The organism is Arthrobacter sp. CC3 (assembly GCF_039907775.1).
Lineage (GTDB): Bacteria > Actinomycetota > Actinomycetes > Actinomycetales > Micrococcaceae > Arthrobacter.
Map to the genome: position 1 here is coordinate 1 of NZ_JARCCY010000018.1, position 105,914 is coordinate 105,914.

The window sequence follows — 105,914 nt, forward strand, 5'->3', positions numbered from 1 at the left end:
TAAGACCAGTCTTAACCACCAGGCCCACCAGTCCAGTCGACGCGCCCACCCACGACTAATTCAGCAGACTCCTAGGCGCCGCGGCGCCAGTCGCTGGGGGATTCGCCGTAGGCATCCCGGAACGTGCGGCTGAAATGCGCCGCATCCAGGAACCCCCAGCGGGCGGCGACTGCCCCCACGGAGGTGCTGTGAAGCAGCGGATCCCTCAGGTCGCGGCGGATGCGCTCCAGCCGCTGGTTCCGGATCCAGCTGGCAACAGTGGCGCCCGATTCGTGGAAGATGTTGTGCAGGTGCCGGGTGGAGATGAAGTGTGCCGCCGCAATGCTGGCGGGCGAGAGCTGGGGATCGGCGAGGTTGGCCTCGATGTATTCGCGCACGGACGATGCCAGCAGCACCTGAGGCTTCATGCTCTCCCGCGCCATGTCCAGCTCCGAGTGCAGCATGGTGGACACGAGGTCCAGGGCGTTGGCGGCCAGCCGTGATCCGCTGGGGCCGCTGAGGGCTTCAAGGTTCTCCGCCAGCCGGGCAATGAAGGGGCCTACGATGCCCGCCAGCCCGTGCCCGCCTGCCAGCCGGACGGCCGCGAGCTGCCCGACGTAGTCCGGGGGCAGGGTCAGCGAATCGTGCGGGAACATGACCACCATGACCCGCGCCTGCTCTTCGAACGCCAGCGTGTAGGGGCGGTTGGTGTCGTAAATGGCGAGGTCGCCGGGGCGCAGCACTGCCTCGCGGTTGTCCTGGATGAGGAGTCCGGTGCCCTCCAGCTGGAGATTGAGTTTGAAATAGCGCTGGCCGGGCCGGGCCACCAGGGCAGGTGTGCGGTGGACATTGTGGCCCGAGGCTGACACCTCCACGATGCACAGCCGGTCCAACACCCTGGACCGCATCCGGCCGCGGAAGGTGTCCGGCTGATCCGTGTCGGCGGCCAGCGGCACGAAAGACTCCGCCACAAGGTGCCGCCAGTGGTCGAATGAGGTGGCCACGCTGGAGGTGACTTCCTGGCCCGCCGGGCGGGCTGTGGTTGCAGACATGGATGTTCCTGACGCCGGATAGCCATCTGAAAGTGGGTCCCCCAGGCTGTGTCCTGCGACACAGTCATTTCAGGTTAGCGGCCACGGCGGGCGTTGTCATCTTTTTTCGCCCATCGTCGAAAAAAGAATTATGAACCCGCCCGAAGGAGGGTCAGGAATGCTTCCAGCTGGTCGCCCAGGCCCAGGTCCGCCTCGTTGTCCGGGGCGAGGGCGGCTGCTATCTGCGCGCCCAGCAGCATGTTCAGGAGGTGGCCGGCAACGGCCGAATCGTCGACGGCGGCACCCACGTCCCCTTGCGTCCTCGCCTCCGCCAGGTGCCCGAGGATCGCGGCGTGCCACTGGTCCATGGACTCGCGATGGATGGCGGCTTTTTCCGGGTCATTGATGGCCTTCTGCCAGAACGGGACCACAATCCGCGCTTCATTGATCCGCTCGGCGTCCAGCGGCAGCACCTCCACGCAAAAAGCCCGGAGTGCTTCAATCCCGGCCTTGCCCGCCGTGACCTCCCGGATGCGCTCGTTGGTCCTGTTGAAGACGTGCCGGAACGCAAACGTCAGCAGCGTGTCCTTGGTGGGGAAGTAGGGCTTCAGTGCGCCGTTGGCAAAGCCGGCCTCGAGGGCGATTTCCCGCATCGTGGCGCCTTCGATGCCCAGCCTGGCAATGATCCGCCAGGTCGCATCCACCAGTTCCAGGCGCCGTTCATCATGGTCAACAATCTTTGGCACTCTGGTGATCCCCCGGAACTTTTTTGTATCGAACCCTTGTGATCCATCTTACGGACCGTTTATTCTCTACAACTATAGAAAATAAACATCCCGACCCCAACACGGTCCCGGACAAAGGCAGCGCTCATGACACTTGCACCAACTGACACAGCCGCCCCGTACCGCCTGGCAACGGGCGGGGAGATCACCGAAGTCCAGGGCATCCTGCGTGCCGGCGGACTCCTCGGCCCGGAGAAGCGGATCGCCTACCTCGGGCTGCTGGACCCGGCGCGGCGCCCGGCACCGCCGGAAACCCCCGGTTCGGAGGACCGGCGCTTCCGGGTGTTCATCCACGACGTGTCCGGGGGCCGTCCCCTCGATGTGACGGTCTCCGCCACCCGCGGCGAGGTGACGTCCGCCGTCGAACTGGACACCGCCGTCGCGGGCGAACTGCCGGTGCTGGAAGAGGAGTTCGAGGTGGTCGAGGAACTCCTGGCCTCCGATGAGCGGTGGCTGAAGGCCCTGGCGGACCGAAACCTGGACGTCAGCAAAGTCCGCGTTGCCCCGCTGTCGGCCGGAGTCTTCGAGTACCCGGAGGAGAAAGGCCGCCGCATCCTCCGTGGCCTGGCCTTCGTGCAGGATTTCCCCGAAGACAGCGCCTGGGCGCATCCCGTGGACGGACTCGTGGCGTACGTCGACGTGGTCAGCAAGAAAGTCACGCAGGTCCTGGATACCGGCGTCGTCCCGGTTCCCGCCGAGCACGGCAACTACACCGATCCCGAGCTCACCGGCCCGCTCCGCACCACCCAGAAGCCGCTCCACATCACCCAGCCCGAGGGTCCCAGCTTCACGGTCACCGGCGGCAACCACGTGGAGTGGGAAAAGTGGAGCGTGGACGTCGGCTTCGATGTCCGCGAGGGTGTGGTGCTGCACAACCTGGCCTTCCAGGACGGCGACCGCCTGCGGCCCATCATCAACCGCGCGTCCATCGCCGAGATGGTGGTTCCCTACGGCGACCCGTCGCCCATCCGGTCCTGGCAGAACTACTTCGACACCGGCGAATACCTGGTGGGCCAATACGCCAACTCGCTCGAACTGGGCTGCGACTGCCTCGGGGAGATCACCTACCTCAGCCCGGTGATTAGCGACGCGTTCGGCAATCCGCGCGAAATCCGCAACGGCATCTGCATGCATGAGGAGGACTGGGGCATCCTGGCCAAGCACTCCGACCTCTGGACGGGCATCAACTACACCCGGCGCAACCGCCGCCTGGTCATCTCCTTCTTCACCACCATCGGCAACTACGACTACGGCTTCTACTGGTACCTGTACCTCGACGGCACCATCGAATTCGAGGCCAAGGCCACCGGCGTCGTCTTCACCAGCGCGTTCCCCGAAGGCGGCTCGGCCAACATCTCCCAGCTGGCCCCCGGGCTCGGCGCGCCGTTCCACCAGCACCTCTTCAGCGCCCGCCTGGACATGGCGATCGACGGCTTCACCAACCGGGTGGAGGAGGAAGACGTGGTCCGCCAGCCCATGGGCGAAGGCAACGAACGCGGCAACGCCTTCTCCCGGAAACGGACCGTCCTGGGCCGGGAGTCCGAAGCCGTCCGGGAAGCCGACGCCCGCAGCGGCCGGACATGGATCATCTCCAACCCGGAGTCCCGCAACCGCCTGGGCGAACCGGTCGGCTACAAACTGCATGCCCAGGGCCAGCCCACGCTCCTGGCCGATCCGGAGTCCTCCATTGCCCGCCGGGCGGCGTTCGCCACCAAGGACCTGTGGGTCACCCGGTTCGCGGAGGACGAGCGGTACCCCACCGGCGATTTCGTGAACCAGCACTCCGGGGGAGCGGGCCTTCCGGCCTACGTCGCCCAGGACCGCGAGATTGACGGCCAGGACATCGTGGTGTGGCACACTTTCGGCCTGACCCACTTCCCCCGGATCGAGGACTGGCCCATCATGCCGGTGGACACGGTCGGCTTCAAGCTGCGTCCGGAAGGGTTCTTTGACCGCAGCCCCGTGCTGGACGTCCCGGCCAACCCGAACGCCGGGCCCGCCGCCGGCGGACACTGCCACGGCTAGGCAGGAGCCATGACCGCCCTCCGGGGATGGGGCCGGACCGCCGGCCCCATCCTCCACCCCCGCCCCGGTGCACACGTGCGCATCGTGGCCGCGGCGACGGCCGCGTCCAGCCTGGTGCACCTCTGGCTCGTGATGGGAAACCAGCACGGCCTGTGGCTGAACCTGCTGATGCTGGCCATGGTGGGGGTCTGCCTGCCGTGCGCCGTGCACATCTGGCGCGAGGGCCGGGTTGGGTCACTGCGCCAGGTCATGGCGTGCGCGCTGGCCATGACGGCGCTGCACGCTTACCTGTTGCTGGGGACAGCGTCCGGCGCCGGGTCACACGCCCACGGCCACGGAGTCTCCGGGGTGCCGGCTGATGCTGGCTCGTCCGCCGGCGGACTGCTCGCCGTCCTTGCCCTGGAACTTACGACGGCGCTGCTCGCCGCGACGCTGCTGGCCCGCCTCCGGCGCCGGTAAGGCGCCGTTGGCGGGCCGTTGGCGGGCCGCTAGCGGACCGAGTTGCCCAGTTCGCGCAGCGGGGTCCTGCTGGTCTCGCGGGCCCAGTAGGCACCGGCCACGGCCAGGAGCGAGGAGGCGGCCACGATCCAGGCGGCGGGGGCCCAGTTCGCCTTGTCTGCGCCGACGAGGGCGGTGCCGAGCAGCGGGGTGAAGCCGGCGCACAGGATGCCAACCTGCAGGCCGATGGCCATGCCGGAATAGCGGACCTTGACGTTGAACAGTTCCGAGAACCAGGCCGGGTAGATGGCGTTGGACATGGCGTAGGTGCCTGCGGTGATCAGGGTGCTGGTCAGGAAGATCATGGGGATGTTGCCCGTGGAAATCACGGAGAAGTAGACGAAGATCATCACGCCTGAACCCAGGACGCCGGTGATGAAGATCGGGCGGCGGCCGTACCTGTCGGAGAGCCAGGCCATGAACGGCTGGGATACGACGGCGATGATGTTGCCCGTGATGCTGACCCAGAGCATGGTGGAGGCCGGCACGCCCACGGAAACGGCGTAGGCCAGGCCGAAGGACTGCATAAACGTGTTCGTGACGGTTTCAAAGGACATCAGGGCCACCTGGAAGAACTGTGCCGGGTGGGTCTTGAACATCTTGGCGAAGGGCAGTTTCACCAGTTCGCCGTGATCGTGCTTTTCCTCGAAGACCTCTGGTTCCTCCAGTGAGCGGCGGACAAGGTACGCAACGATCAGCACCACCAGCGAGAGCCAGAACGGGATGCGCCAGCCCCAGGCCAGGCGGTCCGCTTCGCTCATGGCCGCCACGGGGAGGAACGCCAGCGAGGCCAGGACAATGCCGGCGGAGATGCCGCTCATGGCGAAGCTGGCGAAGAAGCCGCGGCGTCCTTCGGGGGCTTCCTCGGTGGACAGTGCCGAGGCGCCCGCGGTTTCGGCCCCGGCAGAGAGGCCCTGCATGAGGCGCAGGAGAACCAGCAGGGCGGGAGCCCAGTAGCCGGCGGTGTTGAAATCGGGCAGCACGCCGATGAGGAACGTGGCCGAACCCATCAGGACCAGCGTCAGCACCAGGGTGTTCTTGCGGCCGATCTTGTCACCCAGGTGCCCGAAGACCACTGCGCCGAAAGGCCGTGCCACATACGCCACGCCGAAGGTGGCGAACGAGGCGATCAGGGCGACCGTGGGGTCGCCCGACGGGAAGAAGATCTTGGAAAAGACCAGCGACGCCGCAGTGGCGTAGATGAAGAAGTCGTAGTACTCAAGGGCGCCGCCGAGGAACGCGGCCAGGGCTGCCTTCTTGGCCCTCTTGAGCTGGCGCTGCTCGGCTCCGATGCCGGCGCCTGTGGCTGTGTTGGTCATGATGCTGGTCCCTCCGCGTTGAAAGACTGTTTGAATTTCTTATTTGTGCGCATTCCGAACAGCTGTGCGGTATGCGATTATGGAATAGAGTACCGCAGAGTGAGGTGCCTCACAACACTTTCCTGACCGGGCAACCCGACTGCGTCTTTCACATGAGAGGGTCACTATGGAGAACCGAACGCCCGCACACCGTTTGTTCCTTATCGGCTCGGCTGCTTCAAGCGCCATGTCGCCCGGGCTGTGGGGCCCGGTCTTCGAGGAGCTCGGGAGCAGCTGGACGTACGAGGCATGGGACGTGCCTGCCGGACAGGACATGTCCGGCGTCCGTGCCGCGATGCTGGAGGCCGACGTCGTGGCCGCCAATGTGACGATGCCCCACAAGCAGTGGGCCGCCGGAACTGCTGACTCCGTCACCGAACCGGTCCGGCTCAGCGGAGCCTCCAACCTCCTGGTCCGGGACGGCCGGAGGCTGAATGCGCACAATACTGACATCACCGCCGTCGTCGAACTCCTGGGTGGCCGGCACCAGCGGCACGCCCTGATGCTCGGGGCCGGCGGCGCCGCACGGGCAACGCTGGTGGCGCTCGCGGGGCTGGCTGACCGGGTCACAGTGACGGACAAGGACCCGGGGGCATCGCAGCAGCTGGTGGACCTTGCCACCAGCCTGGGCATAAAAGCCACCGCCGTGTCCTGGGCCGAATCCCGGGACCACGCGCCCGGCGCATCCCTGATCGTTAACGCGACGCCCCTCGGCAAGGGCGCTGATGATGAACCGGCCTGGGGGCAGGCACGGCTCTCCCCGGATGCCTTTGTCTATGACTTCGTCTACGCGGGCCACACCACCGCAACCATCGCCAGCGCCAAGGCGCAGGGGCTGGCGTGCGCCGACGGGTGGGACCACCTTCGGGCGCAGGCGGCGGCCATGATCCCCATTCTTGGCCTGGCGCCGGAGACCGGACAGCTCCTGGGCCGGACACTGACGCATATCCGGGCGGACGGCTGACCGATCCGGGGAAATGACGGAGCTGGCCGGGGGTTGGACCCTGCTGTTTGCGCGGTCGTGCGGCGGTTAGGGGCCGGATATGATCGAAACAAGCCTGCGGCCATGCGTCTGCGGGCGCCGGATGTGAGCTTCAGGAAGGGCAAACGATTCCATGGCGGAACAACCCGCATACTTCGTGAAGTCGGTGGAGAAGGCCTTCGACGTACTGCGTGCCTTCGCTCCGGACGAACCCCGCCTGACGGTGTCCCAGGTCGCCGCGAAATCGGACATGACCAGGGCCTCGGCCCGGAGGTTCCTGATGACGCTCACCGACCTTGGCTATCTTCGCGCCGAGGGGTCCCACTTCGAGCTGACCCCCCGCTCGCTGGACATCGGGCAGTCCTTCCTGGCAAACCTTGCGCTCCCCAGAATCGCCGAGCCGCACTTGAAGTCGCTGGCCGCGGAGCTGAACGAGACAACGTCCCTGTGCATCCTCGACGGCACCGACGTGGTGTATGTCGCGTGCGTTCCGTCGCCCCGCCTCCTGAGCGTCTCCATCAGCGTGGGCACCAGGTTCCCGGCCTGGGCCACGTCCATGGGGCGCGTGCTGCTGGGGGCGTTGTCCGAGACCGAGCTGAAGACCTACTACGACTCCGTCCAGCTGCAGCGGTTCACCGAGCGCTCGATCGGCACGCTCGAACAGCTCCAGGCCGAAGTGGAACAAGCCAGGACCAGGGGGTGGTCCATGGTCTCCCAGGAACTGGAGGAAGGCCTGCGCGGTGTGGCCGTCCCGGTCTGGCGCGGCCACGAGGTCGTTGCCGCGGTCAACGTGTCACTGCAGACCCACCGGGCTCCGGCGGAAGCCATCGAAAAGACCGTGGTCCCGTTCCTGCAGGACGCCGCACAACAGATCGGCCATGACTACGGCGGGCGCGCCACGGCTCCGACCACCACCGCACCATCCGGGGCTGCAGCCGGGGGAGTGCGGTGATCACCCGGTCCGACGTCGACCAAGCCGCCGCCAGGATTGCCGGGCTGGTGCGCCGCACACCCGTAATCGAAGCGGATCCGGACAGCTTCCCCGGGACGGTCTGGCTGAAGTGCGAGTTCATGCAGCACACCGGCACCTTCAAGGCCCGGGGCGCATTCAACCGCGTGCTGGCCTGCCGCGAGCGTGGCGAACTCAAGGAGGACGTCGGCATTGTGGTGGCTTCGGGCGGCAACGCCGGTCTGGCCAACGCCTACGCCGCAGCCCAGGCGGGAGTGCCCGCCGCCGTGTTTGTCCCGGAGACCGCTCCCGCCATGAAGGTGAAGAAACTCCGGGAATCCGGCGCCACGGTGATCCAGCGCGGCGCCGAATATGCCGTGGCCTACGACGCCGCCATCGCCTACGCGGCCGAGACCGGAGCCGTATACTGCCACGCCTACGACCAGCCGGAAATCGCTGCCGGTGCCGGCACCGTCGGTTCGGAGCTGCTGGAACAGCTGGGCGGAGTGGACACCGTACTGGTGGCCGTGGGCGGCGGAGGCCTGATGGCCGGGATTGCAGCCGCCGTCGAAGGCCTGGCCAGGGTGGTGGGAGTGGAACCCGCAACCGCCCCCACCCTGCACGCCGCGCTGACGGCAGGTGAGCCGGTGGACGTTGCGGTTTCCGGGATTGCCGCGGACTCGCTGGGAGCGCGCCGGATCGGCCGGATCGGTTTTGACGTCGCGGTGCGGACCGGCGTGGCGTGCGTGCTGGTGTCCGACGACGAGATTATCGCCGCGCGCTCGCGGCTGTGGGCCGACTACCGGATGGTGGTGGAGCATGGTGCGGCGGCGGCGTTTGCCGCACTGACCTCCGGGGCCTACGTCCCGGCTGAAGGCGAACGCGTGGCCGTGATCCTGTGCGGCGCGAACACGGACCCGTCCACGCTCTGACGGCCTGGCGGTCAGATCGCTGCGCGGCCGCCGGGCCGGGCGGCGATCCGTTTCGGCTCCTTGCGGTCGCGGCGGGCATAGACGCGGGACCGCTCGCTGGACAGGGCGAGGATCAGCAGGATGTCCAGGGTGAGGCCGGGGAGGTTGGTCTGCAGCGTGATGCCCGGGCCCCCGTGAGCAACGTCAATGACCTGCAGGCCGATCGCGGCGGTGCTCACGGCCATGGCGAGCGTGCGGGCCCAGTTCCGCCCCAGGAACACGAACCCGGCCAGCAGCAGTTCCGCGAGGGCAGAGAGGACAAGCACTGCCGCCCCGGCGTAGAGCACCAGCTGAGATTGGCCCTCGCTCAGGTGCTCGGCGGGGAAGAGCAGCACGGACAGGGCCAGTGCCGCCGCGGCGAGTGCCCGGCCGGCCACGAGGGCGGCTCCGATGATGGTGGGCGCAGGGCGCCTGTTCCGGCTGTCGCTCGGGAGCCGCGGAACGGCGACGCCTGGCACCGGCGTTGCCCGCAGGTCAACGATGGGAAGGTCGCCGTCGGTGGCAATTTCATCGCCTCCGCCGTTGCGGGTGTGGTAGCCGGTGGAGAAATCCCGGATCACCCGGACGTCGGCCGCGGGCTCGGCGGCGGAAATGGACGCGACAATGTGGTCCCGCTCATCGTCCGTGTGTTCGTCGATCTTGTGCGTGATCTGGAGGGTAAACAGCGAGAAGCCGACGCTTCGGTCGTACGTGCCCGCGGCCAGCCAGTCCGCAGCCACGCCGCCGGGAAGCAGCCAGCCGGGCGGGCACCGCCAGAAGCGGACGTGGTGGCGCTTGCCCGGGGTTCCGTCCACTTCCTGCTGGTAGGCGAAGTCCTGCTGCCGGCCGAAGAGGAACAGCGGACTGACCGGCGCCTCAAGGTAGCTGCGGCGCAGGAGGGTGGAGGTGATGATCCTCCAACTGCTGGCCAGGGTTACGTCGTCCGCTATGGTCCAGCCGGCCCGACGCATGACGTGGTGGAGCTGGGCTTCGGAACCGAGCAGGGCCACGTTCACCGGATCGCCGAGCAGGCCGTCGCTGGTGCGGGCGCGCCCGATGAAGTAGTCGGGCACATAGACGCGGGTCAGGATCGAGTGGAGCCTGGGCAGGACGAGGTAGGCGAGCATGGCCCAGAAGACAAACGTGAACCAGAGCTGGCCCCAGCCCCACTGGAAGCTGAGCTCAAGGAGAAGATAGGTCAACCAGGCGGCGGCGACACCACCGACCAGGAAGAAGATCCTGTCCCATGCCGTATCGAGTGCCGTGCGGGCAACGCCCGCGACGGGAGCCCTCACCACAGGCCTGGTCATGGGCAAAATAATACTGGAGACGGTTGCCGGATCCGTGGGCACAGCGGCCCGGGCTGATATGCATGGTAATCCCCCCGTAAAACGTGTGGTCAGTCCAGCGGAAGCGTGACCGTGACGCAGGTGCCCTCGCCGGGAGCACTGTCTACTGTTGCGGTTCCGCCGGCCTCATGGACTGCGATGGACATCAGGAACAGTCCGAATCCCTGCGGGCGGTTGCCCGTGCGGTCATTGCGGTCGAAGCCTGCCCCGTTGTCAGCCACCGTCAGCCGGATGCCGTGATGCACGGCCGCGAGCCGGACGGTCAGTTCGGTGGCGCCGGCGAATTTGAGCGCATTGCTCAGGGCCTCCTGGGCGGCGTGGTACGGCAGCCCGGCAGTACCGGACGGTATCTCGACGCCGTGGTGCGGTGTCTCCCACCGGACCGTGGTTCCCTGTTCCCGCAACGGGGCGGCGAGCCGGTCGATGCAGCCGGCGAGCCCCAGGGCGCGAAAATCCACCGGTGCCTGATCGGTGATGACGCCGTGGATCGCGGCGACCTCATTGGCAGCTTGAGCCTTTTTCATGGCCGTTCCTGCTTCCTTGCAGCCTGTGACGCTTCCTTCTCACGGGTGCTGGGTTCCCGCCTGGATGTATGACTCAAGGGTGGACCGGCGGAATCATGAATGACGCGACTTTGACGCAATTTTGGCTCAAGTTCCCGGAGATTCCGGAGGCGAACTCAAGAGATGCGCAAGATTTGATTCGACGGCAATACGTGCTGTCCCGCCGTGTGTAGGCTCATCATCAACCCCATATGTCCAGTTAGTGGAAATACCCATCCGCGGGCTCCCTGCCGACGAATATGGGGGTGACTGGCTGAACACTATGGGGGCATAGATGGAAGAACGCGGCATTGCCGTTGTAGTAGAGGACGACGACGACGTCAGGAATTCCCTGCGGGAAGTGCTGTCGCAATCAGGGTTCGCCGTCCACGCGACAGCCTCCGGACTCGAAGGTGTTGAGGCGGTCCGCCGGTACAACCCGGTGGTGGTCACCATGGACCTCGGGCTTCCCGACTTTGACGGCCTCGAAGCCTCCCGCCGCATCCGCACGTTCAGCGACGCCTACCTTGTCATTGTGACGGGCCGGGTGGATGAAGCCGACGCGATCATGGGCTTCGAAGCAGGGGCGGATGACTTCCTGACCAAGCCCTTCCGTCCGCGCGAGCTTCGGGCCAGGATCGCGGCCATGCTGCGACGGCCGCGGCGGGCCGCGCACCCGCCGGCGGGACCGGCCGGTGACGGGCGGCGAGCGCAGAGCGCTCCGGCCGAGGCCGTGCCCTCTTCCGTCCCGGCTGTGGCGGCACTCCGGCAGGGTGACCCTGCCGATGCGGACCTCGCCGATTTCGAGCACAACGGCCTCACGCTCCGCGAGGGAACCAGGACCGCCGAGTTCGAGGGGCTGCGGATTGAGCTGACCCGGACCCAGTTCGACCTTCTCCTGGTGCTGCTGGAAAACGGACGCCTGGTGCAGTCCAAGGCCGATCTGGTCCGCCGGCTGAGGAACGAACCCTATGACACCGGCTCCTACGTGAGCACCGCCGAGGAGCGCACGGTGGAAGTCCACATGGGAAACCTGCGGAAACGGCTGGGAGACGACTCGCGCGCGCCCCGGTGGGTCGAAACCGTGCGGGGAATTGGCTACCGGCTGGCGCCGCCGGTGGCTGCCGAATGAGCTGACGGGCGCCTATCCTTAAGCTTGGCGGAGGGAAGCACCGTGACCCCCAAGCAACTGGTGTTCGTAGTGGCTGCCACCGTGGGCGTCCTGGCCCTGGTGCTGATCTCGATCGACTGGCAGCCGGCGGCCCTGCAGGATCCTGCCCGGACGCTGGGTGTCCTCAACGCCCAGGGGGTCATCCGCTGGGGCGAGAACCCGGGCCGGGCTCCATTCTCGGTCTTTGAACTTTCCCTCTTCGTCGCCGTCGGGCTGGCCTTCGTCCTGGCCGGCGTGACCGCCTGGCAGACCCGGCCCAACCGGAATCCCGGCCTGCTGCTGGTGGTGGCCGGACTGCTGTGGCTGGCGGCCGGCGTGCGGCGGTCCAGTGATCCGGTCCTCTTTACGGTGGGAGTGGGGCTGACCCTGATGTACCAGCCTCCGCTGCTGCAGCTGGCCCTCAGCTTCCCCTCCGGGGTCCTGCGCTCGCGGGCGGAACGGGCGGCCGTTGTCTTCTTCTTCGCCGCCTGGGCGGTGATTGCGGTGGCGAGCTGGGCGTTCTTCGATCCCCGGCTGCACGTCACCGCGGGGGAGTCCACGTCCAAGAACCTGTTCCTCCTGCGGGACAGCCCGGAGCTCACCAGTGCCATCGGCGACGTTGCCCGCATTCTCCAGGTGGGCATCGGCCTGGCAATTGTGGCCGTGCTCGTGGCCCGCTGGCAGTCCGGCTCAGCCGCCTACCGGGCGGCCTTCCTGCCGTTGTGGCTGGCAGTGATCATCAAGACAGCGTCCACCGTCTGGGTGTCCCTTGCCGTGGTCCAGCTGACCGGATCACTGTCCAACGAGGCACTGCTGTGGCAGTACCCGGCGACGGCGATCGTCCCGCTCGCTGTGCTGCTGGGGCTGTGGCGCTACCGGTTCGCCCGCGGCGCGCTCAGCGAGCTGCTGGTGGAGATCGGTGCGGCGCCGGTGAGCGACCGGCTGATCCGCGCCCTCCGCAGGTCGGTCCGGGACCCCACGCTCAGCCTGTGGCGGTGGTCGCCGGCGCTGGCCGGATTCGTGGACGACGACGGCGTGCCCCGCGCCGTCCCGGAGGACGGATCCGGACGGGCGGCGATGGTGCTGGAGCGCAACGGCACGCCGGTCGGGGCCCTGGTTTTCGACGAAGCGCTCCGGGACCAGCCCCAGCTGCTGGCGGCCGTGCAGAGCGCCACGTCTCTGGCCCTGGACAACCAGAACATGGAACAGCAGCTGCGGGACCAGCTGATCGAGGTCCGCCGCTCCCGGGAACGGATAGTCACCGCCGGGGACGCCCGGCGTCGTGAACTCGAACGGGACCTCCACGACGGTGCGCAGCAGCGGCTGGTGGGCGTATCCATGGACCTTGCCAGGGCACGGCGTGCCGCGAGCCCCGAGGAGATGAAGGTCCTGGTGGCGCAGGCCAGCGACGAGCTCGCCGTTGCACTGGCGGAACTGCGTGAGCTGGCCCGGGGTGTCTACCCGCCGTCGCTGCGGGAAAGAGGGCTGGGCGGTTCGCTCACGGCATTGGCGGAGCGGTCCCCGCTGCCCATCGAGCTGGACGTTGACCTGCCGCAAAGGCCTCCGCCGCCCGTGGAACTCGCCGCCTATTTTATCTGCGCCGAGGCCGTCACCAATGCCGCCAAGCACGCCCGGGCCTCGAACCTGCAGATCGGCGTCAAAGGAACGGCGGAGGGACTCAGCCTGCACGTGACGGATAACGGGATCGGCGGGGCAAGTCCCGGTGCCGACGGCGGCCTGCTGGGGCTGGCCGACCGGGCCGCGGCCCTGGGCGGCTCCCTGACGGTCACCAGCCCGGCCGGCCGCGGAACAACCGTGGCCGCAACCCTGCCGTTCTCGGCCGACCCGACGGAGGACCTCCCATGACACTGCGCGTCGCCATCGCGGACGACTCGGCGCTGCTCCGCCGCGGCCTTGCCGCGCTGCTCAGCTCCGAAGGGCTGGAGGTGGTCTGCGAGGCCGCGGACGCCCAGGAGCTGCTGGGATGTATCGCAGCGCAGCAGCCTGACGTTGCCATCGTGGACATCCGCATGCCGCCCACCTTCACCACCGAAGGCATCCAGGCCGCCACGGCGATCCGCCGCGACCAGCCGGGGACGGGGGTCCTGCTGCTGTCCCAGTATGTGGAGACGGAGAACGCCATGCAGCTCCTGGGGAATGGGGCGAAAGGGCTGGGCTACCTCCTGAAGGAACGTGTGTCCGACATCGACGACTTCATCGACGCCCTGCACCGGGTGGCGGCGGGCGGGACCGCCGTCGATCCTGAACTGGTGGCCCGGATGGTGGCCCGGCCGCACAACGGCCACCAGGGGGAGGACGAGCTCAGCAGCCGCGAGCGGGACGTCCTGGAACTGATGGCCCAGGGGCGCACCAACCAGGCGATCGGCAAGAGCCTGTTCCTGGGGGAACGGACGGTGGAGGCGCACATCCGGAGCATCTTCCTGAAGCTGGGGCTGCGGCCGGAACCCGAGGATCACCGACGGGTCCTCGCCGTGCTGACCTACCTGCGCCAGCACTAGCAAAACGGCGGCCGCCCCCTGTGGGGACGGCCGCCGGATTGCCTGCGGGGTGCTCGGGCCCGGATGGTCAGGCCTGGCTGGATACGGAACTAGTTGGACATGGACGTGGTGCCGCTGCCGGTCCAGCCGGTGAACGGCGACCAGACGCCACCCACGCCTTCCTGATGCCGGACCTTCTGGTAGACCTCCTCGTTGCCGATCTCGGTGTTGGTCAGCGTGCGGACGTTGTGGATGGTGTGCCAGCCGTTGGCCGGGCCGAGGTAGCGACTGAACGAGGAGTTGCCGAGGTGGTCGTCACCGTTGGGCCAATCGTCGCTTTCCCAGCGCTGCTGCTCGATGTTGACGTAGCGGTTGGCACCGCAGTAAACGTTGATCCGGTAGTCCACCAGTTTGGTGCCGGACGAGTTGAAGCCCGCAAAGATGGGCTTGAGCGGCACCACCTGGCAGGCGTAGTTGGTGGCGGCTGCCTGGGCAGGTGCGGCCAGGGCGACGCCGCCCGCGGCAAGTCCCAGCGTCATTGCTGAGACGAGCGCGATCTTAGCGCGGGACGGACGGGACTTCTTTGTTCCGGCGGTCATGGACATTTTTTTGCTCCTGTTGCGGTGATGGTGGTTTCGGCCAGGAATCCTTTCCTGATGCCGTGTTTCCATGGTCCGCTCGGAGCACTGTCCCTGACTTCCGTGCTAGCACTGTTTAGTGTTAAAGCCGTAGGCATCCGGCAAAGGAGGACATATGTCAGCGCACAATATTGCAGGCAAGAAGGTGGCGTTCCTGCTGACCGACGGCGTGGAGCAGGTGGAGCTCACCAGCCCCTGGAACGCCGTGAAGGAAGCCGGCGGCGAGCCCACGCTGGTGGCGCCCAAGACCGGAAAGCTGCAGGGCTACCACGGCACCGAAAAAGGCGAGAAGTTCGACGTCGACATCACGGCGGCCCAAGCCGACGCCGCTGATTTCGATGCGCTGGTGATCCCGGGCGGAGTGGTCAACGCGGACCACCTTCGCGTGGACAGCGACGCGCAGGCCTTTGCCCGCAGCTTCTTCGAACAGCACAAGCCGGTGGCGTCCATCTGCCACGGCCCCTGGCTGCTCATCGACGCAGGCGTGGTCCGCGGGCGCAGGCTGACCTCGTACCACACGCTCCGGACCGACCTGAAGAACGCGGGCGCCCTCTGGAGTGATGAGGAGGTTGTGGTGGACCAGGGCTTCGTCACCAGCAGGCACCCCGGGGACCTCAAGGCCTTCAACGACAAACTGCTGGAAGAGATCGAAGAAGGCGGGCACGCGGGCCGGACTGCCTGACCGGCACAACCCAGTCAGCAACGTGGCCGGGAAAAGCACAAAGACGAGGAGCCCGACGGCGGTAATTGCCGCCGTCGGGCTCCTCGTCTTCGTCGGTGCTTTCTATGTCAGCTGGAGCTGGGTTCGGTGGTGAGGCCCCGGTGGTCCGGCGTTTTGCTGTTCTGTTCCTCGGCCGGTCCCGGGGGTTCGGTGCCATCCGCGCCGGGGCGGGCATCGACAGGGCCGGGCCCGGCATGTCGGCCGGACGCCTGGTCCGCCGGCTTGTCCCTCGGCACCGGGTTGGTTTCGTCCTCGACGCCATCGCTCACGATGTCGTCGGCCTCGTTGTGTTCCGTGCTCATCGACTGCTCCTGATCTCGCGGTGTGGTCCCACGCTACAGGCGGGGTGCGGGTGCGTACAGCGGCGGTCCTTCCTGGGCGTGCCTGCCTAGGAGGCGGAAGCCCACTGCCGGAGCTCCCGCGTTTCGCCGTAGGGAACGTCGCGGCTGACGGCCACGGTGTAGGTGGAGTAGCCGGTCTGGGTGACCAGCACGCCGTGGCGGCGTTCCTGCATGGCGTGGCGGAGGGCGATGTCCACGGCCCTGTTGAGGTCGTTTTCGATGGTTGCGGGATCGTGGGCAATGATCTCGAGCAGGATGTCTGAGTGGTGCTTGATCATGGGGTGCTCTCTTTCGCAGGGGTGTGATCGGGGCGGGTGTCCAGGGAAGGTGGCCGGGCCGGGCCGTGTTTCGGTGAGGGGGAATCCGGGGAATCCGGGGAGGACAAAAAGGGTGCCTTTGAGGCGGGAGGAGATTTGAGCTGAAGGTGATGCGGGGGGCCCGGCATTCTGAGATGGGGCGGGGCCGGTGCGATGCTTCCGGCGGAGGGACCGGGAACGTTTTGTCGTTCCTGCGGATCCACCCTAAGTGTGGCCGACCGGGCCGCCGGAAGGCAATCACTTCGGTGGAATTTCTTTTGTGTCCCGCGTCACACGCTCGCAAAGGCGAGGGGCCGACGGCGGAAACTCCCGCCGTCGGCCCCTCGCCTTAGTGTTCTCTTCTCAGCGCTGTCCTTGCTGTTCGTGCTGTCAGTTCTGCCGGCGCCGCGCCAGGTGCTCGCCCACTGCGAAGGCCCGCGTGATGGCGGACCCCAGGGTGGCCCCGCCGCCAGGGTAGTTGTTCCGGAACACACTGGCAGCGACGTTTCCGGCGGCGTAGAGCCCGGGGATCGGGTTCGCCCGGCGGTCCAGCACGCGGCCGTCGAAGTCGGTTTCCAGCCCGCCCGAGGTGCCCAGGACGCCTGCCGAAATCGGCACGGCATGGAACGGGCCGGTGGCCAGGGGAGCCAGGCACGGGTTGGGGGTGTTGCCGGAATCGCCCAGGAAACGGTCCTGGGGTGTGGCGCCGCGGTGGAACTCGGTGTCCACGCCCGCGGCGGCATCTTTGTTGAACCGGGCCACGGTTTCGCGGAGCCCGGCGGGGTCTACTCCGAGCTTTCCGGCCAGTTCCTCCACGGTTCCGGCCGAGGTCATCCATTCCGCCGGTGACCCGGGCGTTGAGCCGGCCACGGGGTACTTGGACAGGTAGGCGGAGTCGAACACCAGCCACGCGGGATTGTTCCGCTGCCGCCCGGTGTGGGGGTCCACCGAGGCGAACACCCGGCAGGCGTCGTGGTAGTTCAGGGCTTCATTGACGAAACGCCTTCCCGCGGCGTTCACGGTGATGGAACCGGGCAGGGTCATTTCCACGTTGCCCATCCGGCCGGACTGCCGGCCGTCATACCGGTGCGCCGGTGCGGCGATCACGGGGACACCCCAGATGGCCGTCATGTCAGCCACTGCCGCCCCGGCTTTCAGGCCCAGTTCCAGCCCGTCGCCCTCGTTGGACGGCGCGCTGATGGGCGTCACCGGGAAGGGCAGGAACGCCTGGCGCAGCCGCGGGTTCCATTCGAACCCGCCGGAGGCCAGGACGACGGCGGCGGCCGTGAGGGTCCTGCCTGGGCCGGCGGCACTGTCTCCGCCTGGGCCGAGCGTGACCGTCCAGCCGCTCCCCGCGCGGACCAGGTCCTCCACCGGCGCGGCGGCAGCAATGTGGATACCCCGGTCCAGGGCGCTCGCCAGCAGCCGGCCCACCAGCGCGCCGCCCATGGTGCGCACCCCGGTTTTCGCCCGCGTCGCGAGAAGCGCAGGATCGGCGGCGCGGCCGTTGAGCTCGTCCCGTTCCGTCATGGTCAGGAGCGGGAAGTACGACGACGGCCGGATGGCCTCCGCCAGGCCCGGATAGTCCTGCGGATCGAAGGCGTTGTTGTCCAGGCCGCGTCCGCCGTCGGCCGCGCCGTTCCACTCCAGGTGGTAATCCGGGCGGGCGATGGGGGTCATGGACACCCTGGTGCTGCCGGTCAGGTATTTCACGGCGCGCGGTGCGGTCCGGACATACCAGTCGATTTCCGCAGCTGACAGGACGTGCCCCGCTGCCTCCGTGAGGTATTCGACGGCGAGTTCATGGCTGTCGCTGAAGCCGGCCCGGGCTGCCAGATGGTTGTTCGGAGCCCACATCACCCCGCCGCCGGCGGCCGTGGTGCCCCCCAGCAGGGCGGCCTTCTCGGCCACCAGCACGCTCAGCCCGGCGTCCGCCGCGCGGACCGCCGCCACCAGGCCGGCCGCCCCGCTGCCGGCCACCACGACGTCGTACGCAGGGGCGAGTTCCTCCACCGGCGTGAGCACGCGCTGGGAAGTGCGGATGTTTGCACCCGGGTTCATGCCGGCGCCCCCGCGAATGCCGTTTCCGGTCCGGTGCCTGAGCCCAGGGCGGCCGGCATCTCGATGAGGATCTTGCCCACCTTCTCAGTCCGGCTGCGCATCAATTCGTAGGCCTGCTGCAGGTCCGCGAAGCCGAAACGGTGCGTCATGAGGGCCCTGGCCTGGTCCGGATGGCGCGCCAGGAGGGCCAGTCCGTCGGGGATCAGGTTGAGGCTGTTCCGGCTGCCCAGCAGGTCCAGTTCCTTGAACGGAATGTCCTTCATGGATACCGTGGCCGAGCGCGCTGAAATGCCCACCTGGACGATGCGGCCGGCGCTGGCCACGAGGCGTATGGCGTTCTCCAGCGAGGACGGCGCACCGGTTGCCTCCAGCACCAGGCCGGGGCCGTAGCCCTCGGTCAGCCGCCCCAGCCGCGCTGCCTGTTCGGCGTCGGGGAAGCAGGCGGCGGGGTCAACCAGCAGCGTGTCCACAGCTCCGAAGGCGCGTGCCAGCTCCAGACGCTCAGCCTCCGTGTCAGCGCAGACCACGTCCACGCCCAGGTCGGTCAGGTACAGGGTGGCGAGCAGCCCGATGGGGCCGCTGCCCAGGACGAGCGCGGTTTCCCCGGCAGCGGGGCGGCCGCGGTTCACGGCCTGCATGGCGATGGAGGCGGGCTCGGCCATGGCGGCCAGTTCCAGCGCCAGGCCCTCGGGAACCGGGCACAGCTTGTCCACCGGGACGCTGAGCACTTCCACCAGGGCGCCGTCGGAATAGCAGCCGATGCAACTGATATTGCGGCAGACGTTGAACCTGCCCTGCAAGCATGGCCGGCAGGTTCCGCAGTACGTCATCGGGCTGACGGCAACCCTGTCCCCGGTCCGGATGCCGGCAGCGTTGTGGCCGATTGCTTCGACGACGCCGGAGAACTCGTGACCCTGGACCACCGGCAGTTCGGCCGGGTAGTCGTCCTCCCAGATATGGAGGTCAGTGCCGCAGAGCGTGACGTGGTGGATCCGGACCAGGGCGCGGCCCTGCTCCAGGACAGGCTCGGCCACTTCCTCGTAGCTGATGGTTTCCCTGGCAACAGTGCGGGCGGTCAGCATCAGGCGTCCACGCGTTCGGCGCCGAAGAAGATGTTCCATTGCCGGATGGTCCGTTCTTCGATGAGGTTGTTGCTGAAGAACGGATCCAGGTCCATCAGTGCTTCGACGTCGGCCTTGGAATCGCCTTTGAGGATCAGCAGGGCTCCGGGTGATTCCCCGGAGCCGAAGGGGCCGCTCGTCAGCAGCCGGCCGCCGTCGAACTGCGACTTCAGGAATTCAACGTGGCGTGGCCGGTGCTCATCGCGCTCGCCGGCCGTGGCGTCGGAGTAGGCGTAGGTGACGGCGAAAGTTGCCATGGGCGTTGTCCTCTTCGTTGAGTAATTGGTGTCCTTCCATCGTGGGAGCGGGATTGAGACGTGTCCAACACTTATTCGGTCTGGGACTATGTGAGAAGACTACATAGTCATCAGCGGTGCTGAGCGGTACGGAGATCCTGGCGAGGCGGTGTGGGCAGCACGGAATCCGCCAGTTCAAGTGCCAGCTTGAGGGCCGGCGACATGAGGTCCGGATTCCAGGCGATCCCGGACTCCAGCAGCGGCACCGCGCCGGAAAGCGGGATGAAGACCGTGCCGCCGGGCATGATTCCGGCCATGGAGTCGGGCATCAGGCTGACGCCCACACCGCCGGCCACCAGGGAAAGGGCCGTGTAGGGATCGGACACCTCCTGCACCACGCGGGGCCGGAACCCGGCAGCCGTGCACGCCGAGAACACGGCCTCCCGCAACGTGGAACCCTGCGCCGCGGGCATGGTGACGAAGCCGTCGGCTGCCAGGTCGGCCAGGGCAATCTGTGGCCGGCCGGCCAGCGGATGGTCCACCGGAAGTGCAGCGCCCAGCGGCTCCACGGCAATGCGTCGGGTGGCCAGGGAAGGAGCATCCACCGGCAGCCCGATGAAGGACAGATCCAGGGACCCGTTACGGAGCTGGTCCAGGGCATCCTGGGTGAGCAGTCCGCCGCTGAGGGTCAGGTCCAGATGCGGGTAGCTGCTGCGCAATGCCCGGGTGAGCGGGGGGAGGGTCCTATGGTTGAGTGCTCCGGAGAAGCCGATGCTGAGCCGGCCGTACACTTCGCCGCTGTCCGCCGTGGCGGCCCGCCGCGCCAGGTCCAGCTCCTCCAGGATTTTCCGTGCGTGCGGCAGGAAGGCGTAGCCGGCGGTGGTCAGCGAGACGGCCCTTGTATTTCGTTCGAAAAGGTCGGCCCCGAGGCTCTTCTCCAGCTTCTTGATCGTCTGGCTTAGCGGGGACTGCGCCATGCGAAGCCGGTGGGCGGCGCGGCCAAAGTGCAGTTCCTCGGCCACAGCCAGGAAAGCCTCGATCTGCCGCAGCTCCACGTTGTTCCTCCCCGCAATGTTCCCTGATGCGTGCTCCTGATGCGTGCCTCCGCGGCTGTCGCCAGGTGCAGGCCCGCCCACCCCTAGGCTACTTCCACGGGCTGCCTCCACCGGACCGCCGTCCTTTCGCGGCAGGGATATATTGGCAGGAGAAAAGCTGGCACAACCGGGAGGAACCATGGCGAACTCCGCATCGGGGGAGTCCGTCATCCAGCGGGTGGTGAAGATCCTGGATGCCTTCTCCCGGGGGCAACCGCGTTTGACGCTCGCGGAGCTGGTCCGCCTCACCGGCATGTCCAGCAGCACCGCGCACCGCCTGGCCAACGACCTCGTCGACAGCGGTCTGCTCAACCGCGGCGCCACCGGGGACTACGGCGTGGGTGTCAAAATGTGGGAGCTTGCCTCACGCAGCAACCCCCTCGAAGAATTCCGGCGCCGCGGGCTTCCCTTCCTGGAAGGTGTCCACGCAGCCGTCCGCGAGAACGTCTCGCTGTCCGTCCCCGACGTCGAGTCCGGAAGCGTCCTGTACCTCGAACGCCTTGACCGGCACGGCACAGTGCTGAACCTTGCCGACGTCGCCGGGCGGCTCGACATCCACAACACCTCCTCGGGCCTCGCCATGATGGCGCACATGCCCCGCCACGTCCAGGAGCGCTTCCTGGCCGGCCCGCTGGAGAAGACCACGCCCAACACGGAAACGGATCCCGTGAAGATCCGCGCGCACCTGGCCCTCATCCGGGAGCGGGGCTATGTCCGGCTGGCCGGCGTCCTGGTCCCCGAAAACACCGCCTACTCCGTACCCGTGTTCGGCGAGGGCAACAGCGTGATCGGTGCCATCGCCGTCGTCGTTCCTACCGCTGAAGAGAAGCCCCAGCTGATCCTGCCCGTGCTGGTGGCCGCCGGCCGCGGCCTCTCCCGGACCATGGGTGCCGAGCGCCGGCCCTACGGCACCAGGCCATGGCTCGAGCCGGGCCGCCAGGCCGCAGGGGACCGGGACGCGAAAACCTAGGCAGATCCCGCCCGTCCCCTGGTGCCGTCCCGTGGTGCCATCCGATGCCGGGCGTCCCGTTGAATGGGATTTGCCGCTGACATCTGTGATGCCGCTCATACAGTTTTGTTCAGGGATCCACACCACCGCCGGCCGGCCGGCGGAGGCTCCCGGCCCCAAAAACTCTTACGGAACGTGCCACCGCAATGTGGCGGCGGCCCCACCACCCTTAACCCGTGACACTCGATGAGGAGACACTATGGGACATGCCCAGCAACCCCCGGCAGGAGACGTCCGGAGCACCGCCGTCCTGGAATCCGACGTCCTGAACCAGGACAACCAGGAAAGCCGTCCGGCAGCGAACCACCCGGCCAAGATGCCCAGGAAAGCGGCGCTGGCTTCATTCCTGGGTTCCACCCTGGAGTACTACGACTTCTTCATCTACGGCACCGCCGCAGCCCTCGTTTTCCCCAAGATCTTCTTCCCCAGCGGCGACCCCGTCGTGGCACTGCTCGGAGCGATGGCAACCTTCGGCGTCGGCTACCTGGCCCGGCCGCTGGGCGGCATCGTGATGAGCCACTTCGGTGACAAGGTGGGCCGGAAACAGGCCCTCATGATCACGCTGGTGATCATGGGCGTCGCGTCCATCGGCATCGGCTTCCTCCCCACCTACGGGCAGATCGGCTACTGGGCCACCGCACTGCTGCTGGTCGGCCGCCTGGCGCAGGGCTTCTCCGCCGGCGCGGAAGCCGCCGGCGCGTCAACGCTCACCATGGAGCACTCCCCGGAGGGCCGCCGCGGCTTCTTCACCAGCTTCGTGATGACCGGCTACGCCTCCGGCATGGTGCTGTCCACGGTGGTCTTCATTCCGCTGGCCGCCCTTCCCGAAGACCAGTTGCTCAGCTGGGGCTGGCGTATCCCGTTCTGGCTCTCCGTTGTGGTCCTCGGCGTCGCTTACTGGATCCGCACCCGCCTGGAGGAACCGCCGGTCTTCGAAGAAGCCGTGGATCCGGGCAAGCCGAAGGGCATCCCGGCGGCCGAGGTCCTGAAGACCCAGTGGCGTGACGTCCTGCGGGTTGCCCTGGTCATGCTGTTCTCCGTCATGCAGACCACCTTCACTGTCTACGCCCTGGCCTACGCCACGGGCAGCTCCATCGGGCTGGACCGGACGCTGATGCTCACGGTCAACGCCGTCACCATCGGCTTGTCCATGTTCACCATCCCGCTGGCCGGCATCATTTCGGACAAGTTCGGCCGCAAGAAGGTGCTGCTGGTGGGCGCTCTCGGCTGCGCTGTCACCTCGTTCGGCTACTTCTGGGCGATCAGCGAGCACAACGTTCCCCTGATTTTCGTCTTCGGGTTCCTGAACATGTCCGTGTTCTACTCCTGCTGGAACGGCGTCTGGACGGTCTTCTTCCCCGAGATGTTCCCCGCCCCGGTCCGCTACTCGGGGATGGCCATCGGCAGCCAGGTGGGCCTGATCCTCACCGGCTTCGCCCCCGTCATCGCCACGATGCTCGCCCAGCCAGGCCCCGGCGGCTGGATCCCGGTGGCCAGCTTCACGGTGGTCTGCCTGGTGGTATCCGCGATCGCCATCGCCACGGCGAGGGAAACCCATAAGACCCCGCTCGAAGAACTCGGACTGCCCCGCAAGCGCCGCGTTTCCGCCTAGCGCCCGCCGGGTAGCCTCCAGCACCGTTTGCCGGCCCAGCACCGTTTGCCGGCCCAGCACCGCCCACGCACCAGAAAGTTGATTCTCCCGTGACTCCATCAGCATCCGCACCCGCCCGCATCTTCCGCGTCGGCATCGTTGGCTGCGGCGCCATCTCCCGCAACCATCTCGAGGCCTTCGGCGCCCTGGACAACGTCCGGATCGTCGGGGTCTGCGACATCGACCTGGACCGGGCCCGTGCCACGGCGGAGACGTGGGATGTGCCGAACGCCGTGAATACGGTGGGCGAGCTGCTGGATCTCGGCGTGGACATCATCTCGGTCTGCACGCCGCACCCCACCCACGAGGAGGTGGTGCTGCAGTCGGCAGCGGCCGGCGTCCACGTGCTCTGCGAGAAGCCGATCTCCACGGACCTGCCCTCGGCCGAGCGGATGGCCGCGGCGTGTGCCGACGCCGGAGTGAAGCTGGGCGTGCTCTTCCAGCGCCGCTTCTGGCCGGGCGCCCAGCGGATCCGGGCAGCGATCGACGACGGCACCCTGGGCCGCCCCGTCATGGGCCAGTGCTCGGTGATGCTCCACCGCGAACCGGAGTACTACTCCAGGGACGCGTGGCGGGGGACCTGGGCCAACGACGGCGGCGGTGTGCTGATGACCCAGGCCATCCACTACATCGACCTGCTGCAGTGGTTCATGGGGGATATCGCCGAGGTGTACGGCAAGATCAACAGCTACAAGCACGGCTCCAACATCGAGGTGGAGGACTCCGCCACGGCGGTCCTGACCTTCACCTCCGGAGCCATGGCAACGCTGGAGGCCTCGACGGCGGTCTCGCCCAGCCTGGGCGTGCAGATCCGGATCACGGGCGAGACCGGTGCCACCGCGTCCCTCACCGAGTTTCCGGAGGGCAGCGACGGCCGGGTGGACCTCTGGGCAGTCGGCGAAACCATCACCACTGAAGCCGTCCACCCCGCCGGCATCCGCCCCAACGTGGACCTGGCCACCATCAACGGCCAGCTCATCCCGCACCACACCAGCCAGGTCCGCGACTTCGTGGCCGCACTGGAAAAAGGCACCGAACCGGCCATCACCGGCCAGGACGCCACCAAGGCGCTGCGCATCCTGCTGGCCGTCTACGAATCCTCCCGCACCGGCGTCCCCGTCCGCTTCGCCGCGGTGGACCAGCTGGCCATCACCGGCCAGCCCTCCCCGCCGGAAGCCCCGGCAGCCCAACCAACCAGCCGCATTCCGGCAGCACGTTAGGGAAGACGAATGACCACCGAACGCTACGCAGCCCTGCCGCTGACCCTCGGCCGCAACGGCCGCACTCCGCGGACCCTCCGGAACCGCCTCGCCTCCGCCCCGATGGAACGCAATTACGGCACCACTGACGGCCGCATCACGGAGCAGTACATCGACTACCTGGTCACCCGTGCCAAGGCCGGCCTGGGCCTGGTGACCACCGAAGCCACCTACGTCCGCGCCGACGGCAAGGGCCGCACCCACCAGCTGGGCCTGCACACCGACGCCATGGTCCCTGGACTGCGGAAACTCACGGACGCCCTGCACGCCGAGGGCGCGCTCGCCGCCGTCGAAATCAACCACGGCGGCCGTACGGCGCAGGCCGCGGTGTCCGGATACAAGAACCTGGCGCCGTCACCGGTGCCGTGTGAGGTGGCCGGCGGCGAGGTGCCGCGGGAACTGACCGCCGGGGAATGCCGCGACCTCGTGGCGGCCTACGGCCAGGGCGCCCGCCGCGCGGTGGACGCCGGCTTCGACGTCATCAACATCCACGGCGCCCACGGCTACCTGATCCACCAGTTCATGTCCCCGATCTCCAACCACCGCACCGACGAATTCGCCGCCCCGGAACACTTCATGAACCTGGTGATCGACGAAGTCAGGAAGGAGGCCCCCGATGCCATCATCGGCATGCGCGTCTCCGTGGTGGAGGGGCCGGCGGACGGCATCACCGCAGGGCAGCAGCTGGCCATCATCGCCAAGGCCCACCTCGAGCGCCTCGACTTCCTGGACATCTCCGCCGGCAGCTACGAGGCGGGTGAATGGATCGTCCAGTCAGGCGAATGGAAGCCGGGCATCCTGGCCGACTACGCCAAGGCCTACCGGCAGTTCGGCCTCCCCCTAGGCATGGCCGGCCGGCTGAACTCCCCGGCCATCATTGAAGAGGTTCTCCGCGACGGCACCTGCGACTTCGTCAGCCTGGCCCGCGCCATCCACGCCGACCCCGCCTTTGTGGGCGGCGTCCTGCACGGCGGACGCTACCGCCCGTGCATCGCCTGCAACGTCTGCATCGACAACCTGGGACTCGGCCAGGTGACCTGCACCGTCAACCCGGCCGTGGGCCGCTCCCGCGTCCCCGTCCCCACGCCCGCCGTCCGTGACGGGTCCCGTGTTGTGGTGGTGGGAGCCGGCCCCGCAGGCCTCACCGCCGCCCGTGAACTCGCCGAAGCCGGCGCGCAGGTGACAGTGCTCGACGACGGCGCCCGCCCCGGCGGCCAGTTCGCCCTCGCCGAGCGGATGAAGTCCACCCCGGACTTCCACCGTTTCGCCGAATGGTCGGCGGCCGAGAACGCCCGGCTCGGCGTCGACGTCCGGCCGGGCACGCACGTAGACACGAACGACGTCGCCGCGCTGGTCCGCGAAACCGGCGCCGACGCTGTCGTGCTGGCTACGGGCGGGCTGCGCCCGGCTGCCGGGTTCACCGGCGGAAATTCCCCGAACGTCACGGACGTGCGCGAATGGCTCGCCGCCCACCCCGGCGTCCTCGACAGCGGTGCTGCCGCCGGCGAACTCCCCGCGGCAGTGACCATCTGGGGCGCCGACTCCGTGGCCATGAGCGTGGCGGACACCCTGGCGGACCGCGGCGCCGCCGTGCTGCTGGTGGGGCCGCAGGAGGTCATCGCGCCGGAGTCCGGCCGCCGCGCCAAGATCCTGGCAGTGCCCCGGCTGGAGCAGAACCCGCGGGTCCGGATCCGGCTGGGCAGCTCCATCGAAGAGTACGACGGCGGCCGCGTCCGGCTCAGCAGCGGCGAGTGGCTGGACGCCCCGGGGCCCCTGCTGGTCTCCCGCTCGGTTGCCCCGCTGGACGGCTCCGTGACGGCCCGCGAGCGCGATGCCGCACTGAGCTTCGCGGCCGGGGTTCCTGTGACCCTCGCCGGAACGGTGGTGGACCAGACCCCGGCCATCGCCTCCAACGCCGTGAAGAGCGGGTACGACGCCGCCCAGCGCGTGGCCGCTGCACTGGCCGCCGGCGCCACCGGTGATCGGGCCCGGGCCACCGGTGATCGGGCCCGTCGAGATCCAGCGAACCTTTCCCTGAACGGAGCAGCATCATGAACACCCCGCCACGCCGCCAGGTGGGCCTGGCCCAGCTTTCCCTCGTAGGAACTGCGCCGCCGGACCTCGTGACCGTCGCCGCCGGGGCGGGCTTCGACTTCATCGGCGCCCGGGTGCGGCCGGTCACCGCGGCCGAACGTGCTTATGACCTGCAGCCCGGTTCACCCATGCTGAAGGAAACCCTGGCCCGGATTCGGGACACCGGCGTGACCGTGAAGGACATCGAGTTCCTGCTCCTGGACGGCAGTGACCAGCGCGGGGCCTGGCTGCGGATGATGGAAGCAGGCCAGGCCTTGGGTGCCGGCTCGCTGACCGTTGCCGGTGCCGATCCGGACGCCGCCCGGCTGGCTGACACGCTGGCCCGGATGACGGCGGACGGCCGGGATTTCGGCATCGTGCCCACGCTGGAACCGATCTCCTACCAGGCGGTGCATTCCATCCCCGCCGCGGCGGAACTGGCCCGCGCCGCCGGCTGCAAGATCGTGGTGGACGCCCTGCACTTCAACCGCTTCGGCGGCACGCTCGACCAGCTGGCGGCCAGCGCGGACCTTGTCCCGCTGCTGCAGTTGTGCGACGGCCCGGTGCAGCGGCCCGCCACCCGCGAGGACCTCGTGACAGAGTCGCGCTCCGAACGCGGCGTCCCCGGCGAAGGCGGGTTCGATCTCGCCGCGCTGGTGGCTGCCTTCCCGGCAGGGACGCCCGTGAGCGTCGAGACGCCGTCGGACCGGCGGGTTGCCGAACTCGGTGGACCGGGCTGGGCCCGGAACCTGAAAGCCGCCGCTGACGCCGTACTAGCGGCAGCGGAAAACCTTCAGGAAGCAGGGGCCAAATGAGCGAAGTTCTGGAAAGCACGACGACGGAGCTTGCCCCCGGCGTCCGCGTTCCGCTGATCGGGCTGGGCACCTGGCCGATGGTGGGGGAGGACGCCGCGGATGCCGTGCACCGCGCCATCGCCATCGGTTACCGGCACATCGATACTGCCGAGAACTACGGCAATGAAGAGGCCGTGGGGGAGGGCCTCCGGCGTAGCGGCATCGCCCGGCAGGACATTTTCATCACCACCAAGTTCAACCGGGACTGGCACAGCCGGGACGGCGTCCGAATCGCCTTTGAACGCTCAGCGGCCCGGCTGGGCGTGGAGTACCTGGACCTGTTCCTGGTCCACTGGCCCAACCCCGCGCTGGGCCGGTTCGTCGAGGCCTGCGAAGGCCTCCGGCAGCTGGCGGACGACGGCGCCATCCGCGCCTGGGGCGTCTCCAACTTCAAGCCCGCCCACCTGCTGGCAGTCGAAAGGGCCGGACTCGCCGTGCCGGTCAACCAGGTGCAGGTGGACCCGGCCCACGGCCAGCCCGGCCAGCTGGCCTTCCACCGTGAGCACGGCATTGCCACCGGCGCGTACAGCCCGCTTGGCCGCAACGGCGACTTCCTGGCCAGCCCCGCCATCACCGGGCCGGCGGAGGAACTGGGCAGGACGCCCGGACAGATCGTGCTCCGCTGGCATGTCCAGCAGGGCCGAATCGCCACGCCGAAATCCGCCAGCGACGACCGGCAGCGGCAGAACCTGGACATCTTCGGCTTCGAGCTGGCTCCGGAGCAGCTCGCCGCCATTGATGCGCTGGAAACCGGCGCCCCGCCGCGCCTCGATTCAGACACCTTCGGCCACTAACCACCACGGCCGCTAAGAGACACCCGAGAGAACCACAATGGAGAACCCCATGAACGAGAGCACCGCCTCCACACCGGCCCCAACTGAGCAGGACGGCCGGCCTGGCGCCCTGGACTGCGATGTGCTGGTGGTCGGATCCGGCGCCGGCGGATTGTCCGCCGCCGTCACCGCCGCCTACCACGGTCTCAAAGTCATCGTGGTGGAAAAGGCCGGGGTCTGCGGCGGGGCCACGTCCTGGTCCGGAGGCTGGGCCTGGACCCCCGGCAACCCGCTTGCCAAGGCTGCCGGCGTAAACGAGGACAAGGAAACGTTCCGCACCTATTTGCGCCACACCCTGGGGGAGGAGTACCAGGCGGACAAGGTGGACGCCTTCCTCGAGGCCGTCCCGCACATGGTGGGCTTCTTCCAGGACAAGACGTCCCTGCAGTTCGTCCCGGGAACCAGGATCAATGACATCTACGGCAAGGAGCCGGGCGCAGGCACCGGCAACCGCTCGGTGGGCCCCAAACCGATCAACGCGCGGCGGATCAGGCCGGAACTCCGGGCAAAAATGCGCCACCAGCTCTACGAAACGTCCTTCCTGGGCATGGGCATCATGGCCGGACCGGACCTCAGCAAGTTCCTCTCCGCCTCGCAGGGAAATCCGAAGGGCATCTTCCACGCCGGCTGGCGCATGGGCCTCCACCTCCTGGACCTGCTGATTCACCGCCGCAACATGCAACTGGTCAACGGCACCGCCCTGACCGGACGCCTGCTGAAGTCCGCTGACGATCTCGGCGTGGATATCCGCGTTTTCACTCCCGCGAAACGGCTGCTTACCGACAACACCGGCAAGGTGACCGGCGCCGTCGTCGGCTCCCCGGACGGTGAGCTGCAGATCAATGCTGCACGCGGCGTCGTCCTCGCCGCCGGCGGCTTCCCCCACGACATCCAGCGCCGGAAGGAGCTGTTTCCCCACACCCCCACCGGCCGGGAACACTGGACGCTGGCACCCGCGGAGACCAGCGGCGACGGCATCACCCTGGCCCAGGCGGTGGGCGCCCGGTTCAAGACCGACGTGAAATCCGCCGCCGCGTGGTGCCCCGTGTCGCTGGTGCAGTACCGCAACGGCCGCACCGGCACCTTCCCGCACATCATGGACCGCGCCAAGCCCGGCAGCATCGGCGTCCTCGCAAACGGCAAGCGCTTCGTCAACGAGGCCAACGGCTACTACGACTACGTGGCCGCGATGATGGCCGCCACCCCCGAGGGCGGAACCGCGGAGTCCTGGCAGATTGCCGACAGCCGGTTCGTCCGCAGGTTCCCTCTGGGCATGGCCAAGCCGCTGCCGGTCCCGCTCTTCCCGTACCTGCGCTCCGGCTACCTCACGAAGGGACGGACCATGGAGGAACTCGCGGCGAAGTGCGGAATCGACCCCGCCGGCCTCAAAGCCACCGTGGAGGAGTTCAACCGCAACGCCCGCGACGGCGTGGACCCCGGCTTCGGGCGCGGCGAGACCGCGTTCAACCGGTATGGCGGCGACGCCGGGAACCGGCCCAACCCCTCGCTGGGTCCGCTCGAGAAGGGTCCCTTCTACGCGGTCCGCGTGGTTCCCGGCAGCTTCGGCACCTTCGCCGGACTGGAGGCGGACGGCCGGAGCCGCGTCCTGGACAACGACGGCCGGCCGATCGAAGGGCTCTACGTTGCGGGCAACGACCAGGCCAACGTGATGGGCGGGCACTACCCCGCGGGCGGCATCAACCTGGGACCAGCCCTCACCTTCGGCTACATCGCCGGCCGCGACCTCGCCGGTGCCGGCGCGTACGAGGACGACGGGACGCTGCCCGCCGAGCTGCCCGCTTGGGTGCCCGCCGAGCTGCCCGCTGAGGTGTCCGCTGCCGGGCAGCTTTCCACGCGCCGTTGACCGCCTAGGGCGCCGAGCGTATGCTGACGCTCACCTTCCGGGGCCCCCGCTCGGCGGGGGTCCGGGTCTCCTTCTAGAGCACACGCGGCCACCGGGTGCCGAGGTTGTTTCCGGCGGCGCTATTCGGGCTGATCGCCAGGGGGCACAACTTCATGTCTGACATCACCATCAACGGCATCACCATTGATCCGATCAAACAGAACCGTGCCCTGCGTGACGCCGGACTGGTTGCCGAGGACGCCTCGGAGTCGGACCATATCCTCATCCAGACCGCGGAGCCGCTGACGGCGGAACAGCGCGCGGAACTTGCCGGCATCGACGTCGAGATGCAGGAATACGTCTCGGACAACACCTACCTTGCGGCGTTCCCGCCGGCAGACCTGGACCGGGTGCGCGCCCTGCCGTTCGTGAGCTGGGCGGACGTGTACTCCAGGGTCTTCAAGATCCCGCCGCCGCTGCTGCCGCGCGGGGCGGACACCGGCAACGTCCGGTCGCTGGCGGACCACGAACCGCATCCGGACCGCCGGCTGGAAAAGGTGGACCTGCTGCTGCACCCGGGCATCGAGGCCACCCCGGACCTGATCGCCCGGGTTGCCGTGGCGGCCAGGGTGGAGCCGGACGCAGTGGCGGTCACCCCGGGAAAGCTGCGCATCACCACCTCGGTGGACCAGCTCCCGGAACTGGCGAAGATCGACGAGATCCGCGAGATCCACCCGGTCCGCGAGCGCCAGCTCTTCAACAATGTTGCCCGGCAGATTTTGAATGCCGAGGTGCTGGTCAACGGGACAACGTACCGGGGCGACGGGGAAGTGGTGGCCGTGGCGGACACCGGATTCGACACCGGTGACGCCGCCAACCCGCATCCGGCGTTCACCGGACGGGTCCAGACGCTCTATGCGCTGGGCCGCACGGCGCCGGACAAGGCGGACGATCCGCACGGCCACGGCACGCACGTGGCCGGCTCCGTGCTGGGCCGGGGAAACTCGGCCACCATGGGCGGGAACATTGACGGCACGGCACCTGAGGCCCTGCTGATCCTGCAAAGCCTGCTCGACGCCAACGGCGGCCTGGGCGGCATCCCGGTCAACCTGAACGACCTCTTCCAAAAGACGTACGACGACGGCGCCCGCGTGCATACGAACTCGTGGGGGGTGCCCGGACTCAACCTGCCCTATGACTCAAGCTCGCGGGAGATCGACGAGTTCGTGTGGAACCACCCGGACCAGGTGATCTGCTTCGCGGCCGGGAATGACGGCGTGGACGGCAACAGCGACGGTACCGTGGACTCGAACTCCATCGGATCCCAGTCCGCGGCCAAGAACTGCATCACCGTGGGAGCCAGCGAAAGCCTCCGGAAGGACTTCGCGCCCTCCTACGGCACGTACTGGCCGGGCGACTTCCCCGCGAACCCCGTCAAACGCGACAAGCAGGCCAACAACCCGGACGGGATGGTGGCCTTCTCCAGCCGCGGCCCCACCAAGGAAGGCCGGATCAAGCCCGACGTCGTCGCCCCGGGAACCAGCATCCTGTCCACGCTTTCGCGGAACGCTCCGATGGGCAGCACCTTCGGCACCTCCACCGATCCGTTGTTCTTTTTCGATTCCGGCACGTCCATGGCAACACCGCTGGTTGCCGGCTGCGCGGCGGTGCTGCGGGAAACCCTGGTGAAGAACGGGCTGGCCGCCCCCAGCGGCGCCTTGATCAAGGCCCTGCTGATCAACGGCGCCGACGTGCTGCCGGGACAGTACAACCCCAGCGAAGCCGGGGAGTCCCCGAACGGGAACTCCGGGTGGGGCCGGGTCAACCTGGGCCGGTCCGTGGTCCTTCCCGGGCAGCCTGGCAACGCCGGCCTGGGCGAAGGCGGCCCGCTGGAGCAGGGGGAGGAGGACTCCTTCGCCATCGACATCCCCGCAGAAGTCCCCAAGGTTGCTGCCAAGGGAAGACGGCACGGGGCTCCTGCCGGGGACCCGGAACTTACCGCCGCCGGGGTGACGCTGAAGATCACCCTGGTGTGGTCCGATCCGCCCGGTCCCCAGCTGCAGAACGACCTCGACCTCATTGTGCAGGCAGCGGACGGCAGCGAGCGGCACGGAAATTCCGGAACCTCCGCCGGCTTCGACCACGCGAACAACGTGGAACAGGTCCTGTGGACGGGCATGCCGCCGGGCCCTGCCAAAATCGTGGTCCGGGCGTTCCGGATCACCCAGTTCCCGCAGCCCTACGCCTACGTTTGGCGGCTGTCCTGACGTGCCCGAACTCCACGCGCCGGACTTCGACGTCCAGGGGCATCGGCCCGGGCAAGTGACCATCGCGCACGCCGCGCAGCTTCCCGTGGAAGAGGTCCTGGACCAGTTGAAAACCGGCAGCGCGGGGCTGGCCAGCGGCGAAGCCGCCAGGCGGCTGGCTGCCGTGGGTCCGAACGCGGTGCGAACACACGAGGCCAGCGGGTGGTCGGTGCTGGCGCGGCAGTTGGGCAGCCCCATCCTGATCCTGCTGGCCGTCACTGCCGGGCTCTCCTTATTCCTGGGGGACGCCACGAACTCCATTGTGATCGGTGTGATTCTGCTGGCCAGTGTGGGGCTGGGCTTCGTCAACGAGTTCCGGGCCGAGCGCGCCGCCGAGGCGCTGCATGCACGTGTCACCCACCTGGCCGCGGTTCTCCGCGACGGGATCCTGGGGGAAGTCCGCGTCACAGCCTTGGTGCCCGGCGACGTCGTGCATCTGGCCATCGGCGCGGTGGTCCCGGCGGACATGCGGTTGCTGACCGCGAAAGACTTGCTCTGCGACGAAAGCATCCTGACGGGTGAATCGCTGCCTGTCAGCAAAGATCCGGCGCCGGTCCGCGGCTCCGCTGCACCCGCCGACCTCACTTCCTGCCTGTTTATGGGGACCGTGGTCCAGTCCGGAAGCTGCACCGCCGTGGTGGTGGCCACAGGCGGGCGGGCCGAATTCGGCCGGATCGCTTTGGGGCTCGGCGAGCGGCAGCCGCAGACCGAGTTCCAGCTGGGCCTGAAACGCTTCTCCTTCCTGCTGCTGCAGGTGGCCGTCATCCTCACCACACTGATCTTCGTTGCCAACCTGCTGCTGCAGCGTCCTGTCATCGAATCGCTGCTGTTCTCACTGGCGATTGCCGTTGGTATTACGCCGCAGCTGTTACCGGCGGTGGTCAGCACCAGCCTGGCCACGGGAACCCGGCAGTTGGCCAAGCGCAAAGTGCTGGTCAAGCGACTGGTGTGCATTGAGGACCTCGGGGACATGGACGTGCTCGTCACCGATAAGACAGGCACCCTCACCGAGGGCAGGATCAGCTTCACCGCAGCGTTGCCCGCCAGGGACGGAGTGGCCCCCGACTTCCTTTTTACGCTGGGCCTTCTCGCCACGGAAGCGGAGTACACGGAAGCGAAGGTCTCCACAGTGGGACTGAATCCGCTGGACGCTGCCTTGTGGGCTTCCGCCGATGCGGCCGGCTTCGAGCCAGGCCGCTACGAACGCCTGGACGTCATTGATTTCGACCACCTGCGCCGCCGGACCAGCGTGCTGGTCAGGGAACAGGGCGGCGCTGCACAGCTGGTGTCCAAGGGATCGCCGGAAGATGTCCTGGCGCTCTGCGCGGACATCCCGGCAGGTGTGCAGGCGATGCTGGACGAACAGTTCAACGCGGGATCACGCGTGGTGGCCGTAGCCAGCCGGCCGGCCGCAGGGCTGACAGCGATCGGACCGGCCGACGAGAAGGACCTGGTCCTGGAGGGGCTGCTGGTCTTCCTGGACAGGCCCAAAGCCAACGCCAGGGCTTCACTGGACCAGCTCGAAGCGCTCGGCATCACGGTCAAGATCGCCACCGGGGACAACGCCAAGGTTGCCGAGAAGGTCTGTGACGAGCTCGGGGTGCTCTCCGGAGGTACGCTCACCGGCGCCGAGGTGGAATCTTTCTCTGATGCAGAGCTGGCAGCTGCGGCCCGCGAGGCAAGCATCTTCGCCCGTGTCTCGCCGGAACAGAAGGCCCGGATCATCCGGCTGCTGCGCCGGAGCGGTGGTTCCGTCGGGTTCATGGGCGATGGGGTCAATGACGCGCTCGCCTTGCACGCAGCGGACATCGGCATCTCCGTGGACAGCGCCACCGACGTCGCCAAGGACGCGGCCGACGTCGTGCTGCTGGACAAGGACCTGGCAGTGCTGGCCGAGGGCGTGATGGAAGGGCGGCGGATTTTCGCGAACACCATCAAGTACGTGCTGATGGGAACCTCGAGCAACTTCGGCAACATGTTCAGTGCCGCCACGGCATCCGTCGTGCTGAGTTTCCTGCCGATGCTGCCCGGCCAGATCCTGCTGAACAACCTGCTCTATGACAGCGGCCAGCTCGCCATCCCGGGAGACCGCGTGGACAAGGAGCAGCTGCTGGCCCCGTCGCACTGGAACATCGCCTTCATCCGGCGTTTTATGCTCCTCTTCGGGCCCATCAGCTCCCTGTTCGACTTCGCCACCTTCGCCCTGATGCTGTTCGCGTTCCATGCGGTGCCCGGAGAGTTCAGGGCCGGCTGGTTCATCGAGTCGATCGCCACGCAAACGCTCATCATCCTTGCCATCCGCACCCGGCGGGTTCCGTTCCTGCGGAGCCGGCCGTCAGCGGGGCTGCTGGGGGCATCCCTGGGCGTGGTGGTGGTGGGCATCTTCCTGCCGCTATCTCCGCTGGCCGGTGTCCTCGGGTTCGACCCGCTGCCTACGCCCTTCTTCCTGGCTCTCCTGGGCATGATCGTGGTCTACCTGGTCATGGTCGAATTCGCCAAGAGCTGGTTCTTCGCCCGGGCAGCACAGCAACCCCCTGCCCGGCCCGCCGTGATTCCGCGCCGGCAGCCATCGCACCACATTTCCCGCCGCGCGGCCCGGTTCAGCACCGCCGTTGCCCACCCTTTACACGGACAGCTGGTCCGCGGCGGGCGGAAGAGCAAGGCCCGGAGCACGCGAAGCAGCTAGCGTCATCACAGGCCAAGCAGGGAACCATGGATTCGGCTGCGCAACGGGCGTAACCTGCACCTGTCAGCACTTGGTGATTTTGGCCTGAACCGAGGCACGTGATGAGCGTTGACCCCACTCCGAACACCGCCGGTCGCATCCGCTCCCGGATCAAGGACCGGATTGCCGCGCACCCGGTCGCCGCGTTCCTGCTCCTTGCCATCCCGCTGGCCTGGCTGGCGCAGGTCCTGGCCATCGTCCTGCTGCAGGACGTTACTCCCGGGCTCCTGGTGGAACTGCTGGTCCTGCTGGGAGCAGCCGTCCTGGTGACGGCGGCGGCGGACGGCCGCGCCGGCGTCCGTCGCCTCTTCAGCGGGGTGGTCCGCTGGCGGGTGGGCGCCGGCTGGTACGCCATGGCCTTGCTGGCCCTGCCGCTGCTGACTCTCCTGACCGCCGTCGTGACCGGCACGCTCCGTGAGCCCGGCAGCGGGTGGGCCGCCACCGCGGGGCTGTACCTGCTGAAGGCAGTGGTCATCGGCGCCCTGCTGGGCAACGTCTGGGAGGAACTGGCCTGGGCGGGGGTGGTCCAGCGCCGGCTGATGGACCGGAAGGGCGTGCTCGCGGGCTCACTGCTGACTGCCATTCCGTTCGCCCTCATCCATTTGCCCCAGGCCTTCGCCGCGCGCGGGTTCGCGGACACGCCCTGGGCGGACGTCGCCCTCTCGTGGGGAGTCCTGTTCGGCTTCGCCGCCGTGGCACGTTACCTACTGGGTATGGTGTTCGCGGGGGCCGGCGGTAGCATCCTGATTCTGGGGCTCCTGCACGGGTCCATGAACGCGTCCCAGGGCATGGACACGGTGGACTGGTGGCAGTTCATCCCAGCGGTGGCGGTGCTGACAGCCGCGGTGGCGGCGTACCTCGCCGCCAGGTCCCGGACCACCGGCCAGGGCAGCAGCGGACATGCCCTGCGCCGGCGGCGCATCCCGCCCCACCGGGCAGCAAACCCGTAGCTGCGACGGCGGGCAGCCCCCCCCGGGCTGCGGCTGTCCGCCACACTCCCCTTCGACGGCCATGCTGTCGCCTAACGGACTTCCGCCCGCTGGACTTCCGCCCGCCCGCAGGTGCGGATAATCTGGGACATGCCAGGATGCTGCACGAACAGCACCCCCAGTTCCTGGCCAAGAGAGGCACGACATGACAGAGAAGCTGCATCTCACCCCGGAAGACGAGTTTCCGGAGGATCTCTCAAAAGTCGACGACAAGGAACTGCAGGTCCTCGACAGCCAGGTCCAGCGCCAGCTGGACTACGAGTACGTGGCCGAGGGAGAACCGAATCCGGAGACCGAGTTCCGGCACTACGACCTCGACGAGGAATTCAGCGAACGGGACAAGCGGGACTAACCGTCCACCGGTATCTCCAGCACGTTCCCTTCCTCCGCCCAGATGCTCCGGGTGCCCAGCTCGGCGCAAAGCCCTTGCATCCGGCCTGCGATCCGGTGTGAACTTCTTCCGGCCAGCCGCGCCTGGAACCCGGTAATGACCGTGGGATGGAGCTGCAGGCGGACGGGCCCGCCGCCAGGGATTTCCAGGCAGAAGACGAACGACTGGTCATTGCGTTCCTCCGGGTCCACGGCATAGTCGTCGATGAAGTCGCCGGCGCTGTAGATCAGGGGCCGGCCGCGGTAGAGCTCCACGCCGCGGAAGATATGGGCCGAATGCCCGAACACGACGTCGGCTCCCGCATCCACCAGCGCCCGCCCCAGGGCGCGGTGGGCGGGCGGCACCTCGGCGCCCCAGTTGCCGCCCCAGTGCGCCGACACGACCAGCAGGTCCGCGCGTGCCCTGGTGCGGCGGACCAGCGCCAGCAGGTCCTGGACCCTCGCGTCGTCCTGGTGCCGCTCGTCCACGGGCACGTAAAACACCCCGGGCCGGTCCGGTGCGGCCTCCCAGTCCGGCTGGTTGTCCGTGAAGGCAATGAGGCCGACGGCGGTGCGGCCCACTCGCCTGATCACCGGCCGGCGCGCCGCCTCCAGGTCCGGGCCGGCTCCGGCGTGGAGGAGTCCAGCGCGGTCCAGCACGGGCAGCATCTCGTGGAAGGCGGCCTCCCCGTAGTCGAGCACATGGTTGTTGGCGAGGGAGACGGCGTCAATGGCCGCCGCGGCCAGGACCGCAACGTTGCTGGTGTCCGAGCGGAAATGGAAGACTTTTCCGGGCTGGGGAGTCCCGCCGTCGGCCAGGACGCATTCGAGGTTGGCGAACCGCATGTCCGCCTGCGCCAGGACCGGAAGCGTATCGCCCCAGGGGTACGCGGGCGGGGCTGACCTGAGCCGCTCGTTCACCAGGCGGCCCAGCATCACGTCACCAAGGAATACCAGCCGCACGGTCCGCCTCCGGCCCCTCCAACGTCCCGGCTACTTCTCCGCCGGGCCGGCCACAGCGTGCCGGGAGCCAGCTTTGAGGGCGGTCCTGATGCTGACCTTCGAGGTGTAGGAAATGGACCCGTACTGGAAAAGCCGCACGGCCAGCCGGAGCATCACGGCGGCCCCGACGTAGAGGATGGCGATCACCATTGCGGCTTCCAGGACGCCCAGCGATCCGAACGCGTTCCGCAACAGCGCCGTGACGGGCGCGGAGAACGGGAAGTAGGTGAACACCTGCACGATCGGGGAGTGCGGCTCGGAGATCACCAGGCTGACTGAATAGAAGGGGATAAAGATCAGGGCGATCATCACCCCCATGAAATTCCCGGCTTCCTTGGCCGTGGGCATCACGGCGCCGATGGCCACCAGGGTGGTGGTGAACAAGGCGAAGCCGCCCACGAGGATGAGGAATCCGACGGTCATGCGCAGGGGGTCGAAGACCAGCTGGGAGAACTCGAACGCCGGGATGCTCAGGGCATCACGGTAGAAGAGTCCGCCGATCAGGATGGGCGAGGCGAAGACGGCCACCTGCACCAGGCCCACCATGAACAGGGCCAGCACCTTCCCTGTGATCAGGGTGGTGGGCTTGAGCGTCGTGAGGATCATCTCCGTGACCCTGTTCTCCTTTTCCTCCAGCGTGGAGTTCAGCATCTGCCCGGCGAGGAGCACCACCAGCCCGTAGAACACCACCAGGAACGCCATCGGCGGAATCACGGAGTTCATGCCGCCGGCCACCTCGGACCCCTGGTAGGTCACCGTTTCCACCTGCACCGACCCCGCCGCGAGCCCGGACAACTGGGGCGAACCGATTCTCACGGCCACGGCGCGGGCCAGCATGGCCTGGGCGACGGCGGCGTATTTGCCGTTCTCAAACAACCCCCGGTCCGCGCCGTAGACCTTCACCGCGGCGGACTCGGGATGGGCGGGGAACTCGAAGTAGGCCTCGACTGCACCGGACCGGACGTCCTGTATCCCGGCGTCGGACGAGGCTGCGGGAACGGCGCCGAATGCGGCCGCGTCAGCGGGAGTGATCAGGCCGGAGGCGTCCGTGTAGGAGATGCTGAACTGGGCGTTCTTCTGGGCCTCGGCGGCGGTACTGGTGCTGGTGTTGCTGAGGAAGATCATCCCGAACACCACGGCCATGATGACGGGCACGGACAGGGTGCCGATCCAGAAGCGAAGCTTGGTGACGGTGCGGACGAATTCGAAGCTGATGACAGTTCCAAGGTTGTGCTGGGCCATGGCTACGCACCCCGTGTTGCGGCCAGACGCCCGGGGGCGGGGGACGGGGACTCGTTGTGTTCCCCGTACACGCGGATGAAGATGTCCTCCATCGAGATCTTCGTGGTGGTGAAACTGCGGATGACCATGCCGGCGTCCATGAGTTCGCGCAGGATGGCCGCTTCGTCGGTGTCGTCCGTGATGGAGAGCTCCGCGTAGTTGGTTTCCTCCAGCGTCACCTCATAGTGCGGCGACGGCGGGATGGGCCCGGTGTGCCGGATGCGGACCACCCTCCCGCCGTATTTGTTCTGGACCTCATCGATGGTGCCGTAGGCCTCGGACGTGCCGTCCTTGAGCAGGATGATGCGGTCGCACAGCCGCTCCACTTCCTCCATCTGGTGGGTCACCATCACCACCGTGGCACCGTCGTTCTTCTGCTCCGCGATGATGTCCATCAGGAGGCGCCTGTTCACGGGGTCGAACCCCTTGGTGGGTTCGTCCAGGATGAGGAGTTCCGGACGGTTCATGATGGTGACGCCGAGCTGGACCTTCTGCTGCTCGCCGCTGGAGAGCTTGTCCACCTGGGTGGCGGCCTTCCCGGACAGGTCCACGCGGTCCAGGTAGGCCAGTGACCATTGCCGCGCAGAGTGCCGGTCCATTCCCTTGAGCCGGCCGAAGTAGGTCATGACGTCCATGACCTTTTCCTTCTTGTAGAGCCCGCGCTCCTCCGGAAGGTAGCCCAGCCTGCTGCCGTGCTCGGGCTTGAAGGGCCGCCCGTTGATGTGGAGGACGCCGGCCGTGGGCTCGTACAGGCCCAGGAGTGCGCGGATGGTGGTGGTCTTGCCAGAGCCGTTGCTGCCCAGGAACCCGAACGTCTCACCGGCCCGCACGTCGAAGGACAGGTCGCGGACCACGGTGGTGTCCGCGAAGTCCATCCGGAAACCGCTGATGTGCACCACTGGCTCGTCCATGGCTCTCGCCGCCTGTACCGATCATTGCCCGCCGGTGTCGGTTCCCCCGGGGCAGGCTGCCATGTGACCAGAGTGGTTCCGGATGCTCGGAAAAGGAAGGGGCGAAGGTCCCGGCCGTGGCGCTGCGATTACTCGTCGGTGATGGTGCCCCGGCGTCCACGGTCTTCCGCCGGAGCGTCAGACGCTGCGGCGGCGGAACCGGAACAAGAGTTCGATGGCGGCACACCCGCCTAGCGCCGCCAGCAGGGCGGCATTGAGAAGCGGGCGTGGCGGCCAGGCCAAGCTGAAAAAGTCTGCGGCGGCCGGAACGGTGAGCAGCAGGAGCAGGCCGGCATACATTGCGATGACGATCAGGAGCCGCCAGCGGTTCAGGGGCCGGGAGAGCACCACAAGCACCCAGAGCGCCACGAGGGCGAGCACCATGACCGACCCTGTTCGCACGGAGTCCTCCCCGTACCCGCCGGCAATCGCCGCGAAGGCATTCAGTGCCAGGACCGCGGCGGTGATGATGAGCCCTGCCGGGACGGCAAAAGCCAGGGAGCGTTTGAGGAAGCCTGGCCTGTAGAGCCGGGCATTGGGCATGAGGGCGAGGAAGAAGGCGGGGATGCCAATGGTGAGCCCGTCGGTGGCGGAGAGCTGCCGCGGCAGGAACGGAAAGCCCCACAGCAGCCCGCCGAAGACCACCGAAAGGGCGACGGCGTACGCTGTCTTGGCGAGGAACAGCATGGAGACGCGCTCGATGTTGGCGATCACCCGCCTTCCCTCTGCCACGACGCCGGGGAGCCGGTCGAAGCGGCTGTCCAGCAGCACCAGCCGGGAGACGGCCTTGGTGGCGGTCGCGGCGGAGCCCATGGCAATCCCGATGTCCGCCTCTTTCAGTGCCAGGGCATCATTTACTCCGTCCCCGGTCATGGCCACCACGTGGCCGCGGCTGCGCAGGGCAGCGACCATGGCCTTCTTTTGGGCAGGTGTGACGCGGCCGAAGACCTTGTGGTTCTGCAGGACGTCCGCCATGAGCTCGGGATCTTCGGGCAGCTCGCGGGCATCGTAGCCTCTGGCGGAGTCCAGGCCCACGGCGCGGGCAACAGCCGCCACGGTCCGCGGATCGTCACCGGAAATGACGCGGAGGTCCACTCCCTGCTCCCGGAAGTAGGCGAGGGTGGTGGCGGCGTCGGGCCGTATTCTTTCGCGGAATGTCAGTAGCGCTGCCGGCACCAGAGCCGACGGCAAGGTTGCATCCTCAGTTTCCCCGGCGGCCATGGGACTCACGGCGTGGGCCAGGACCAGGGCGCGGAGACCGGACGATGCCAGCGCCGCTGCCGAGGCCAGGACGGGGACGTTTGCCGGGGTGGTGGCCTCGAGCACCAGTTCCGGTGCGCCCAGCACCCAGGAACCGGGCGCCGATCCCTCGGTGAAGCTGACCGCGCTCCATTTCCGCGACGACGCGAAGGGGACGGAAGATGCGGGGCGGAGGCCGCCGTCGTACTTGTAGACGGCGGCGAGGCAGCGGGCGGTGGCGTTTGCGTTGGGGTCGGCCCCCAGCCAGCCCAGGGCCTCCTCCCACCCCTGCGCCGGAGTGGTGCCGACGCCGTGCGCGCCGTCGAAAGTGATCTTTCCTTCAGTGAGCGTGCCGGTCTTGTCCAGGCAAAGCATGTCCACCCGGGCCAGCCCTTCCACAGCGGCGAGTTCCTGGATGAGGACCTTGTCCCGGGCGAGCCGCAGCCCGCCCAGGGCAAAAGCCACGCTGGCCATGAGCACCAGGCCCAGCGGAACCATGGCGATCACACTTGCCACGGCGCCGACTGCCGCGGTCTTCCAGGTGCCCGTGGCCAGCGCCTGGTCCCAGCCTCCCTGGGCCTGCATCTCGCCGTTGACAACGATGGCCATGACGGGGATGAGGCCCCACGTGATCCAGCGCAGGACCCTGTTCAAGCCGGTGCGGATTTCCGAATGGACCAGGGAAAAACGCTTGGCCGCCACTGTGAGCTTGCCGGCGAAGGAGTCGTCCCCTACCCGGATGACCTGGGCCCGGCCCTGTCCGCCCACAACGGTGGACCCGGCCAGCACCTCGGATCCCGGTGCCTTGTCTACGGGGTTCGATTCGCCGGAGAGCAGGGATTCGTCGATTTCCAGCCCGCGGGCGTCGTAGACCGCGGCGTCCGCGGGTACCTGGTCGCCTGCGAAGAGCAGGATGACGTCATCCAGGACCACCTCGGCCGTGGGAATGTCTTGAATGGCACCGTCCCGCAGAACCCGTGCGTGCGGGGAGTTCAACACCGCAAGACGGTCCAGTGATCTCTTGGCCCGGTGTTCCTGGACCACCCCGATGACGGCGTTGCCGACGGCGGCGAAGCCAAAGAGGGCATCCTGCCACTGCCCCAGCGCCAGGAGCAGCACGAAGCTGCCGGCCACAATGGCATTGAAGAGGGTCAGGACGTTGGCGCGGAGGATGTCCCACAGGCTGCGGCTGGATGCGTCGGAGACCAGGTTGGTCAACCCGCCCCGGACACGTTCGGAGACGTCTTCACTGGACAGGCCGTTACCGCGCCAGCTTTCCCTGCCAAGCCAGTGCGTGCGTTGCCGCGTCACCATGTGTTGCCCCCTTGGGCATGCGCCGTTCCTGGTCCTTAGTGTGGCACGTCAGCCTCCCCGTTGGCCCTGGGGGCGGCCAGCTGAGGTGGCCCGCAAATGCGCGGGAACGGTACCATCATGACCATGCCCGGAGTTCTCGACATTGCAGGTCCCATCCTGGAAGTGCTGACCTGGATTTGCCTGCCCGCCGGCCTGATCCTCCTGGTGGCCGTGGAAACGATGAGGCGGTTCGAGGATCAGTGGGCCAAGTCCGAGGGCGTCGTATATTCCGATGAGAGCGGCGTGGGTTTCCGCTGGTATGACCACCATCACCAGGTCCACAATGCGCCCATGTCCCCGCATGACATCAGGCACATGGCCCCGGGGGACGCCGTCACCATCCACTACGCGGTGAAGACGCCCACCCGCTGGCGGACCAGTGCGCCGGAAGTGCGCGGCGAGGCAGCCGGGGTCCTGGGCTGGATCCTCAGCGGCATCGGGGCGGCCGCCCTGGTTATCGGCTTCCTGCTGCCGATGTTCTAGCGCGCTTTCTAAGGAGCGGACAACGCGGCCCGGACCGAAGGCCAGGACTTCAGGACCTCCAGCACGCCCGGATCGCGCTCGGCAAGGATAGCCTCGCGGTAGGACTCCTCCAGTAGGGCATCCACGGCCACCCGGGTACCGGTTGAAGCGCTGTGCACTGCAGCCTCCACCATCGCCAGGCTCATGATGTTCCGGTGGACCTGCCCCATGGGTGTGCTGCCGGTCCGGAGCGCTGCTACGAAGTCCCGCAGCGAGCCGGCAATTTCCTGCCCGGGATCGGGGCTTCCAGCCGGGGAGCCGGCTGCCGCCCCGGTGGACTCGATCGTGGGCTCGTTGTCGCCGTCCCACAGCACGGTGCCGTTCCCGCCGCTGATCCGCCACGAAGCGTTCCAGGACGTCTCATGTCCGGGGCTGCACCAGCTGCCGGTGAATACGAAGCGCTCGCCGCCGGTCATCTCGAAGATGGCACTGGCCCCGGCGTCACCGCGGTACCAGCTCCAGGCCGGGTTGTACTCCTCGCAGAACACTGAAACCGGGTCGGCATCGAGCAGGAACCGGGCCATGTCGAACTGGTGGATGGCCATGTCCAACAGGAGCGGGTGGTCCATGGCGTCACGGAAGCCGCCGAAGTGCGGGGCCTTGAAAAACTCTGCCGACACGATCCCGACGGAGCCCAGGGAAGAGGAAAGCCGCTTCGCCTCGAACAGGTGCCGGTTGTAGCGCCGGGACTGGCTGACCATAAACAGCTGTCCGGAGAGTTCCGCGGCGGCGGCGAGGGACAGGCCCTGCACCACCGTGGAGGCCACAGGCTTTTCGCCCAAGACTGGCAGTCCGGCGGCCAGCGCCTCGGTGGTCACCGGATGGTGCGCGGCAGGGACGGTGACGTTGATGACCGCCCGGGCGCCGACGTCGGACGCCAGGGCTGCCGTGCCGGTGCCGACAGGAAGGTCCGGGCGGCCGATGGCGGCGGCCGCCGCGCGGGCGGCATCAAGGTCAAGGTCCACGATGCCGGCCAGTTCCACCAGCGGCGAGTCTTCCACGGTCCGAAGCCAGGCGCGGCCCATGCCGCCGGCGCCGACGACGACGACGCGCAGCGGAGTTCCGTCGTCGGGGATGGTGGAGAAGGGGGTGCTCACGCGGTGGCCCCCTGGTAGCTCTTGCCGTTGAAGAAATCGTTCGTGTCGTAGCGCAGCAGTTCGGGGTAGGCACGTTCGGGCCGGTCGGTGACCGCCCACTCAACGGCATTGGCGATGACGCGGCGCACGTCCTTGTGGTGGTAGACGGGGTAGTCCTGGTCGCCGGGGCTGAAGAAGAAGATCTTGCCATGGCCGCGGCGGAAGGTGCAGCCGGAGCGGAAGACCTCGCCGCCGCTGAAGGAGCTGATGAACACGAGTTCCTCGGGGGTGGGGATGTCGAAGAATTCGCCGTACATTTCCTGCTGGTCGATCACGATGGGGTGCGGCACGCCTTTGGCGATGGGGTGGGTGGGGTCCACGGTCCAGACCAGTTCGCGGTCCTGTTCGGAGCGCCAGCGCAGTGTGCAGGAGGTGCCCATCAGTTTGGTGAAGATCTTCGACCAGTGCCCGGAGTGCAGCACGATCAGGCCCATGCCGGCGAGGACATGGCGGTGCACGCGCTCCACGATTTCGTCGTCGACGTCGCCGTGGGACATGTGCCCCCACCAGGTCAGGACGTCGGTGTTGGCCAGGACTTCCTCGGTGAGGCCGTGCTCGGGTTCGTCCAGTGTGGCAGTGCGGACGCTTACCTTGGCGCCGAGGTTTTCTTCGATGCCGGACTTGACGGCGCCGTGCATTCCGTCGGGGTAGAGCAGTGCGACGTTCTCGTCGCGCTTTTCGTGCCGGTTCTCGCTCCAGACGGTGACGCGGATGGTTTCAGACATGATTCTCCTTGAAGTTGTGGGTGTGGTTGCACCGGTGCGTTACTTGCCGGCGCTGTTACTTAACGGCTCCGCCGGTTGTGCCCGCCGCGATGTATTTCTGGGCTGCCACCAGAAGGATGATGGCCGGGATGGAGGCGAGCACCGCCGTCGCCATCACCGAACTCCAGTCGTTCACGTAGGCGCCGATGTACTGGAAGATGCCCAGCGTCACCGGCCGGACGGCCTCGGTGGTGGTCAGGGTCAGAGCGAACAGGAAGTCGCTCCAGGCGAACAGGAACGTGAACAGCCCGGCGGTGATGAGCGAGTTCCTGCTCAGCGGCAGCACGATGGACCAGAAGGCACGGATGTGGCCGGCGCCGTCCACCCGGGCGGCCTCGATCACCGACGCCGGCATGCCGTTCATGAAGGCCCGGATGATCAGGATGGCGAACGGGATGCCGTGCGCGGAGTCCGCCAGGATCAGGCCCGGGATGGAGTTGAGCAGGCCCAGGTCGTTGTAGGCGGTGTACAGGGCGTTGGCCACCACGATGCCGGGGATCATCTGGCTGATCAGGATCGCGAACAGCACAATGCCGGCGCCGCGGACCTTGAAGTAGGCCAGGGCGTACGCAGCCGGAGCGGCGATGGCCAGGCTCAGCGCCACGCTGCCGAGCGAAATGACCAGGCTGGTGCCCAGGTTGCCGCCCTGCTCGCTGATGGCGGTGGCGTAACCGGTGAAGTCCGGTTTCAGCGGCAGCCAGGATGTTTCCAGGGTGGTGCCGTTCGGCTGCAGGGAGGCGTTCACCATCCAGTAGACCGGGAACAGCATGATGGCCAGGAAAAGGATGGCCAGCGCCGTGGAACCCCAGTTCTTTCGATCCGCAGCCGGCCCGGTACCGCGTCCCGAACCGCGCCCGGTACCGTTGCCCGAACCGCGGGCGGGTCCGCGGCGGGAGGTGATGGTCGTCGTCATGGTTTCCTCACTCATCTACGGCTCGCCGGCTGGCACGCAGGTACAGGACCGCGAACACCAGCGAAATGATCACCAGGATGTTGCCCAGCGCTGCGCCCTCGCCGAACTTGAACTCCTGGAAGGAGAGCGCGTAGGACTGCGTTGCGATGGTCTGGGTCGAGTTTGCGGGGCCGCCGTTGGTCAGGCCCAGGATGATGTCCAGGACCTTGAGCGTGTACACGACGCCGAGCACCAGGACAACGCTCACCACCGGCCGGAGCATGGGCCAGGTGATGTGCCGGAACGCTTTCCAGCCCGTGGCGCCGTCCAGGGAGCCCGCCTCATACAGCTCGTCGGGGATCTCCTGCAGGCCGCCGTAAAGGATGGTCAGGTTGAACGGAATGCCGATCCAGATGTTGACCCCGACGACAGCGATCAGCGCAAGCGACGTGCTGGTCAGCCACGGCACCCCGGTGTCCACAATGCCGAAGTCGCCCAGGAACCGGTTCAGCGCACCGCTATCCTTGTCCAGGATCCAGCGCCACACGGCGCTGGAGACAATCAGCGGCAACAGCCAAGGGAGCAGGAGCAGGCTCCGGAGGATCCCGTTGAGCGGGAATTTCCGCTGGAAGAAGATGGCCAGTGCCAGCCCGATCACGAACTGGCCCAGGATGGACCCCACCGTGAACAGTGCGGTGTTGAGCAGGGAAGTGGAGAACAACGACGACGACAGGACCGTCACGTAGTTGGCCAGCCCCACCCACGGGGCCTCGCCGGTAAAGAACGTGGCGGTGGTGTAGTCCTGGAAGCTCATGACGACGTTCTTGACTACGGGGTAGCCGAAGAACAGTGCCATGTAGACGACGGCGGGGACCAGGAACAGCCACTGGAAGAGGCGCTCCCGCCGCTGCCGGCTGCGGCGCCGCGGCGAGGGAACAGCGTCCCCCGCGCCGTCCCCGGAGCCGGCCCGGCCCGGGCCTGGCTTGGCCCCGGCCTTTCCCGGTCCAGGCTTCCCGCTCGGGGGAGTGGATTGCGGCAAATCTGTTGTCAGTGACATGCCCGCCTACTGTCCCTGCGCTTGCTTCAGGGCGTCCGACGGGGAAGCCTTGCCGGTGAGAGCGGTCTGGATGGCGGTGTAGATCTTGGTGGCCTGGGCGGGCCATTCCTCGCCGAGCTGGCCGGTGCGGGCGCGGGCCGTCTTCACCAGTTCGGTGAACGTGGCGAGTTTGGGGTTCTCCTCGGCGAAGGTGGCAGCCAGGGTGGTCTTGGACGGGATGGTGTTCCGGACCTTGGCCATGGCCAGCTGGTTTTCGTCGCTGTTCAGGCAGGCGACCACCTCCGCGGCCTTGGCCTGGCGGGCCTTGTTTCCTGTCTGCGGAACGGTCCAGACTTCGCCGCCGAGCGGGGCAACCATGGTCTGGCCGGCTTCCCGGACCGGGATTTTGACCACGCCGTACTGCAGAGAGGCCTGCTTATCGAGGGAGGGGATCTGCCACGGACCGTTGACCATCATGGCGGCCTTGCCGGCCAGGAACTGGTCCTTGACGTCAGCCTGTGTCCAGTTCAGGGCCGAGGAGGATACCGAACCGTCCTTCACCAGGTCCGTCCAGAGCTGCAGGGCCTGTGCGGTTTCCTCGGTGTCGATGTTCTTCTCGTTGCCGCCGTTGGACCACATGACGGGGAGGAACTGCCACGTGCCTTCGTAGGTGGGGTTGGCGTTGAACGCCAGGCCGTACTGGTCGCCGGAGGTCAGCTTCGTGGCCGCGGCTTTGAGTTCGTCCCACGTGCTGGGCGGGGTGACGCCGGCCTTGGCCAGGATGTCCTTGTTGTAGAACAGGGCGATGGTGTTCACCGTCGGCGCCAGCCCATAGACCTTGTCCTTGTAGGTGCCGGCGCTGAGGACGCCGGGGGCGAAGTCGGCCGTGCTGATGTTGAAATCAGCCAGGGGAGCCAGGGCGCCCGTGGCCGCAATCTGCTGCAGGTCCGGGTTATCCAGCATCAGGACGTCGGGCAGCGTCTTGGAGGAAGACTGCTGGAGGACCTTGGAGATCAGGGATTTGCCGGGCACCGTCTCGCGCTTGATGGTGACACCGGCCTTGGTGCCGCAGGCGGTGAGGGCATCGCCGATGAAGCTCTTGTCCGGCTCGTTGTTGTAGTAGTCCATCACCGAGATCTCTGAAACGGACTCCTTCGAGGAGGACGACGCGGCGGTGCCGCAGCCTGAGAGCAGGATGGGCAGGCCCACGAGGGCGGTCACGGCCACGGCCAGGGGACGGCTGTTCCTGAGTGCTGACTTCATTGTCTGTTCCTTGTGTTGTTGGGTTTGCGAATTGTCCGAAAAGCGAATCATCGATGCGTATCGACGATGGTGAAATAAAAAGTGTTGGCAGGGAAAGGTCGTGCTAGGCGCCGTGGGGTGGACGGAGCGTGCTGGAACGGTGCGTGATGACCGTGGGTACCAACTCCAGGGATTCGTGTGGTCCCTGGGAATCGGCTTCGAGGAGCTGGCAGATGATTTTTACTGCTCGGCGGGAAACTTCCGCCGGGCGCAGGTCGATGGTGGAGAGCGGGATGGGCTGGAGGTCGGCAAGGGTGGGGGTGGCGCTGCCGATGACGGAGACGTTCACTCCCGGAGTGAGGCCCCGGGAAGCCAGCGCGCGGCGGAGGATGTCCTGGATGGTGCGGTCGGGGGCAATGAACGCCGGTACGCCCTCGGTTGCGGCCAGGGCCTTGTCCACGGAATCAGCAATCGTCGCCTGGTCCGGGCCGCCGGGCAGGTGCTGCACGGACACTCCCAAAGCGCTGGCGGCCGCGTCGGCACCGCCCATGAACCGGTCCACGTAGTTCACGTGGCGGTTCACCACGGCTGGCTGCCAGTCGATGATCGAGATGACGGAATGCCCCGCGGCGGCGAGGTCCCGGACGCAGTGTTCGCCGGCCATTTCGAAGTCCGCGTCGATGCAGACGAGTCCGGACGGATCGCGGGGGATGCCGATCAGCAGCACCGGGACGTTCAGGGTCCGGGCCACCGGGAGCCGTTCGTCCTCGTCCTCCACCTGCATGAGGATCAGGCCGTCGCAGATCTGCTGGCCCACCACGCGGCGGAGCCCGGCGGCGCCTTCGTCCTCCGTAACCAGAAGGATGTCGTGGTCGTACTGCCGGGCAGTGGAGGCAATCACGGAAACGAATTCCATGATCGAGGCCATCTCGAGTTCAGGAATGAAGGGGATGACCAGGCCGATGACGCGCGTCTTGCGGCTGGCGAGTGCCCGCGCCCCGGCGTTGGGCTGGTAGGTCAGCTGTTCAATTGCAGCCTCGACCTTCTTACGGGTTTTTTCCGAGATGGGCCGCTTGCCGCTCAGGACGTAGGAGACGGTGCTTTGGGCAACGCCGGCCGCCTCCGCGACGTCTTTGCTGGTTGGCATGGCTTTCCCGCCTCTCCTGTGCGATGTGGCCCCGAACTCCCGGCCGTCTGGGCTGCGGGCCCTTCAGGGCCGCCGTCGATACGCATCGTCGATGCGTATCGAGAAAAGTATGGCATGCATCACAGCCGTGTGCAATGGCTACTTTGGCGTAAGGGGCCGGCTACAGCTCGAAGTGGGTCCTGGCCGGGCCCTGGCCGAGGGAATCGACAATCGCCGCGGCCACGCCGTGCAGTTTGACGTTGCGCGCACTTGAGGCCGCCTTCAGGAGCTCGAAGGCCTCCTCCTGGCTGCACCGGTTCTGGGCCATGATGATGCCGATGGCGACGTCGATCGCGGTTCGGGACTCCAGGGTTGCCTTCAGGTTGGCCGCCGTCTCACTGTAGTGGGCGAACCGCACCGCCAGCCGGAGGGCCAGGGACGTCTGGCTGACGAAGTCCTCGGCGAGTTCCAGGACCTTGCCTTCGAACCGGCCGGGCCGGTGGGAGTAGAGGTTCAGGGCCGCGCGGGTGTCGCCGTCGAGCCGGAACGGCACGGCGAGGATGGACCGGACGCCGTGCCCCAGCACTGTGTCGGAGTACTTGGGCCAGCGTTCATGTGCCCGGAGGTCCTTGATGTGCACGGTCACCTGGTCGCGGGACGCGGTCATGCACGGGCCGTCGCCAAAGTCGTACTGGATTTCGTCCATCGCCTGGGCTTCCGGGCTGCTGCTGGCCACTGTGGCGGCCTTCCGGTGCCGGAGCAGCGTAATCCCGCAGAGGACGGCGTCCCCCGGTTCGGAAAGGCTGCGCGCGGATACCCGGGCGAGTTCGTGAAGGAATTGCTCCACGTCCGAGCTGTTCAACACCATTTCGTGCAGATGCTGGCTGATGGACGTTGCAGTGTGTGCGGTCGACTCGCTGGCCACGATGTTCTTGCTGCCGTTTCGTTCAGGTCAAAACGACCCGGCGGCGCAGGTGCCGGCCGCGTCGGTCACAACGCAGATGGCAGGCAGAGGGCCGGATCGTAGAACTATCCAACGGCTCTCTGCTAAACCGTACCGGGAAATTATATACAGCTGTTGCCGGGCCGCGGACGCATGTGACAACGCGGCCGCGCCTGCCCCGCGCGGAGTGGCCGGAGGCTGCCAACGCCCCGGAATCCGGGCCGAAAGTCCCTCGCAGCGAGCCGCCACCTGCCGGATAGTTGGAGAAGAGCGGCCGCCGACGTCCCATCCCGCATGCCGGGGCGCAAACCCCTGGATTGCCCGGACCGGCACGGCGGCCTTTAGCCACGAGGCGAACGGCTGGCCATGAGCATTTTCGAGGACAGGGTTGAGGCGGGACGGCGGCTGGGGCAGCGCCTCGGATACCTTCGCGGGCAGGACATCGTGATCCTTGGGCTGCCCCGGGGCGGTGTTCCGGTGGCGTTCGAGGTGGCGACGGCGCTGGACGCGCCCCTGGACGTGATCGTGGTGCGGAAGCTGGGAGTGCCGTTCCAGCCCGAGCTGGCCATGGGAGCCATCGGTGAAGGCGGCGCGCGGGTGCTGGACAAGCACATCATCTCCCATGTGCGCGTGACCGAAGCCGAGCTTGCTGCCGTGGAGGAACGGGAGCGCGCCCTGCTCGAGTCGCGGGTGGCCCGGTTCAGGAAAGGGCGGACCCGCACCGACCTGGCGGGCCGCACCGCCGTGATTGTCGACGACGGAATCGCCACCGGGTCCACGGCCCGGGTTGCCTGCCGCATCGCCCGCCAGCTCGGCGCCGCCAAGGTGATTCTGGCCGTGCCGGTGGCCCCGGCTGACACCCTCGCGGACCTCACGGAACCGGATGAAATCGTCTGCCTGGCCACGCCCCGCCAGTTCACCGCCGTCGGCTATCACTACCGTGACTTTTCGCCCACCGGCGACGACGAAGTGGTGCTGTTGCTCGATGCGGCAGCAAAGCGTCTGCACAGTGCCCAGACCGTTGCCAACGGCACGGCCGTGGATGAGGACGTCCAGATCGACGCGGGAGAGGCGCAGCTCCAAGGACACCTGTTCCTGCCGGCGGCGGGGGCCGCCGTCGTGGTGTTCGCGCACGGAAGCGGCAGCAGCAGGCACAGCCCCCGCAACCGTTTCGTGGCGTCCTTCCTCCAGCGCGCAGGCCTGGGAACCCTGCTGCTGGACCTGCTCACACCGGCCGAGGAACTCAACCGCGCCAACGTGTTCGACATCGGGCTGCTTGCCGGCCGGCTCACTGCCGCGACGGCATGGCTGGCCGGGCGGCCGGACACGGCCAGGAGCCGCATCGGGTACTTCGGTGCCAGCACGGGAGCCGGTGCTGCTTTGTGGGCTGCGGCGGAACCCGGCGCCCGGATTGATGCCGTGGTCTCGCGGGGCGGCCGTCCGGATCTAGCCGGCCAGCGGTTGTCCGCCGTCCGAGCCCCCACGCTCCTGATCGTGGGCGGGGCGGACCGTGAGGTGCTGGAACTCAACCGCTGGGCCCAGGCGCTGCTGCGCTGCCCCAGCCAGCTGTCCGTGGTTCCGGGGGCAACGCACCTTTTCGAGGAGCCCGGAACGTTGTCTGAGGCTGCGGCGCTGGCCAGGGACTGGTTCCTCCGCCACCTTCAGCCAGGCGACGATCAGGCCGGCGGCGTTCAGGCAGGCGGCGTTCAGGCCGGGGACTGATCCGTGAGGGTGCCCAATATTTCCTGATAAAGGGAAACATGATCGGCCACCATCCGGCCCACGCTGAAGCGCAGCTCAGCGGCCCGGCGGCAGGCGGCCCGGTCCAGTCCGGGGGCCAGCGCCAGGGCCCCGGCCAGCTGATCGATGCCGGTCCGCAGGTACCCGGTGACGCCGTCGTCCACTATTTCCGGTGCCGCCCCGGAACCCGTGCCCACCACGGGGGTGCCGGCTGCCAGTGCTTCGATCATCACCAGCCCGAAAGGTTCGGGCCACTGGATCGGGTTGAGGAACGCCACGGCGCCGCCCATCAGCTGGTACTTTTCCGCCGCTGTGATTTCTCCGAGGAACTCGACTTCCGGGCCGAGGAGCGGGGCCACCTGGCTGTCGAAATACTCCTGTTCTTCCGGACCCTGGATGCGGGCGGACATCAGAAGCCTGACGCCCGCCTGCCGCGCAATCAGGATGGCTTCCCGCGGCCCCTTGTCCGGGCTCATCCGCCCCAGGAATGCCGCGTAGCCGCCGGCGCCGTCTCCCACCGGCACGGCATCAACGTCGATGCCGTGGTGGATCACCCGGGCGATCGGCACGCCGGCGGCATCCGCGGCCTGGCGATGCGAAATAGCCACCATCGCCACCTCCGGTCCCATCAGCCGGTAGAGGTCGCCCAGCTGCGAGCTGAACGGTCCGTGGTTGGTGGTGACCACCGGCAGCGTGGCCGGGCGGTAGCGGAAGAAGGGGCCGGCCACCGTGTGGTCATGGACCAGATCCACGTCCGCCAGGGCGGCATAGGCAAGGGCCACGTGGTAGAGCTCGGCACCCGCGGACCAGGTGGCGGCCGAGCCGGCGCTGGGCGGAGGCATGTCCGGCACCAGGGGGACCGGGCAGGTGCTTCCTGCCGGGGCGGCCAGCAGCACGTCGTGACCGGCAGCAACGAGGCCGCGGGCCAGCCCGTCCACCACCACTTCGGTGCCGCCGTAGCGGGGCGGGGGCACGTGCAGCCAGGGCGGAGCGATCAGTCCGATTCGCACGTTGGGTCATCTCCTCGTATCCCGGGGACGCCGCGTTATTCCGCCCGTTCAGACTGCCAGCCGCGGCAAGGGTTTCCCAGTGCCTTTAGTCCCGTTACGCTGTCCCTTGAGCCACTGTGTCCGTCTTGGTACTGTGTTGATATCAGTCTGGGGTTGATGCATTAGGAACTCGGTGAAGCAGTCCGCCGTTTGTGTCTCGCTGCCTTGGGGAGTCGCATGAGCCCGGACCTTCCGGTATTCGAGCAACGTTTATCACACGAGCCTGCCCGTGGCCGCCTGAGCGGCGATCCCGCTCAAAAAGTGCCAGCCCTCGAAATTTCAAACCCTGTCCGCCGTGAACCTTGCGTATGGTGGCCCTATGTGGCGTGAACCCATCCGGAGGCGCACGGAGGACCTGTTGCGCGACTTCGTGGCCCGCGCAGATGAACTCGTGCGTGCCCAGGACCAGATGCAGGGCCTGCTGGGCGCCGTGGTTTCGCTCACCGAAGACCTCAGCCTTGAAGCTGTCCTGGACCGGGTAGTGCAGTCCGCCTGCGAGCTGGTGGGGGCGCGCTATGGCGCGCTTGGCGTGATCGACGGCGACCATGAGCTGGGACACTTCATCACTGTGGGAATCGACGACGACGGCGTCCGGCTGATCGGCGACCTCCCCACCGGCCGCGGCGTGCTGGGACACTTGATCCGCCGGCCCGAGGCACTGCGGCTCGACGACCTCGGCAGGCACGAAATGGCCAGCGGGTTCCCGCCGAACCACCCCGACATGAAGACATTCCTGGGGGTTCCCGTCAGGGTCCGCGGCTCCGTCTTCGGAAACCTCTACCTGACCGAGAAGCTCGACGGCGGACCGTTCACCGAAGAGGACCAGGAACTCGCTTCGGCGCTGGCGTCTGCCGCCGGCGTCGCCATCGAGAATGCCCGGCTGTACGATGACACGCGCCGGCGGCAGCGCTGGCTTGAGGCCGGGCTGGAAGTCAGCGATCAGCTGAGTTCGGCATTGTTCCCCGACGAAACCGACAACCTTGACCTGGTTGCCGAACGCGCACTGACCGTCTCGGACTCCATCCTGGCCGTGATTGCCTACCCCGATGCCGAAGGCATCCAGCGCTGCCAAACCATGGTGGGCGTCCAGTCCCTGTCGGCCCGCCAGGAGCTGCCGCCGTCGGACGTCATCGCCGACGTCCTGGAAACTGGAAGCTCCGCCCTGGTCAGGGACCCCAACGAGGTCTTCGGACCCGGCGCCGACGAGAAACTTGGTCCGCTGCTGGTGGCAACGCTCGGACGGCAGAGCAGCGAACGCGGCCTGCTGATCCTGGCGCGCCCCGCCGGCGGACCGCCGTACATCCAGTCCGACCTGCAGTCCAGCGCCGTTTTCGGGTCCCGGGTAGGGCTGGCACTCGGACTGGTCCGGGCCCGGCTGCGGCGGGAAGAGCAGCTGCTCTCCAAGGACCGGGACAGGATCGCACGGGACCTGCACGACCTGGTGATCCAGCGGCTCTTCGGAGCAGGGCTGAGCATGCAGAGCCTGCGCCGGTACGTCCCGGACCCGGTGGCCCAGGAGCGGATCTCTGCAGTGACGGCCGAACTGGACGGCACCATCCACGAGCTCAGGGACACCATCTACTCGATGCGGACCGGCCATGGCCCGAAGGAACCACTCACCGGCCTCATCATGCGGACCATCCACGAGGGGATCCGCAACTCGGACTTTTCACCCAAGGTCCAGCTGACGGGACCGGTGGACGAAGCAGTGCCCGACGCCGTCGTGGAGCAGCTGCTGGCGGTGCTGTCCGAGGGGCTGAGCAACGCGGTGCGGCACTCTGGTGCCGATGAAATCGACATTTCGCTCACGGCCCAGCCGGAGGGCGTGGAACTCAGGATTACGGACAACGGCTGCGGTTTTGAAAACCCGACCCGCATCAGCGGCATCGACAACATGAAGCACCGGGCCATGGCCCTGGGCGGCGAGTGCTCCATCGAAAGCAGCCCCGGCCACGGTACGCAACTGACGTGGACCGCCCCTTCCGTGTGTCCACGGCAGCCCTGACCCCCGGCAGCCCTGACTCCGGCGCCCGGTGGGCGAACGGTGTCAGCCGCGCAACTCGAAGCCCAATTTCGTGAGGATTCCCGCCACCTGGAGTGTCACCGTGGCCCGGGCAAAGCGCGTTTCCTCGCTGATCTCGCGGTTGGTCATGCCCTGGCTCATGAGGGTGAGGACCCTGAGTTCCTGTGAGCTCAACCGGCTGTGACGGCGGCTCACCTGCGTTTTGTAGAGGCCTTCCATGACTTTGCGTTCGACGCCGGGCTCCAGCAGCGATTCGCCCGTGGCTACCCGGCGGATGCCCTCCAGGAGTGCGGTCCCGGGCAGCTGCCGGAGCACATAGCCGGCCGCTCCGGCCAGCACCGCGCTGCTGAGCGCGTGGTCGTCGTCGTAACTGCTCAGGAGCAGGCACCGGAGTCCGGGGTTGTCGGAGAGGATTTCCCGGCACACTTCGATGCCGGTGCCGTCCGGGAGATGAGCTCCGATCACCACCAGGTCCGGGCTCAGGGCCGGGATGCGGAGGCTTGCCTCGGAGGCCGACCCGCTCTCGCCGACCACGTCGAAGTGCGCCTCTTCGAGCAGCTCGCGGAGCCCCGTCCGGACCAGCGCGTGGCTGTCCAGGATGTATACGCGCGTCCCCCCAACAACGTCGTTCCCGATTGCTGGGTCAGTGGCCACCGTGAGCATCACCCAGTCCTTGCTTCATCGGATCGGTTATAGCCCCGCCCGTGTGCCCGCGGTCGCTGCGGCGGTTGTGGAAGGCGTAATAGAGCAGGTAGGCGCCGGCCAGCAGCGGCACCACTGCTGTCAGGTACTCCAGGGTGCGGAAGGTGACGGTGGCTTGAATGGCAAAGGCAAGCCCCAGGGTGGCCAGCACGGCGGCCGGGATCAGGGGCCATTTCATCCGCTCCGGGGTGAGCGACACCGTGGCGAAGGTTGCGGCGAGCCCCAGGAACAGCACGGCGGCCACCGGCGTTCCGTCCAGCCCCGGCGGCAATGCCACCATCAAGGCGAGCGTGAGCATGACCCCGCACGGAATCAGGGCCCACCAGTTGGCCGGCTCCCGGAAGTACACCGCCGCGAAGCCGGCGGAGAGGAACAAGAAGAACAATGCGCCCGGCCAGTCGCCCGCTGAACCGGGCCACAGCTGCGTGGTGGTGACCACCGCGGCCAGCCCCAGGAGGGCAAACCCCGGGATGGCCGCCCACCAGTTGGCGCGGTTCCTGGAAAACACCGCCAGGAAAACGGCGCCGGAGGTGCCGAAGATCAGCGGCCACACCAGAAGTGCGGTGTCCAGGACACGCAGGGCGTCCAGCAGCAGCAGGACGCCGGAAAGCAGGAGGACTGCGCCTGCGATGATGCTCGCCGTTGCTGCTTTCATGACGATGCTCCCGGGACTTGGCACGCGGTGATTGCCGCGCTTATGCATTCAGGTTAGGGCTTGCACGAGAACCGGGATTAGGGCACAAAGTCACTGAACGCCCCGGAGTCCCGCGGTGGAGACGCCCGTCTTCACCCGGACGTCGGACCCGGTTCCGGTTCGGCCACTTTGGTGTCCTGGCCCACCACCAGGACGGGGCAGTGCGCATGCGCGGCGCAGGCTCCGCTGACGGATCCCATGACCTGCGACAGGAAGCCGCCCTCCCCGCGCCGGCCCACCACCAGCAGCTGGGCATGGCGGCTTTCATCCACCAGTGTCTTTGCCGGCGGCCCGAACTTCACCGTGCGGGACAGCTGGGCCGGCGGAGATGCCCCGAAGGCCCTCCCGATGGCCTGGTCCACCAGGCGCTTCGCTGTTTCCTCGAGTTCCTCCATGCTGGGCACGCGCCCGGGCGGCATGTGGGAAGCGAGGTAGAAATCGGAGGTTCCGAGGCAGGTGATGATCTCCAGCGGGGCGTTGAGGCTGCCGGCCATGCGTCCGGCGAGCTGCAGCGCAGCTGTGGAGAATTCGGAGCCGTCCACGCCCACCACAATGCGTTCTTCAGTGTTCATGGGTTCCAGCGTGCGCCTGCCCGGGACCCCCTGCCTAGGGTCCAAAGTCACCGCGATCCGCCCATGACTTTTGGCTCTATTGACTTAACCGCTACATGAACGATCCTTAATATCAATCCGGTTCGGAGGTCAAAGATGCCGCTTTCTGAACATGAAAGGGACGTCCTCAGGCAGATGGAGCAGTCGCTTCACGAGGATGATCCGCAATTCGCCGCGCGCATGGAAGGCCAGTCCTGGTCATTGATGCGGCGGGTGGTCCTCGGTGCCCTGTGCGTGGTCTGCGGGTTCCTTGCGGTGATTGCGGGCGCTGTGGTGCAGCTCGTGTACCTGGGCGTCGCCGGTTTTGCCGTGATGGTTGCCGGCGGCTATTACGCATCCCTTGGTTTCAGTCCGAGCCGGCTTCCGTTCGGGCGCCCGAGCATGGGCCTGCCGGGCCAGTCGCAACACATCTGACGCTCCTTCACCGATGACATCACGCAGCCCGGTGCCCGCAGCCGCCCCGGATTCCGGCGGATCCCTGCCCGGCCGCCGGCTTCTGCGCTGGGCCTGGATCGCCGTTGCCGCCATTCCTGCCGCGTTCGTGGCGGGCATGATCATTGGTGAAGGGCTGCTCACCCTGCAGGGCTACGACGGCGGGGATTCGCTACCGCCGGGCGTCATTGTGAGCGCGGCGGGACCCGCACTGTTGCTGATCCTGGCCCCGGAGCTGGCTGCGGCCGTCCTCGGGTTCAGGGCGCGTGGCCGCGGCGAGGCGTCAGGGATCATCCCGGCAGTCATTGGCATCGCTGCGGCCGCCTTCACCATCATCACCAACACCCTTCCCCTGTTGCTCCGGCTCGGCTGAAGCCCCCGGCGGGCGGGGGACGTTCTTTCCTAGGACTCAGAGGGCCAGCCAGAAGGGCTGCATCCGAGCGGCCGCGCCCCTAGGGTGGAATGACGACGGCGGCAGGCAGCTACGGACGACCGGCCGCCGACAACTACCCAGAGGAGTTCCTGATGAGAGTTGCTGTGACTGGCGGAAGCGGAAAGCTGGGCAGTAGCGTGGTGCGCCGGCTAACCGAGGACGGCCATGACGTCCTGAACCTGGACCGCACGGGGACCAGGGGCCGCGGCTTCACCGAGGTGGACCTGCGCAACTACGGGCAGGTTTTGGACGTCATCCTGGGCCTCGACGACCGCCACGGGGGCTTTGACGCGATCGTGCACCTCGGAGCCATCCCCGCGCCGGGCCATGCGCCGGATGCGGCCACCTTCGAGAACAACATGCTCGCCACCTACAACGTCTTCCAGGCGGCCCGGCGGGCCGGAATCAAGAAGGTGGTGTACGCCTCCAGCGAGACGGTGCTGGGACTGCCGTTCGACGTCGACCCTCCCTATATCCCGGTGGACGAGGAATATCCGGCCCGCCCGGAAAGCACCTACTCCCTGGTGAAGCACCTGGAGGAGCAGATGGCCATCCAGCTGACCCGCTGGGATCCAAACCTGAGCATCACGGGCCTGCGGTTCTCCAATGTGATGGACCCCGAGGACTACGAGGACTTCCCTTCCTTTGACGCCGATGCCACTTTGCGGAAGTGGAACCTCTGGGGCTACATCGACGGCCGCGACGGTGCGCAGGCGGTGGCCCGCGCACTGGAGAATGGCAAGCCCGGATTCGAAGCGTTCATCATCGCCAACGAGGACACGGTCATGAGCCGGTCCAGTGCCAGCCTCGCCGCCGAAGTCTTCCCCGGCGTCAAGGTGGTCAAGGAACTCGGCGAACACGAAACGATGCTGTCCATCGACAAAGCCAAGCGCCTGCTGGGATTCGCTCCGGAGCACACCTGGCGCAGCTACCACTCGAACCGCACCACGCCCACCGAGGACTGAGGAGAACCATGCAGTACCGCACATTAGGCAACAGCGGCGCCGTCGTATCCAACTACGCGCTGGGAACCATGACCTTCGGCGCTGAAGCCACCGAGGAGACGTCCTTCGCCATCCTGGACGACTACTTCGCCGCAGGCGGCAACTTCATCGATACCGCTGACGTCTACAGCCAAGGGGTGTCCGAACAGATCATCGGCCGCTGGCTTGCCGCCCGCCCCGAGGTCAGGGACCGCGCTGTCCTGGCAACCAAGGGACGCTTCCCCATGGGCCAGGCCCCCAACGACCTCGGAACCTCCCGACGCCATCTCACCCGCGCCCTCGACGACTCGCTGCGCCGCCTCGGCGTCGAACAGATCGACCTGTACCAGATGCACGCGTGGGACCCCATTACGCCGCTGGAGGAGACGCTGCGCTTCCTGCATGACTCCGTCAGCAGCGGAAAGATCGCGTACTACGGCTTCTCCAACTTCCTGGGCTGGCAGCTGACCAAGGCTGTGCACGTCGCCAAGGCACACGGCTGGAGCGCGCCGGTGACGCTGCAGCCGCAGTACAGCCTGCTGGTCCGGGAGATTGAGTCGGAGATTGTTCCGGCGTCGCTGGACGCGGGGATCGGCCTGCTCCCGTGGTCCCCGCTGGGCGGCGGCTGGCTCTCCGGGAAGTACAAGCGCGACGAGGCACCGGCGGGGGCCACCCGGCTGGGCGAGAATCCCAAACGCGGCATGGAAGCCTGGCAGGCGCGCAATGACGATCCGCGGACGTGGGAGGTCATCGGAACCGTGGAGAAGATCGCTGCGGACCACGGAGTGAGTGCCTCGCAGGTGGCGCTGGCATGGCTGGCGGACCGCCCCGCGGTGACGTCCGTGATCCTCGGGGCCCGCACCACGGAGCAGCTGGCGGACAACCTCGCCGCTGCGGAGCTTGAACTGACGGAGGAGGAGACCCGGCGGCTGACGGAGGCCAGCCAGCCCCGGGTTGGCGTGTACCCGTATGGTCCGATGGCACAGGAGCAGCGCAGCCGGAAGATCGAAGGCGGCCGCTAGCCGGCGACGGCGGGGCCCCGCCGCTTCGGGGCCCCGCGGGGGGATAGGATCTGTTTACTATTCGCTGGGGGAGGACGGTTAACGTGGCAGGATCGCGGCAGCGGAACGTGGCTATTTTCCTGGACATGGAGAATCTCTTCGGCGGGTACGGGAACGACGTCACATCCGTGCCGCTGGCCACCGTGGTCCGCGCCATTGAAAAGGTCGTGGGGGACACGGGCCTTGGCGGGCAAACGGCGCTGGCGCGGGCATATGCCAACTGGGGTCGGCCGGACATGGCCGGGTACCGGAGCCAGCTGCTGGCCCACAACATCAAGCCCGTCCAGATTTTCTCGTTTGACCAGCCCAGCAAGAACGCCGCGGACATCGAGCTGGTGGTCGACGCCCTCGAAGTGGCCGCGGACATGCCATGGATTGAGCTTTTTGTGATCGTCAGCGGCGACGGTGACTTCGTCCCGCTCCTGCGCCGCCTGCATGCGCTGGGAAAGCGGTCACTGGTTGCGACAACCTCCCAGCCGAACGCCGGCGTCGTCAACAAGGTCCTGCAGTCGGTGGCCGACCATTTCCATGTCATCGACATCCCGGCGCCCGCCGTCGTGGTGCCGGTGCCGGCAGTGAAGAAGCCACCGGCGCCCGCTAAGCCGGCCAAAAAGAAATCCTCGCCGCACACCGAACTTGAGCTCTACAAAGCCAGTGTCCACGCTTTCCTCAAGGACGATCCCACCCTCTGGGTGAAGGGTCTGGTCAACGCTCCCCGCCTCGGCCAGCTTCTGCGGGACCGCTGGCCCAACGTCACCTACAAGACCTTCGGCTACAAGACGCTGACGGCATTTGCCGAGCAGGGTTGCGGACTCAAAGTGACCACCGCGCCCGTTGCCAAGGCGGCAACCGCCGGCAAAGCCCTCAGCTGACGGGAACAACCTGGTAGCCGTCGAACTTGGACACCAGTTGCCGGCCGTGATTGCCGTCGAACCGCAGCCACATGACGGCGGAATCATCGGTGGCGTCCTCCACCTCGCCGGTGCGCACCATCCGGCCGTCGATCCGCAGTTCAACACGGCTGCCAATCAGCTGCTGCCAGTCGTCGGCTGTCTCGGGCTCGGGGAGGGAGGCAGTCATTCCAGGTCCTTCTCTGTGATCGCTAACAGTGATGGAATGCTATCCGCGCCGGCACTGTGAAGCAAATCACATTTCCCGTGCGGGCGGGTTCCGCGGGGGCAGGCGGAGGGCCGCCGGCAAGGCCCGAAGAAGCGGCGGAGGCCGACGGCGGCAGTTGCCTGCCGCCGTCGGCCTCTCTTTGTCAGGAGTTCCGGACGGTGCTTGCCTGCCGGGAGCTGGCGGCCACTGCGACCGGGCGGTCCGCGGCGGTCTCCGTGCTTTCTGCAGCGGCCGGAGGCGTGGTCTTCAGCTTGAACCGCGTGCCGAGGGTGCTTCCTCCTCCGCGGCCGCTGCGGTTCTTGTTGAAGATGTCGAAGCCGACAGCGAGGAGAAGGACCAGGCCCTTGATGAGCTGCTGGTAGTCGGTGCCGAGGCCCAGGATGGACATGCCGTTGTTGAGCACGCCCATGATCAGCCCGCCGATCATGGCGCCGGCCACGGTGCCAATGCCGCCCTGCACCGCGGCGCCGCCGATGAACGCCGCGGCGATGGAGTCCAGTTCGAACCCGGTGCCGCCGGCCGGCTGGGCCGAGTTCAGGCGGGCCGTAAACACGAGGCCCGCGAGGGCCGCCAGAACGCCCATGTTGACGAAGAGCCGGAAGGTGACGGCCTTGGTCTTGATGCCGGAGAGCTCCGCTGCATGCAGGTTCCCGCCGATGGCGTAGGTGTGCCGGCCGAAGATGCTGTTGTTCATCAGGGCGGAGTAGATGATCACCAGGGCCGCGAGCACGATCAGGACGATCGGTGTTCCCCGGTAGCTCGCCAGCAGGAAGGTAATGATGAGCATCAGCAGGGCAATGAACGCGGTCTTTACCGCGAACCAGGCCATGGGTTCGTTCTCCAGGTTGAACTTCCGGCGGACGCGGCGCTCCTTGATGGCCTGGAAGAGGATGGCCGCGGTGCCTCCGACGCCGAGGATGACGGTGAGCCATTCGAGGACGGAGGTGCCCCCGCTGATGTCCGGGAGGAAGCCGCCGCCGAGGGCGCGGAGTTCGTCCGGAAACGGGGTGATCTGCTGGTTCTTGAGGGTGATCAGCGTCAGGCCGCGGAAAATCAGCATGCCGGCGAGGGTGACAATGAAGGCCGGAATGCCGACGTAGGCGATCCAGTATCCCTGCCAGGCGCCGACGAGTGCGCCGACCAGGAGGCAGGCGGGGATGGCGATCCACCAGGCCCAGCCCCAGTGGACGATCATTACGCCGGATACGGCACCGATGAAGCCCGCGATGGAGCCGACGGACAGGTCGATGTGGCCGGCGATGATGACCATCACCATGCCGATGGCCAGGATCAGGATGTAGCTGTTCTGCACCACGAGGTTGGTGACGTTCTGTGGCTGCAGCAGGATGCCGTCGGTGAGGACCTGGAAGAGCAGGACGATCAGGATCAGGGCGACGAAGATGCCGACCTGGCGGAGGCGGCTTGCGAGGAAGCCGAGGGATTCTCGGAGGGCGGACATGGTCGCTATTCCTTCTCTTTGGTCATAAGGTGCATGAGGGTCTCCTGTGAGGCGTCGGCGATGGGCACTTCGCCGGTGATGTGGCCTGCTGACAGCGTGTAGATCCTGTCGCAGATGCCCAGCAGTTCGGGGAGTTCGGAGGAGATCACGATGACCGCCTTACCCTCTGCCGCGAGCTTGGTGATGATGGTGTAGATCTCGAACTTGGCCCCGACGTCGATGCCGCGGGTGGGTTCGTCCAGGATCAGCACGTCGGGGTCGGAGAACATCCACTTGCTCAGCACGACCTTCTGCTGGTTGCCGCCGGACAGCTTGCCGGTGATGGCAGCCACTGACGGTGCCTTGATGTTCATGCTTTGCCGGTAGCCGTTGGCGACGATGGTTTCCTGGTTCTTGTCCACCCAGCCGCGCTTGGCCAGTTTCCGCAGGGCCGCCATGGAGATGTTCCGCTTGATGTCTTCAATGAGGTTCAGGCCGTAGTGCTTGCGGTCCTCGGTTGCGTAGGCGATGCCGTGCTTGATGGCATCCGAGACGGTGGACGTGTTGATCTCCCGGCCATGCTTGTAGACCTTTCCTGACACGGCGGTGCCGTATGTCCGGCCGAAGACGCTCATGGCCAGTTCCGTCCTGCCGGCGCCCATGAGGCCGGCCAGTCCCACCACCTCGCCTTTTCGGACGTTGAGGCTCGCGTTGGTGACCACCATCCGGGAGTGGTCCTGGGGGTGCCGCACCGACCAGTCCTCGATCCGGAGGACTTCCTCGCCGATCTTCGGGTCGCGGTCCGGATAGAGACTGTCCAGGTCCCGGCCCACCATGCCGCGGATAATCCGCTCCTGGGTAATTTGGCCCTCGTCCAGACGCAGGGTTTCGATGGTCTTGCCGTCGCGGATAATGGTGACCGCATCCGCCACCTTGCGGATCTCGTTGAGTTTGTGGCTGATGATGATGCTGGTGACGCCCTGGCCCTTCAGGTGGAGGATCAGGTCCAGCAGGTGGCCGGAGTCCTCGTCGTTCAGCGCGGCCGTTGGCTCGTCCAGGATGAGGAGTTTGACCTCTTTGGAGAGTGCCTTCGCGATTTCGACGAGCTGCTGCTTCCCGACGCTGATGTGCTGGACAGGCGTGACGGGATTTTCGCTGAGTCCCACGCGGGCCAGCAGCTTGGCGGCTTCGAGGTTTGTTTTGCGCCAGTCCACCCACCCGTTCTTCGTCAGTTCATTGCCGAGGAAGATGTTTTCGGCAATCGAAAGATAGGGGCTCAGGGCCAGCTCCTGGTGGATGATGACGATGCCGCGCTTCTCGCTGTCGCTGATGCTGTTGAACGTGCACGGTTCGTTTTCGAAGAGGATGTCTCCGTCGAATGAGCTGTGCGGGTAGACCCCTGACAGCACTTTCATGAGGGTGGATTTCCCGGCGCCGTTTTCGCCGCAGATGGCATGCACCTCGCCGCGCTTTACATCCAGCGTGACGTTCTGGAGTGCCTTGACGCCCGGAAAGGTCTTGGTGATTCCTCGCATTTGAAGAATGGGTGTGTTCATCGTCAATTCCCACTGACTGGTCGATCCTGGGCCTTCCTGCGGCTGCAGGGGCCTGCCGGAGGGGTGTGGCCGGACCGGTGACGGCCCGGCCACAACCCTCAACGCGGCTACTTGACGTCGGCGTCGGTGTAGTAGCCCGAGTCGATGAGCTCCTTCTTGTAGTTGTCCGCGGTGATGATCACGGACTCCAGCAGGTAGGACGGGACAACCTTGACCTTGTTGTTGTAGGTCTCCGTGTCGTTGACCTCAGGCTCCTTGCCCTTCAGGACGGCGTCGACCATCTTGACGGCCTGGGCGCCAAGCTGGCGGGTGTCCTTGAAGATGGTGGAATACTGCTCGCCGGCCATGATGGACTTCACTGAGCCCTTCTCGGCATCCTGGCCCGTGACGACAGGCAGGCTTCCCTTGGAGTAGCCGCCGGTGCTGGTCAGCGCGGAGATGATGCCGATGGACAGTCCGTCATAGGGGGACAGCACACCGTCCAGCTTGGTGCCGGAGCTGTAGGCGGCGGTGAGGATGTCCTCCATGCGCTTCTGGGCAACGGGTGCCTGCCAGCGGAGGATGGCGGCCTGTTCGAACTTGGTCTGGCCGCTGGGGACCTTGAGCGTGCCGGCATCCAGGAACGGCTTGAGGGTGTCCATGGCCCCGGTCCAGAAGAAGTTGGCGTTGTTGTCGTCGGGGCTGCCGGCGAACAGTTCGACATTGAACGGACCCTTGCCGTCCACCTTCTTGCCGCTGGCATCCACCAGGCCCAGTCCGGTCAGCAGCGAAGTGGCCTGCTGGACGCCCACGGTGTAGTTGTCGAACGTGGTGTAGAAGTCCACGTTGGGGGTGCCGTTGATGAGGCGGTCGTAGGCGATCACCTTGACGTTCTGCTCCTTGGCCTTGGCCAGGACGTCCGTGAGCGTGGTGCCGTCGATTGCGGCGATGATGAGCGATTTGGCGCCCTTGGTGAGCATGTTTTCGATCTGCGAAACCTGGGTGGGGATGTCGTCGTTGGCGAACTGCAGGTCCGTCTTGTATCCCAGTTCCTTCAGGGACTTCTCGACATTTCCGCCATCGGCGATCCAGCGCTCCGAGGTCTGCGTGGGCATGGAGATGCCCACAAGCGCCCCTGAATTATCCGAGCTGGCGCTCGGGGTGGCGGCGCCGCCCCGGCTGCCGCAGCCTGTGGCCCCCACCGTCACTGCGAGGACGACGGCGAACGCGCCCAGGAGTTTCTTGATTCTCACTATGTTCTCCTTCCGCGGACGGCTCGGTCCGCGAACTGGTGCTAAACCGGAAAGCATCTGCGCTTTGCGGCTGTGGGGCCGGCCGGGAGGATCCGGTCGACTGACGAGGCGGCCCGGAGCCCGCTCATCGGAAGTAAATCTCGCCGGACGGAGCGCAAGGCTCCGGCGCCGGCTGGGTGATGATCGAAATCATAGACCGAGTTGTTAGCGCTAACAACTTGTTGAGCTTAGCTCTCAGTGGATCTGTGAGTCAAATCACATTTTTGTCAGCGGGGAGCAGCCCGCGCCGTTGAATTCCCTGATGCGGTCCGGCGGCGGCTCAGACCTCCACGAGGAACTGCGTATGGGCGTACCGGATGCCGTTGATCTGCAGTTCCAGGGCGTGGCTGCCAGGGTGGTGCACGCGGGTGGTCATCTGGCGGAAGGCGTGCCGTTTGGACATCGTCCGGGTTTCGCCGGGGTCCAGGGTCAGGGCTGTCAGTTTGAAGACCTTTTCTGCCTGGGAGCCGTTCGCCTTCATGTAGTGGACGATGTAGTCCACTGCGAGCCTGGCCGGAGCGGCCCCCGTGTTGGAGATCTCGAATTCGAAGGCGAGGTCCGCAGGCAGCGCCACGGTGTCCCGGTCCAGCCTGGGCGGGGACACCGAGAGCGACGCCGGAGCGAACCCCTGGAGGGCGAGGGCGCCAGGGTGGGCCTTCTTGATCAGCGTGCGCAGTCCGTGGCGGACCACCCACGGCGTATTGGCATCCGGTGCTGCTGTCCATGCTGCGGCCGCGGCCACGACTTCCTCAGGAGAGTGGCGCGCCAGGTCATTGAGGTGGTTCGCCACTGAACGGCGAACGTATTCGTGCGGATCCCGGTAGAGGGCGTCGAGGATGGGAATCGTGGCCTCAGGGCGCTGGATCAGGCCCGGGACCCGGACGGCCCAGGGGAGGTACGGGCGGGTCCCCTCGCTGGCGAGCCGGCGCACATGCGCGTCAGGGTGGGCGGTCCAGGTCAGCACGACGGCGAGGGCACGGTCCAGGTCGGCGGCCAGCAGCCGCCGGATGGCGAATTCCCCGGTCAGCCGCGGAGTCAGCTCGGCGAGAAGCTGAAGGCAGTCTTCAAAATCGGCGGATCCGGATGAATCGAGGGCGAGCGTTACTGCTGTTTCCGTCACCGGCCAGATGGTCCAGCCGGTGAAGTCGGGGTCCGTGAGGGCGCGGCGGAAGAGGTGCGCCGCCGTCGGATAGTCCCCGGGATTTCCGTCGGCCGCCAAATCCGCGAGCAGCCCCCGGCTCACGTGGTCGGTCCGTTCCCGGAGGCTGAGGTCCGCGAGCGAGGCCCCGGCAGCTTCGACGCTGGGCCAGGACGTGCCGGGGGCGGCCTCCGCGAGTACGCGCAGCAGCCTGCCGACCGCGGCCTGGTCAATAAGTTCGTTCATGGCACCCATGCAGTCAGGCTACCGTTGCAGCCGTCCAGGCCGGGTGCGCCGAGGAGGAAGCGGAACCAGATTCCCGGTTCCGCGAGCCAAAATCGCCGAACCGGGATAATCTCAGCGGACACAAATCTATAAGACTGCATAGGTGGAAGCGGCACATGGCTGAAGATCGATCCCGGAAATCGCCTCACTGGTGGCGGGTTTTCCATGACAAATTCGTCGTCGAAGAACGGTACATGAGCGCTGCGTCCCGTAAGAACCTCTACCGCGTCGCTGTGATCCTGATGATCCTGGGTACCGGACTCTTCCTGTTGACCTTGACGGACGTCCTGGGTCGGGACGGCCTGACCGGTTTGGATGAACCCGCGCGGTCCTGGCTGGTCACCCAGCGGTCGGAGCCGATCACGGCCTTGATGATTTTCCTCGCGATTGTCTTCGGGCCCATTGCCCTGCCGATCATCGTGCTGGTGGTCACCGTGGTGTGGGGCATCGCCGCCAAGCATGCCTGGCGGCCGCTGCTGCTGGCAGGCGCCATGCTCACCGGAGTGGCGCTCGCACAAATCATCGGCCGGTCGGTCGGCCGCCAGCGTCCGCCCCTGGACCTCATGCTTTTCGGCCCCGACGTCACGTTCTCCTTCCCCTCGGGGCATGTACTCGGTGCCTGCGATTTCCTGCTGGTCACCACGTTCCTGATCTTCTCTCGCCGCCAAAGCACATGGCCGGCAGTGGCTGGCTTCGCCGCCGCCGTCTTCGGGATTTTCCTGGCCTCAATCAGCAGGCTGTACCTCGGCTACCACTGGGTCAGTGATGCACTGGCCTCCCTGTTCATTTCCTTCGTGGTCCTGGGCGCCGTCATCGCTTTGGACACGTGGCGAACGGCCCGCATCCCGGGAGAACAAATCACCGGCGAACTGTCCAAGGCCGATACGGCCGAAAGCTAGCCACGGGTGGCCGCCGACGAAGGGGACGTCCGCCGCATCTGCCTGTCGCTGCCCGGCGTCACGGAGCGGCCCAGCTGGAACCAGCCCGCGTGGTTCGCTCGGACCCTGATGGCCAGGATCTGGGAGGACGGCGTCCTCACGGTCAAGACCCGTGAGCGGGAAGCGCTGGCCGGAACGAACCCGGACACGTATTTCTGGACCCCGCACCATGAACGGTCACCGCAGCTGGTGCTGGTCCGGCTGGACCGGATCGACGTGCAGGAGCTGGCTGAGCTTCTCGAGGAGTCCTACCTGATTGCCGGCGGCCGGCCCTGATCCTCCCTGCCCCGCTGGGTCTGCCCCGCTGCCCTGGGCCGCGGCTCAGCCCCGCGGCCCAGCACTGCCGGCCAGCCCTGTTGACCGGTCGCGCAGGCGTGAGCGGGCCCTTTTCAGTTCGACCCTGAGCCTGGTGTTGGCCGCCTCGAGTTCCAGCACCTTGGCCACGCCGGCCAGGTTGAGCCCCTCGTCCAGCAGTTCGCCGATGCGTTTCAGCACGGCGAGGTCCGCGTCGCTGTATTGCCGGGTCCCGCCGGAGGTGCGGTCCGGGGTGAGTAGGCCTTTCCGCTCGTAAAGCCTGATGTTCTGCTGGCCCGTTCCCACCAGGTGGGCCACCACGGAGATCGCGTACAGGCCTGTCTCCGCACTGCGCTCGGCCATGATCCTCCATAGAATTTTCGTGCCGGATGCCCTTGCCACAGTTTCTCACCGGTGCTATAAAAAATCTATACCAGCCACCATAGATATTGGCGGGTAGCTAGAAGGAAATGGAACAACCACAAGGTGAAGGAGTGGGAAATGATGTTGATGCGTACGGACCCGTTCCGTGAACTGGACAGGCTTACCCAGCAGGTGTTTGGAACCGCGGCGCGGCCCGCGGCCATGCCGATGGATGCCTGGCAGGAGGACGGGGAGTTCGTCGTCGCGTTCGATCTGCCGGGAGTCGACGTGGACTCTGTGGACCTCAATGTTGAGCGGAACGTTTTGACTGTGCGGGCTGAACGGCGCGATCAAACCCAGCCCAACGTGGAATTGGTCGTTTCGGAGCGGCCCCGCGGTGTCTTCAGCCGCCAACTGATCCTCGGTGACACCCTCGACACGGAGAACGTCAAGGCCAGCTACGACGCCGGCGTGCTGACCCTCCGCATTCCTGTTGCCGAACAGGCGAAGCCGCGCAAGATCGAAATCGAAACCAAGCACGACAAGATGCACGAGATCAGCACCTAGCCGACGAACGGGCGTCCGGGGCGGCAGCCGGTCGGTGCCGGCCGCCGCCCCGGCACGCAGCCGCAGCCCCGCGACGAGGCAGGCAGTGTGAACGCGATGACCAACCAATTGCCTGACTACTACGGCGTACTGAACGTGGCAAGGACGGCCACGCGCCAGGAGATTGCGCGTGCCTACCGGGCCCTGATGCGGCTCCATCATCCCGATCTCGAAGACGGGTCCGGCAAACCGGACTGGTCCGGTGAAGATGCCGGCACTGCCGTGGCCGGCCGGCGCAGCGGATCCAACAGCGGGCTGCTGGGCATCATGGAAGCCTTCGCAGTGCTGAGTGATGCGAAAACGCGCGCTGAATACGACCGTGCGCTGTCCGTTCCGCATATCACCCGCGATCTTAACCCCGGCGATCTTAGCCGCAGCGGGCCCCGCGATGTGCCGGTCCGCCGGGTACACACTCCGCAGCCCCCGCTGCTGCGGGTCACACCAGTGCTTTGGGAGCGCGGCCCCAGGCCGGGCACCGGATAAGTAGAAGAGGAGCAGTCCATGAGCGCCTGGCGCCGTTTTGATTCGCATCTGATTCCGGCGTTCCACGAACGCTTCGAGCAACGCTGGGGTGTGGGCACAGCCCCGTTCCTGGATCCCGAGGCCCACGAGGAACCGCTCCCGCGGGCCCAGTGGATCCATCCGGAGACAGGGGCGGCTCTGGCGGTGGTCCCGATCTGGACACCGGATGACAGCCAGCACCGGTCCTTCGGGGTGTTCTACCTCCCGCCGGGCGGCGACATCTGGGTGCTGCGTCCCGGGTTCACCGGTTACCTCGAACCGGCGGCCGATGACACGGAACACCTCATTACCCTTCGCAACGATGCTTTCAAAAAAGCGCTGGCTCATGCCAAGGAATTCCTCTTCGGCTCCGATGCAGCGGTGCACTAAAATCAGTCCACCACCCGAAACTACATAAGGGATCAAGCAGATGAACTACTCCGCCAAAGACCTGGCTGCCACGATCCCGCCGTCCTTCACGCTGGGCGTCGCAACGGCCGCCTTCCAAATCGAGGGTGCCTTGGACGAGGACGGCCGCGGACCATCCGGGTGGGATGTGTTTGCGCGGAAACCCGGGGCGATCGTGGACGACCACGGCCCCGTCACGGCCTGTGACCATTACCACCGGATGCCCGAAGACGTCGCGCTGATGAAGGACCTGGGCATCGACTCCTACCGGTTCTCGCTGTCCTGGTCCCGCATCCAGCCCGGCGGCAGCGGCCCGGTCAATCCCAAGGGCCTGGACTTCTACGACCGGCTGCTGGACCAGTTGCTCGCCAGCGGTATTTCCCCGATGGTCACGCTCTACCACTGGGACACACCGCTGCCGCTCGACGAAGCCGGCGGCTGGATGAACCGCGATACGGCCTACCGGCTCGGCGAGTTCGCCTCCATTGCGGCAGCGGCCTTCGGCGACCGGGTAGCCCGGTGGTGTACCGTCAACGAACCTGCCACGGTAACAACCAACGGCTATGCCCTGGGCCTCCACGCGCCCGGCGAAGCGCAGTTGCTCAAGGCGCTGCCCACCGTGCACCACCAGCTCCTCGGCCACGGCCTGGCCATGCAGGCACTGCGTGCCGCCAACGTCCCCGGCGAGGTCGGGATCACCAACGTCTACTCACCCATGATTCCGGCCTCGATCAACCCGCTGGACAAGCTGAGCTCAGCGCTCATGGATGTTTTCCAGAACAGGCTGTTCGCGGATCCCGTCTTGCTCGGGAAGTACCCGGACGTCGTTCGGGCCGCCACGTTCTTCAGTTCGTTCAGCCCCTCCGACGAGGACCTGCAACTGATCTCGCAGCCGTTGGATTTCTACGGGCTCAACTACTACATGCCTACGATGGTCGCCGCCGGGCCCGGCGACGGCGCCGTTCCTCCCGGGATGGCGGAGGCCATGGGGGATGACCTCAGCGGCAGCGCTCCCGGCGCGCCCTTCCACATCACCGAGTTTCCCGACGCCGAGACCACGGCATACGGGTGGCCCATCAGGCCCGACTACATGCCGGTGGCGCTTGCCGAAATGGCCGAACGCTATCCGGACCTGCCGCCGGTCTTCATCACCGAAGGCGGGGCGAGCTTTGAGGACCTGGTGGTGCGGGACAAGGCCGGGGACCGGATTATCATTCCGGACGAGCGCCGCCTGCGCTATCTCGCCGAGCACATTTCCAGCGCGGTGGAGGCCACAAGCCCCGGAGGCCCCGCGGAATCCATTGACTTGCGCGGCTATTACGTCTGGTCCCTGCTGGACAACTTCGAGTGGTCCGCGGGCTACAAGCAGCCGTTCGGCCTCCTGCATGTCGACTTTGAGACGCTGACCAGGACGCCCAAAGCCTCCTACTACTGGCTCCAGGAGCTGCAGGAAGCCCGCAAGAACGGAGCCGCCGCCGCAGTCGATTCGAGTGCGGCCGGTGAGCCGGAGCCGGTGGCATGACGCCTCACGCGTGGCCGGCCACTGACCGGCCACGCGTTCGCCGGCTACACGATTTTGAGGTCGGCGAGGCCCTTGGTGATGCCTGCGCCGTCGGGGGAGTAGATCCACGGGACCTTTGAGCCCGTGTGGTCACCGTTCTCCGAGTGGCCGCCGGCCAGGACAGACTCGCCCACCGACAGCTGGCGGATGGCGATGGCGGCCACACGGTCGCCGTGATCCCGGGCAAACCTGGAGTAGATCTGCTCGTCGTGCTGGCCGTTGTCGCCGATCAGCAGCCAGCGCATATCGGGGAATTCCTTGGCGAGCCGGTCCAGGTTGCCGTTCTTGTGCTCCTGGCCGCTGCGGAACCAGCGGTCCTGGGTCAGCCCCCAGTCCGTCAGCAGGAGGGGACCGGCGGGGTACATGTTGCGGGTCAGGAACCGTGCCAGCGTGGGTGCGGCATTCCAGGGTCCGGTGGACAGGTAGATCACCGGCGCATCGGGGTGTTCCACCACCAGGCGGTCCATGAGCACCGGCATTCCGGGCGTTGCCATGCGTGCCCGCTCACTGAGCACGAAGGTGTTCCACAGGGCAAGGAACGGCCTGGGCAGTGCAGTGACCATCACGGTGTCGTCGATGTCTGAGACGATGCCGAACTTGGTGTCGGGACCTATTACGATGATGTTCGCCTGCACGGCCTCGGTTCCGACGGCCCGCAGCGTCGCGGTGTGCCAGCCCGGGGAGAGTGCTACCTCCACCACGGTGTCCACGAGGCCGCCGCGGTCCGCCTTGACGCGGGTGGTCACGCCCTCGATTTCGATGTCCACCTCGGTGAACTGCAGCGGGACGCTGGTGAATGCACGCCAGCCGCGGATGTTCTGGTTTCCGTTCTTCGCGGCGTGCTCGGCGCGGCTTCCCGGCTTGGGCTTGGTGGTCAGCACCACCCGGCCGAGGACACGCACCCACGAGGTCGACCCGTACCCCTGGTAGGCGACGGTCTGCGGAACAAAATTCCAGCGCCTGGCCAGCGTGATGCGGACGGTGTTGACCGTGTCCGAGACCTTGTGGGCCGCCCGGAGCGCGTGGGTTCCGGGCAACGATGATTCCTGCGGCGCCAATTCCATGCTTCCACTCTGCCACAACGGCGCCCGTCGGCACCGGCGTGCTGGTACTAAGGCGCCGCACCGTAACAAGCCGCACCGTACAAGCTGTACCGGGCGTCAGCCTTCCCCGAGGAGCCACCGCAAGGTGTCGGCGTTCCGCACGGCGTTGCCGCCGCCGTCGTTATTGAAATAGGCAAACACGTCCCTGCCCTGGCCTTTCCACTCCCGGATCCGTTCAGCCCACCATCGGAGGTCCTCCTCCGAATACGAACCTCCGTAGAGGTACTCGTGGTCCGGCCCGTGCAGGCGGACGTACACGAACGGCGCCGTGGCCCGCAGGATGCAGGGCAGATTGGCGCCGCTCATGATGCAATAGGCGGCTCCGTGGCGCTCCAGCAGCGCATACACCTCGGGGTGGTCCCAGCTGGGGTGGCGGAATTCCACTGCCACGCGCACCCACCACGGGAGGGCCGCCAGGAAGTAGTCAAGACGGGCGTCGTCGCGGCCCAGGCCCGGCGGAAGCTGGACCAGCAGTACCGCCCGCTTCTCACCCAGCTCATGCCAGCACCTGGTGATGCGCTCCACCCACGCGTCGGGACCGTAGAGCTTCTTCGCATGGGTGAGCCCGCGCGGGGCCTTGACGGACATCATGAAGCCCTCCGGAAGGCGCCGGCGCCAGCTGGCGAAGGATGATTCCCGGGGCCAGCGGTAGAAGCTTGCGTTCAGCTCCACCGTGCCGAACCGCGCCACATAGTGGGCCAGCCGGTCGCGCGCCGGAAGTCCCGGCGGGTAGAGCACGTTCTCCCAATGGTCGTAGCTCCAGCCGGACGTCCCGATATGGATCCCCATGGTGTCCTTGGACCTCAGTCAGTCCGCGCCGGGCCCGGACCGCGCCGGGAGCGTTCCCTGCCAGGAGCGGACCCGCCGGGAGTTTCCGAAGTTCCGTTGCAGCATGCCTTGGATAGTAGTCGGCCCGGAGCGGTTGTGGCACTGTAAGGACCATGGCACGCATAGAGGACTACGCCGTGGTGGGCGATCTGCACACGGCTGCCCTGATCAGCACCGGGGGCTCCATCGACTGGCTGTGCCTGCCGAGGTTTGATTCGCCGGCCTGCTTCAACGCCCTGCTGGACACGCCGAGGGCCGGGCGGTGGCTGTTGGCGCCTGCCGACGGCGGGGAATGCACCCGCCGCCACTACCGCAAGGGGACCCTCATCCTGGAAACGGAGTGGGAAACTCCCGGCGGCAAGGTCAAGGTGATCGACTTCATGCCGCCGCGCGACAGTGTGGCGGACATTGTGCGGATCGTCGTCGGCGTCCGCGGTTCGGTGCGGATGCACGGCGAACTCACGCTGCGGTTCGACTACGGCCATATCGTGCCGTGGGTCCGGCACGACAACCACGGCATCCACGCCATCGCCGGCCCGGATGCAGCCTACCTGGTCACCGAAGCCCCGCTGCGGGGCGAACGCATGCACACTGTCAGCGACTTCACGGTCCACGCAGGCGAGCGGATTCCTTTCGTACTGACCTGGACCCCGAGCCACCTGCCCCGGCCCCGGTCCATCGACCCGGAGGCATACCTGGACTCAACGGAGTCCTTCTGGCGCGAATGGTCCGCCAAGTGCAAGATCACCGGACCGTACCGGGAGGCCATCCAGCGCTCGCTGATCACCCTGAAAGCCCTGACTTACGCCCCGACCGGAGGCATTGTGGCGGCGGTGACCACGTCCCTGCCCGAACAGCTGGGCGGCCCGCGCAACTGGGATTACCGCTACTGCTGGCTGCGGGATGCCACGCTGACGCTGCAGGCGCTGCTGGCCGCCGGCTACACCGACGAAGCCGCCTCCTGGCGGGACTGGCTTCTGCGGGCAGTGGCCGGGGACCCGGCGGACCTGCAGATCATGTACGGCATCCACGGCGAGCGGCGGCTGCCGGAGATGGAGCTGCCGTGGCTCGAGGGATATGAAAAATCAGCACCCGTCCGGATTGGCAACGGAGCCGCGGGCCAGCTCCAGCTGGACGTCTGGGGCGAGGTGCTGGACTGCCTGGCCCTGACCCGGCACTCGCTGCTGAAGCACAGCGACGAAGCCTGGGACGTCCAGGTTGCCCTCATGGAGCATCTCGAAGGTGCCTGGCAGCGGCCGGACAACGGCTTGTGGGAAATGCGTGGCCCGCGGCGCCATTTCACGCACTCCAAGGTGATGGCCTGGGTCGCCGCGGACCGGATGGTCAAGGGCGTGCGGGACTTCGGCCTGGTGGGGCCGGCGGACCGCTGGGAGGCCCTGCGCGACAGGATCCATGCCGACGTCATGGCGAACGGCTTCGACGCGGAGCGCAACACCTTTGTCCAGTCCTACGGGCGCCCGGAGCTGGACGCGAGCCTGCTGCTGATTCCGCGCGTCGGCTTCCTGCCGCCGGATGACCCCAGGGTGCTGGGCACCGTCGAGGCGGTGCAGCGCGAACTCACCCACGACGGCTTTGTGCTGCGGTACCGCCCGGAAGAAGCGGACGACGGGCTGCCCGGTGACGAAGGCGTCTTCCTGGCCTGCTCCTTCTGGCTGGTGGAAGCACTCATCGGCGTGGGCCGGCGCCGCGAAGCCAAGGAGCTTTTTGAACGGCTCCTGGCACTGCGCAACGATGTGGGCCTCCTGAGCGAGGAGTGGGGCGTGGAGTCGGGCCGACAGCTGGGGAACACGCCGCAGGCATTCAGTCACTTCGCGCTGGTCATGAGCGCCATGGAGCTCTACGAGGACAGTGTCCAGCGCAGCGACGCCCCCGTGCACGGGCACTGACCTCCGCCCCCGGCCGGTCACATTTGGTTCAGCTGGGGGCAGCTGCCGGCTGCATGGTTCCATGGTCACGGAACCTATTGGAACAGGCACGAAGGAGTGTGGACCGGTGAAATTTGCGCGTCTCGGAGATCCGGGCAGGGAACAGCCGGCCGTTCAGCCGGAGGGCCCTGAATCCAACGGAAAGTGGTATTCGCTCGCCGGCGTTGCCGCTGACATCGACGGAGCGTTCCTGGAAGCCGGAGGCGTCGCCCGGGTCCGCGATGCCCTTGCGGCCGGGAGCCTGGCTGAAATCCCCGACGCCGCCACGCTGCGCTTCGGCGCACCGCTGGCCCGGCCGGGGGCCGTCGTGGGGATCGGCCTTAACTACGCCGGTCATGCCGCGGAGTCCGGGGCGGCCGTCCCGGAGGTTCCGGTGGTGTTCCTGAAGCCCAGCAACACCGTGGCCGGTCCGTTCGACGACGCCCCCATCCCGCCGCTGTCCCGCAAGTACGACTGGGAAGTGGAGCTGGCTGTTGTGATCGGACGCCGGGCCTCCTACCTGGCCTCGACGGACGAAGCCGCGGAATGCGTGGCGGGTTACGTGCTCGCCAACGACCTGTCGGAGCGGGAATACCAGCTGCCCGGCGCCGCAGGACAGTGGGTGAAGGGAAAGTCGCTCCCCGGCTCCACTCCGCTGGGCCCGTGGTTTGTACCGGCCGACGCCCTGGATGCATCGGCGCTGCGGCTGCAGACCTGGGTGAATGGCGAAGTGCGCCAGGACTCGTCCACGGCGGACCTGATCTTCGACGTCCCGGCCGTCGTGCACCACCTGAGCCAGTTCATGGTGCTGGAGGCCGGCGATGTCATCCTGACCGGCACCCCCGAGGGAGTGGCCCTCTCCGGACGCTTCCCCTACCTGCAAGACGGCGACGTGCTGGAACTCGAAGTCGAGGGACTGGGCCGCCAGCGCCAGGTTCTTCGCCGGACCCCGGCCGTCTGACGGCCAAGCCGGAACCCCTCGCCAAGGGCGCCGGCTTGTGGCACGCTGGGCCGTATCCAACAGATTCCGGGCCCGAGGAGAGTGCCATGTTCAAGCCGAAGGACGCCTTTTCCAGCTTCAGCGTTGATGATCTGGAAAAGGCCAGGACGTTTTACGGCGAGACACTGGGACTGGACGTCTCCGACGGCGGGATGGGAACCCTCCAGGTGCAGCTCCCGTCGGGGTCCCGGGTCATGATCTACCCGAAGGACAACCACGAGGCCGCGACCTTCACGGTGCTGAACCTTGTCGCCGAGGATGTGGAACAGGCCGTGGACGAGCTGAACGGACTGGGCGTCCAAACCAAAATCTACGATGACCCTGCCATGCCCACTGATGCCAAGGGGATCATGAAGGAGGGCGGGATGGCGATTGCGTGGTTCAAGGACCCGGCCGGCAATGTGCTCTCGGTGGTCAGCACCTGACTAGGCCGTGCCTGACCAGGCCGTGCCTGAACAGGACAGCAGGTCTTCCGTTACCCGCGGAGGTAAGTATACTTACTAATACCTCAGGTTGGGGTTGAAGCGGAGGAACTGCAATGGCTGGACATTTCGAACTGGTTGATGCGCCCGACGGCGGATACCGCGTCAAGCTCATTGACGGAAACGGAACGCTGATGGCGATCTCAGTGACCTTCCCCACCAAGCGTGCCGCAGCGGCCGGCGTGGCCAAGGCCCGCGAAATCGCAGGCACCGGGCTGATCCGGGACCTCAGCGAGAGCCAGGACTCCGAACCGTTGAAGCAGCCGCCTGTGCGGCAGCACGTCAAGGCGCCGAAGAACATCGGCGTGCTGGGGTCCGGCAGGCCAACGGGGGCCACGGGTATCAAACGTGCCCGCACGCACTACTGAAACAGGGCAGGCCATGTCACCCAACACGTATGTCACCCAATAGCCATGTCTCCCAAGGCCATGTCTCCCAAGGCCATGTCGCCTAACGGCTATGACGCCTAGCGGGCCGGGCGGCCGGAAGCACGGCGTTCTGTTCGACGTCGACGGGACCCTGGTTGATTCCTGCTACCTGCATACGTTCGCCTGGTGGCAGGCGTTCCGGGAGGCGGGGCTCGACGTCCCGATGTCGGCCATCCACCGCTCCGTAGGCATGGGCGGTGCGGAACTGCTGGACCACCTCCTGCCGGCAGGCCGCGACAAGTCGGGCGATGCCTCCATCAAGTCCTCCCACGGCGCGATTTTCGCCACCTTCTGGCCCGCGCTCCGTCCGCTGGATGGGGCGCGGGACCTCTTGGCCCAGTGCTATGAGAGCGGATTCGCCGTGGCGCTGGCGTCCTCCGCGCGGAAGCAGGACCTTGACGCGCTGCGGTCAACATTGCGGGCCGATTCCTATCTGCACGCCGCGACCAGTGCCAACGATGCCAAGGCCGGGAAACCCGCTCCGGACATCCTCCAGGCAGCCCTGGATGCGGTGGGCCTGCAGGCAGGGGACGTGGTCTACGTGGGAGATGCCGTCTGGGACGTCTACGCCGCCGGCCGGCTTGGAATTCCCACCATCGGGCTCACGTGCGGCGGAACCTCTGCCGCCGAACTGCTGGAGGCCGGCGCTGTGGAAACCTACGAGAATCCACGGGAGCTCCTGGCGAACCTGCGCGACAGCGCTATTGGCAGGCTCGCCAGGAGCTCCTAGCGATTGGGGGGGAGCCCCCTAGCGACGGGAGGCCTTAGGCATCTGCGATGGCGCCCTTGTTCCAGGAGACCGCGACGCTGACCGAACCGTCGTCGTCCCGTTCAACTTCGGTGATGACGTCGGTGGGCCCTGCCCCCATTTCCATCAGCTTGGCGCGGTATGACGTGACCAGTTCTTCAAGGCTGGATTCCGTCCACTCGCCGGGACGCATGCGCGTTGAAATCTCCACCGGCTCTGGTTGATACAGCGTCATTTCGTTGCCTTTCCTCGATGCTCGGATTCTTCAACGCTAGGGTCCGCGGCGTTAGCATGCAAGGGATTTGCTCAGTGTGCTTAGCTTTTCGCCGCCCTCGCCGTGCTGGCGGCGCCGGTCCCACAGAGCGAGTCCTAACAGCTTGAGTTGAGGGCTTCCTCCAGGACGTCGACGAGGTCCTCCGCCAATCCGTTGCCTTTTAAGCTGAAGGGCTGCGGCGGGGCAGCCAGGGAGACCGATGCCTGCCGGGTTCCGTCGGCGCTGGACATCGAAATAGTGCCGTAGCCGGCTGAATCACCGGCGCGGCCGTAGTAAAAGTTGTTGGTGCAGGTGTCGTTCCAGCGCTGGATCCCCATCCCGTACCGGGCGTAAGGCGGGGTCTGCATGTCCGTGACCATGGACCGCGGGATCAGGCGGCCCTCGAGCAGCGCGGCGTAGAAGGTGTTCAGGTCGGCGACTGTGGACACCAGGCCCACAGCAGGGTCGCCTGCGCGGACTGCGGGGTAGCTGACATCGAGGCGCTCGCCGGAACTGGTGACGTAGCCGTGGACCAGTGCGGGAGGGGCGGGGCCGCGTTCGGTCATCCGCGTGGCGGTGAGGCCGAGCGGTTCGGTCACGTCGGATCGCAGGACGTCGCTAATCGGCAACCCTCGAAGCCGTTCCACGATCATGCCCAGCACGACGTAGTCCGAACCCGAGTACTCATAACCCTGCGCCAGCCGCGGCTCCCACTTCCGGGTCGCGGCCAGGGCGAGGAGCTCCCGGTGGCTGCGGCCGGCGGCCAGCACCTCGCCCAGGCTACCCTGCTGAAGCAGCGGGACGAGGTAGTCCGGCATCCCGGACTCGTGCTGCAGGAGCCGCCGAACCGTGACCGGCCCCGGCGGGTGCATGATGCTCTCGAAGTCCGGCAAATGCCGGCTGACAGGGTCCTCAAGGCCCAGCCTGCCTTCAACCGCGAGTTTGAGCACGGACACTGCAATGAAGGACTCGGTGACCCGTCCGACGGGCACGGGATCGTCAACCTCCAGCGGTTCCCTGCCCTCGAGGCTTCTCACCCCGGAAGCGCGTGACCATTCTTCACCCCGCACTTTGGCCTGCATCAGGACGGCGGGGGCGCCGTCGTCGAGCATTTCGTTGCCAAACTCTTCCAGCGCTGCCGCCAGCCGTGCCAGCGACGAGGGCTGCTCCGGCGGTTCCGGAGCCGCAGTGCAGCCGCCCAGTGCGGCGACCAGCACGGCGACGGTCGCCGCGGCCGCGGTCCGGAACGGCAGTGCGCGAATCCGTGCCACGGAACTCATGTTCCTCAGGGCTTTCAGACGCGTCAATAGCCGTCGGCCGCGGCCGCGAAGCCGGTCAGGTCAGGCGGATCTGGCGGTTCATGTCCTTGTACAGCAGGTAGCGGAACTCGCCCGGGCCGCCGGCGTAGCAGGCCTGCGGGCAGAAGGCGCGCAGCCACATGAAGTCGCCGGCCTCCACCTCAACCCAGTCGTTGTTGAGCAGATACATGGCCTTGCCTTCGAGGACATACAGGCCGTGCTCCATGACGTGGGTCTCCGGGAACGGGATGACCCCGCCCGGCTGGAACGTCACGATGTTCACCTGCATGTCGTGGGCCAGGTCGCTGGAATCCGTGAAGCGGGTGGTCTTCCAGGCGCCGTTGGTATCCGGCATGGCGGTGGGTTCCACTTCGGCGTCACTGGTGACGAAGGACTTTGCCTCGTAGCCCTCAAGGCGCTCGTAGGCCTTGCGGATCCACTGGAAGGAGACAATGTCATCCGAGACGTTCTCCAGGCCCCAGGCGGATCCGGCGGCCAGGTAGGCGTAGCCGCCTTCCTCAAGCTGGTGGAGTTCGCCGTCGAGGGTCAGGTTGACCTTGCCCTTGGTGACGAAAACGACGCCTTCGACGCCGGGCTCAAACTCGGCCTTGGGAGCGCCGCCGCCGGGGCCGATCTCCACGATGAGCTGCGAGAACGTGGTGGCAAACCCGGCAATCGGGCGGGCCAGGATCCAGGAGCGCGTGTTGGAGAACCCCGGCAGGGTGCTGGTCACGATGTCGGTCATGACGCCCTTGGGGATGACCGTGTAGGCCTCCGTGACGATGGCCCGTTCCGTGGTGAGGTGGGTCTGCGGCGGCAGGCCGCCCTGGGGGTAGTAATACTTTCCCATCATTGGATCCTTACTTCGAAGTGGAGTGGGCCAGCCGCGGGTGCGCAAGGCCGGTCAACTGGGGGATTCCGACGCCGGCAAGCGCCTGGACGTCTTCGGCGCCGACGGCTCCGCACTGGACGCCGCGCAGCACGAACGCGGCCAGCGCGCGGGCGGTGGCGGGTTCGTCCATGACCCCGCCCTCGGTCCGGTCCACGTAGTTGCGCAGCCGTGCCGCCGCGGCGGGCAGGCCCTGGCGGTAGAAAGCATAGGTGGCCGCGAAGCGGCTGGGCAGCTGGGCCGGGTGCAGGTCCCAGCCCTGGTAGTAGCCGCGCTCCAGGGAGCGCCGCACCAGCCGGCCGTGCAGCTGCCACGCGTTTTCGACGTTGTCGCCCACGGGGATGATGTTGGTGGAGCCGTCCGACAAGCGGATGCCCGTCCCGGCCACCGCCAGCTGCATGACTTCCTTGGCGAAGTCCGCCACCGGATGTTCCATGGACTGGTATTCCGCGGAGATCTGCAACGAGGCGGAGTAGTCGTACGTGCCGTAGTGCAGGCCGCTGATCCGTCCCGGGACCGCGTGCGGCAGCTGCGCCACCGGCGATGTTCCTTCCGGGCCGAGGATGAGCTGCGGCGTTTCCACCTGCACCTCGAACCGCAGCCGGCCGGCGGGCAGCGAGTGCGCTTCCTCCAGCCGGGACACGGCGAAGTCCATGGCCTTCACCTGCGCCACGGTGGTGACTTTGGGAAGGGTGAGGATCAGGCCCTGCGGCAGCTCGCCCGCTGCGGCCAGTCCGGAGACGAACAGGTCCAGGGTGCGCAGGCCGCGGGCACGGGTGGCCGCCTCGAAGCACTTGAACCGGATGCCGATGAACGGGGGCGCTGAGCCGGCCGCGACTGCCGCGGCCACGGCGGAAGCCGCCGCAACAGCGGCCGCGTCCTCGGCGTCGTCGCCCCTGTCCCCGAAACCGTCTTCGAAGTCCAGGCGCAGGTCCTCAACCGGTTCGCTTTCCAGTTTCGCCTGGACGCGCGCGGCCACGGCTTCGGCAAGTTCGGCGTCCTGGCCGAGCAGGTGGCCCAGACGGGCCAGGCCGCCGTGGGCTTCCGCCGCGGCCAGTGCCGTAGCCCCCCACTCAGCGGAGAACGACGGCGTGAAACGGTCCGCCGATACATACACGGTATGTACCGGCTGGCGGGTGCCGTCGTCGCCCGGGTAGTTGCGCTCCAGCAGCCGGTCGGTGTCGGCCAGCTGTGCGTCGATCTGCGCGAGATCGTGCGCGCTGAGGGAGCCGGAGGGTACCGCCATGCCTCAGCCCACCAGTTCGTAGGCCGGAGTGGTGAGGAAGTCGGTGTAATCCTCGGACAGGCAGATGTCCCCGATCAGGTCGCTGGCCGGCTTGTAGTACTTGACGAATGACTCCTCGCCCACTTCGCCGCGGAGCTTTTCGGTCTCCTCGGCCAGGATGGTGCTGACCAGTTCACGTGTGACCGTGTTTCCGGTATCGGCCAGGACCACGCTGTTGCGGATCTGCTGCCAGACCTGCGAACGGGAGATTTCGGCCGTGGCGGCGTCCTCCATCAGGTTGTGGATGGCCACCGCGCCGTTGCCGGAGATCCACACGGCCGTGTATGCGACCGCGACGTAGAGGTTCAGGCGAAGCCCGGCCTCGGTGACCTTGCCGTCGGCCGAGGCGATGTCCAGGAGCTGGTCCGCCGTGACGCTGACCTCCGGGCGCTGCTTGTCCAGCTGGTTGGGCCGCTCGCCCAGGACGGAATCGAACACTTCCTGGCAGACCGGCACCAGGTCCGGGTGGGCCACCCAGGAGCCGTCGAAGCCGTCGTTGGCCTCGCGCGTCTTGTCCGCACGGACCTTCTCGAACGCCTGGGCGGTGACCTCGGGCTGCTTGCGGTTGGGGATGACGGCCGCCATGCCGCCCATGGCAAAGGCGCCGCGGTGGTGGCACGTCTTGACCAGCAGCTCCGTGTAGGCGCGCATGAACGGTGCCGTCATGGCCACGGTGGCGCGGTCCGGCAGCACAAAGCTGGCGCCGGCGTCTCGGAAGTACTTGATGATGCTGAACAGGTAGTCCCAGCGGCCGGCGTTAAGCCCTGCGGCGTGGTCGCGGAGTTCGTACAGGATCTCGTCCATCTCGAAAGCTGCCGGGATGGTCTCAATCAGCACGGTGGCCTTGATGGTGCCCTGCGGGATGCCCAGGAAGTCCTGCGCGAAGACAAACACCTCGTTCCAGAGCCTCGCCTCGAGGTGGCTCTCCATCTTCGGCAGGTAATAGTACGGGCCCTGGCCGTTGAGGAGGAGCTGCTTGGCGGTGTGGAAGAAGTGCAGGCCGAAGTCCACCAGCGCACCCACGGTGTGTTCGCCGTCAAGCAGGAGGTGGCGCTCATCCATGTGCCAGCCGCGGGGACGGGCCACCACGACGGCGAGCGGCGCGTCGGTGCGGAGCCGGTATTCCTTGCCCTCGGGGGAGGTGTAGCTCAGGGTCCCCGCGGCGGCATCGCGGAGGTTCAGGATCGCGTCGATGACGTTGGCCCAGGTGGGGGTGCTGGCGTCCTCGAGGTCGGCCAGCCACACCTTGGCACCGGAGTTGAGGGCGTTGATGGCCATCTTGGCCGGCGAGGCAGGGCCGGTCATTTCCACGCGGCGGTCCTGCAGCGCGGCCGGTGCCGGCGCCACCTTCCAGTCGCCCGCGCGGACATCCTTGGTTTCGGGCAGGAAATCAAGCTTTCCGGTCCGGGCCACCTGCTCGCGCTTGGCCACGCGGGCTTTGAGGAGTTCGGCGCGGGTGCCCGCAAACCGCTTGTGGAGCTCCTCGACGAAGGCCAGGGCCTTCGGGGTGAGGATTTCCTCTGCTCGTGCAATCGGCTGCGGGTCTGTGACTGAGAGAGCCATTGTCCGGGTCCTTTCTGGGCTGCGAATCAGGCGTTGGCGGGTTCTAGGGCTGCGTTTGCTGCGGCTGACGGGGCTGCGGCGGCCTTGGCTGCGTGCGCCGCGTTGGCTACAGCCGTGGCCACATCGGCGGCAACGTGCGGGTCGAAAACGCTGGGGATGATGTAGCTGGCATTGAGTTCGTCGTCAGCCACGCGGTTGGCGATGGCTTCGGCTGCGGCCACCAGCATGTCCGGCGTGATGTCCGAGGCGCCGGCGTCGAGCAGCCCGCGGAAGAAGCCCGGGAATGCCAGGACGTTGTTGATCTGGTTGGGGAAGTCGCTGCGCCCCGTAGCCACCACTGCCGCATGCTTCGACGCTACCACCGGGTCGATTTCCGGGGTGGGGTTGGCCATGGCGAAAACGATCGCATCCTTGGCCATGGCGGCCACCTGCTCCTCGCCGATGACGTGCGGGGCGCTGACGCCGATGAAGACGTCCGCCCCGACGAGTGCCTCGTGCAGCGTGCCGGAGAAGCCTTCTTCGTTGGTGTTGGCCGCGATCCAGCTGCGGTGTTCGTCGCTGTATTCCTCTCCGGAGTGGATGGCTCCGGAGCGGCCGGCCGCGACGATGTGCTGGGCGCCCTGGGCCTTGAGGAGCTGGATGATGGCTGAGCCCGCGGCGCCGACACCGGACACCACGATCCTGACGTCGGCGAGCTTCTTGCCCACCACGCGCAGGGCGTTGACGAGTGCGGCCAGGGTGACGATTGCCGTGCCGTGCTGGTCGTCGTGGAACACCGGGATGTCCAGTTCCTCGCGGAGGCGGTTTTCGATCTCGAAGCAGCGAGGGGCGGCGATGTCTTCGAGGTTGATGCCGCCGTAGACCGGGGCCATGGCCTTGGCGATCATAATGATTTCTTCGGTGTCCTGGGTGTCGAGGCAGACCGGCCAGGCGTCAACGTTGGCGAACTGTTTGAACAGGGCGGCCTTGCCTTCCATGACCGGCAGGGCCGCGGCCGGGCCAATGTTCCCCAGGCCAAGGACGGCCGAGCCGTCGGTAAGGACGGCGATGGTGTTGCGCTTGACCGTCAGGTTGCGGGCCGCTGAGGGGTCCTCCGCGATGGCCAGGCAGACGCGGGCGACGCCGGGGGTGTAGGCGCGGGAGAGGTCGTCGCGGTTGCGGAGGGCAACCTTCGGGACAACCTCGAGTTTGCCGCCGAGGTGCATCAGGAAGGTGCGGTCGGAGACGTGCTGGACCGTGACGCCGTCGAGTGCGTTCAGGGCATCCTTGACGCGGGCGGCATGTTCGTCGTCGGTGGTGTTGCAGGTGACGTCCACAACCAGGGTCTCGTGGTGGGACTCGGTGACGTCCAGGGCCGTGATGGCTGCGCCGGCAGCTCCGACGGCGGCGGCCAGTTCGCTGGTCGCAGTGAAGCTGGACGGCGCCTCAACGCGCAGGGTGATCGAATTTCCGGGGCTCGGGTTCGCCATTGAATGTTCCTCCTCGTCGGGCCCGGACGCTGAGTGCCTCCGGGCGTACTGCTCAATCAGATGTTTTCGTATTATGGATATTATTATCTACTTTGTGGAAACACAAGCCCTGAAGGTGCATCGACGGAGCCTTGCGCGTGCTGTATCTTGGGTCTTCTAAGCAATTTTTTTCACGATGTGGATAAGAGTTGTCGGAACCGATACCGCAGGAGACCACGGTTATGGCTGAAAAAGCCCCGGGAGGCGTGCAGTCCGTTGAGCGCGTCTTCGAACTTTTGGAACTGATCACTGATGCCGGCGGAGACGTCACGCTCAGCGAGCTCTCGTCCTCCACCGACCTGCCGCTTCCCACCATCCACCGCCTGCTGCGCACGCTGGTCACCCTGGGCTACATCCGCCAGCTGCCCAACCGCCGCTACGCCCTCGGCCCGCGGCTCATCCGGCTCGGCGAAGGCGCCAACAAGCAGCTCGGCGCACTCGCCCGTCCGCAGCTCAAGTCCCTCGTGGACCGGCTGGGGGAGACGTCCAACATGGCGGTGCTGGACTCGGACATGGTCATATACGTGGCCCAGGTGCCGTCCCTGCACTCCATGCGCATGTTCACCGAGGTGGGCCGCCGCGCCCACACCCACGCCACCGGCGTGGGCAAGGCGATCCTGGCCCAGCTGGATGACGAGACCGTCCGCGGGATCGTCCAGCGCAGCGGCATGCCGACGCCCACCCCCAAGAGCATCGGCGACATCGACTCCCTGCTCCTGGACCTGAAGCTCATCCGTGAACGCGGCTACTCCATCGATGAGGAGGAGCAGGAGATCGGCGTCCGCTGCTTTGCGATGGCAGTCCCCAACGCGCCGACGCCCACGGCCATTTCCGTGTCCGGGCCGGTGTCCCGCGTGGACCAGTCCTTCGCCGAACGCGCCGTGCCGCTGCTGCGCGAAGCAGCCCAGGCGATCTCGGACGAGCTCAACCAAAACTGACCCCCGCCGTCGTACTTCCAGCGCGAACGGACACTTAAGCCCCCTCCTCCCAGCGCGAACGGACACTTGCGGCCCGTCTTCCTGACGGAAGGGGGCCGCAAGTGTCCGTTCGCGCTTAGACAACGTCAGGGTTCTGGGTCCGGGGTTCGACGACGGCGGGTGCTAAGCCAGCGTGCCGTCGCTGACCGCGCCGCTGTCCCCGCCGGCGGGCTCGAGCGAGATCATCGGGGACTTGCGCTCCAGCGCCCTGAAGACGACGAAGCCGAGCGCGCAGCCGAGGAACCAGCTGTAGTTGCCGATCCAGGTCGCGTTCACTGCGGTGGCGCCGGTGTCGAGCAGGATCTTGGGGATCACCACGGACGCGATGGAGATGGCGCCGCTGATGGCCACCGCCTTGACCGCGTTCGGGTTGTAGCCGTTCCGGAACCAGTACCGGCCGGTGGTCTTCAGCGTGTACATGTCGTCCACCCAGACCTTCTGCCGGCTCACCACGTAGTACCCGGCGATCAGGATGCCGAAGAGCGGGCCGATCAAGGCGCCCAGGACGCCGAGGGTGTAGTGGATGGCGTCGTTGTTGGAGTACCAGTTCCACGGGGTCAGGATGACGGAGCCGACGGCGGCAATCATGCCGCCTGCGCGCCAGCTGATTTTCTGCGGGCTGACGTTGGAGAAGTCGAACGCGGGCGAGATGAAGTTGGCCACGATGTTGATGCCCACGGTGGCGATGACGAAGGTCAGTCCGCCCAGCAGCACCGCGAAGACGGTGTCGATTTCCTGGACCGTCTTGACCGGGTCCGTGATGAGGCGCCCGAACACCGGGATGGTGGCCGACGCCGTGATGACGGTCAGGAGCGAGAAGAACAGGAAGTTCACCGGCAGCCCCAGGAGGTTGCCCTTTTTGACCGCCTTGTAGCTCTTGCCGTAGCGGGCGAAGTCGCCGAAGTTGAGCATCGGGCCGGAGAAGTAGGAGACCACCAGGGCGATCGCGGAGATCATCACGGGGATGGAGGCGGCGAAGTCCAGGGGCGGACCGCTGGAAAGATTCAGGCTGATGTTGCCGATGCCGGCCTTGGACACCAGGTAGATGGCCAGGACCAGCATCACCACGTAGACGGCGGGACCGGCGAAGTCGATGAATTTGCGGATGCTTTCCATGCCGTTCCAGAACAGCGCGGCCTGGGCCACCCAGAGAATGCCGTAACAGATCCAGCCCAGGGCGGAGAGTCCCAGGAAGCCGCTCTGTTCGACGTCGTACAGCGGTGCCATGCCGGGGAAGAACTTGAGGAAGACGATCACCAGGGCCTCGGAGGCAAGGAACGTCTGGACGCCGTACCAGGCAACCGCGATCAGTCCCCGGATGATGGCCGGGATGTTGGCGCCCTTGACGCCGAAGACGGCCCGGTTGATGACCGGGTACGGGACGCCGGTCAGCTGGCTGGGCTTGGCCACGAGGTTGCAGAAGATGTTGACGATCACAATGCCCGCCAGCAGTGCCACGAGGACCTGCCAGCTGGCCAGGCCCAGGGCGAAGAGGCTGCCTGCCGTGACGTACCCGCCGATGCTGTGGACGTCTGACATCCAGAACGCGAACAGGTTGTAGCTGGTCCAGCGCTGGTTCTTCAGCGGGACCAGGTCCTCGTTGCTGAGCCGGGGATCGTAGTCGGGGAGCTGGCCGGTGCGGGCGGGCGCTTCAACCCGGGGTGCGGCCATCGCGGAGTCTGTCATGGTTTCCTCTGAAAGATTGGGACAGCCGCCGATCCGGCCGTTTCACGCTTTCAATTAGATGGAACCAATGTTTCAGTGCTGTTTCTGGTGCAACAATTCCTGTTTACGTCGCCTCTTACGAGGCCTCGACCTACTTCGCTTCGATCTCGCCCAGGGCGTCGAACTGGGCCGTGACCTCGCGGACGCGCTCGCGGCCGGGACGTCCCGAGGCTATGAGGACGCCGTTCGCAAGGACGCTGACCAGGCTCATGGCAGCGGCGTAGCTGTCAAAGGCCTGTGCGCCGTCCACCGGGCACTCGAGCCACAGCGTGGCGTCCGCGGCCAGCCGGCGCGCGCTCGGGTCCCCGATCAGAACCGTGGTTGCCCCGGTGGCGGACGCTGCCTGGAGGACTTTACGGAACCCGGCAGGCCGCCGTCGGAAGCCGAACAGCACCACCGCGTCCCCCGCGCCCAGGCCGGCGAGCTCTTCGCCGATGCTCTGCCCGGGCTGCGGCGCCACGGCCACGGCCGGGCGGCACTGGAGGAGCTGCTGCCGGAAGTGCAGCGCCACGGGAAAACTGTTGCGGAAGCCGAGCAGCAGCACGGTTCCGGCGCCGGCGAGCTTGCCGCTGGCCTCCGAGAGTTTGTCCTCGTCAAGTGATTCGGCCAGGCGGCGCAGGTTTTCCTGTTCCTGCCCGAAATGGGCGGCCAGGCCGCCGTCGGACGACTGCGGACCCAACGGCATGCCGCTGGAACGGATGGACCGGGTGTGTTCCTTGACCTCGTTGAAATCCTCAAAGCCGAGCCGCCGGAACAGCCGGCTCATGGTTGCCTTGGAGACTCCGCTGAGGCGTGCAAGTTCCGCGGCGTTGTAGACGGCGAGGTCGCCGAGGCGGTCCAGGAGCGTGTCCGCCGCCTTCTGCTCCTGGGGGCTCAGCTCCGCATAGTGCCGTTCGATCCGTTCATCGATCCTCATGAAACAACCGTCTCACAGGACAGCCAAAGCGCGAACGGACAGTTGCGGCCCTTCGGAAAGGGGCCGCAACTGTCCGCTCGCGCTTCTTGGGTCGCCTGCGGGCTTAGTGGTCAGATTTCGACGCCGACTCCACCGGGACTTCCTTGCCGTCGCAGTCGATCAGCTTGCCGCCCTCGTAGCGGTCGCCGTCGGCCAGGCACTTGAGGTCCTCTTCGCGGACCACGCGGCCGGTGCCGGCCACGAAGACGGACTGGTTCTCGGAATTGCCGGCCTTGAGGTGGTTGAAGAGCAGGTTCAGCAGGATGGCCATGACCGCGGCCGAGCTGATGCCCGAGTGGAAGATGGTGCCGAACCAGGAAGGGAACTTGTCGTAGAACGCCGGCGCAGCGATCGGGATCATGCCGAAGCCCACGGACGCCGCCACGATGATCAGGTTCATGTTGTTCCGGTACTCCACTTTGGCAAGGGTCCGGATGCCGCTGGCGGCAACAGTTCCAAAGAGTACGACGCCGGCGCCGCCCAGGACGGGCGTCGGCACAGCTGCGACCACCCGGCCAAGAACCGGCAGGAGGCCCAGGATCACCAGGATCAGGCCGCCGGCGCTGACCACGAAGCGGCTCTTGACGCCCGTGATGGCAACGAGGCCCACGTTCTGGGCGAACGCGCTCTGGGTGAAGGAGTTGAACAGCGGGGAGATGGCGCTGGAGAGCATGTCCGCCCGCAGGCCGTCGCCGATGCGCTTGGAGTCAACCTTGGTGCCCACGATCTCGCCCACGGCGATGATGTCCGCAGAGGTCTCGGTGAGCGTCACCAGGATGACGATCAGCATGGAGATGATCGCGGCGATTTCGAACGTGGGCGGGCCGAACGCGAACGGGGTGGGGAACGCGACGATTTCGCCCTGGCCCACCTTGGAGAAATCGGCCATGCCAAAGACGAACGCAATCACCGTGCCGAGCACCATGGCCAGCAGGATGGAAAGCCGGGAAATGGCGGCGTTGCCCACTTTGCTCAGCAGCAGCACAATCGCCATGGTGGCTGCGGCAAGGCCGATGTTGGCCATGCTGCCGTAGTTCGGCGCCTTGTTGTTGCCGCCCATGGCCCAGTTGGCCGCGACCGGCATCAGCGTCAGGCCGATGGTGGTGATGACGGTGCCCGTGACCACCGGCGGGAAGAAGCGGATGATCTTCGAAAACAGGGGGGTGATGAGCAGGCCGATCAGCGAAGCCGCAATCACCGAGCCAAACACCGCCTGGATCCCGCCGCCGCCGTGGACGATCGCCACCATCGTGGAAACACCGGCGAAGGACACGCCCTGGACCAGGGGCAGCTGGGATCCGAAGAACCTGATGCCGACCGTCTGGAGAATGGTGGCCAGGCCGCCGACGAAAAGGCAGGCGGCGATCAGCAGGCCGATGTCCTGGGACGACATGCCGGCGGCTGCGCCGATGATCAGCGGCGGGGCGATGATGCCGCCGTACATGGTGAGCACGTGCTGGAAGCCGTAGGCGAACGTGCTTCCGAGGGGCAGCCGCTGGTCTTCGGGGCGGTCGGACTGCTTGCGGCCGGTGGCGGCCGTTGCAGCGCCGGATTTCTTCTTGGTGTTCATGGCAGACTTTCTTGGTTCATGGCAGACGTCTTTGTCTGGCTAACGGTGTCTGGCTAACAGTTGTGGATCGTTGGTGGGTTTCGACGGGCTCACTCAACGAATGCCCGGTGGTTGAGCCTGTCGAAACCGGGGGTCCCGACAGGCTCAACCACCGAGGTGCGGCTTAGCAGAAGCCGGCGATACCGGACCAGGCGATGTCCGCCGGGGCGGCGTCCTCGCGCTGGACGGTGGCCTCGATCAGGCCGTACGGGCGGTCGGCGGCAAAGAAGACCTCGTTGGGGTTGTCGAGGCCGAACGGCGAGAGGTCCACCAGGAAGTGGTGCTTGTTGGGCATCGAGAACTTGATTTCGTCGATCTCGCTGTGTGCTTCCAGGACCTTGGCGCCCATGTCGAACAGGGTCTGCTGCAGGGCGTGGGAGTACTTCTCGGTGAAGCCTTCCAGCAGCAGGCTCTTGACGTCTTCGTAGCTCTTGTTGAAGTCGAGCGAGCTGTAGTCGGTGTTGGCGTTGAAGCGCCAGCGGGCGGAAACATCCGTGGCCAGGATGCGGTCCGTGGTTTCCGGCAGGGTGGTGTACTTGTCCCGCGGGTAGCCGACGAAGCCGGACTGGGTGGACTTGAGGACGGTGAGGTCCTTCAGGCCCGAGATGAGGTGTGCTGCCGCGCCGTCGCGGACCAGGACGGCCGTGCGGATTTCCTGGCCCTTCCGCACGAAGGAGTGGTCGTGCTCGGCACCGTGGGCCTGGATCCGCTCCCAGCTGTAGGACTCGGCTTCCCAGCGGCCGCCGGTGACCCAGTCGAAGCTGGACGTGAAGTGCTCGCCCAGCCGCAGGAGGAAGGCCTCCGGTGAGCCGACGCCTTCACGGGCAAACGCGTAGATGGTGTTCTTCTGCGTGTCCGTTGCAACGACGTGGCTGTTGTCGCCTTCGAGGTGGGCTGCGGCGAAGTCCCCGCGCAGCTGCGAGGTGACGTTCAGGTCTTCGATCTCGTGGCGGTCGGTGTCGCGAGTGATTTTTACAACCCGGACTTCGGCCTTGCCGTACTGGTTCTGGCCGAGGATGATTTTGCTGCTCATGGTCTGTTCCCAACTTCCGTGATGTGGAACCTAGGTTCCATCATTGAAATTAAGCGCGTGTTTCGCACGCGTTTCTGATGGAGCCGACCCAACAAAAAAGAGCCGGCATCCAATGACGCCAGCTCATTACGACCCTGCCTGCTGCTCCCAGGTTACGTGACCTACGCCACGAGTTGACTTAAAGCGTAGCCGAGCTTTGCCGTGGTGTACATCACTCCTTGAAAAATCCGATTGTGACCGACGGCGCCCGGAACCATTGACGAACGGCCAGGGGGCGTTCTACGCTATTTCACATAGCAAAAGTTATTTTCCATTTTGTGGAAATTCGAAGAACGCTATCAACCACCTTGGAGGAGGATCAGATGTACCAGCAGGACACGACGCCGGTTGCACCGGCACAGACGGCGGCACCCTCAGTCCAGGAGTTCTACCTCCCCCTCGGAGGCGGAACGGATCCGGACTTCTACCTGCCCGCAGACCGGGAGCACGTCCCGGGCCGGTTCTCGCGCTGGGTCCACGGCCTGCCGGGCTTCGGCGGCCCGCGTCGCCGGCCTTAGCGGCGGACCTCAGGACTCGGTACGCCCCGGCCACACCTTGCCCGCCCAGGGGTCGTAGTCGGCCATGAGTTCCTCCTGCGGCGGACGCTCCGCCTCCGGAACGTGCTGCAGATTCACCCGCACCCGGTACCAGAGCGAGCTTGAGCCGCGCATTCCATCGACCAGTACGTCGGCCGGATGCAAGTCCGGGACAACGTCCGCATGCCGGGCCTTCCACTCGTCCAGCGCGGCAAGCGCCTCGGGCTTGGTCCTGGTCCGGGCCACCTCGATCAGCGGCATCACCGACTGCCGGCGGCCTGCGGCGTCTCCGCTGCGCGGCGCTTTCTCGGCCGGGCCGAGCTGTGCTGCCAGCGCCAGAAGCCCGTCGAGTGAACCCGCCGCGTCGTCGATCCCGGCGTGCGGGTCGCCCACCGCTGCGAACCGCTCCGGCACTGTGAGCACCGTGAACTGTTCCGGCCGCGTGGTGCGGACCTCGTCCCAGGTGAGCGGCGTCGAAACCCGGGCATCGGGCAGCGGCCGGACCGAGTACGCCGATGCCACTGTGCGGTCCTTGGCGTTCTGGTTGAAATCGACAAACACGCTCTCGCCGCGTTCCTCCTTCCACCACCGCGCGGTGGCGAGTCCGGGAGCGCGGTTCTCCACCTCGCGGGCGAGCGTCTCTGCGGCGAGCCGCACGTCGCGGTATGACCACTGCGGTGCGATGCGCACCAGGATGTGGAGCCCGCGCGACCCGCTCGTCTTCGGCCACCCGACCAGCCCCGCGTCGTCGAGCACCTCACGCGCCACATAGGCGACGTCGACCAGTTGCGACCAGCCGACCCCGGGCATCGGATCGAGGTCCACCCGGAGCTCGTCGGGATGTTCGAGGTCCTCGGCACGCACGGGATGCGGATTGAGGTCGAGGCAGCCAAGGTTCACCACCCAGGCAAGGCCTGCGGCATCCCGGATGACGGCCTCTTCGGCCGATGTCCCGGACGCATAGTGCAGTGTTGCCGTCTCGATGAAACCGGGATGGTTTTCCGGCACGCGCTTCTGGAAGAACGGCTCGGCGTCGATGCCCTTCGGGAAGCGCTTGAGCACCATGGGCCGGCCGCCCGCGCCGCGCAGTGCACCATCCGCGACCGCGAGGTAGTAGCGCACCAGGTCGAGCTTCGTCAGCCCCGGCTCGGGGAACACCACCTTGTCGGGGCTCGAGATGCGAACCTCGGTGCCGTCAATCGCCAGGATCTCGGCCGGAGTCTTCGACGGGTTCATTCCGTCACGCTAGCAACGAACGGATGCCGGGGCATAGGGCCCCTACCCGTTCACCAGCTTCCGCGCCGCAGCCGAGTGCTCCGCGATCAACGAAGAAAGATCCAGTCCCGGAATCTGCCCGTCCACCACCCGCCACTGGCCGCCCACCATCACCCGGTCGGCCCGGTCTGCCGCGCATAGCAGGAGCGCGGCCACCGGATCGTGGCTGCCGGAGAACCGCAGCTCGTCGAGTTTGAACAGGGCCAGGTCCGCCTGCATCCCCGGCGCCAGCTGCCCCAGATCACCGCGGCCCAGTACCGCCGCCGAGCCCCGCGTCGCCCAGCCCAGCGCACGCTCCACCGGCACCTGCGCGCCGTAGCGCAGCCGCTGCAGGTACAGCGCCTGCCGCGCCTCCAGGATCATGTTGGAGGCATCGTTCGACGCCGATCCGTCCACTCCCAGCCCCACCGGGACTCCAGCGTCCTCCAGTTCCAGCACACGCGCCGTACCTGAGGCCAGCCGCATGTTGGAGGTGGGGCAATGCGCGACGGCGGTGCCCGCGGCTCCCAGCGCGGCGATTTCCGCGTCGCTGAAATGAATGCCGTGGCCCAGCCAGGTCCGGTCCGTCAGCCAGCCCACGCTCTCCAGGTACTCCACCGTGCGCAGGCCGAACATCTCCCGGCAGAAGTCCTCCTCGTCCAGGGTTTCGGCCAGGTGCGTGTGCAGCCGGACGTCGTGCCGCTCGGCGAGCGAGGCGCTCTCGGCCATGATCTCTTTCGTCACGGAAAACGGTGAACACGGGGCCAGGGCAATCTGGATCACGGCGCCGTCGCCGCGCTCGTGGTACTCGCGGATCAGCCGCTCGCTGTCGGCCAGGATGACCTCCGGCGCCTGGACGGTGGACTGCGGCGGCAGCCCGCCGTCGTCCTCTCCGAGCGTCATGGAGCCGCGGGTGAGCGTGGCCCGCATGCCCAGCTCCCGCACCGCGCGGACCTCGATGTCGATGGCGTCCTCCATGCCGTCCGGGAATAGGTAGTGGTGGTCCGCTGCGGTGGTGCAGCCGGAGAGCAGCAGCTCCGCGAGCGCAACAGTGGTGGCCAGTTCCAGGTCCCGCGGCGTCAGCCGCGCCCAGACCGGGTACAGGTTCTGCAGCCACGGGAACAGCGGGGCGTTGGCCACCGGACCCCAGGCGCGCGTAAGCGTTTGGTAAAAGTGGTGGTGCGTGTTGATCAGGCCGGGCAGCAGGACGTGGCTGCCGGCGTCGAACGTTTCCTGGCAGGGCGCGGACGGCAGCTGGCCGGCGGCAAGCACTTCCGTGATGACTCCGCCGCTCACCACGATGCCGCCGGAGGCGTCCAGGGTGTTGGCGGTAAAGGCCGCGAGCGGATTCCGGATCCAGAGCCGGTGTGCGGAGGGTTGGGTAGCCATAAACGGGATTCCTGTCTGAGCGTGCGGATGAAATGCCAGCTCAGTGAGGGCCTGTCTGCTGATCCAGGCTCCCGGCGCAGGCTAAGGCGGGCGCCGGTTGGGCATCAGCGTAGGACGGCGGGAAGCGCCGCGTCAACGCACTGGATTGTGACAGCCTGCGGCCCCCTTCCGGGGCCCCTCCCGGCCGACGCAATTTCACATCACGAAATTAACTTTCCAAAACCTATGGCGCAGCTCACGTTCCGGTGCTAATCTCGATTTTGCCAAAGGCGGGCCCCCGGACTCCGGGGAAGCTATCTACCAGGCGCAACTTAACCTTCAAAAGCACATGCTGAAGCCTGGTAACCGTCGCATCTGGCCATTTCGTCCCACCTCGGCGTACCGGCTTCCCAGCAAAGGGAGTCGCATCATGAGTACCACCGTCACGGCCCAGGATTACCTGGCCAAATCAATCAGGTTGGCCACGGCCAACGTCCTGAACAGCGGCGGCCCGTTCGGCGCCGTCATCGTCACGGCAGACGGAAAAACGTTCGGCGGCGTCAACCGCGTCACCGCCACGAATGACCCCACAGCCCACGCCGAAGTCACGGCCATCCGCCGCGCCTGCAGCGAGCTGGGCACGTTCGACCTCACCGGCGCAACCCTCTACACCAGCTGCGAGCCGTGCCCCATGTGCCTGGCGTCGGCGCTGTGGGCCAGGGTGGAGCGGGTGGTGTTTGCGGCGGACCGGCACGACGCCGCGTCCGTGGGTTTCGACGACGCCGTGTTCTACGAGTACTTCGAAAACGGCGGGCGCGACGCGCTCATGCCGGTGGCCAAGCTGGAACTCGACGACCCGCAGGCACCGCCGATCCTCGAACCCTTCAACACCTGGAATACGCTCGACTCCAGGATTGACTACTAGGGCCGGTGGCTGAGATGACAATCCTGGACACCACCGCGGGCGGACATCCGCAAGGCAACGGGCAGCAGCCTGCCGCCCCCAAGCGCCCGCAGCCGACGAACGCTTTCCTGGACCGTTTCTTCGACATCACCAAGCGCGGTTCCACTGTGGCCCGCGAGGTGCGCGGCGGCCTGGTCACGTTCTTCACCATGGCCTACATCGTCATCCTGAACCCGCTGATCCTTGGCGGCTTCAGCGCGGACAACGCCCCCACCGATGTTGCCGGCGGCTGGCTGTCCGCAGCACAGGTGGGTGCCGTCACCGGCCTCACCGCCGGCGTTATGACCATCCTGTTCGGGCTGATCGCCAACCTGCCCTTCGGGCTCGCGGCCGGGCTGGGCATCAACTCCTTCCTGGCCGTGGCCGTGATCCAGGAGGTTACCTGGGCCGAGGCTATGGGCCTGGTGGTCATCAACGGCATCCTGATCGTCCTGTTCGGTGTCACCGGTGCCCGGACGGCCATCTTCCGGGCGGTCCCCAAGGAACTGAAGGCCGCCATCACGGTGGGCATCGGCCTGTTCATTGCGTTCATCGGATTCGTGGATTCCGGCTTTGTCCGGGCCACCACGGCCGGTCCTCCGGTCCAGCTGGGCGACAACGGATCCATCACCTCGGTTCCCACCCTGGTGTTCATTGTGGGCCTGCTGGTCATGGGAGTCCTCGTGGCCCGGAAGGTGCAGGGCGGCCTGCTGATCGGCATCGTGGCCACCACCGCACTGGCGGCCGTGGTTGAGGCCGTGATGAAGATCGGCCCCGGCAGCGCGGGCAACCCCGGCGGCTGGCACCTGAACACCCCTGTCCTCTCCGGCCACCTGGTGTCCGCCCCGGACCTGTCCCTGGTGGGCCAGTTCGACCTGTTCGGCGCCTTCGGCCGGATCGGCGGGCTCGCCGCGACCATGCTGGTGTTCACGCTGGTGTTCACCAACTTCTTCGACGCCATGGGCACCATGACCGGCCTGGCCAAGAGCGCCGGCGTGGCGCACAAGGACGGCACGTTCCCGCGGCTGAAGTCGGCCTTCATTGTCGAAGGCCTGGGAGCCGTCGCCGGCGGCGCGACGTCCGGTTCGTCCAACACCGTGTACATCGATTCCGCGGCGGGCATCGGGGAGGGCGCCCGCACCGGGCTGGCCTCCGTGGTGACGGGCGTGCTGTTCCTGGGCTCGATGTTCCTGACCCCGCTCACCTCCGTGGTGCCGCTGGAAGTTGCTGCCGCCGCCCTGGTGGTGGTGGGCGCGATGATGATGGCCCAGATCCGCGAGATCAAGTTCAGCAAGTTCTCCGTGGCGCTGCCGGCGTTCCTGACCATTGTCACGATGCCGCTGAGCTACTCCATCGCGAACGGCATCGGCGTCGGCTTCATCTCCTGGGCGGTCATCAGCGCCTGCTCGGGGAAGATCCGGAAGGTGCACCCGCTGATGTGGGTGGTCACCGCCGGCTTCCTGGTGTACTTCGCCCGCGGTCCCATCAACGCCCTGCTGGGTGCGTAGCACTCCGGGCGCAGGAACCAGCGCGTAGGAACACCCTTAGACCGGACCGGGGCAGGCAGATGGGGCCGGCCCCGGTCCACCAAAATGCCGGTCCACCAAACCGCAGCGAAAACTGCAACGAAACTGACGCAGGCGCCACAACTGCCGGTGCTTCCCCCGGCGCAGGATAGGAACGAGAATATGGACACCATCGCCGCACAGGAAAAGGGAGTGCAGCAATGTTGGATCTGATGCCCTCACTCAGGGAGTGGCAGCCCGCCGTTACCGGCCAGCGCTGCGCAGTGGCCACCGTGGTGGGCGCCGGCGGATCCGTGCCGAGGCCGCTGGGCACGTCCATGCTCGTGTCCGAGGCCGGCGACGTGCTGGGCAGCCTGTCCGGCGGCTGCGTTGAAGGCGCCGTGGTGGAGGCGGCTTTGCAGGCAATGCACGACGGCGGCACGCGCCGTGAGTTTTTCGGCTACAGCGCCGAGGACGCATTCGCCGTCGGGCTGACCTGCGGCGGTGAGCTGGAGATCCATATCGAGCCGCTGGGCTCGGCGCCCGGCGGGCTCCGGCTGGAGAACCTGAGGTCCCTGGCCGGTCCCGGACCCGCGAGCGCCCTCGCGCTGATCCGGCGGGTGGACGCCAACGGGGGCGGCGCCGTCGTGATCCCGGATCCGGCAAGCTTCCGGGCGGATTCCTCGGCCGAACTTGCAGCGTTGCTGGGGCTGGCCTCCACCGGTGCGCCGGAGGCCGGACGCCTGGCACGGGCCGCTGCTGCCCAGCTGGAACCGCTACTGCGCGGCGGGCGCACCGGCCTGGTGCGGCTTGCCCCGCCGGAGGGGTGCCTTTCCGGCACAACCGTGCCACAAAAAGCAGGGACCGGCCCGGCCACCGGCCCGGAACCGATCACCCTGCTGGTGGAGAGCCGGCTGCCACCCGCCCGGCTGCTGATCTTCGGCGCCAACGACTTCGGTGCCGCCCTGCTGCCCGCCGCACAGTTGCTCGGCTACCACGTGACCCTGTGCGACGCCCGGCCGGCTTTCGCAAGCCAGGCACGGTTCGCCGGTGCGGAGCAGGTGGTCACCGCTTGGCCGCACCGGTTCCTGGCCGAGGAAGCAGCGGCGCGACGGATCGACGCCCGGACCGTGGCGTGCGTCCTGACCCATGATCCCAAGTTCGACATTCCGCTGCTCCGCACAGCGCTGGGCCTGGACCTGGCCTACGTGGGCGCCATGGGATCGCGCCGCAGCCACCGCCAGCGCGTCGACTCACTGCTTGCCGCCGGAGTCAGCACCGAAGACCTCTCCCGGCTGCATTCGCCCATCGGACTGGACCTCGGCGCGGTCACCCCGGCCGAAGTGGCGGTGTCCATCACCGCCGAACTCGTGGCCAGCCGCAGCCGCTCCGCCGGTGCATCCGTCCGGGCCTCATCGCTGAAGGACGGCGCCGGCCCGATCCACGCCGGGTCTCATCACACCGGACCCCTTCACGCCGTCACAACTCAGAACCTCAACACCCCGCAACACCAGGAGACCCCATGGACATGAACACCATCGAGGCCGTGGTCCGCACCCAGGACCCGGCAGAATGGCGGGACGGCGATGCCTGGCTCGCCGGCGGGACAGTCCTCTTCTCCTACGGGAGCCTCGCCTTCGGCAAGGAGCCGCTCCGGCGGCTGCTGGACCTTGGCGACGCCGGCTGGCCCGCCGTCACGGTGACGGACGCCGGCATTGAGCTTGCGGCAACCTGCACGGTGGCCGAACTCTATGCCCTTCCGGAGTCCGAGGCCGTGGCGACTGCCGCCGGGTCCGCCTCCGCCAGCCGTGACAAGGCAGCCTCCTGGCCCGCCCTGGACCTCATCCGGCCGTGCTGCGACTCCTTCGTGGCCTCCTTCAAGGTGTGGAACATGTCCACGGTGGGCGGCAACCTCTGCACTTCGTTGCCGGCCGGGCCGATGATCTCGATGTGCGCCGCCCTCGACGGCCAGGCCACGGTTCTGGGCCCGGGCGGTGCCAGCCGCACGGTTCCTGTGGCCGCCTTCGTCACCGGGGACGGCAAAAACTGCCTGGCACCCGGTGAGCTCCTGCGCAGCATCCGCCTCCCGGCGTCGGCGCTGGCGTCCCGGGTGGCATTCCGGCGCCTGTCGCTGAGCAACCTGGGACGGTCCGGGGTGCTGCTGATCGGAAGGCTCGACGCCGACGGCACCCTGGTCCTCACCGTCACCGCCGCCACCAAGCGGCCCGTGCAGCTGCGCTTTCCCGCCGCGACGCGGGATCAGGCCTCTGCGGCGGTTTCCGCGGCCGCGCTCGTCGACGCGCTCGACGCCGCCATTCCGGCGGAGCTGTACCACGACGACATCCACGGCCTGCCCGCCTGGCGGAAGGACATGACCTACCGTCTCGCGGAGGAAATCAGGGCGGAACTGGCAGCCCCTTCGGGGGTTCCGCCGGTCCGGGTCTCCGGGGACTTCTGGCCGCCGCAGCCACAACCGCCCCAGCGCAAGTCGCGCCAGCAAATCGCTTCGCCCCGGCACGGTTCACCACAACAAACGTCTTCACCGCAGGCTTCGCCGCAGCAGGAAGGGGCCTGAGCATGGCCAACCAGACCACCCGCGCCATTGAAATCAACGGCGTCCCGGCCGACGCCGAGCCGCGTCCCGGCCAGTGCCTGCGCACCTTCCTGCGAGAGCAGGGCAACTTCGGCGTCAAGAAAGGCTGCGACGGCGGCGACTGCGGCGCCTGCACGGTCCACGTGGACGGCACTCCCGTTCACAGCTGCATCTACCCTGCCGTCCGGGCTGAAGGGCACTCCGTCACTACGGTCGAGGGGCTCGCCGGCACCTGCGGAACCGCCGGCGAGCTCCACCCGATGCAGCAGCAGTTCCTGGACCGCCAGGGATTCCAGTGCGGATTCTGTACCGCCGGCATGGTGATGACGGCCGCGACCTTCGACGAGGAGCAGACGGAGAACCTGCCCCGGAACCTCAAGGGCAACCTCTGCCGCTGCACCGGATACCGGGCCATCGAGGACGCCGTCTGCGGCCGTGAAGGACACCCGGACCCCAAGGGCCCCGGTTCGGGGATCGCCGGCGAAGGGCAGCCGGAGCCCAAGCCGGGCCAGCTGGGTGACGACGTTCCCGCCCCGGCGAGCCTCGCCGTCGTGACAGGAAAGGCCCGCTACACCCTGGACGTCCCCGCCGAGGAACTGCCCGGGCTTCTGCACCTGAAACTCGCGCGGTCGCCGCACGCCCATGCCCGGGTGCTGTCCATCGACTCAACTGCCGCACTGGAGATCCCGGGAGTGGTGGCCGTCTTCACCCATGAGGACGCGCCGGCGCAGTTGTTCTCCACGGCCCAGCACGAGCTGTACACCGACGATCCGGACGATACGCGCGTCCTGGACGACGTCGTCCGGTTCATCGGGCAGAAGGTTGCCGCCGTCGTCGCCGATTCCGTGGCGGCGGCGGAAGCCGGCGTGCGCGCCCTCGACGTCGAGTACGAGGTGCTGGACGCAGTCTTCACGCCGGAGGAAGCCATGCGCCCCGGAGCCCCGGCGGTCCACGGCGAAAAGGACGCGGCCACGGCGCGCATCAGCCGGCCCGAACAGAACGTCGTGGCGGAGCTGCACTCGGAACTGGGCAGCGTTGCCGCCGGGTTTGCCGAGGCCGACTTCATCCATGAACAGACCTACCGGACCCACCGCGTGCAGCATACTGCGCTGGAAACGCATGCCGCGATCGCCTCCGTGGACCACGACGGGCGGCTCCAGGTCCGTACCTCCAGCCAGGTCCCGTTCCTGGTCCGGCGCACGCTGTCCCGGGTCTTTGACCTGCCGGAGGAGCAGATCCGCGTGGTGGCCGGCCGGGTGGGCGGCGGCTTCGGCGGCAAGCAGGAGGTGCTCACCGAGGACGTCGTGGCCCTTGCCGCGCTGAAACTGAAGCGCCCGGTGCAGCTCGAATTCACCCGGACCGAACAGTTCACGGCCGCCACCACCCGGCACCCGTTCACCATCCACCTCAAAGCCGGTGCCAGCAAGGACGGCAGGCTCACCGCGCTGCAGCTGGACGTGCTCACCAACACCGGCGCCTACGGCAACCACGCCCCGGGCGTGATGTTCCACGGCTGCGGCGAATCCCTGGGCGTGTACAAGTGCGCCAACAAGAAGGTGGACGCCCACGCCGTGTACACCAACACGGTGCCGTCCGGGGCGTTCCGCGGCTACGGGCTGAGCCAGATGATCTTCGCCATCGAGTCCGGCATCGACGAACTCGCCACTGGAATCGGGATGGATCCGCTGGAGTTCCGCCGCCGCAACATGGTCCTCGAAGGCGACGACATGCTCTCCACGCACTCCGCGCCCGAAGAGGACGTGCACTACGGCAGCTACGGCCTGGACCAGTGCACCAGCCTGGTGCAGGACGCCCTTGCCCGCGGGCTCGAGCGGTACCGGGCCGCCGGCCTCGACGACCTGGGCCCCGACTGGGTCACGGGGGAGGGGACCGCGCTGTCCATGATCGACACGGTCCCGCCGCGCGGCCACTTTGCCCACTCCAGGCTCCGGCTCCTTAAGGACGGAACGTACGCCGCCGACGTCGGGACCGCCGAATTCGGCAACGGCACCACCACCGTCCACGCGCAGCTCGCAGCCACCGCGCTGTCCACGACAGCGGGGCGGATCACGGTGCGGCAGTCGGACACCGACCTGGTGCAGCACGATACCGGCGCCTTCGGCTCCGCCGGAACCGTGGTGGCCGGCAAGGCCACGCTGGCCGCGGCGGAAGAACTCGCCATCCGGATCCGGGCGTTCGCCGCGGGCATCCGCCAGGTGCAGGCCTCCGGCGTCGTGCTGGAGGAGGAAGCCGTGGTGTGCGAAGGAGCCCGGGTGCCGCTGACGGATATTTTCGACGCCGCCGAAGCCGCCGGCGTCGAGCTCGCCACCGAGGGGCACTGGGGCGGGACACCGCGATCGGTGGCGTTCAACGTCCAGGGTTTCCGGGTGGCAGTCAACACCGGCACCGGCGAACTGAAGATCCTGCAGAGCGTGCAGGCCGCCGACGCCGGCGTGGTGGTCAACCCGCGGCAGTGCCGTGGCCAGATCGAAGGCGGGATTGCGCAGGCCCTCGGCGCGGCGCTGTACGAGGAAGTGAAAGTGGACGACGGCGGGAAGGTCACCACGGACATCCTGCGGCAGTACCACATCCCCACTTTCGCGGACGTGCCCCGCAGCGAGGTCTATTTCGCCGAGACCAGCGACAAACTGGGCCCGCTCGGGGCGAAATCGATGAGCGAGAGCCCGTTCAATCCCGTGGCCCCGGCGCTCGCCAACGCTATCCGGAACGCCACGGGGGTGAGGTTTGCCGAGCTACCCATCGCACGGGACAAGATCTACCTGGGGCTGAAGGAAGCGGGACTGACCCCGCGTCTTGAGAGCGCTAACGGCCTATAGTCGGAGGATGGAAAAGCGATTGTTGGGCAAGACCGGACGGAACGTCTCCATCGTTGGACTGGGGACCTGGCAGCTCGGGGCGGACTGGGGCAACGTGGACCCCGCACAGGCGCAGGCCATCCTGGCCGCCTCCGTGGAAGAGGGCGTTACGTTCTTCGACACGGCGGACGTCTATGGCGACGGCCGCAGCGAGCAGGCCATCGGCGCGTTCCTGGCGGACAACCCCGGCCTGGATATCACGGTGGCCACCAAGATGGGCCGCCGGATGGAGCAGCAGCCGGAGAACTACAACCTCGCCAACTTCCGCGAGTGGACCGACCGGTCCCGGCGCAACCTGGGCGTCGAGCAGTTGGACCTAGTCCAGCTGCACTGCCCGCCCACCGCCGTGTACAGCAACGCCGAGGTCTATGACGCACTGGACACGCTCGTGGCTGAAGGTGCCATCCGGAACTACGGCGTCAGCGTGGAGCGGACCGAGGAAGCCCTCGAGGCCATGCGCCACGAAGGCACGGCCACCGTGCAGATCATCCTCAACGCCTTCCGGCTCAAGCCGCTGGACGAAGTGCTGCCCGCGGCCGAGGCAGCCGGGGTGGGCATCATTGCCCGGGTCCCGCTCGCCTCGGGCCTGCTCTCCGGCAAGTACACCGCGGACACGTCCTTCGCGGCGGACGACCACCGGAACTACAACCGCACCGGCTCCGCGTTCGACGTCGGGGAGACCTTCTCCGGCGTCGACTTCGGGCAGGGCCTCAAGGCGGTGGCCGAGTTCGAGGAACTGGTGCCCGACGGCGTCAGCACCGCCCAGGCGGCGATTGCGTGGATCGCTGCGCAGGACGGCGTCAGCACGGTGATCCCCGGCGCGCGCAACGTGGAACAGGCCCGCACCAATGCCGCCGCCGCGGCCGTCAGCGGCATTGACGCAACGTTCGACGTCGGCGTCCACGAAATCTACGACCGCTACTTCCGCGAGTGGATCCACCCGCGCTGGTAGCCGGTCCTCACTTGAGCGCGAACGGGCAGATAATGACCTCAAACCGGCGGTTTGCGGGCATTATCTGCCCGTTCGCGCTTGGGAGGAGGCAAGTGTGAGCACGCCGTCCATTGAGGCGTTCATTGAGCGGCTTGCAGCCGTGGCCACAGGCCCGGGGTGCACCAATTTCTTCGATCACGCCGTGGCCGCCAATGCGCAGCGCCGGCGCAACCTGGACATCTACCTCCAGGAAATGCTCGACCGCTCCCCGACGGTGCTGCTGGTGGGGGAGGCTCCCGGCTTCAGGGGCATGCGGATCACCGGTGTTCCCTTCACCAACCGCACCATGTTTGAGGGCCCGGCCAACAGCTTCGGGTTGTTCGGTCCGGGGAAGGGCTACGTGCTGCCGCCGGATGCCGCGGGGGTTGCGGCCGAGCCGACGGCCACGGTGATGTGGGACGTACTGGCCGGGCTGGATTTCCTGCCCGTGCTGTGGAGCGCCTGCCCGTGGCACACCCACGTACCCGGGCGTCCCCTCTCCAACCGCACGCCCACCGCCGCCGAGGCAACCCTGGGGACCCCGTTCTGGCAGGCGCTGACGGAGTTGTTTCCCATTGAAACCGTGGTGGCAGTGGGCAACGTGGCGCACCGCAGCCTGCAACGGTCCGGACTGGACGTGCCGAAGATCAGGCATCCCGCACACGGCGGCCGGTCCGGGTTCAAGCGCGGATTGGAGGAGCTGCTCGCGGCCGGGGTGCGGGCCTGAGTGAATGCGGGTTTGGGGGATTGCCGGCCGGGGCTATTGGCCGAGCAGCCCCAGCTGGTCCGGTGAGTCCAGGTCGTCGCCGCCGGACTGGTCGCTGCAGTCCACCAGGTCGATAAGTTCCGGGTGCGCCTTGAGGAAGAACCGTGCGCCGGCGTCACCCCTTGCTGATTCCGCCGCTTCGACACGCAAGGTGGCGTCCAGCAGCAGCGGGTGACCCCGTTCGAGGGACCCGTCCGGCGCGCGGTAGGCGGCGGCAGCCACCCGGCCCGGCCGGTGCGCTGCCAAGAGCCGGGACACCGTTTCCGGAGTCAAGCCGGGCTGGTCGACAAGCGCGATCAGCACATGGTCCCCGGCTGGCGCAGCCCCCACACCTACGCGGAACGAACCGCCCATCCCGGACTCCCAATCGGGGTTTTCGACGACGGTATAACGGCCCAGATCCGCGGTTTCTGCGACTCTCACCCCGTCGGCGCCGAGGACGATCACGACCTCGCGGCAGCCGCCGTCGAGCAGAACCGCAGCGAGTACTTCCACCAGGGTGCGGCCGCGGAACGGCAGCAGGGCCTTGGGGCCCCGTCCCAAACGGGTGCCCGCCCCGGCGGCGAGCAGCACCGCCGTCGTGCGCGGTTCCAGTGAGTCAGCCATCGCCCCAGCCTACCCAGCGACATGACAGGTGACGGCAGTGTTCCGCGGGAACACTGCCGTCACCTGTCATGTGGATTCGCAGGTCAGGCGTCGCCGCCCGCTCCGCCGGTGGTCCCGGCGTTGACGTCCAGGAGCTTGTAGCGGTCCATGGCGTACGACGGCGCGCCCTCCTCCACATCGCCCCTCGCCGCGAGCATTTGCAGCGTCTTCACCACGATGGAGTGGGTGTCGTTCTTGAAGAAGCGGCGGGCCGCGGCGCGGGTGTCGGAGAAGCCGAAGCCGTCCGCGCCGAGCGAGGCGAACTGATGCGGCAGGAATTGCCGGATCTGGTCCGGGACGGCCTTCATGTAGTCCGAGACCGCCACCACGGGACCCTGGGCATCGGCCAGTTGCTGGGCCACAAAGGGGATCCGGGCCGGTTCGCCGGGGTTCAGGAAGGCCTCCTCCTCGGCTGCCAGGCCGTCGCGGCGGAGCTCGTTCCAGGACGTGACGGACCAGACGTCGGCGGAGACGCCCCAGTCCTCGGCCAGGATCCGCTGGGCTTCCAGCGCCCACGGGACCGAAACGCCTGACGCCAGGATCTGGCTCCTCGGACCCTCAGCCTCCGACGCCGACACCCGGTAAATGCCTTTCAGGACGCCGGTAACGTCGAGGTTCTCCGGTTCGTTGGGCTGGGTGATGGGTTCGTTGTAGACGGTGATGTAGTACATCAGGTTGCGGTCAGCAGCTGAACCGGCCGGACCGGCAGCGTTGTTTCCTTCGGAATCCGGTCCGTACATGCGTTCGATGCCGTCGCGGACGATGTGGCCCATTTCGTAGCCGTAGGCGGGGTCGTAGGTGACCACTGCCGGGTTGGTGGCGGCGAGGATGGGGGAGTGGCCGTCGGCGTGCTGGAGTCCTTCGCCGGTGAGGGTGGTCCGTCCTGCGGTGGCGCCGATGATGAAGCCGCGGGTCATTTGGTCCGCGGCTGCCCAGAAGGCGTCGCCGGTGCGCTGGAAGCCGAACATGGAGTAGAACACGTAGACCGGGATCAGCGGCACGCCGTGGGTGGCGTAGGCGGTACCGGCGGCGGTGAAGGCTGCGACGGCGCCGGCTTCGTTGATGCCGGGGTGGATCAGCTGGCCCTGGGCGGATTCCTTGTAAGCCAGGACCAGGTCCCGGTCCACGGACAGGTAGTTCTGGCCGCCCGGGTTGTAGATCTTGGCGGTCGGGAAGAACGCGTCCATGCCGAAGGTCCGGGATTCATCCGGCACGATGGGAACGATCCGGTGCCCGAACTTCTTGTCGCGGAGCAGGTCCTTGAGGAGCCTGACGAAGGCCATGGTGGTGGCTGCCTGCTGCTTGCCGGTGCCGCGCTTGGCGACGTCGAAGGTCTTGGCTTCGGGCAGTTCAATGGCTTTGTGGTTGGGACGGCGCTCGGGCGTGTAGCCTCCGAGTTCCCTCCTTCGTTCAAGGAGGTAGGCGATTTCGGGGGCGTCTGCGCCGGGGTGGAAATAGGGCGGGCTGTACGGGTCCTCTTCCAAACGGGCGTCGGAAATGGGAATCCTCAAGTAGTCCCTGAATTCCTTGAGGTCATCCAGGGTGAGTTTCTTCATCTGGTGGGTGGCGTTGCGGCCTTCGAAGTGCGGTCCGAGTCCGTAGC

General features: G+C 67.1%; 96 protein-coding genes and 1 pseudogene. 48 read left to right on the plus strand and 49 right to left on the minus strand.

Features of this window, described 5'->3' with window-relative positions; genetic code table 11:
• Positions 1–71 precede the first annotated feature (71 nt).
• Together PV761_RS12330 and PV761_RS12335 are read right to left on the minus strand one after the other, a co-directional pair.
• On the minus strand, positions 72–1,031 hold the full coding sequence (locus PV761_RS12330; RefSeq protein ID WP_347897082.1) for a helix-turn-helix domain-containing protein: 960 nt from the start codon (positions 1,029–1,031) through the stop codon (positions 72–74).
• Between the two features lie 128 nt (positions 1,032–1,159).
• Positions 1,160–1,756, minus strand: coding sequence for a TetR/AcrR family transcriptional regulator (locus PV761_RS12335; protein WP_347897084.1), 597 nt, complete (start codon positions 1,754–1,756; stop codon positions 1,160–1,162).
• Positions 1,757–1,882: 126 nt separating this feature from the next.
• Here PV761_RS12335 and PV761_RS12340 point away from each other — a divergent pair, with 126 nt between their 5' ends.
• On the plus strand, positions 1,883–3,820 hold the full coding sequence (locus PV761_RS12340; protein WP_347897086.1) for a primary-amine oxidase: 1,938 nt from the start codon (positions 1,883–1,885) through the stop codon (positions 3,818–3,820).
• A 9-nt stretch (positions 3,821–3,829) separates the two neighbouring features.
• Complete coding sequence (locus tag PV761_RS12345; protein WP_347897088.1) at positions 3,830–4,279, plus strand: hypothetical protein; 450 nt, start codon at positions 3,830–3,832, stop codon at positions 4,277–4,279.
• 29 nt (positions 4,280–4,308) lie between these two features.
• Here PV761_RS12345 and PV761_RS12350 read toward each other — a convergent pair whose 3' ends face one another.
• Positions 4,309–5,637: an MFS transporter gene (locus tag PV761_RS12350; RefSeq protein WP_347897090.1), complete on the minus strand. Its 1,329-nt coding sequence runs from the start codon at positions 5,635–5,637 to the stop codon at positions 4,309–4,311.
• Between the two features lie 166 nt (positions 5,638–5,803).
• Between PV761_RS12350 and PV761_RS12355 the strand changes: the two genes are divergently transcribed.
• The 3 genes from PV761_RS12355 to PV761_RS12365 all read left to right on the plus strand — a co-directional run bounded on the left by PV761_RS12355 (position 5,804) and on the right by PV761_RS12365 (position 8,539).
• Positions 5,804–6,640 carry a shikimate dehydrogenase gene (locus PV761_RS12355; protein WP_028271224.1) on the plus strand — a complete coding sequence of 279 codons (837 nt, stop codon included), beginning with the start codon at positions 5,804–5,806 and terminating at the stop codon, positions 6,638–6,640.
• A 151-nt stretch (positions 6,641–6,791) separates the two neighbouring features.
• Entirely contained in the window at positions 6,792–7,610 is an 819-nt protein-coding gene (locus tag PV761_RS12360) for an IclR family transcriptional regulator C-terminal domain-containing protein (protein WP_028271223.1), read from the plus strand.
• Positions 7,607–8,539, plus strand: coding sequence for a threonine/serine dehydratase (locus tag PV761_RS12365; RefSeq protein WP_347897093.1), 933 nt, complete (start codon positions 7,607–7,609; stop codon positions 8,537–8,539). Before PV761_RS12360 ends, PV761_RS12365 begins: the two co-directional genes overlap by 4 nt.
• 11 nt (positions 8,540–8,550) lie before the next feature.
• On the opposite strand, the gene PV761_RS12370 is transcribed toward PV761_RS12365, so the two are convergent.
• Together PV761_RS12370 and PV761_RS12375 are read right to left on the minus strand one after the other, a co-directional pair.
• The gene (locus PV761_RS12370; RefSeq protein ID WP_347897095.1) at positions 8,551–9,867 is read right to left on the minus strand and encodes an LssY C-terminal domain-containing protein; all 1,317 of its coding nucleotides are present in this window, start codon (positions 9,865–9,867) and stop codon (positions 8,551–8,553) included.
• An 89-nt stretch (positions 9,868–9,956) separates the two neighbouring features.
• On the minus strand, positions 9,957–10,430 hold the full coding sequence (locus PV761_RS12375; protein WP_347897097.1) for an ATP-binding protein: 474 nt from the start codon (positions 10,428–10,430) through the stop codon (positions 9,957–9,959).
• Between the two features lie 313 nt (positions 10,431–10,743).
• On the opposite strand from PV761_RS12375, the gene PV761_RS12380 reads away from it, so the two are divergent.
• From PV761_RS12380 to PV761_RS12390, 3 genes are read left to right on the plus strand one after another with little or no spacing between them, the layout of a single operon-like run.
• Positions 10,744–11,580 carry a response regulator transcription factor gene (locus PV761_RS12380; protein WP_347897099.1) on the plus strand — a complete coding sequence of 279 codons (837 nt, stop codon included), beginning with the start codon at positions 10,744–10,746 and terminating at the stop codon, positions 11,578–11,580.
• A gap of 42 nt (positions 11,581–11,622) precedes the next feature.
• Complete coding sequence (locus PV761_RS12385; RefSeq protein WP_347897101.1) at positions 11,623–13,464, plus strand: histidine kinase; 1,842 nt, start codon at positions 11,623–11,625, stop codon at positions 13,462–13,464.
• Complete coding sequence (locus tag PV761_RS12390) at positions 13,461–14,117, plus strand: response regulator transcription factor (RefSeq protein WP_347897103.1); 657 nt, start codon at positions 13,461–13,463, stop codon at positions 14,115–14,117. Before PV761_RS12385 ends, PV761_RS12390 begins: the two co-directional genes overlap by 4 nt.
• A gap of 89 nt (positions 14,118–14,206) precedes the next feature.
• Here the strand turns inward: PV761_RS12390 and PV761_RS12395 are convergent, their stop codons facing one another.
• Positions 14,207–14,695, minus strand: coding sequence for a hypothetical protein (locus PV761_RS12395; protein WP_231511240.1), 489 nt, complete (start codon positions 14,693–14,695; stop codon positions 14,207–14,209).
• A gap of 154 nt (positions 14,696–14,849) precedes the next feature.
• Here PV761_RS12395 and PV761_RS12400 point away from each other — a divergent pair, with 154 nt between their 5' ends.
• On the plus strand, positions 14,850–15,416 hold the full coding sequence (locus PV761_RS12400) for a type 1 glutamine amidotransferase domain-containing protein (protein ID WP_347897105.1): 567 nt from the start codon (positions 14,850–14,852) through the stop codon (positions 15,414–15,416).
• A gap of 107 nt (positions 15,417–15,523) precedes the next feature.
• Here the strand turns inward: PV761_RS12400 and PV761_RS12405 are convergent, their stop codons facing one another.
• The 6 genes from PV761_RS12405 to PV761_RS12430 form a co-directional block, all read right to left on the minus strand.
• Positions 15,524–15,757, minus strand: coding sequence for a hypothetical protein (locus tag PV761_RS12405; protein ID WP_028271214.1), 234 nt, complete (start codon positions 15,755–15,757; stop codon positions 15,524–15,526).
• Positions 15,758–15,843: 86 nt separating this feature from the next.
• Positions 15,844–16,074 (minus strand): hypothetical protein, encoded by a 231-nt coding sequence (locus PV761_RS12410; protein WP_347897107.1) that lies wholly within the window; start codon positions 16,072–16,074, stop codon positions 15,844–15,846.
• 408 nt (positions 16,075–16,482) lie between these two features.
• Positions 16,483–18,153, minus strand: a complete 1,671-nt coding sequence (locus PV761_RS12415; protein ID WP_347897111.1) for an FAD-dependent oxidoreductase — start codon at positions 18,151–18,153, stop codon at positions 16,483–16,485.
• The gene (locus PV761_RS12420; protein ID WP_347897113.1) at positions 18,150–19,235 is read right to left on the minus strand and encodes an alcohol dehydrogenase catalytic domain-containing protein; all 1,086 of its coding nucleotides are present in this window, start codon (positions 19,233–19,235) and stop codon (positions 18,150–18,152) included. The genes PV761_RS12415 and PV761_RS12420 overlap by 4 nt, the downstream gene beginning before the upstream one ends.
• Positions 19,235–19,531, minus strand: coding sequence for a YciI family protein (locus PV761_RS12425; RefSeq protein WP_347897115.1), 297 nt, complete (start codon positions 19,529–19,531; stop codon positions 19,235–19,237). Before PV761_RS12425 ends, PV761_RS12420 begins: the two co-directional genes overlap by 1 nt.
• A gap of 110 nt (positions 19,532–19,641) precedes the next feature.
• Complete coding sequence (locus PV761_RS12430) at positions 19,642–20,565, minus strand: LysR family transcriptional regulator (protein WP_347897117.1); 924 nt, start codon at positions 20,563–20,565, stop codon at positions 19,642–19,644.
• Between the two features lie 178 nt (positions 20,566–20,743).
• On the opposite strand from PV761_RS12430, the gene PV761_RS12435 reads away from it, so the two are divergent.
• From PV761_RS12435 to PV761_RS12485, 11 genes are all read left to right on the plus strand, one after another.
• Positions 20,744–21,574 (plus strand): IclR family transcriptional regulator, encoded by an 831-nt coding sequence (locus PV761_RS12435; protein WP_347897119.1) that lies wholly within the window; start codon positions 20,744–20,746, stop codon positions 21,572–21,574.
• Positions 21,575–21,812: 238 nt separating this feature from the next.
• Entirely contained in the window at positions 21,813–23,225 is a 1,413-nt protein-coding gene (locus tag PV761_RS12440) for an MFS transporter (protein ID WP_347897121.1), read from the plus strand.
• Positions 23,226–23,314: 89 nt separating this feature from the next.
• Entirely contained in the window at positions 23,315–24,484 is a 1,170-nt protein-coding gene (locus tag PV761_RS12445) for a Gfo/Idh/MocA family oxidoreductase (RefSeq protein ID WP_347897123.1), read from the plus strand.
• 9 nt (positions 24,485–24,493) lie between these two features.
• A complete protein-coding gene (locus tag PV761_RS12450) occupies positions 24,494–26,578 on the plus strand; it encodes an FAD-dependent oxidoreductase (protein WP_347897125.1) in 2,085 nt (694 codons plus the stop codon).
• Positions 26,575–27,411, plus strand: a complete 837-nt coding sequence (locus tag PV761_RS12455) for a TIM barrel protein (protein ID WP_347897127.1) — start codon at positions 26,575–26,577, stop codon at positions 27,409–27,411. Before PV761_RS12450 ends, PV761_RS12455 begins: the two co-directional genes overlap by 4 nt.
• Positions 27,408–28,244 (plus strand): aldo/keto reductase, encoded by an 837-nt coding sequence (locus PV761_RS12460; protein ID WP_347897129.1) that lies wholly within the window; start codon positions 27,408–27,410, stop codon positions 28,242–28,244. The genes PV761_RS12455 and PV761_RS12460 overlap by 4 nt, the downstream gene beginning before the upstream one ends.
• 49 nt (positions 28,245–28,293) lie before the next feature.
• Positions 28,294–30,147 carry an FAD-dependent oxidoreductase gene (locus PV761_RS12465; protein ID WP_347897131.1) on the plus strand — a complete coding sequence of 618 codons (1,854 nt, stop codon included), beginning with the start codon at positions 28,294–28,296 and terminating at the stop codon, positions 30,145–30,147.
• Positions 30,148–30,299: 152 nt separating this feature from the next.
• On the plus strand, positions 30,300–32,393 hold the full coding sequence (locus PV761_RS12470) for a S8 family serine peptidase (RefSeq protein WP_347897133.1): 2,094 nt from the start codon (positions 30,300–30,302) through the stop codon (positions 32,391–32,393).
• Position 32,394: 1 nt separating this feature from the next.
• Positions 32,395–35,118, plus strand: coding sequence for a magnesium-translocating P-type ATPase (gene mgtA, locus PV761_RS12475; protein WP_347897135.1), 2,724 nt, complete (start codon positions 32,395–32,397; stop codon positions 35,116–35,118).
• A gap of 101 nt (positions 35,119–35,219) precedes the next feature.
• A complete protein-coding gene (locus tag PV761_RS12480; RefSeq protein WP_347897137.1) occupies positions 35,220–36,107 on the plus strand; it encodes a CPBP family intramembrane glutamic endopeptidase in 888 nt (295 codons plus the stop codon).
• A gap of 184 nt (positions 36,108–36,291) precedes the next feature.
• Positions 36,292–36,498: a hypothetical protein gene (locus PV761_RS12485; RefSeq protein WP_028271200.1), complete on the plus strand. Its 207-nt coding sequence runs from the start codon at positions 36,292–36,294 to the stop codon at positions 36,496–36,498.
• Here PV761_RS12485 and PV761_RS12490 read toward each other — a convergent pair.
• The 4 genes from PV761_RS12490 to PV761_RS12505 form a co-directional block, all read right to left on the minus strand.
• Entirely contained in the window at positions 36,495–37,478 is a 984-nt protein-coding gene (locus PV761_RS12490) for a CapA family protein (protein ID WP_347897139.1), read from the minus strand. The genes PV761_RS12485 and PV761_RS12490 overlap by 4 nt on opposite strands.
• Before the next feature lie 30 nt (positions 37,479–37,508).
• On the minus strand, positions 37,509–38,759 hold the full coding sequence (locus PV761_RS12495; protein ID WP_347897141.1) for an ABC transporter permease: 1,251 nt from the start codon (positions 38,757–38,759) through the stop codon (positions 37,509–37,511).
• Positions 38,760–38,761: 2 nt separating this feature from the next.
• A complete protein-coding gene (locus PV761_RS12500; protein ID WP_028271198.1) occupies positions 38,762–39,709 on the minus strand; it encodes an ATP-binding cassette domain-containing protein in 948 nt (315 codons plus the stop codon).
• Between the two features lie 177 nt (positions 39,710–39,886).
• Positions 39,887–42,301 carry an HAD-IC family P-type ATPase gene (locus PV761_RS12505; protein ID WP_347897143.1) on the minus strand — a complete coding sequence of 805 codons (2,415 nt, stop codon included), beginning with the start codon at positions 42,299–42,301 and terminating at the stop codon, positions 39,887–39,889.
• 96 nt (positions 42,302–42,397) lie between these two features.
• Here PV761_RS12505 and PV761_RS12510 point away from each other — a divergent pair, with 96 nt between their 5' ends.
• On the plus strand, positions 42,398–42,823 hold the full coding sequence (locus PV761_RS12510; protein ID WP_081818889.1) for a hypothetical protein: 426 nt from the start codon (positions 42,398–42,400) through the stop codon (positions 42,821–42,823).
• 8 nt (positions 42,824–42,831) lie between these two features.
• On the opposite strand, the gene PV761_RS12515 is transcribed toward PV761_RS12510, so the two are convergent.
• From PV761_RS12515 to PV761_RS12545, 7 genes are all read right to left on the minus strand, one after another.
• Positions 42,832–43,959, minus strand: a complete 1,128-nt coding sequence (locus tag PV761_RS12515; RefSeq protein ID WP_347897145.1) for a Gfo/Idh/MocA family oxidoreductase — start codon at positions 43,957–43,959, stop codon at positions 42,832–42,834.
• Positions 43,956–44,723, minus strand: a complete 768-nt coding sequence (locus tag PV761_RS12520; protein WP_347897147.1) for a ThuA domain-containing protein — start codon at positions 44,721–44,723, stop codon at positions 43,956–43,958. Before PV761_RS12520 ends, PV761_RS12515 begins: the two co-directional genes overlap by 4 nt.
• A gap of 55 nt (positions 44,724–44,778) precedes the next feature.
• A complete protein-coding gene (locus PV761_RS12525) occupies positions 44,779–45,531 on the minus strand; it encodes a carbohydrate ABC transporter permease (protein ID WP_232223667.1) in 753 nt (250 codons plus the stop codon).
• Between the two features lie 151 nt (positions 45,532–45,682).
• Complete coding sequence (locus tag PV761_RS12530; RefSeq protein ID WP_347897149.1) at positions 45,683–46,711, minus strand: sugar ABC transporter permease; 1,029 nt, start codon at positions 46,709–46,711, stop codon at positions 45,683–45,685.
• A gap of 6 nt (positions 46,712–46,717) precedes the next feature.
• Positions 46,718–47,953, minus strand: a complete 1,236-nt coding sequence (locus PV761_RS12535) for an extracellular solute-binding protein (protein WP_347897151.1) — start codon at positions 47,951–47,953, stop codon at positions 46,718–46,720.
• Positions 47,954–48,056: 103 nt separating this feature from the next.
• A complete protein-coding gene (locus tag PV761_RS12540) occupies positions 48,057–49,079 on the minus strand; it encodes a LacI family DNA-binding transcriptional regulator (RefSeq protein WP_347897153.1) in 1,023 nt (340 codons plus the stop codon).
• 160 nt (positions 49,080–49,239) lie between these two features.
• Positions 49,240–49,983: a GAF and ANTAR domain-containing protein gene (locus PV761_RS12545; RefSeq protein ID WP_347897155.1), complete on the minus strand. Its 744-nt coding sequence runs from the start codon at positions 49,981–49,983 to the stop codon at positions 49,240–49,242.
• 384 nt (positions 49,984–50,367) lie between these two features.
• Between PV761_RS12545 and PV761_RS12550 the strand changes: the two genes are divergently transcribed.
• Complete coding sequence (locus PV761_RS12550) at positions 50,368–51,723, plus strand: phosphoribosyltransferase family protein (protein WP_347897157.1); 1,356 nt, start codon at positions 50,368–50,370, stop codon at positions 51,721–51,723.
• Here the strand turns inward: PV761_RS12550 and PV761_RS12555 are convergent.
• The gene (locus tag PV761_RS12555) at positions 51,708–52,751 is read right to left on the minus strand and encodes a glycosyltransferase family 4 protein (protein ID WP_347897159.1); all 1,044 of its coding nucleotides are present in this window, start codon (positions 52,749–52,751) and stop codon (positions 51,708–51,710) included. The genes PV761_RS12550 and PV761_RS12555 overlap by 16 nt on opposite strands.
• Positions 52,752–53,109: 358 nt before the next feature.
• Between PV761_RS12555 and PV761_RS12560 the strand changes: the two genes are divergently transcribed.
• Positions 53,110–54,795, plus strand: coding sequence for a GAF domain-containing protein (locus tag PV761_RS12560; RefSeq protein WP_347897161.1), 1,686 nt, complete (start codon positions 53,110–53,112; stop codon positions 54,793–54,795).
• Between the two features lie 42 nt (positions 54,796–54,837).
• Here PV761_RS12560 and PV761_RS12565 read toward each other — a convergent pair whose 3' ends face one another.
• From PV761_RS12565 to PV761_RS12575, 3 genes are all read right to left on the minus strand, one after another.
• Positions 54,838–55,476: a response regulator transcription factor gene (locus tag PV761_RS12565; protein ID WP_028271185.1), complete on the minus strand. Its 639-nt coding sequence runs from the start codon at positions 55,474–55,476 to the stop codon at positions 54,838–54,840.
• Positions 55,457–56,170 carry a hypothetical protein gene (locus tag PV761_RS12570; RefSeq protein ID WP_347897163.1) on the minus strand — a complete coding sequence of 238 codons (714 nt, stop codon included), beginning with the start codon at positions 56,168–56,170 and terminating at the stop codon, positions 55,457–55,459. The genes PV761_RS12565 and PV761_RS12570 overlap by 20 nt, the downstream gene beginning before the upstream one ends.
• Before the next feature lie 131 nt (positions 56,171–56,301).
• A complete protein-coding gene (locus PV761_RS12575) occupies positions 56,302–56,781 on the minus strand; it encodes a universal stress protein (protein ID WP_347897165.1) in 480 nt (159 codons plus the stop codon).
• A gap of 135 nt (positions 56,782–56,916) precedes the next feature.
• On the opposite strand from PV761_RS12575, the gene PV761_RS12580 reads away from it, so the two are divergent.
• From PV761_RS12580 to PV761_RS12600, 5 genes are all read left to right on the plus strand, one after another.
• Entirely contained in the window at positions 56,917–57,234 is a 318-nt protein-coding gene (locus tag PV761_RS12580; protein WP_051628889.1) for a DUF3040 domain-containing protein, read from the plus strand.
• Positions 57,235–57,247: 13 nt separating this feature from the next.
• Positions 57,248–57,625 (plus strand): hypothetical protein, encoded by a 378-nt coding sequence (locus PV761_RS12585; RefSeq protein WP_347897167.1) that lies wholly within the window; start codon positions 57,248–57,250, stop codon positions 57,623–57,625.
• A gap of 152 nt (positions 57,626–57,777) precedes the next feature.
• Positions 57,778–58,650, plus strand: a complete 873-nt coding sequence (locus PV761_RS12590) for an NAD(P)-dependent oxidoreductase (protein WP_347897169.1) — start codon at positions 57,778–57,780, stop codon at positions 58,648–58,650.
• An 8-nt stretch (positions 58,651–58,658) separates the two neighbouring features.
• Positions 58,659–59,690 (plus strand): aldo/keto reductase, encoded by a 1,032-nt coding sequence (locus PV761_RS12595; RefSeq protein WP_347897171.1) that lies wholly within the window; start codon positions 58,659–58,661, stop codon positions 59,688–59,690.
• 83 nt (positions 59,691–59,773) lie between these two features.
• Complete coding sequence (locus tag PV761_RS12600; RefSeq protein WP_347897173.1) at positions 59,774–60,601, plus strand: NYN domain-containing protein; 828 nt, start codon at positions 59,774–59,776, stop codon at positions 60,599–60,601.
• On the opposite strand, the gene PV761_RS12605 is transcribed toward PV761_RS12600, so the two are convergent.
• The 5 genes from PV761_RS12605 to PV761_RS12625 form a co-directional block, all read right to left on the minus strand.
• A complete protein-coding gene (locus tag PV761_RS12605; protein WP_028271179.1) occupies positions 60,594–60,809 on the minus strand; it encodes a hypothetical protein in 216 nt (71 codons plus the stop codon). The two genes, PV761_RS12600 and PV761_RS12605, sit on opposite strands and share 8 nt — an antisense overlap.
• A gap of 181 nt (positions 60,810–60,990) precedes the next feature.
• On the minus strand, positions 60,991–62,307 hold the full coding sequence (mmsB, locus tag PV761_RS12610) for a multiple monosaccharide ABC transporter permease (protein WP_051628887.1): 1,317 nt from the start codon (positions 62,305–62,307) through the stop codon (positions 60,991–60,993).
• A gap of 5 nt (positions 62,308–62,312) precedes the next feature.
• Complete coding sequence (mmsA, locus tag PV761_RS12615) at positions 62,313–63,842, minus strand: multiple monosaccharide ABC transporter ATP-binding protein (RefSeq protein ID WP_347897176.1); 1,530 nt, start codon at positions 63,840–63,842, stop codon at positions 62,313–62,315.
• A 107-nt stretch (positions 63,843–63,949) separates the two neighbouring features.
• Entirely contained in the window at positions 63,950–65,074 is a 1,125-nt protein-coding gene (chvE, locus tag PV761_RS12620; protein ID WP_347897178.1) for a multiple monosaccharide ABC transporter substrate-binding protein, read from the minus strand.
• 319 nt (positions 65,075–65,393) lie between these two features.
• A complete protein-coding gene (locus PV761_RS12625; protein ID WP_347897180.1) occupies positions 65,394–66,506 on the minus strand; it encodes a DNA alkylation repair protein in 1,113 nt (370 codons plus the stop codon).
• A 146-nt stretch (positions 66,507–66,652) separates the two neighbouring features.
• Between PV761_RS12625 and PV761_RS12630 the strand changes: the two genes are divergently transcribed.
• A complete protein-coding gene (locus PV761_RS12630) occupies positions 66,653–67,435 on the plus strand; it encodes a phosphatase PAP2 family protein (RefSeq protein ID WP_028271175.1) in 783 nt (260 codons plus the stop codon).
• A gap of 6 nt (positions 67,436–67,441) precedes the next feature.
• Positions 67,442–67,750 carry an MmcQ/YjbR family DNA-binding protein gene (locus PV761_RS12635; protein ID WP_043438585.1) on the plus strand — a complete coding sequence of 103 codons (309 nt, stop codon included), beginning with the start codon at positions 67,442–67,444 and terminating at the stop codon, positions 67,748–67,750.
• A 45-nt stretch (positions 67,751–67,795) separates the two neighbouring features.
• On the opposite strand, the gene PV761_RS12640 is transcribed toward PV761_RS12635, so the two are convergent.
• A complete protein-coding gene (locus tag PV761_RS12640; protein ID WP_347897183.1) occupies positions 67,796–68,131 on the minus strand; it encodes a MerR family transcriptional regulator in 336 nt (111 codons plus the stop codon).
• 141 nt (positions 68,132–68,272) lie between these two features.
• On the opposite strand from PV761_RS12640, the gene PV761_RS12645 reads away from it, so the two are divergent.
• The 4 genes from PV761_RS12645 (at position 68,273) to PV761_RS12660 (ending at position 71,168) form a co-directional block, all read left to right on the plus strand.
• Positions 68,273–68,698: an Hsp20/alpha crystallin family protein gene (locus tag PV761_RS12645; RefSeq protein WP_028271173.1), complete on the plus strand. Its 426-nt coding sequence runs from the start codon at positions 68,273–68,275 to the stop codon at positions 68,696–68,698.
• Positions 68,699–68,794: 96 nt separating this feature from the next.
• Positions 68,795–69,220 (plus strand): J domain-containing protein, encoded by a 426-nt coding sequence (locus PV761_RS12650; protein WP_347897185.1) that lies wholly within the window; start codon positions 68,795–68,797, stop codon positions 69,218–69,220.
• A gap of 18 nt (positions 69,221–69,238) precedes the next feature.
• Positions 69,239–69,628, plus strand: a complete 390-nt coding sequence (locus tag PV761_RS12655) for a hypothetical protein (RefSeq protein WP_028271172.1) — start codon at positions 69,239–69,241, stop codon at positions 69,626–69,628.
• Positions 69,629–69,668: 40 nt separating this feature from the next.
• Complete coding sequence (locus PV761_RS12660) at positions 69,669–71,168, plus strand: family 1 glycosylhydrolase (protein ID WP_347897187.1); 1,500 nt, start codon at positions 69,669–69,671, stop codon at positions 71,166–71,168.
• A 44-nt stretch (positions 71,169–71,212) separates the two neighbouring features.
• On the opposite strand, the gene PV761_RS12665 is transcribed toward PV761_RS12660, so the two are convergent.
• Positions 71,213–72,271 (minus strand): phosphatase domain-containing protein, encoded by a 1,059-nt coding sequence (locus tag PV761_RS12665; protein ID WP_043438579.1) that lies wholly within the window; start codon positions 72,269–72,271, stop codon positions 71,213–71,215.
• Between the two features lie 96 nt (positions 72,272–72,367).
• A complete protein-coding gene (locus tag PV761_RS12670; RefSeq protein ID WP_347897190.1) occupies positions 72,368–73,099 on the minus strand; it encodes a DUF72 domain-containing protein in 732 nt (243 codons plus the stop codon).
• Between the two features lie 152 nt (positions 73,100–73,251).
• On the opposite strand from PV761_RS12670, the gene PV761_RS12675 reads away from it, so the two are divergent.
• The 5 genes from PV761_RS12675 (at position 73,252) to PV761_RS12695 (ending at position 77,703) form a co-directional block, all read left to right on the plus strand.
• Positions 73,252–75,045, plus strand: coding sequence for a glycoside hydrolase family 15 protein (locus PV761_RS12675; RefSeq protein ID WP_347897192.1), 1,794 nt, complete (start codon positions 73,252–73,254; stop codon positions 75,043–75,045).
• Positions 75,046–75,151: 106 nt separating this feature from the next.
• Entirely contained in the window at positions 75,152–76,024 is an 873-nt protein-coding gene (locus tag PV761_RS12680) for a fumarylacetoacetate hydrolase family protein (RefSeq protein ID WP_347897194.1), read from the plus strand.
• 86 nt (positions 76,025–76,110) lie between these two features.
• Complete coding sequence (locus PV761_RS12685) at positions 76,111–76,488, plus strand: VOC family protein (RefSeq protein WP_347897196.1); 378 nt, start codon at positions 76,111–76,113, stop codon at positions 76,486–76,488.
• 113 nt (positions 76,489–76,601) lie between these two features.
• Entirely contained in the window at positions 76,602–76,913 is a 312-nt protein-coding gene (locus PV761_RS12690) for a DUF1508 domain-containing protein (protein WP_028271165.1), read from the plus strand.
• Positions 76,914–77,004: 91 nt separating this feature from the next.
• The gene (locus tag PV761_RS12695; protein WP_347897199.1) at positions 77,005–77,703 is read left to right on the plus strand and encodes an HAD family hydrolase; all 699 of its coding nucleotides are present in this window, start codon (positions 77,005–77,007) and stop codon (positions 77,701–77,703) included.
• Positions 77,704–77,737: 34 nt separating this feature from the next.
• On the opposite strand, the gene PV761_RS12700 is transcribed toward PV761_RS12695, so the two are convergent.
• From PV761_RS12700 to PV761_RS12725, 6 genes are all read right to left on the minus strand, one after another.
• Positions 77,738–77,956, minus strand: coding sequence for a hypothetical protein (locus PV761_RS12700; RefSeq protein ID WP_347897201.1), 219 nt, complete (start codon positions 77,954–77,956; stop codon positions 77,738–77,740).
• A gap of 134 nt (positions 77,957–78,090) precedes the next feature.
• On the minus strand, positions 78,091–79,245 hold the full coding sequence (locus tag PV761_RS12705) for a serine hydrolase domain-containing protein (RefSeq protein WP_347897203.1): 1,155 nt from the start codon (positions 79,243–79,245) through the stop codon (positions 78,091–78,093).
• A gap of 64 nt (positions 79,246–79,309) precedes the next feature.
• Positions 79,310–80,122, minus strand: a complete 813-nt coding sequence (locus PV761_RS12710; RefSeq protein ID WP_028271161.1) for a bifunctional allantoicase/(S)-ureidoglycine aminohydrolase — start codon at positions 80,120–80,122, stop codon at positions 79,310–79,312.
• A gap of 10 nt (positions 80,123–80,132) precedes the next feature.
• On the minus strand, positions 80,133–81,407 hold the full coding sequence (locus tag PV761_RS12715; RefSeq protein WP_347897205.1) for an aldolase: 1,275 nt from the start codon (positions 81,405–81,407) through the stop codon (positions 80,133–80,135).
• Positions 81,408–81,410: 3 nt separating this feature from the next.
• Positions 81,411–83,009, minus strand: a complete 1,599-nt coding sequence (aceB, locus tag PV761_RS12720) for a malate synthase A (protein WP_347897207.1) — start codon at positions 83,007–83,009, stop codon at positions 81,411–81,413.
• A gap of 26 nt (positions 83,010–83,035) precedes the next feature.
• On the minus strand, positions 83,036–84,478 hold the full coding sequence (locus PV761_RS12725) for an NAD-dependent malic enzyme (RefSeq protein ID WP_347897209.1): 1,443 nt from the start codon (positions 84,476–84,478) through the stop codon (positions 83,036–83,038).
• 221 nt (positions 84,479–84,699) lie between these two features.
• On the opposite strand from PV761_RS12725, the gene PV761_RS12730 reads away from it, so the two are divergent.
• Complete coding sequence (locus tag PV761_RS12730; RefSeq protein ID WP_011693256.1) at positions 84,700–85,455, plus strand: IclR family transcriptional regulator; 756 nt, start codon at positions 84,700–84,702, stop codon at positions 85,453–85,455.
• 162 nt (positions 85,456–85,617) lie between these two features.
• On the opposite strand, the gene PV761_RS12735 is transcribed toward PV761_RS12730, so the two are convergent.
• From PV761_RS12735 to pucL, 4 genes are all read right to left on the minus strand, one after another.
• Positions 85,618–87,180, minus strand: a complete 1,563-nt coding sequence (locus PV761_RS12735; RefSeq protein WP_347897212.1) for an NCS1 family nucleobase:cation symporter-1 — start codon at positions 87,178–87,180, stop codon at positions 85,618–85,620.
• 130 nt (positions 87,181–87,310) lie between these two features.
• Positions 87,311–88,135: a MurR/RpiR family transcriptional regulator gene (locus PV761_RS12740; protein WP_347897214.1), complete on the minus strand. Its 825-nt coding sequence runs from the start codon at positions 88,133–88,135 to the stop codon at positions 87,311–87,313.
• A gap of 103 nt (positions 88,136–88,238) precedes the next feature.
• Entirely contained in the window at positions 88,239–89,744 is a 1,506-nt protein-coding gene (locus PV761_RS12745; RefSeq protein ID WP_347897216.1) for a nucleobase:cation symporter-2 family protein, read from the minus strand.
• 163 nt (positions 89,745–89,907) lie between these two features.
• Positions 89,908–90,816 (minus strand): factor-independent urate hydroxylase, encoded by a 909-nt coding sequence (gene pucL / locus PV761_RS12750; RefSeq protein WP_347897218.1) that lies wholly within the window; start codon positions 90,814–90,816, stop codon positions 89,908–89,910.
• A gap of 362 nt (positions 90,817–91,178) precedes the next feature.
• On the opposite strand from pucL, the gene PV761_RS12755 reads away from it, so the two are divergent.
• Positions 91,179–91,373 (plus strand): hypothetical protein, encoded by a 195-nt coding sequence (locus tag PV761_RS12755; RefSeq protein WP_028271154.1) that lies wholly within the window; start codon positions 91,179–91,181, stop codon positions 91,371–91,373.
• Between the two features lie 9 nt (positions 91,374–91,382).
• Here the strand turns inward: PV761_RS12755 and ligD are convergent, their stop codons facing one another.
• Both ligD and PV761_RS12765 read right to left on the minus strand, forming a co-directional pair.
• Positions 91,383–92,627: a non-homologous end-joining DNA ligase gene (gene ligD, locus PV761_RS12760; RefSeq protein ID WP_347897220.1), complete on the minus strand. Its 1,245-nt coding sequence runs from the start codon at positions 92,625–92,627 to the stop codon at positions 91,383–91,385.
• A gap of 42 nt (positions 92,628–92,669) precedes the next feature.
• Positions 92,670–94,034, minus strand: a complete 1,365-nt coding sequence (locus tag PV761_RS12765) for an 8-oxoguanine deaminase (protein ID WP_347897222.1) — start codon at positions 94,032–94,034, stop codon at positions 92,670–92,672.
• A gap of 409 nt (positions 94,035–94,443) precedes the next feature.
• Between PV761_RS12765 and PV761_RS12770 the strand changes: the two genes are divergently transcribed.
• The 7 genes from PV761_RS12770 to PV761_RS12800 all read left to right on the plus strand — a co-directional run bounded on the left by PV761_RS12770 (position 94,444) and on the right by PV761_RS12800 (position 103,627).
• On the plus strand, positions 94,444–94,938 hold the full coding sequence (locus PV761_RS12770; RefSeq protein WP_028271151.1) for a nucleoside deaminase: 495 nt from the start codon (positions 94,444–94,446) through the stop codon (positions 94,936–94,938).
• A 14-nt stretch (positions 94,939–94,952) separates the two neighbouring features.
• Entirely contained in the window at positions 94,953–96,464 is a 1,512-nt protein-coding gene (locus tag PV761_RS12775; RefSeq protein ID WP_347897237.1) for an NCS2 family permease, read from the plus strand.
• A gap of 218 nt (positions 96,465–96,682) precedes the next feature.
• Positions 96,683–97,993 (plus strand): XdhC family protein, encoded by a 1,311-nt coding sequence (locus tag PV761_RS12780; protein WP_347897224.1) that lies wholly within the window; start codon positions 96,683–96,685, stop codon positions 97,991–97,993.
• Positions 97,984–99,036 (plus strand): FAD binding domain-containing protein, encoded by a 1,053-nt coding sequence (locus PV761_RS12785; protein ID WP_347897226.1) that lies wholly within the window; start codon positions 97,984–97,986, stop codon positions 99,034–99,036. The genes PV761_RS12780 and PV761_RS12785 overlap by 10 nt, the downstream gene beginning before the upstream one ends.
• Before the next feature lie 2 nt (positions 99,037–99,038).
• A complete protein-coding gene (locus PV761_RS12790) occupies positions 99,039–101,891 on the plus strand; it encodes a molybdopterin cofactor-binding domain-containing protein (RefSeq protein WP_347897228.1) in 2,853 nt (950 codons plus the stop codon).
• Between the two features lie 7 nt (positions 101,892–101,898).
• Complete coding sequence (locus PV761_RS12795) at positions 101,899–102,882, plus strand: aldo/keto reductase (protein WP_347897230.1); 984 nt, start codon at positions 101,899–101,901, stop codon at positions 102,880–102,882.
• 94 nt (positions 102,883–102,976) lie between these two features.
• Positions 102,977–103,627, plus strand: coding sequence for a uracil-DNA glycosylase (locus PV761_RS12800; RefSeq protein WP_347897232.1), 651 nt, complete (start codon positions 102,977–102,979; stop codon positions 103,625–103,627).
• A 33-nt stretch (positions 103,628–103,660) separates the two neighbouring features.
• Here the strand turns inward: PV761_RS12800 and nboR are convergent, their stop codons facing one another.
• The gene (gene nboR / locus PV761_RS12805) at positions 103,661–104,272 is read right to left on the minus strand and encodes a nicotine blue oxidoreductase (protein WP_347897234.1); all 612 of its coding nucleotides are present in this window, start codon (positions 104,270–104,272) and stop codon (positions 103,661–103,663) included.
• 83 nt (positions 104,273–104,355) lie between these two features.
• Positions 104,356–105,914 (minus strand): annotated as a pseudogene (locus PV761_RS12810) (pyruvate dehydrogenase (acetyl-transferring), homodimeric type); the annotation flags it as partial.

Excerpts from the sequence above, each read along its gene's own strand:
- PV761_RS12330 (WP_347897082.1), bottom strand. The coding sequence starts at position 1,031 with ATGTCTGCAACCACAGCCCGCCCGGCGGGCCAGGAAGTCACCTCCAGC.
- PV761_RS12340 (WP_347897086.1), top strand. The coding sequence starts at position 1,883 with ATGACACTTGCACCAACTGACACAGCCGCCCCGTACCGCCTGGCAACG.
- PV761_RS12345 (WP_347897088.1), top strand. The coding sequence starts at position 3,830 with ATGACCGCCCTCCGGGGATGGGGCCGGACCGCCGGCCCCATCCTCCAC.
- PV761_RS12350 (WP_347897090.1), bottom strand. The coding sequence starts at position 5,637 with ATGACCAACACAGCCACAGGCGCCGGCATCGGAGCCGAGCAGCGCCAG.
- PV761_RS12355 (WP_028271224.1), top strand. The coding sequence starts at position 5,804 with ATGGAGAACCGAACGCCCGCACACCGTTTGTTCCTTATCGGCTCGGCT.
- PV761_RS12360 (WP_028271223.1), top strand. The coding sequence starts at position 6,792 with ATGGCGGAACAACCCGCATACTTCGTGAAGTCGGTGGAGAAGGCCTTC.
- PV761_RS12370 (WP_347897095.1), bottom strand. The coding sequence starts at position 9,867 with ATGACCAGGCCTGTGGTGAGGGCTCCCGTCGCGGGCGTTGCCCGCACG.
- PV761_RS12375 (WP_347897097.1), bottom strand. The coding sequence starts at position 10,430 with ATGAAAAAGGCTCAAGCTGCCAATGAGGTCGCCGCGATCCACGGCGTC.
- PV761_RS12380 (WP_347897099.1), top strand. The coding sequence starts at position 10,744 with ATGGAAGAACGCGGCATTGCCGTTGTAGTAGAGGACGACGACGACGTC.
- PV761_RS12390 (WP_347897103.1), top strand. The coding sequence starts at position 13,461 with ATGACACTGCGCGTCGCCATCGCGGACGACTCGGCGCTGCTCCGCCGC.
- PV761_RS12395 (WP_231511240.1), bottom strand. The coding sequence starts at position 14,695 with ATGACCGCCGGAACAAAGAAGTCCCGTCCGTCCCGCGCTAAGATCGCG.
- PV761_RS12400 (WP_347897105.1), top strand. The coding sequence starts at position 14,850 with ATGTCAGCGCACAATATTGCAGGCAAGAAGGTGGCGTTCCTGCTGACC.
- PV761_RS12405 (WP_028271214.1), bottom strand. The coding sequence starts at position 15,757 with ATGAGCACGGAACACAACGAGGCCGACGACATCGTGAGCGATGGCGTC.
- PV761_RS12410 (WP_347897107.1), bottom strand. The coding sequence starts at position 16,074 with ATGATCAAGCACCACTCAGACATCCTGCTCGAGATCATTGCCCACGAT.
- PV761_RS12415 (WP_347897111.1), bottom strand. The coding sequence starts at position 18,153 with ATGAACCCGGGTGCAAACATCCGCACTTCCCAGCGCGTGCTCACGCCG.
- PV761_RS12420 (WP_347897113.1), bottom strand. The coding sequence starts at position 19,235 with ATGCTGACCGCCCGCACTGTTGCCAGGGAAACCATCAGCTACGAGGAA.
- PV761_RS12425 (WP_347897115.1), bottom strand. The coding sequence starts at position 19,531 with ATGGCAACTTTCGCCGTCACCTACGCCTACTCCGACGCCACGGCCGGC.
- PV761_RS12435 (WP_347897119.1), top strand. The coding sequence starts at position 20,744 with ATGGCGAACTCCGCATCGGGGGAGTCCGTCATCCAGCGGGTGGTGAAG.
- PV761_RS12440 (WP_347897121.1), top strand. The coding sequence starts at position 21,813 with ATGGGACATGCCCAGCAACCCCCGGCAGGAGACGTCCGGAGCACCGCC.
- PV761_RS12450 (WP_347897125.1), top strand. The coding sequence starts at position 24,494 with ATGACCACCGAACGCTACGCAGCCCTGCCGCTGACCCTCGGCCGCAAC.
- PV761_RS12455 (WP_347897127.1), top strand. The coding sequence starts at position 26,575 with ATGAACACCCCGCCACGCCGCCAGGTGGGCCTGGCCCAGCTTTCCCTC.
- PV761_RS12460 (WP_347897129.1), top strand. The coding sequence starts at position 27,408 with ATGAGCGAAGTTCTGGAAAGCACGACGACGGAGCTTGCCCCCGGCGTC.
- PV761_RS12465 (WP_347897131.1), top strand. The coding sequence starts at position 28,294 with ATGAACGAGAGCACCGCCTCCACACCGGCCCCAACTGAGCAGGACGGC.
- PV761_RS12470 (WP_347897133.1), top strand. The coding sequence starts at position 30,300 with ATGTCTGACATCACCATCAACGGCATCACCATTGATCCGATCAAACAG.
- PV761_RS12480 (WP_347897137.1), top strand. The coding sequence starts at position 35,220 with ATGAGCGTTGACCCCACTCCGAACACCGCCGGTCGCATCCGCTCCCGG.
- PV761_RS12485 (WP_028271200.1), top strand. The coding sequence starts at position 36,292 with ATGACAGAGAAGCTGCATCTCACCCCGGAAGACGAGTTTCCGGAGGAT.
- PV761_RS12495 (WP_347897141.1), bottom strand. The coding sequence starts at position 38,759 with ATGGCCCAGCACAACCTTGGAACTGTCATCAGCTTCGAATTCGTCCGC.
- PV761_RS12500 (WP_028271198.1), bottom strand. The coding sequence starts at position 39,709 with ATGGACGAGCCAGTGGTGCACATCAGCGGTTTCCGGATGGACTTCGCG.
- PV761_RS12505 (WP_347897143.1), bottom strand. The coding sequence starts at position 42,301 with ATGGTGACGCGGCAACGCACGCACTGGCTTGGCAGGGAAAGCTGGCGC.
- PV761_RS12510 (WP_081818889.1), top strand. The coding sequence starts at position 42,398 with ATGCGCGGGAACGGTACCATCATGACCATGCCCGGAGTTCTCGACATT.
- PV761_RS12520 (WP_347897147.1), bottom strand. The coding sequence starts at position 44,723 with ATGTCTGAAACCATCCGCGTCACCGTCTGGAGCGAGAACCGGCACGAA.
- PV761_RS12525 (WP_232223667.1), bottom strand. The coding sequence starts at position 45,531 with ATGCTGTTCCCGGTCTACTGGATGGTGAACGCCTCCCTGCAGCCGAAC.
- PV761_RS12530 (WP_347897149.1), bottom strand. The coding sequence starts at position 46,711 with ATGTCACTGACAACAGATTTGCCGCAATCCACTCCCCCGAGCGGGAAG.
- PV761_RS12535 (WP_347897151.1), bottom strand. The coding sequence starts at position 47,953 with ATGAAGTCAGCACTCAGGAACAGCCGTCCCCTGGCCGTGGCCGTGACC.
- PV761_RS12540 (WP_347897153.1), bottom strand. The coding sequence starts at position 49,079 with ATGCCAACCAGCAAAGACGTCGCGGAGGCGGCCGGCGTTGCCCAAAGC.
- PV761_RS12550 (WP_347897157.1), top strand. The coding sequence starts at position 50,368 with ATGAGCATTTTCGAGGACAGGGTTGAGGCGGGACGGCGGCTGGGGCAG.
- PV761_RS12560 (WP_347897161.1), top strand. The coding sequence starts at position 53,110 with ATGTGGCGTGAACCCATCCGGAGGCGCACGGAGGACCTGTTGCGCGAC.
- PV761_RS12565 (WP_028271185.1), bottom strand. The coding sequence starts at position 55,476 with ATGCTCACGGTGGCCACTGACCCAGCAATCGGGAACGACGTTGTTGGG.
- PV761_RS12570 (WP_347897163.1), bottom strand. The coding sequence starts at position 56,170 with ATGAAAGCAGCAACGGCGAGCATCATCGCAGGCGCAGTCCTCCTGCTT.
- PV761_RS12575 (WP_347897165.1), bottom strand. The coding sequence starts at position 56,781 with ATGAACACTGAAGAACGCATTGTGGTGGGCGTGGACGGCTCCGAATTC.
- PV761_RS12580 (WP_051628889.1), top strand. The coding sequence starts at position 56,917 with ATGCCGCTTTCTGAACATGAAAGGGACGTCCTCAGGCAGATGGAGCAG.
- PV761_RS12585 (WP_347897167.1), top strand. The coding sequence starts at position 57,248 with ATGACATCACGCAGCCCGGTGCCCGCAGCCGCCCCGGATTCCGGCGGA.
- PV761_RS12590 (WP_347897169.1), top strand. The coding sequence starts at position 57,778 with ATGAGAGTTGCTGTGACTGGCGGAAGCGGAAAGCTGGGCAGTAGCGTG.
- PV761_RS12595 (WP_347897171.1), top strand. The coding sequence starts at position 58,659 with ATGCAGTACCGCACATTAGGCAACAGCGGCGCCGTCGTATCCAACTAC.
- PV761_RS12605 (WP_028271179.1), bottom strand. The coding sequence starts at position 60,809 with ATGACTGCCTCCCTCCCCGAGCCCGAGACAGCCGACGACTGGCAGCAG.
- mmsB (WP_051628887.1), bottom strand. The coding sequence starts at position 62,307 with ATGTCCGCCCTCCGAGAATCCCTCGGCTTCCTCGCAAGCCGCCTCCGC.
- mmsA (WP_347897176.1), bottom strand. The coding sequence starts at position 63,842 with ATGAACACACCCATTCTTCAAATGCGAGGAATCACCAAGACCTTTCCG.
- PV761_RS12625 (WP_347897180.1), bottom strand. The coding sequence starts at position 66,506 with ATGGGTGCCATGAACGAACTTATTGACCAGGCCGCGGTCGGCAGGCTG.
- PV761_RS12630 (WP_028271175.1), top strand. The coding sequence starts at position 66,653 with ATGGCTGAAGATCGATCCCGGAAATCGCCTCACTGGTGGCGGGTTTTC.
- PV761_RS12640 (WP_347897183.1), bottom strand. The coding sequence starts at position 68,131 with ATGGCCGAGCGCAGTGCGGAGACAGGCCTGTACGCGATCTCCGTGGTG.
- PV761_RS12645 (WP_028271173.1), top strand. The coding sequence starts at position 68,273 with ATGTTGATGCGTACGGACCCGTTCCGTGAACTGGACAGGCTTACCCAG.
- PV761_RS12650 (WP_347897185.1), top strand. The coding sequence starts at position 68,795 with ATGACCAACCAATTGCCTGACTACTACGGCGTACTGAACGTGGCAAGG.
- PV761_RS12655 (WP_028271172.1), top strand. The coding sequence starts at position 69,239 with ATGAGCGCCTGGCGCCGTTTTGATTCGCATCTGATTCCGGCGTTCCAC.
- PV761_RS12660 (WP_347897187.1), top strand. The coding sequence starts at position 69,669 with ATGAACTACTCCGCCAAAGACCTGGCTGCCACGATCCCGCCGTCCTTC.
- PV761_RS12665 (WP_043438579.1), bottom strand. The coding sequence starts at position 72,271 with ATGGAATTGGCGCCGCAGGAATCATCGTTGCCCGGAACCCACGCGCTC.
- PV761_RS12670 (WP_347897190.1), bottom strand. The coding sequence starts at position 73,099 with ATGGGGATCCATATCGGGACGTCCGGCTGGAGCTACGACCATTGGGAG.
- PV761_RS12675 (WP_347897192.1), top strand. The coding sequence starts at position 73,252 with ATGGCACGCATAGAGGACTACGCCGTGGTGGGCGATCTGCACACGGCT.
- PV761_RS12685 (WP_347897196.1), top strand. The coding sequence starts at position 76,111 with ATGTTCAAGCCGAAGGACGCCTTTTCCAGCTTCAGCGTTGATGATCTG.
- PV761_RS12690 (WP_028271165.1), top strand. The coding sequence starts at position 76,602 with ATGGCTGGACATTTCGAACTGGTTGATGCGCCCGACGGCGGATACCGC.
- PV761_RS12695 (WP_347897199.1), top strand. The coding sequence starts at position 77,005 with ATGACGCCTAGCGGGCCGGGCGGCCGGAAGCACGGCGTTCTGTTCGAC.
- PV761_RS12700 (WP_347897201.1), bottom strand. The coding sequence starts at position 77,956 with ATGACGCTGTATCAACCAGAGCCGGTGGAGATTTCAACGCGCATGCGT.
- PV761_RS12710 (WP_028271161.1), bottom strand. The coding sequence starts at position 80,122 with ATGGGAAAGTATTACTACCCCCAGGGCGGCCTGCCGCCGCAGACCCAC.
- PV761_RS12715 (WP_347897205.1), bottom strand. The coding sequence starts at position 81,407 with ATGGCGGTACCCTCCGGCTCCCTCAGCGCGCACGATCTCGCGCAGATC.
- aceB (WP_347897207.1), bottom strand. The coding sequence starts at position 83,009 with ATGGCTCTCTCAGTCACAGACCCGCAGCCGATTGCACGAGCAGAGGAA.
- PV761_RS12725 (WP_347897209.1), bottom strand. The coding sequence starts at position 84,478 with ATGGCGAACCCGAGCCCCGGAAATTCGATCACCCTGCGCGTTGAGGCG.
- PV761_RS12730 (WP_011693256.1), top strand. The coding sequence starts at position 84,700 with ATGGCTGAAAAAGCCCCGGGAGGCGTGCAGTCCGTTGAGCGCGTCTTC.
- PV761_RS12735 (WP_347897212.1), bottom strand. The coding sequence starts at position 87,180 with ATGACAGACTCCGCGATGGCCGCACCCCGGGTTGAAGCGCCCGCCCGC.
- PV761_RS12740 (WP_347897214.1), bottom strand. The coding sequence starts at position 88,135 with ATGAGGATCGATGAACGGATCGAACGGCACTATGCGGAGCTGAGCCCC.
- PV761_RS12745 (WP_347897216.1), bottom strand. The coding sequence starts at position 89,744 with ATGAACACCAAGAAGAAATCCGGCGCTGCAACGGCCGCCACCGGCCGC.
- pucL (WP_347897218.1), bottom strand. The coding sequence starts at position 90,816 with ATGAGCAGCAAAATCATCCTCGGCCAGAACCAGTACGGCAAGGCCGAA.
- PV761_RS12755 (WP_028271154.1), top strand. The coding sequence starts at position 91,179 with ATGTACCAGCAGGACACGACGCCGGTTGCACCGGCACAGACGGCGGCA.
- ligD (WP_347897220.1), bottom strand. The coding sequence starts at position 92,627 with ATGAACCCGTCGAAGACTCCGGCCGAGATCCTGGCGATTGACGGCACC.
- PV761_RS12765 (WP_347897222.1), bottom strand. The coding sequence starts at position 94,034 with ATGGCTACCCAACCCTCCGCACACCGGCTCTGGATCCGGAATCCGCTC.
- PV761_RS12770 (WP_028271151.1), top strand. The coding sequence starts at position 94,444 with ATGAGTACCACCGTCACGGCCCAGGATTACCTGGCCAAATCAATCAGG.
- PV761_RS12775 (WP_347897237.1), top strand. The coding sequence starts at position 94,953 with ATGACAATCCTGGACACCACCGCGGGCGGACATCCGCAAGGCAACGGG.
- PV761_RS12780 (WP_347897224.1), top strand. The coding sequence starts at position 96,683 with ATGTTGGATCTGATGCCCTCACTCAGGGAGTGGCAGCCCGCCGTTACC.
- PV761_RS12785 (WP_347897226.1), top strand. The coding sequence starts at position 97,984 with ATGGACATGAACACCATCGAGGCCGTGGTCCGCACCCAGGACCCGGCA.
- PV761_RS12790 (WP_347897228.1), top strand. The coding sequence starts at position 99,039 with ATGGCCAACCAGACCACCCGCGCCATTGAAATCAACGGCGTCCCGGCC.
- PV761_RS12795 (WP_347897230.1), top strand. The coding sequence starts at position 101,899 with ATGGAAAAGCGATTGTTGGGCAAGACCGGACGGAACGTCTCCATCGTT.
- nboR (WP_347897234.1), bottom strand. The coding sequence starts at position 104,272 with ATGGCTGACTCACTGGAACCGCGCACGACGGCGGTGCTGCTCGCCGCC.